Source organism: Moritella sp. Urea-trap-13, from assembly GCF_002836355.1.
Classification (GTDB): domain Bacteria; phylum Pseudomonadota; class Gammaproteobacteria; order Enterobacterales; family Moritellaceae; genus Moritella.
Genome location: NZ_PJCA01000032.1, coordinates 1 through 89,950, shown reverse-complemented (window position 1 = coordinate 89,950; position 89,950 = coordinate 1). Strand labels below are relative to the sequence as shown.

77 protein-coding genes and 7 tRNA genes are annotated in these 89,950 nt (G+C 41.1%); 50 read left to right on the top strand and 34 right to left on the bottom strand.

Annotated elements, in window-relative coordinates:
- Positions 1–765: 765 nt before the first annotated feature.
- From cadC to pdxY, 4 genes are all read left to right on the top strand, one after another.
- Positions 766–2,358, top strand: a complete 1,593-nt coding sequence (gene cadC / locus CXF93_RS15505; protein ID WP_101063451.1) for a lysine decarboxylation/transport transcriptional activator CadC — start codon at positions 766–768, stop codon at positions 2,356–2,358.
- A gap of 527 nt (positions 2,359–2,885) precedes the next feature.
- On the top strand, positions 2,886–4,211 hold the full coding sequence (cadB, locus tag CXF93_RS15500) for a cadaverine/lysine antiporter (protein ID WP_101063450.1): 1,326 nt from the start codon (positions 2,886–2,888) through the stop codon (positions 4,209–4,211).
- A 103-nt stretch (positions 4,212–4,314) separates the two neighbouring features.
- Positions 4,315–6,444, top strand: coding sequence for a lysine decarboxylase (cadA, locus tag CXF93_RS15495; protein ID WP_101063449.1), 2,130 nt, complete (start codon positions 4,315–4,317; stop codon positions 6,442–6,444).
- Positions 6,445–6,514: 70 nt separating this feature from the next.
- Positions 6,515–7,414 (top strand): pyridoxal kinase PdxY, encoded by a 900-nt coding sequence (pdxY, locus tag CXF93_RS15490; RefSeq protein WP_232784237.1) that lies wholly within the window; start codon positions 6,515–6,517, stop codon positions 7,412–7,414.
- A gap of 82 nt (positions 7,415–7,496) precedes the next feature.
- On the opposite strand, the gene lysS is transcribed toward pdxY, so the two are convergent.
- The 3 genes from lysS to CXF93_RS15475 form a co-directional block, all read right to left on the bottom strand.
- On the bottom strand, positions 7,497–9,005 hold the full coding sequence (gene lysS / locus CXF93_RS15485) for a lysine--tRNA ligase (protein ID WP_101063448.1): 1,509 nt from the start codon (positions 9,003–9,005) through the stop codon (positions 7,497–7,499).
- 62 nt (positions 9,006–9,067) lie between these two features.
- Positions 9,068–9,403 carry an SMR family transporter gene (locus tag CXF93_RS15480; RefSeq protein WP_232784236.1) on the bottom strand — a complete coding sequence of 112 codons (336 nt, stop codon included), beginning with the start codon at positions 9,401–9,403 and terminating at the stop codon, positions 9,068–9,070.
- A complete protein-coding gene (locus CXF93_RS15475; RefSeq protein WP_101063446.1) occupies positions 9,393–9,725 on the bottom strand; it encodes a multidrug efflux SMR transporter in 333 nt (110 codons plus the stop codon). Before CXF93_RS15475 ends, CXF93_RS15480 begins: the two co-directional genes overlap by 11 nt.
- Positions 9,726–9,855: 130 nt before the next feature.
- On the opposite strand from CXF93_RS15475, the gene CXF93_RS15470 reads away from it, so the two are divergent.
- From CXF93_RS15470 to CXF93_RS15440, 7 genes are all read left to right on the top strand, one after another.
- Positions 9,856–10,740 (top strand): LysR family transcriptional regulator, encoded by an 885-nt coding sequence (locus CXF93_RS15470; protein ID WP_101063445.1) that lies wholly within the window; start codon positions 9,856–9,858, stop codon positions 10,738–10,740.
- An 83-nt stretch (positions 10,741–10,823) separates the two neighbouring features.
- A complete protein-coding gene (locus CXF93_RS15465; RefSeq protein WP_101063444.1) occupies positions 10,824–11,423 on the top strand; it encodes a Yip1 family protein in 600 nt (199 codons plus the stop codon).
- A gap of 301 nt (positions 11,424–11,724) precedes the next feature.
- The gene (locus CXF93_RS15460; RefSeq protein WP_101063443.1) at positions 11,725–13,878 is read left to right on the top strand and encodes an FAD-dependent oxidoreductase; all 2,154 of its coding nucleotides are present in this window, start codon (positions 11,725–11,727) and stop codon (positions 13,876–13,878) included.
- A 169-nt stretch (positions 13,879–14,047) separates the two neighbouring features.
- Positions 14,048–15,463, top strand: coding sequence for a PLP-dependent aminotransferase family protein (locus CXF93_RS15455; protein WP_101063442.1), 1,416 nt, complete (start codon positions 14,048–14,050; stop codon positions 15,461–15,463).
- A 315-nt stretch (positions 15,464–15,778) separates the two neighbouring features.
- Positions 15,779–17,185: a cytochrome c oxidase accessory protein CcoG gene (gene ccoG / locus CXF93_RS15450; RefSeq protein WP_101063441.1), complete on the top strand. Its 1,407-nt coding sequence runs from the start codon at positions 15,779–15,781 to the stop codon at positions 17,183–17,185.
- A 173-nt stretch (positions 17,186–17,358) separates the two neighbouring features.
- Positions 17,359–18,351: a serine/threonine protein kinase gene (locus tag CXF93_RS15445; RefSeq protein ID WP_101063440.1), complete on the top strand. Its 993-nt coding sequence runs from the start codon at positions 17,359–17,361 to the stop codon at positions 18,349–18,351.
- A gap of 47 nt (positions 18,352–18,398) precedes the next feature.
- The gene (locus tag CXF93_RS15440; protein ID WP_101063439.1) at positions 18,399–19,025 is read left to right on the top strand and encodes a thiol:disulfide interchange protein DsbA/DsbL; all 627 of its coding nucleotides are present in this window, start codon (positions 18,399–18,401) and stop codon (positions 19,023–19,025) included.
- A 93-nt stretch (positions 19,026–19,118) separates the two neighbouring features.
- Here the strand turns inward: CXF93_RS15440 and CXF93_RS15435 are convergent, their stop codons facing one another.
- The 4 genes from CXF93_RS15435 to CXF93_RS15420 form a co-directional block, all read right to left on the bottom strand.
- Positions 19,119–20,780 (bottom strand): AMP-binding protein, encoded by a 1,662-nt coding sequence (locus CXF93_RS15435; RefSeq protein WP_101063438.1) that lies wholly within the window; start codon positions 20,778–20,780, stop codon positions 19,119–19,121.
- Positions 20,781–21,016: 236 nt separating this feature from the next.
- Positions 21,017–21,913, bottom strand: coding sequence for an acyltransferase (locus CXF93_RS15430; protein WP_101063437.1), 897 nt, complete (start codon positions 21,911–21,913; stop codon positions 21,017–21,019).
- Positions 21,906–22,808, bottom strand: a complete 903-nt coding sequence (locus CXF93_RS15425; protein ID WP_101063436.1) for an acyltransferase — start codon at positions 22,806–22,808, stop codon at positions 21,906–21,908. Before CXF93_RS15425 ends, CXF93_RS15430 begins: the two co-directional genes overlap by 8 nt.
- Positions 22,809–22,880: 72 nt before the next feature.
- The gene (locus tag CXF93_RS15420; protein WP_101063435.1) at positions 22,881–24,401 is read right to left on the bottom strand and encodes a YifB family Mg chelatase-like AAA ATPase; all 1,521 of its coding nucleotides are present in this window, start codon (positions 24,399–24,401) and stop codon (positions 22,881–22,883) included.
- Between the two features lie 499 nt (positions 24,402–24,900).
- On the opposite strand from CXF93_RS15420, the gene ilvG reads away from it, so the two are divergent.
- The 11 genes from ilvG to CXF93_RS15365 all read left to right on the top strand — a co-directional run bounded on the left by ilvG (position 24,901) and on the right by CXF93_RS15365 (position 38,983).
- Positions 24,901–26,559, top strand: a complete 1,659-nt coding sequence (ilvG, locus tag CXF93_RS15415; RefSeq protein WP_101063434.1) for an acetolactate synthase 2 catalytic subunit — start codon at positions 24,901–24,903, stop codon at positions 26,557–26,559.
- Positions 26,546–26,803 carry an acetolactate synthase 2 small subunit gene (gene ilvM, locus CXF93_RS15410; protein ID WP_304442121.1) on the top strand — a complete coding sequence of 86 codons (258 nt, stop codon included), beginning with the start codon at positions 26,546–26,548 and terminating at the stop codon, positions 26,801–26,803. Before ilvG ends, ilvM begins: the two co-directional genes overlap by 14 nt.
- Before the next feature lie 128 nt (positions 26,804–26,931).
- Positions 26,932–27,861: a branched-chain amino acid transaminase gene (locus tag CXF93_RS15405; RefSeq protein ID WP_101063432.1), complete on the top strand. Its 930-nt coding sequence runs from the start codon at positions 26,932–26,934 to the stop codon at positions 27,859–27,861.
- A gap of 100 nt (positions 27,862–27,961) precedes the next feature.
- Positions 27,962–29,809 (top strand): dihydroxy-acid dehydratase, encoded by a 1,848-nt coding sequence (gene ilvD / locus CXF93_RS15400; RefSeq protein WP_101063431.1) that lies wholly within the window; start codon positions 27,962–27,964, stop codon positions 29,807–29,809.
- Positions 29,810–30,101: 292 nt separating this feature from the next.
- Positions 30,102–31,217: an alanine dehydrogenase gene (gene ald, locus CXF93_RS15395; RefSeq protein ID WP_017223323.1), complete on the top strand. Its 1,116-nt coding sequence runs from the start codon at positions 30,102–30,104 to the stop codon at positions 31,215–31,217.
- A 61-nt stretch (positions 31,218–31,278) separates the two neighbouring features.
- On the top strand, positions 31,279–32,364 hold the full coding sequence (locus tag CXF93_RS15390) for a glucosaminidase domain-containing protein (protein WP_101063430.1): 1,086 nt from the start codon (positions 31,279–31,281) through the stop codon (positions 32,362–32,364).
- Between the two features lie 496 nt (positions 32,365–32,860).
- A complete protein-coding gene (locus CXF93_RS15385; RefSeq protein ID WP_101063429.1) occupies positions 32,861–34,138 on the top strand; it encodes a dicarboxylate/amino acid:cation symporter in 1,278 nt (425 codons plus the stop codon).
- A 163-nt stretch (positions 34,139–34,301) separates the two neighbouring features.
- Positions 34,302–35,867, top strand: a complete 1,566-nt coding sequence (gene ilvA, locus CXF93_RS15380) for a threonine ammonia-lyase, biosynthetic (RefSeq protein WP_101063428.1) — start codon at positions 34,302–34,304, stop codon at positions 35,865–35,867.
- Between the two features lie 219 nt (positions 35,868–36,086).
- Positions 36,087–36,929, top strand: a complete 843-nt coding sequence (locus CXF93_RS15375) for a 23S rRNA (adenine(2030)-N(6))-methyltransferase RlmJ (protein WP_101063427.1) — start codon at positions 36,087–36,089, stop codon at positions 36,927–36,929.
- 104 nt (positions 36,930–37,033) lie between these two features.
- A complete protein-coding gene (locus tag CXF93_RS15370) occupies positions 37,034–37,900 on the top strand; it encodes an alpha/beta fold hydrolase (RefSeq protein ID WP_101063426.1) in 867 nt (288 codons plus the stop codon).
- Positions 37,901–37,906: 6 nt separating this feature from the next.
- Positions 37,907–38,983: a potassium channel family protein gene (locus CXF93_RS15365; RefSeq protein ID WP_101063425.1), complete on the top strand. Its 1,077-nt coding sequence runs from the start codon at positions 37,907–37,909 to the stop codon at positions 38,981–38,983.
- Positions 38,984–39,050: 67 nt separating this feature from the next.
- Here the strand turns inward: CXF93_RS15365 and CXF93_RS15360 are convergent, their stop codons facing one another.
- The 3 genes from CXF93_RS15360 to ilvY all read right to left on the bottom strand — a co-directional run bounded on the left by CXF93_RS15360 (position 39,051) and on the right by ilvY (position 40,996).
- Positions 39,051–39,287 carry an accessory factor UbiK family protein gene (locus CXF93_RS15360; protein WP_101063424.1) on the bottom strand — a complete coding sequence of 79 codons (237 nt, stop codon included), beginning with the start codon at positions 39,285–39,287 and terminating at the stop codon, positions 39,051–39,053.
- Between the two features lie 94 nt (positions 39,288–39,381).
- Positions 39,382–39,993 carry an LA_2272 family surface repeat-containing protein gene (locus CXF93_RS15355; protein WP_101063423.1) on the bottom strand — a complete coding sequence of 204 codons (612 nt, stop codon included), beginning with the start codon at positions 39,991–39,993 and terminating at the stop codon, positions 39,382–39,384.
- A gap of 124 nt (positions 39,994–40,117) precedes the next feature.
- Complete coding sequence (gene ilvY / locus CXF93_RS15350) at positions 40,118–40,996, bottom strand: HTH-type transcriptional activator IlvY (RefSeq protein ID WP_101063422.1); 879 nt, start codon at positions 40,994–40,996, stop codon at positions 40,118–40,120.
- A 343-nt stretch (positions 40,997–41,339) separates the two neighbouring features.
- Here ilvY and ilvC point away from each other — a divergent pair, with 343 nt between their 5' ends.
- Entirely contained in the window at positions 41,340–42,815 is a 1,476-nt protein-coding gene (ilvC, locus tag CXF93_RS15345) for a ketol-acid reductoisomerase (protein ID WP_101063421.1), read from the top strand.
- A 201-nt stretch (positions 42,816–43,016) separates the two neighbouring features.
- Here ilvC and CXF93_RS15340 read toward each other — a convergent pair whose 3' ends face one another.
- The 10 genes from CXF93_RS15340 to CXF93_RS15295 all read right to left on the bottom strand — a co-directional run bounded on the left by CXF93_RS15340 (position 43,017) and on the right by CXF93_RS15295 (position 54,505).
- Entirely contained in the window at positions 43,017–43,205 is a 189-nt protein-coding gene (locus tag CXF93_RS15340; RefSeq protein ID WP_101063420.1) for a hypothetical protein, read from the bottom strand.
- A 778-nt stretch (positions 43,206–43,983) separates the two neighbouring features.
- Positions 43,984–45,222, bottom strand: coding sequence for a RidA family protein (locus CXF93_RS15335; RefSeq protein WP_101063419.1), 1,239 nt, complete (start codon positions 45,220–45,222; stop codon positions 43,984–43,986).
- A 555-nt stretch (positions 45,223–45,777) separates the two neighbouring features.
- Positions 45,778–46,527, bottom strand: a complete 750-nt coding sequence (locus CXF93_RS15330; RefSeq protein ID WP_101063418.1) for a glutathione S-transferase N-terminal domain-containing protein — start codon at positions 46,525–46,527, stop codon at positions 45,778–45,780.
- A 99-nt stretch (positions 46,528–46,626) separates the two neighbouring features.
- Entirely contained in the window at positions 46,627–47,121 is a 495-nt protein-coding gene (locus tag CXF93_RS15325; RefSeq protein WP_101063417.1) for an arginine repressor, read from the bottom strand.
- Between the two features lie 172 nt (positions 47,122–47,293).
- On the bottom strand, positions 47,294–47,758 hold the full coding sequence (gene pyrI, locus CXF93_RS15320; protein WP_101063416.1) for an aspartate carbamoyltransferase regulatory subunit: 465 nt from the start codon (positions 47,756–47,758) through the stop codon (positions 47,294–47,296).
- Between the two features lie 15 nt (positions 47,759–47,773).
- Positions 47,774–48,703, bottom strand: coding sequence for an aspartate carbamoyltransferase (gene pyrB / locus CXF93_RS15315; protein WP_101063415.1), 930 nt, complete (start codon positions 48,701–48,703; stop codon positions 47,774–47,776).
- A 310-nt stretch (positions 48,704–49,013) separates the two neighbouring features.
- Positions 49,014–50,024, bottom strand: coding sequence for an ornithine carbamoyltransferase (argF, locus tag CXF93_RS15310; protein WP_101063414.1), 1,011 nt, complete (start codon positions 50,022–50,024; stop codon positions 49,014–49,016).
- Between the two features lie 81 nt (positions 50,025–50,105).
- Positions 50,106–51,017 (bottom strand): carbamate kinase, encoded by a 912-nt coding sequence (gene arcC / locus CXF93_RS15305; protein WP_101063413.1) that lies wholly within the window; start codon positions 51,015–51,017, stop codon positions 50,106–50,108.
- Positions 51,018–51,050: 33 nt separating this feature from the next.
- The gene (gene arcA / locus CXF93_RS15300) at positions 51,051–52,271 is read right to left on the bottom strand and encodes an arginine deiminase (RefSeq protein ID WP_101063412.1); all 1,221 of its coding nucleotides are present in this window, start codon (positions 52,269–52,271) and stop codon (positions 51,051–51,053) included.
- Positions 52,272–53,059: 788 nt separating this feature from the next.
- Entirely contained in the window at positions 53,060–54,505 is a 1,446-nt protein-coding gene (locus tag CXF93_RS15295; protein ID WP_101063411.1) for a YfcC family protein, read from the bottom strand.
- A 628-nt stretch (positions 54,506–55,133) separates the two neighbouring features.
- Here CXF93_RS15295 and tcdA point away from each other — a divergent pair.
- Positions 55,134–55,934 (top strand): tRNA cyclic N6-threonylcarbamoyladenosine(37) synthase TcdA, encoded by an 801-nt coding sequence (tcdA, locus tag CXF93_RS15290; protein WP_101063410.1) that lies wholly within the window; start codon positions 55,134–55,136, stop codon positions 55,932–55,934.
- Between the two features lie 280 nt (positions 55,935–56,214).
- Positions 56,215–57,426, top strand: a complete 1,212-nt coding sequence (locus CXF93_RS15285; RefSeq protein WP_101063409.1) for an acetyl-CoA C-acetyltransferase — start codon at positions 56,215–56,217, stop codon at positions 57,424–57,426.
- Between the two features lie 156 nt (positions 57,427–57,582).
- Here the strand turns inward: CXF93_RS15285 and csdE are convergent, their stop codons facing one another.
- Positions 57,583–58,008: a cysteine desulfurase sulfur acceptor subunit CsdE gene (gene csdE / locus CXF93_RS15280; RefSeq protein ID WP_101063408.1), complete on the bottom strand. Its 426-nt coding sequence runs from the start codon at positions 58,006–58,008 to the stop codon at positions 57,583–57,585.
- A gap of 45 nt (positions 58,009–58,053) precedes the next feature.
- Complete coding sequence (locus tag CXF93_RS15275; protein WP_101063407.1) at positions 58,054–58,308, bottom strand: PepSY domain-containing protein; 255 nt, start codon at positions 58,306–58,308, stop codon at positions 58,054–58,056.
- A 52-nt stretch (positions 58,309–58,360) separates the two neighbouring features.
- Here CXF93_RS15275 and CXF93_RS15270 point away from each other — a divergent pair, with 52 nt between their 5' ends.
- Genes CXF93_RS15270 through CXF93_RS15260 form a run of 3 tightly spaced genes read left to right on the top strand, consistent with a single transcriptional unit; the run spans position 58,361 to position 60,746 of the window.
- Complete coding sequence (locus CXF93_RS15270; RefSeq protein WP_101063406.1) at positions 58,361–58,717, top strand: PepSY domain-containing protein; 357 nt, start codon at positions 58,361–58,363, stop codon at positions 58,715–58,717.
- Between the two features lie 2 nt (positions 58,718–58,719).
- Positions 58,720–59,379 (top strand): response regulator transcription factor, encoded by a 660-nt coding sequence (locus tag CXF93_RS15265; protein ID WP_101063405.1) that lies wholly within the window; start codon positions 58,720–58,722, stop codon positions 59,377–59,379.
- Entirely contained in the window at positions 59,376–60,746 is a 1,371-nt protein-coding gene (locus CXF93_RS15260) for an ATP-binding protein (RefSeq protein ID WP_101063404.1), read from the top strand. Before CXF93_RS15265 ends, CXF93_RS15260 begins: the two co-directional genes overlap by 4 nt.
- Here the strand turns inward: CXF93_RS15260 and CXF93_RS15255 are convergent.
- Complete coding sequence (locus CXF93_RS15255) at positions 60,741–61,127, bottom strand: YgiW/YdeI family stress tolerance OB fold protein (RefSeq protein ID WP_101063403.1); 387 nt, start codon at positions 61,125–61,127, stop codon at positions 60,741–60,743. The genes CXF93_RS15260 and CXF93_RS15255 overlap by 6 nt on opposite strands.
- Positions 61,128–61,325: 198 nt before the next feature.
- Positions 61,326–62,546, bottom strand: a complete 1,221-nt coding sequence (locus CXF93_RS15250) for a cysteine desulfurase (protein WP_101063402.1) — start codon at positions 62,544–62,546, stop codon at positions 61,326–61,328.
- A 347-nt stretch (positions 62,547–62,893) separates the two neighbouring features.
- On the opposite strand from CXF93_RS15250, the gene rpmB reads away from it, so the two are divergent.
- The 3 genes from rpmB to rep all read left to right on the top strand — a co-directional run bounded on the left by rpmB (position 62,894) and on the right by rep (position 65,437).
- Complete coding sequence (rpmB, locus tag CXF93_RS15245) at positions 62,894–63,130, top strand: 50S ribosomal protein L28 (protein ID WP_019442412.1); 237 nt, start codon at positions 62,894–62,896, stop codon at positions 63,128–63,130.
- 11 nt (positions 63,131–63,141) lie between these two features.
- The gene (gene rpmG / locus CXF93_RS15240; RefSeq protein ID WP_017222427.1) at positions 63,142–63,297 is read left to right on the top strand and encodes a 50S ribosomal protein L33; all 156 of its coding nucleotides are present in this window, start codon (positions 63,142–63,144) and stop codon (positions 63,295–63,297) included.
- Positions 63,298–63,421: 124 nt separating this feature from the next.
- Entirely contained in the window at positions 63,422–65,437 is a 2,016-nt protein-coding gene (gene rep, locus CXF93_RS15235; protein ID WP_101063401.1) for a DNA helicase Rep, read from the top strand.
- A 50-nt stretch (positions 65,438–65,487) separates the two neighbouring features.
- Here rep and CXF93_RS15230 read toward each other — a convergent pair whose 3' ends face one another.
- Together CXF93_RS15230 and CXF93_RS15225 are read right to left on the bottom strand one after the other, a co-directional pair.
- Positions 65,488–66,834 carry a bifunctional diguanylate cyclase/phosphodiesterase gene (locus CXF93_RS15230; protein WP_101063400.1) on the bottom strand — a complete coding sequence of 449 codons (1,347 nt, stop codon included), beginning with the start codon at positions 66,832–66,834 and terminating at the stop codon, positions 65,488–65,490.
- A 172-nt stretch (positions 66,835–67,006) separates the two neighbouring features.
- Positions 67,007–67,426 carry a cytochrome c5 family protein gene (locus CXF93_RS15225; RefSeq protein ID WP_101063399.1) on the bottom strand — a complete coding sequence of 140 codons (420 nt, stop codon included), beginning with the start codon at positions 67,424–67,426 and terminating at the stop codon, positions 67,007–67,009.
- A 241-nt stretch (positions 67,427–67,667) separates the two neighbouring features.
- On the opposite strand from CXF93_RS15225, the gene CXF93_RS15220 reads away from it, so the two are divergent.
- From CXF93_RS15220 to CXF93_RS15175, 10 genes are all read left to right on the top strand, one after another.
- Positions 67,668–67,744 (top strand) — tRNA-Arg (locus CXF93_RS15220).
- Positions 67,745–67,783: 39 nt separating this feature from the next.
- Positions 67,784–67,859 (top strand) — tRNA-His (locus CXF93_RS15215).
- Between the two features lie 27 nt (positions 67,860–67,886).
- Positions 67,887–67,963 (top strand) — tRNA-Pro (locus CXF93_RS15210).
- Positions 67,964–68,334: 371 nt separating this feature from the next.
- Positions 68,335–72,492, top strand: a complete 4,158-nt coding sequence (locus CXF93_RS15205; RefSeq protein ID WP_101063398.1) for a LamG domain-containing protein — start codon at positions 68,335–68,337, stop codon at positions 72,490–72,492.
- A 281-nt stretch (positions 72,493–72,773) separates the two neighbouring features.
- Positions 72,774–72,850, top strand: a tRNA-Pro gene (locus CXF93_RS15200).
- 5 nt (positions 72,851–72,855) lie between these two features.
- Positions 72,856–72,931: transfer RNA gene (locus CXF93_RS15195), tRNA-His, on the top strand.
- Positions 72,932–73,010: 79 nt separating this feature from the next.
- Positions 73,011–73,095, top strand: a tRNA-Leu gene (locus CXF93_RS15190).
- A 4-nt stretch (positions 73,096–73,099) separates the two neighbouring features.
- Positions 73,100–73,176: transfer RNA gene (locus CXF93_RS15185), tRNA-Pro, on the top strand.
- Between the two features lie 314 nt (positions 73,177–73,490).
- Positions 73,491–73,724, top strand: coding sequence for a hypothetical protein (locus CXF93_RS15180; RefSeq protein ID WP_101063397.1), 234 nt, complete (start codon positions 73,491–73,493; stop codon positions 73,722–73,724).
- Positions 73,725–73,897: 173 nt separating this feature from the next.
- Entirely contained in the window at positions 73,898–74,617 is a 720-nt protein-coding gene (locus tag CXF93_RS15175) for a hypothetical protein (RefSeq protein WP_101063396.1), read from the top strand.
- Positions 74,618–74,701: 84 nt separating this feature from the next.
- Here the strand turns inward: CXF93_RS15175 and CXF93_RS15170 are convergent, their stop codons facing one another.
- The gene (locus CXF93_RS15170) at positions 74,702–75,205 is read right to left on the bottom strand and encodes a CreA family protein (protein ID WP_101063395.1); all 504 of its coding nucleotides are present in this window, start codon (positions 75,203–75,205) and stop codon (positions 74,702–74,704) included.
- A gap of 152 nt (positions 75,206–75,357) precedes the next feature.
- Positions 75,358–75,738, bottom strand: coding sequence for a TraR/DksA C4-type zinc finger protein (locus CXF93_RS15165; RefSeq protein WP_101063394.1), 381 nt, complete (start codon positions 75,736–75,738; stop codon positions 75,358–75,360).
- 315 nt (positions 75,739–76,053) lie between these two features.
- Between CXF93_RS15165 and CXF93_RS15160 the strand changes: the two genes are divergently transcribed.
- The gene (locus CXF93_RS15160) at positions 76,054–76,290 is read left to right on the top strand and encodes a hypothetical protein (RefSeq protein WP_101063393.1); all 237 of its coding nucleotides are present in this window, start codon (positions 76,054–76,056) and stop codon (positions 76,288–76,290) included.
- A gap of 8 nt (positions 76,291–76,298) precedes the next feature.
- On the top strand, positions 76,299–77,657 hold the full coding sequence (rmuC, locus tag CXF93_RS15155; RefSeq protein WP_101063392.1) for a DNA recombination protein RmuC: 1,359 nt from the start codon (positions 76,299–76,301) through the stop codon (positions 77,655–77,657).
- 34 nt (positions 77,658–77,691) lie between these two features.
- On the opposite strand, the gene CXF93_RS15150 is transcribed toward rmuC, so the two are convergent.
- From CXF93_RS15150 to def, 5 genes are all read right to left on the bottom strand, one after another.
- On the bottom strand, positions 77,692–79,137 hold the full coding sequence (locus tag CXF93_RS15150) for a TrkH family potassium uptake protein (RefSeq protein WP_101063391.1): 1,446 nt from the start codon (positions 79,135–79,137) through the stop codon (positions 77,692–77,694).
- 21 nt (positions 79,138–79,158) lie between these two features.
- Positions 79,159–80,535, bottom strand: a complete 1,377-nt coding sequence (gene trkA, locus CXF93_RS15145; protein ID WP_101063390.1) for a Trk system potassium transporter TrkA — start codon at positions 80,533–80,535, stop codon at positions 79,159–79,161.
- A gap of 138 nt (positions 80,536–80,673) precedes the next feature.
- Positions 80,674–81,969 carry a 16S rRNA (cytosine(967)-C(5))-methyltransferase RsmB gene (gene rsmB / locus CXF93_RS15140; protein ID WP_101063389.1) on the bottom strand — a complete coding sequence of 432 codons (1,296 nt, stop codon included), beginning with the start codon at positions 81,967–81,969 and terminating at the stop codon, positions 80,674–80,676.
- Between the two features lie 50 nt (positions 81,970–82,019).
- Entirely contained in the window at positions 82,020–82,973 is a 954-nt protein-coding gene (gene fmt / locus CXF93_RS15135; protein WP_101063388.1) for a methionyl-tRNA formyltransferase, read from the bottom strand.
- Positions 82,974–82,995: 22 nt separating this feature from the next.
- Positions 82,996–83,499: a peptide deformylase gene (gene def, locus CXF93_RS15130; protein WP_101063387.1), complete on the bottom strand. Its 504-nt coding sequence runs from the start codon at positions 83,497–83,499 to the stop codon at positions 82,996–82,998.
- A gap of 105 nt (positions 83,500–83,604) precedes the next feature.
- Between def and CXF93_RS15125 the strand changes: the two genes are divergently transcribed.
- From CXF93_RS15125 to aroE, 7 genes are all read left to right on the top strand, one after another.
- Positions 83,605–84,696 (top strand): LysM peptidoglycan-binding domain-containing protein, encoded by a 1,092-nt coding sequence (locus CXF93_RS15125; protein WP_101063386.1) that lies wholly within the window; start codon positions 83,605–83,607, stop codon positions 84,694–84,696.
- A 20-nt stretch (positions 84,697–84,716) separates the two neighbouring features.
- Positions 84,717–85,826 carry a DNA-processing protein DprA gene (gene dprA / locus CXF93_RS15120; RefSeq protein ID WP_232784235.1) on the top strand — a complete coding sequence of 370 codons (1,110 nt, stop codon included), beginning with the start codon at positions 84,717–84,719 and terminating at the stop codon, positions 85,824–85,826.
- On the top strand, positions 85,826–86,302 hold the full coding sequence (locus CXF93_RS15115; RefSeq protein WP_101063385.1) for a DUF494 family protein: 477 nt from the start codon (positions 85,826–85,828) through the stop codon (positions 86,300–86,302). Before dprA ends, CXF93_RS15115 begins: the two co-directional genes overlap by 1 nt.
- 107 nt (positions 86,303–86,409) lie before the next feature.
- Positions 86,410–86,979, top strand: coding sequence for a type I DNA topoisomerase (locus CXF93_RS15110; RefSeq protein ID WP_101063384.1), 570 nt, complete (start codon positions 86,410–86,412; stop codon positions 86,977–86,979).
- A 61-nt stretch (positions 86,980–87,040) separates the two neighbouring features.
- Complete coding sequence (gene purE, locus CXF93_RS15105) at positions 87,041–87,550, top strand: 5-(carboxyamino)imidazole ribonucleotide mutase (protein WP_101063383.1); 510 nt, start codon at positions 87,041–87,043, stop codon at positions 87,548–87,550.
- A 71-nt stretch (positions 87,551–87,621) separates the two neighbouring features.
- The gene (locus CXF93_RS15100; protein WP_101063382.1) at positions 87,622–88,209 is read left to right on the top strand and encodes an L-threonylcarbamoyladenylate synthase; all 588 of its coding nucleotides are present in this window, start codon (positions 87,622–87,624) and stop codon (positions 88,207–88,209) included.
- Positions 88,210–88,244: 35 nt separating this feature from the next.
- Positions 88,245–89,057, top strand: a complete 813-nt coding sequence (gene aroE / locus CXF93_RS15095; RefSeq protein ID WP_101063381.1) for a shikimate dehydrogenase — start codon at positions 88,245–88,247, stop codon at positions 89,055–89,057.
- A gap of 73 nt (positions 89,058–89,130) precedes the next feature.
- On the opposite strand, the gene CXF93_RS15090 is transcribed toward aroE, so the two are convergent.
- A complete protein-coding gene (locus tag CXF93_RS15090) occupies positions 89,131–89,673 on the bottom strand; it encodes a gamma carbonic anhydrase family protein (protein WP_101063380.1) in 543 nt (180 codons plus the stop codon).
- Between the last annotated feature and the right edge of the window lie 277 nt (positions 89,674–89,950).

Below are 89,950 nucleotides of genomic sequence, written 5' to 3'. Positions count from 1 at the left end.
CTGAATCGAAAGATTAAGGCTTTTTTTGTACCTGAAATTCAGGGGTATAAACAAAAAAGATTGTGCAGAGTGGTCGTTCAGTTGGCCAGACTCTCTATAAAAAGACAAGCGGCCAGTCACGCCGGGGGACGCGAGTTGCAGTTGTAAGAAGTCGTCCACTTTCCCTTTGCCAACTAATAAAGAAACCTGAATCAATGATTCAGGTTTTTTTATGCCTGAAATTCAGGCATTCAGAAACACTGATTGTGTGAGAGTTGGCTTTTATGAATAGTATACAGTTGTAGGTTATTCATCAAAAACGTTACGTCACACTGGTGAAGGCGGCACAGGTTCAAATCCCATCTATACACCAAGAATAAAAAAGCCTGAATCTTACGATTCAGGCTTTTTTTATATCTGAAATTCAAAGGTTAAAAAGACTGTCACAATTAAGAGAGGAGCTTTAGAGGTTATAAACCTCTATTTTTTGGTTACTATTTTAATATTATTATTGATCTAAGTTCTAAAAATGGTGATTAATCAGAATATGTAACATTAGATATAATGCCCTAATATAGGCTTTTTAGCGATCTATGTCACACTATTCGACAATGCGTTAAGCTGATGAAAAAGGAGTGTTAGTCGCCGTTTTACTGCTGGTATTATGAGGATAAATCATGCTTTAAACGTTGTAGTTATCGATTGTTAGTACTCACTTTTACGATGTTGGTTGAAAAATAGAATTGTGATACCTTGCGTTAATAATATTAAATGTTGGAATATTTTATGAATGGTTTATGTTTTCAAATCAGTAATTGGATATTGATTGTTGAAGAAAATAAACTGTACCGACAAGGAAGAGAAGTAACAGTTGAACCCCGTCTGGTTAATTTATTGTCCTTTATAGCCCAGTCGCCAAATGAAGTTTTTGGGCGTGAAGAGCTGATTGAGCATATTTGGGATGGTGCTATTGTTAGTGACCAAGTGGTCACACAGTCTATTTTTGAGCTGCGAAAAATATTAAAAGATGGTCGTGTTGATTGCGAACGATTTATCGCTACGGTTCCTAAACGCGGTTATAGGTTAGTCGCAGATACTATCGAATTAACTTGTGATGATGCACGTATATTGATCATAGAATCTAAAAATGTGGATGCTATTGATGATAAGAAAAGTATAGGTATAGATATAGAGTTGGATTGTGAACAAGCTATCACTGTATTTCCCGCTGGACCGTTAACGCGTGCCGTTACCCATATTTCTAAGCATGCTGCAGCCGAAGAAGCTAAATCGAATACTAAACTTACTTTCTTACAGCGTTATAAATTACAACTATTTGATGGTTTCTTATTGTCAGTATTAATCTGTATTATTACTCTTTGTACCTATGTGCAAACTAAGCCCGAGATAACGAGATCGCTAGATACGCAAGTTATTGAATTTAAATATTTCGCTAGTCAGAATTCAGATGTTACCAGTGAGTATCTTGCTGATGGTATTAGCCAAAAATTAATGAATGATGTGTTAACTCTCAGTGATTATCGTGTGCAGTTAAAGAAAACAGATTTTACCACGGGCATATTACCGGGGAAATTAGTCAGTGTCAGAATTGATAAGCAACAAGGGCAGTCATATTTAGACATTAATTATCGTAACAACGCATCGAATCGCGTTATATTCAGTAAGCAATATTTAATATCTGGAGATGAGATGTATGAAAGTTTGCATAAAGCATCATCAGAACTCATGGCTGCATTAAGAATTAACCCGACGCCAAAACAACTTGATTATGTCATGCAGGATTTACCTAAAGATCAGGATTTGTTAACCAAATTAATTATTGCTAATCATTATACTAACCAAGTTGACCCTAAATCATTTAAGCAGGGAATTGACTTGTTTGAAGATATTCTAGCTGTGAACCCAAATAATGGATTAGTACTTGCGGAACGTTATATTGCTTATAATGTTTTGTCATCATTACTGTTATCTGATGAATTTGTAAATGAAATTAAACGTTCGAGTGCAGATCTATTAGAAAACGATGCGTACATCGGTAATAAGACATTAGCTGCAAGAGAATATGAAGCATTGGCATTGCAGGCTTTATTGCAAGGGGATGAGCTAAAAGCAAATAACTTGATTACATTGGCGGGAGAAAATCGCCGCTCATCGATATATTATATTATCGTTGGCAAGTTAGCTGAATTAAGTGGCAATCTTGATAGTGCTGGTGATGCTTATACTCAAGCTTTTTATATTGATACTTCTATTGAGACTTACCAGTTAAGTTCTAATCTTGCGTTCCATAGTAATCTTGAGACAATTGCTATATGTATGTATAGAGCAATGAACCCTAGTTCTATCAAACTAATATAAGTTAATTTTTTAGCCTCTGCTTGTCAGGGGCTTTTTTGTATCTACGATATAGCGATTGGCATGCAGCTATTCACTATTATTCGTTACCGTTATTTATATCTCACAATCCTCACTGCCAATGTTACCTTTCTGTTGCTGTAACTCTGTATATAAACACTGCGAACCTACAGATTTTGCTACTCGCCATGTACCGATAAGTAGGCGTTTGGTTAATAAGCGTCGTATTTAATCTTTATAAATATACTTTTTTCAAAAATATAAACCGACTTTATTTAAAATTTTATAAGGCTCTGTTTTTAAATGTTTAATTTTAATTTAATTATAACGAATATATAAACCTCGTGTAATTTTCTAATGATTTTATTGTTCATTTTACCTTTATTTTTTCCTCTCTCATTCGGCGTAACCTGCCCTTATAAATTCAGGTGGCCTGCTGAGACTCATTTTTTATCTCGGCAATATCACCACTTAATCACTGATTTGCTTACTGAGCATATTGCTCTACTTGATAAAATTTGGGAAATGAGATGTCATCTAATACAAAAAAAATTGGCTTAATTGCCTGTACTGGTGTTGTTGCCGGCAACATGATGGGCAGTGGTATCGCATTGTTACCGTCCTCTTTGGCGGCTGTCGGTTCGGTATCTATATTTAGCTGGATAATCTGTTTGGTTGGTGCGCTGAGTTTAGCCTTTGTATTTGCGCGTTTATCGACGAAAGACCCACAAGAGGGCGGACCTATTGGTTATGCTGGTGATGTTGCACCAGTACTTGGTTTTCAAACGGGTGTGTTGTATTACCATGCCAACTGGATTGGTAACTTAGCTATTGCTATTACAGGTGTTTCTTATCTTTCCGTATTCTTCCCTGTTTTAGCAAGTCCTATTCCAGCTGCTATCGCAACTATTGCGTCGGTATGGATATTCACTTTCATCAACTTGCTCGGTGGTACTTGGGTTAGCCGTCTATGTACATTAGGTCTTGTCCTTATTCTTATTCCTGTTATCGGTACTGCTACAGTCGGCTGGGCACATTTTGATACCACGGTTTACAGTCAAAACTGGAATGTTTCATCAGGTAGTGATTCAAGTGCAATTATTAGCGCGGTGCTTATTTGTTTATGGTCATTCGTTGGTGTTGAATCTGCAGCTGTGTCTTCGGGTATGGTTAAAAACCCTAAACGTACAGTACCGTTAGCAACAATGCTCGGCACCACATTAGCTGGTGTTATCTATATCTTATCTACACAAGTTATCGCTGGTATGTTCCCTGCTGCTGAAGTAGCTGCTTCTGGAGCACCTTTTGCCCTTGCAACTACGTCTATTTTTGGTAGTTGGTCAGCACCATTTGTTGCCGCATTTACTGCTCTAGCTTGTTTCACATCGTTAGGTTCATGGATGATGCTGGTTGGTGAAGCCGGTAAACGTGCTGCTGCCGATGGTAACTTCCCCGCTGTTTATGGTGAAACTGACAAATCAGGTGTTGCTAAGAAAGGTTTGGTTCTGGCGTCAATCAAGATGACGTTCTTGATGGCCTTCATCACTATGTTCAGTGGTTCATCAAATACCGGCGACTTATTTAATCAGCTAACCACAATTGCAGTACTGCTTACTATGCTGCCTTACTTCTATTCAAGCGTTAACTTAATCCGTTTAGAAAGCATGACTACACGTAATATATTCGTGATGTTCTTCTCGGGTATTGCTTGTGTATTTTGTCTTATCGCCCTAGCGGGTGCAGAAAGCTCTGCATTAACCGGTACTTTCCTGGTCTCGCTTATCATTCTTGTTTTCTACGGCAAGAAGAAAGGTCTTTCTCAAACTCAACCTGCTGCGGTAGCCGCAACTGCTTAATCTGAATAATCAATTTTAGTAATCCCTTTTTAATTAATTTCAGGCGCTCGCTAATCTCTATCAAATGATAGCGAGCGCCCTTATTCGTCTTGGAGATCTTGAAATGAACATTATTGCTATCTTAAACCACATGGGCGTGTTCTTTAAAGAAGAACCGATTCGTCAATTACACGCTTCTTTAGAAAAAGCTGGTTATCAGGTCGTTTATCCTGTTGATGACAAAGACCTGATTAAAATGATCGAAATGAACCCACGTATCTGTGGCGCTATCTTTGATTGGGACAAATACCCATTGACCCTTTGTGAACAAATTAATGCGTTAAATGAAAAATTACCGGTATTTACTTTTGCTAATGAGCAATCAGCGCTCGATGTATCATTAACAGAACTGCGTCTAAACGTATCTTTCTTCGAATATGCACTAGGCATGGGCGATGATATCGCGTTGAAAATTAACCAAGCGATTGAAAAATATAAAGATGAATTAATGCCTCCTTTTACGAAAGCATTATTTAACTATGTTGAAGAAGGTAAATATACTTTCTGTACTCCTGGTCATATGGGCGGTACGGCATTCCAACGTAGTCCAGCAGGTAGTATCTTCTATGATTTCTATGGTCCAAATGCATTTAAAGCTGACGTATCAGTATCGATGCCGGAGCTTGGCTCATTACTTGATCATTCTGGTCCACACCAAGAAGCAGAAGAGTACATTGCGAAAACATTCAACGCTGATCACTCTTACATCGTGACTAACGGAACATCTACTGCGAATAAGATTGTAGGTATGTTCTCTGCGCCATCTGGTAGCACGGTACTTATCGACCGTAACTGTCATAAATCGCTGACTCACTTATTAATGATGAGTGACATCACGCCGATCTATTTCCGTCCTACTCGTAACGCGTATGGTATTTTAGGTGGTATTCCACAAAGTGAATTCAGTCGTGAAGTGATCGAAGCTAAAGTAGCTGCAACGCCAAATGCTGTTATGCCAAACTATGCGGTAGTGACTAACTCTACTTATGATGGCCTGCTATATAACACTCAATATATTAAAGAAACATTGGATACTAAATTCATCCACTTCGATAGTGCTTGGGTACCTTACACTAACTTCAACAACATCTATGAAGGTAAGTGCGGAATGAGTGGTGAGGCTATGCCGGGTAAAGTGTTCTATGAAACACAATCTACCCATAAACTATTAGCGGCATTCTCACAATCATCTATGATCCATATTAAAGGCGAGATTGATAAAGAAACATTCAATGAAGCTTATATGATGCATACATCAACGTCGCCACAGTATTCTATTGTCGCATCAACAGAAACAGCAGCGGCGATGATGCGTGGTAATACTGGTAAGAAACTAATGCAAGATTCTATCGATCGTGCGATTCGTTTCCGTAAAGAAGTTAAGCGTCTAGATAAAGAAACTGAAGGCTGGTTCTTTGATGTATGGCAACCAGAAGATATTGAAACAACGGAATGTTGGAATCTAGATCCAAAAGACACTTGGCATGGTTTTAAAGACATCGATACTGACCACATGTACTTAGATCCAATTAAAGTTACGTTGTTAACGCCTGGAATGGCAGGTGACAACTTAGCCGACAGCGGTATTCCGGCGTCATTGGTTGCTAAGTTCCTTGACGAACGTGGTGTCGTTGTAGAGAAAACTGGTCCATATAACTTATTGTTCCTATTTTCAATTGGTATCGATAAAGCTAAGTCATTGGCACTATTACGCGCATTAACTGAGTTCAAGCGTGGTTTTGATCTAAACTTAACAGTGAAAAACTTCATCCCTACACTATATGCTGAAGATCCAAAATTCTATGAAGGTATGCCTATCCAAGACCTAGCTCAAGGTATTCATGACATGATGAAGAAATTCAAATTGCCTGAGCTAATGTTTAAAGCGTTTGATGTATTACCTGAATTGAAAATAACGCCGAATGCGGCTTGGCAACAAGAGCTACGTGGTCACACTGAAGAGGTGAAGCTAAACGAGATGGTCAATCGTGTTAATGCTAACATGATCCTACCTTATCCTCCTGGTGTGCCACTTGTATTACCAGGTGAAATGATCACTGAAACATCACGACCAGTATTAGATTTCTTGGAAATGCTATGTGAAATCGGTTCTGAGTTCCCAGGTTTTGAAACTGATATTCACGGTTTATATCCTCAAGAAGATGGTAGTTATACGGTTAAAGTTTTAAAATAAGATTAGGTTGCATTTAGCTATTTAATCTATAAATTAATCTTATTTATGATTCAACCAAAGAGGGGGCTTAATGCCCTCTTTTTTATTTCTTGTTGGGGTATTATTTATGAAGTCTATCTTGTCTATTCAATCTCATGTTGTATTTGGCTGCGCTGGTAATAGCGCGGTGGTTTTTCCTATGCGTAGAATGGGGATTGAAGTGTGGCCGATTAACACGGTGCAGTTTTCTAACCACACCCAATATCAGCAAGGTTGGCAAGGGATGGTGATGCCTGTTGATCAGATTAAGAATTTAGTTGATGGTTTAGTAAATATTGACAGTTTATCAAGCTGTGATGCTGTTTTAAGTGGCTACCTAGGTTCTGCCACACAAGGCAAGGAAGTGCTTTATGCAGTAGAACAAGTGAAGCAGCATAACGCTGATGCCTTATATTTTTGTGATCCGGTAATGGGACATCCTGAAAAGGGCTGCATTGTGGTACCTGAAGTGATGGATTTTTTTAAATATCATGCATTGCCAAAAGCAGATGTCATTGCACCTAATCTACTTGAGTTAGAAACACTAGCTGATATGAAAATCGATAATATAGAGCAGGTTAAACAAGCCTGTTCTATGTTGTTAGGGCAAGGCGTAAAGCTTGTACTAGTTAAGCATTTGAGTAAAGCGGGTATAACAGCAAGTAAGTTTGAAATGTTGTTGGCAACGGCGGATGGTTACTTCCACATTACTCGTCCTTTGTATGATTTTATCCGTCAACCAGTCGGTGTAGGTGATTTAATTAGTGGCGTGATGTTAGCAAATTTGTTGGCGGGTCATAGCCCTGTCCATGCTTTTGAGTTAACTAATGCAGCCGTTGATGCCGTACTCAAACAGACTTTCGAACAAGGTTGTTATGAGCTGCAGTTAATTTCAGCGCAACAACAAATTGCAGAGCCGCAAGTGGAGCTGTACGCTAAACTGTTAAAGTGACATTATTCAAAAATAAGTTAAATAAAAGGGTAACCATATAATGGTTACCCTTTTTTATTGACGATTACTTAAGCTAATAAGATTAGTTTTGCGGGCGTAATGTTGGGAACAGGATCACGTCACGAATAGTATGGCTATTAGTGAATAGCATGACCAAACGATCGATACCGATACCTTGACCTGCTGTTGGTGGTAAGCCGTGTTCCAACGCTGTGATAAAGTCAGCATCGTGGAACATTGCTTCATCATCTCCGGCATCCATTGCGGTAACTTGGTCGCGGAAACGTTGATCTTGGTCTGCAGAGTCATTTAACTCTGAGTAACCATTTGCAATTTCACGGCCACCGATAAAGAATTCAAAACGGTCAGTAATGAAGTTGTCGTTATCATTACTGCGTGCTAACGGTGAAACTTCCGCTGGATATTCAGTAATGAAGGTTGGCTGGATCAATTTTTCTTCTACAGTTTCTTCGAATATTTCAGTGATCACACGACCACGACCCCAATTAGCCTGTAGTTTTATGCCCAGCCCTTGTGCTACCGCTGTTGCACCTTCCATGGTTGCTAATTGCTCAGCGCTAATACTCGGGTTGTATTTCAAGACTGAGTCGATCATTGAAATTTTATCGAACTCTTTACCGAAATCGTAAACATCATCACCGTAAGGTACTAGTGTTGAACCTAAGATATCGAGTGATAAGGTTCGTAGCATGCCTTCTGTTAGCGCCATTTGATCTTTGTAGTCAGCATAGGCCATATAGAACTCAAGCATCGTAAATTCAGGATTGTGACGTGTTGAAATACCTTCGTTACGGAAGTTTCGGTTAATTTCGAACACGCGCTCAAAGCCACCTACAACTAAGCGTTTCAGGTACAACTCTGGCGATACACGTAGATACATATCCATATCTAATGCATTATGCTTAGTGATGAATGGACGCGCAGAAGCCCCCCCTGGTATAACCTGCATCATAGGTGTTTCTACTTCCATGAAGCCATCTTTAAGCAAGTAGTTTCGAATACCGGCAATGACTTGCGAGCGGATCATAAATGTTTTACGCGCGTCGTCGTTGGCGATCAGATCTAGATAGCGTTGACGGTAACGAGTTTCTTGCTCCGCTAGACCGTGAAATTTATTCGGTAGCGGACGTAATGCTTTGGTTAATAACTCGAGGTTGTTTATTTTTAAGCTAAGTTCGCCAGTCTGAGTCTTAAATAAGTAACCTTCAGCACCAACAATATCGCCAATGTCCCATTTTTTAAATTGTTCATTGTAGAAGTTTTCTGGCAAGTTATCGCGGCTTACATATAGTTGGATTTTACCACCCATATCCTGGAGTGTCACAAAGCTCGCTTTACCCATAATACGACGAGTCATGATACGGCCAGCAACTTTAACGGTTACCTTTAGCGCAGCTAATTCATCAGTCGATTTGTCACCATAAGTGCTCAATAAGTCGTTAGAAATTGAATCTCGACGGAATGTGTTTGGGAAGGCGTTACCTTGCTTTTGTAGCTCGGCTAACTTGTGGTGACGTTGTTCAACTTCACTTTGAAAATCGATTTCTGGATTTTGGATTGTTTCCGACATATATAGCCTCTTATCTTTAATATATTAATTCATATGATTTGTTGTTGAGTAAATGATTACGTTTAGTGTGAAAATTGCAGGACCACAATGCCTGAAATTAACAGTGGTACACCTATTTGACTGCGACGTCCTATCGTTGCGCCAAACATATACTTATCGACCAACAGGGTGCCAATAATACCGCCAGCGCCCCAAGTCGCATAGGCAATCGATAATTGGATTGACTGTACTGCTTGGCCTAGACTGATGAATGCCGCGGCAACCAGCAAGATTGCTAATACGCCTGGTAATTTATTTTTAAAACCATCCGATAGTTTTAAAAAATAATTCGCAGTGATATCCAACAATATGGAAAAACACAAAAATAGGATGTGTATGAGTTCTGCATTATTCATCATCGTGTCCTTCATCTGTGTTAATAAAGATAAGTCCAGCGACGATCAAACCAACACCGAAAATTTTAGCTGGGGTGATCATTTCATCAAAAAGATAATTACTTATTATTGTGATGAGTAAGATCCCAACCCCTTCCCAAATTGCGTAAGCCACTCCTAATGGAATTTTTTGTATGGCCTTAGATAATAAAAAGTAGGATATCCCTATTAATATGATCATCGCTACCGTGCCCGTCACGGGGTTGTTTTCAGCTGAATATCGCATTGAAATAGTGCCCGCTACTTCGGCAATAATGGCAAAAAACAGCATCATGCTGTGATACATATAAAATCCCTATTTGTATTAATAATACTGTAATTAATGTGTTATTTAATTACTATGGGGTTCAGTGTATCGCCAGTTATTAAAAAGGTGTAATCGCTCAGCGTCGTTTATTTCATCACTAAGGGTTGTTATGAGATTAATACAAATTGAGATGTTTCTATTAGCGGTTAAAACTGGATCTATTTCTGAAGCGGCAATACAACTTGGTAAAAGCCGTTCTACAGTCAGCGCAGCACTGCTTGCGCTTGAAGATGAGTTAGGCGTGAACTTGTTATTACGCAGCGGTAATAAAATTGAGTTAAGCCACATCGGTGAAAATATCGTTGCTGATTGCCAGCGTATATTCCATCTTTCTCAGGGGGTACATGCTAAATGTGCACATCATTTAGCTGGGGCTGAGTTGGCATTACGTATTGCCCGAGATGATGCCTTACCGGAGAAATTCTGGAATCAACTTATTAGTCAAATAGAGAAGAAATTTCCACAAACATCGTTATCCATGTATGCAGCTCCGACGCCAGAATTAATCGCTTATGTGGAGAATAACAAAGTTGATATTGCTTACGGCATGATCACGGATACTCATGATTATCAACGGCATGTACGCAGTGAATTGGGTCAGCTTAGGATGATGGCCGTCGCCGCTGCGGATCATCCATTACATACTATTGGCAACCGTTTAACCAGTAATGATTTAGCGTTATATACTGAAGTTGTCTTGGCTTATATGGATGGCTTATTGACTGTTGAAGCCTCAATCAGTCATCGTTATATCGGCTTAACATTTTATGAATATTTACGTGACGCGGTATGTAATGGCGTTGGTTGGGCCAAAGTGCCTGCACCTCTGATCACTGAACAACTTAGAAATGAAACACTTAAAGTACTTCGTTATAAAAAGTCGATGAGCTGGGAAATCTATGGCGAAATTACCGGAGTAGACTTTTGTCGTGGCGCAGTGACAGATTGGATTGCAGAGCAAATTGAACACTACTTGATTACTGAGTCACACTAATTACTAATTGTTAGCAGCGTCACTGGCAATCTCAATATATTCGATAATACTTAAGTCATCATCTTACATTAAGGGATCGACTTATGTTAGTAAAACACTTATGGGGTTTATACGTACAGCCCAAGGACGAATGGATTGATATTGATACCCACCATGAGTCTTTATTATCCGTGGTTGTGAGTCTGCTGTTCTTTGCTTTAATACCGGCTGCATCAGCCTGGTATACCGCAACAGTAACAGGTTGGAAGCTTGGTGTTGGAGAAACAACTTATTTATCTTCTTCAAGCGCGACGATCATGGCTGTTGCTATGGTCATAGTGAGTATTATGCTGGTGACGACATTTGCAATTTTTGTACAATGGATGGCGGGTAATTTTGGTTCATCGTCTAGTTTTACCCAAGCGTTAGAGTTAACCACATATACTGCTGCACCTATCTTTATTACTGGTATTGCCGCTCTCATTCCTGTGGCTTGGGTGATAATGCTGGCACTATTAGTTGGCGTCGCATTTTCGGTGCGCGCGCTTTACACTGGGGTGCCAGTGATTATGCATATTACTGAAGAACGGGGATTCATTTATGCCTCGTCATTATTGACTGTTGGGCTGGTATTATTTGTCGCATCAATGGGCTTTACTGTGGTGATGTGGAGCTTTGGATTAGGTCCACAGTTTGTAATTTAATCCGACTAACAATATTAAGTATTTTTCAGCAGCGATATAGGCTAATCCTATATCGCTGTTTTTTATTTAACATCATTACGTTCAACTCCCGAAAACTCCCAAATTTAATATTTACCAAGTACTTGCCCGCAAAATGCACCCTTCCAAGTAGCTTAACGCTCGAAGATCAATTAGTGTGATTTAACTGTGTGAAACTTAACATGAAGATAGAAATAATAGATTGTCGTGAGACTTTCGTGATGATTCAAGGTTAGGCTTACAGTTAGATCGCGTTATTGATGAGTGCAAGGATAGGTGCCAGATGGCTATTAATGATAAAGAACAAAAATCGCATAGTAAGAAAATTATTATCGCAGTAATAATTACCGTATTTACGTTGTGGTACGGGTTTGATTTAAACCAGTACGCTTCGTTAGAGCAAATTAAAACATTACAACAAACGTCTGGTGACTATATTGCTGAGCACCGCTCTTTGGCGATGCTGATCTTTTTTGTTAGTTATGTCGTGATCACCGGCTTCTCATTACCAGGAGCGGTATTGCTGACGCTATTAGGCGGCGGCTTGTTTGGTTTTGGTTATGGCTTGCTGCTGATTTCTTTCGCTAGCTCTATTGGTGCTACGCTGGCCTTTCTGGTGAGCCGTTATCTATTAAGAGATTATGTGCAAAAGAAATTTGGGGCCAGACTTGATGCGATTAACAAAGGTGTGGAAAAGGAAGGTGACTTTTATTTATTTTCGTTACGTTTAATCCCGGTTTTCCCGTTCTTTTTAATTAATATTTTGATGGGGTTGACCAAGATTAGCACCCGTAGTTTTTATCTCGTGAGCCAAGTCGGTATGTTAGCTGGCACCGCTGTCTATGTTTGGGCTGGGACTAAATTAAGTGAAATTAATAGCTTATCTGGTATTGCATCACCATCATTACTCAGTGCATTAGCGCTATTGGGTATTTTCCCTTGGGTCGCTAAACGAGGGTTAGCACTATTTAGTCAGCGTAAACGCTATTCGCGTTGGACTAAACCAAAATCATTTGATCGTAACATGATAGTCATTGGTGCCGGCGCTGGCGGCTTAGTCAGTGCCTATATCGCTGCCGCAGTGAAATCAAAAGTAACCTTAGTTGAAAAACACCGTATGGGTGGAGATTGTTTAAATACCGGCTGCGTGCCTTCTAAAGCATTGATCCGTAGCGCCCATGCGGTTGCAGAAATTGGCCGTTCCAATGAATTTGGGGTTGATGCCGAGATTAAAACCATCAATTTTGAAAAGGTGATGGGACGTATTCAGCAGGTTATTAAGACGATAGAGCCGCATGACTCGATTGCGCGTTATTCGGCGATGGGTGTTGAGTGCTTAACTGCAGAAGCTAAAATTATCGATCCTTGGCGCGTGCAGATTGACGAACAGGTATTAACGACTAAAAATATTGTCGTGGCTACGGGAGCGCGTCCTATTGTACCGCCTATTCCCGGATTAACTGATGTGCCTTATTTAACGTCGGATACTTTGTGGCAGTTAACTGAGCAACCGGCGCGGTTATTAGTATTAGGCGGTGGGCCTATTGGTTGTGAAATAGCCCAAAGCTTTGCCCGCTTAGGTTCGACAGTGACGCAAGTTGAAATGGCTAGCCAATTATTGGGACGCGAAGATGCAGACGCCGTTGCGGTAGTGCAAGCCGAATTGTTGGCAGATGGTGTTAACATTTTACTCGGTAATAAAGTAGCAAGTTTTGTCAGCGAAGATGGCCAATACAGTGCGGTACTAGCGAATGGTGATTCAGTTGTATTTGACCAAGTATTCTTAGCCTTGGGGCGTCAGGCTAATATTCGTGGTTTTGGTTTGGAAGCACTTGATGTCGCTATCACTGAGCGCGGTCTTATTGAGATAAATGACTACCAACAAACCTCAATCCCTAATATCTATGCTGTTGGTGATGTTTCTGGGCCTTATCAACTTACCCATGTCGCAGCACACCAAGCTTGGTTCGCGGCGGTAAATGCCTTATTTGGCTCGGTGAAAAAATTTGCCACCGATTATCGTGTGATCCCCGCGGTGACTTATACTTATCCTGAACTCGCACGAGTTGGTATTAGTGAAAATGAAGCGCAACAGGCACAGCTAGATTATCAGGTGACTAAATATGACATAGATGATTTAGATAGGGCGATCACAGATAGTGAGACCAAAGGTTTTGTTAAAGTGATCACCGCTGGTAATAGCGATAAGATCTTAGGTGTGACGATTGTCGCCAGTCATGCCGGTGAGTTATTGGCAGAATACACCTTAGCAATGAAATACAAACTAGGCTTAAATAAAGTGCTAGGGACTATTCATCCGTATCCAACCATGAGTGAAGCCAATAAGTATGTGGCGGGTAATTGGAAACGCAATAACAGCCCTGAGAAGTTATTAGCCTGGGTAGCGAAGTTCCATCGTTATATGCGTAAAGCTTAATAGGGTAATTTTTTAGCTATGTCAGGATATCTGTCACTATGGTGAGAAAATAGAATAGTCCTGAAAATATCGTATATAATCGTTCGCAGTTAATTTTTATTGTGGGCTCTCTTGTTCGCTTTATTTTCATTTCGGTACTTCTTATTCCGATAAGCCTAGGTAGATATTGATGCTGTTACAAAAAAGTCGCTACCATGGCGTAGCGGCTGAAATTCAATTACAGATCGAACAGCGAATATGGCTACCTGGCGAGCGTATTCCTTCTATTCGTAAAATGAGTAAAATACAACACATCAGCCCGATGACGGTATTAAAAGCCTATGAGTTGTTAGAGGCTGAAGGCTGGGTTTATGCGAAACCACGCTCTGGCTATTTTGTTGTCGCCCATCTCAATCGTCTTGCTATCCCTCAACAAACCATTCCGCAACTCACTAATCGCGCGATTAAGATCAATGAGCATGTTTTTGAAGTGCTGAAAGCCTGTAAACGCGTAGATATTGTGCCGCTGGGTTCTGCTTTTCCCGATCCTGAACTATTTCCGTTAAAACAATTAGGCCAAGCGTTAGCTAAAACCATCAAAACCATGCCTGCTCTCAGTGCTGTCACAGAGTTACCACCGGGCAGTGTCGCGTTAAGGCGTGCGATAGCTCAACGCTATATTCGTGACGGTATCGATGTGTCTATTGATGATATCGTCATCACTTCTGGTGCGATGGAGTCATTAGGCTTGAGTCTGATGGCTGTGACAAAACCAGGTGATACAGTGGCGATTGAATCACCGGCTTTTTATGGGGTGTTGCAAACGGTTGAACGCTTGCAGCTTAAAGCTATTGAAATTACCACAGATCCACAATTTGGTATGTCGGTTGATGCGTTGCAACATGCGGTGCAGCATCATGATATTAAAGCCTGTTGGTTAATGAGTAAATACCAAAACCCGCTGGGCTCATCTATGCCGGAAGAAAATAAGCTAGCCCTTCTTGAAGTGCTAGCTAAAGCACAAATCCCGTTACTTGAGGATGATGTTTACAGTGAACTGTATTTCTCAGAACAAAAACCGCAACCGATCAAAGCGTATGATGAACAAGGTTTGGTACTCCATTGTTCCTCCTTTTCAAAATGCTTAGCACCTGGTTTTAGAGTGGGCTGGGTAGTGGCAGGGCGTTATGCCAAACAAATCGAACAATTGCAATTGATGACCACGCTTTCTGCGGCGGTACCTAACCAACTCGCGATTGCTGAATTTGTATTACATGGTCGCTATGATATTCACTTACGCCAATTAAGACGACAGTTAAAATCACGCCAGCAACAGATGCAACATGCCATTGAACAATACTTCCCAGCCGAAACCAAGATCACCAGACCGAGTGGCGGTTACTTCTTATGGTTAGTGCTACCAGAACATATAAACACCGGTGAATTGCTGCATACTTTATTAGATCAGCACAATATCAGTATCGCCCCTGGTACCTTGTTTGCCAGTGATAATAAGTATAAAAACTGTATGCGAATCAATTGTTCCTATTTACTCACGGATAAAATACGCCAAGCGCTGATTACGTTAGCAGAATGTGTCGGATAATCAGTAATGCAGTTAAACTGTTCTAGTTTCTGTTATAACTAAAGCATCTGTTATAGGGTAGTTTAGTACTGATCTGTACTATGCTAATACGCCTGATTTATGTTTCAATAGCCCCGCTAATGCATTAAATAATTATATCCATTAAGAGATGATTGGATTAGCGCTATGTCAACTTGCTGGTAACTCTGTCTGCAAGTTTTGCGATTGTGATAAGTGTTTGATTAAATTAATAAGCATTAGATAAGTCAGATGATAATAAAGACTTATCTAATGCTTCTTTGATATAATTGAAGATATAAAAATAAGGAGCATATAATGTCTGAAGAACGCATAAATATAAAAGATGTAACCCCTAAAGTTAAACCTAAATATACCAATGTCGGCGCCGATAATCATATCTATGTCCGCAATATGACAGGTGTATTTCAGCGATTGAGAAAGTACATGGGTTGGTTTTTTATGGTGCTGTTTTTAGCATTACCTTTGTTCCAGTGGGATGGCCATCAGGCGATCTTATTAAATATCGCTGAACAGCGTATCCATATCTTTGCTTTAACTATTTTCCCTCAAGACCTGATGCTATTAGCCTTATTGCTGATCGTCGGTGCCTTCGCGTTATTTTTCATCACTGCTTATTTAGGCCGAGTTTGGTGTGGCTTTATGTGCCCACAAACTATCTGGACCTTTATCTTTATTTGGTTTGAAGAGAAAATTGAAGGTTCAGCCAATAAACGTTTGAAGTTAAACCAAGGTCCTATAACTGCTGATAAAGTAAAAAAGAAAGCACTTAAACATAGCGCATGGTTAAGCTTTTCGGTATTTACCGGTCTGGCATTCATGGCTTATTTCGTGCCTATCTTTGAGCTGTACAGCGATTTCTTTACTCTGCAAGCCAGTAGCCTAGTGTATTTCTGGGTACTGTTTTTTGCATTTTGTACTTACGGTAATGCAGGTTGGATGCGTAGCATCATGTGTACCCACATGTGCCCGTATGCTCGTTTCCAATCGGCAATGTTTGATACTGATACTTTAATTGTTGGTTATGATTTTAATCGTGGCGAGTCACGTGGTCCACGTTCACGTAAAACCGATCATAAAGCCAAAGGCTTAGGTGATTGTATCGACTGTAATTTATGTGTTCAGGTATGTCCAGCCGGTATTGATATTCGTGATGGCCTGCAATATGAGTGCATTAACTGTGGCGCTTGTATTGATGCGTGCGATCAAACAATGGAACGCATGAACTATCCAAAAGGCTTGATCCGTTATACTTCTGAAAATGAATTAAACAATAAACCGCATGAAAAAAGCCGTTTTAAGTTAATAGCTTATGGCGTGATAATGACGTTGATGACGGTGATGTTTGCCGTTAGTGTGGTGAGTATTTCACCGGTGCAAATGGATATCATCCGCGATCGAAACGCACTCTATCGTGAAAATTCTGACGGTAATATTGAAAATACTTATACATTGAAAATTATAAACAAAACATCATTTACCCAGAAGTACAACTTGTCGGTTACCGATGTACCTGATCATGAATGGTTTGGTCCACGTGAAATTGAAGTGTTGCCGGGTGAGTTGTTAGTACAGCCAGTGAGTTTAGCTATCGACCCGTATGACCTGAAACAACCAGTGCTAAAAATCAACTTTGTCATCACTGAACAAGGTAATGAACATTATGTCTTTACTCAACAAAGTCGTTTTATCAGCCAGTTATAGTGTCAGTCAGTAACTATAAATAGCTTTATAATCAATGTAAGTTAAAGTAAATAGCAAGCTCAGTATCACTGGGCTTGCTATTATTGTATCCAATCTAAGATCTGTTATTGGTTTATAACGGTGATTTGGATATAGAGATTAATAGATAGAGAGTAGTTTTTTAGGAAATAACAATGACAGACCTGCCTACTGATTACAGTTTGCTTTCCCCTGATTTCATGTTGGATGCGATAGAGTCTATCGGTATCCGTGTTGATTCAGGATTGTTGGAATTAAACAGCTATGAAAATCGGGTGTTTCAATTTCTAGATGAAGATCGTCAACGCTTTGTGGTTAAGTTCTATCGCCCTGCACGTTGGAGTGATGAACAGATCCAAGAAGAGCATGATTTTTCTCTACAGTTAAAGTTAGCTGAAATTGATGTAGTTGCGCCGTTACAATTTGATGGTCGTAGTTTATTCATTTATCAAGGTTACCGCTTAGCTATTTTCCCGAGTGTCGGTGGTCGTCCTATTGAAGTGGATAACCTCGATGCTTTGGAGTCTGTCGGGCGTAACTTAGGTCGCGTTCATCAGTTAGCCAGCCAGCAATCATTTGTGCATCGACCAACATTATCGATTGCAGAATTTGTACAAGCACCGAAGTTGATATTACAACAACATAACTTTGTACCTGCACATTTAGAAACGTCTTTTTTTAATGTTTATGATGCCCTCGCCAAAGAAATTTCGTTGCAATATAAGCCGGATGATAAGCAGTTAATTCGCTTACATGGCGATTTGCATGCTGGTAATATTTTGTGGCGTGATAATAAGGTGACACTATTGGACTTTGATGATTGCCGTCAAGGACCTGCAGTACAAGACTTATGGATGATGCTACATGGCGAACGTCATGAACAATTATTACAATTGGAAGTGATGCTTGAAGGTTATGAGGAATTTTGTTCCTTTGACGCTAAGCAGCTAAGGTTAATTGAGCCATTACGCGGTATGCGCATGATGAATTATATGGGTTGGATCGCTAAACGTTGGCATGATCCTGCTTTTAATCGTCACTTCTCGTGGTTTACTGACGAGCAATTTTGGCAACAACAGGTCGGTTTTTTACAAGAACAGATTGATAATATGCAAAAACCGCCGTTATCTCTCATTCCTAATTACTAATTTTTTGTACAGTTAATTATGTTTAATTTAAATTTTCAGGAAGGAAAATGATGAAGAAATTATTTATATTGATCACCGCAATGCTATTTTTACCGTTTGCCAATGCAGCACAGTTTAAAGAAGGCGTGCATTATGATGTTATCTCTGAGCAGGCAACATCAAAACCACAAGTTGCTGAGTACTTTTCGTATTTTTGCCCACACTGTAATAAATTCGAACCGATTATGACTGACGTGACTAAACGTCTTGAAGGTAGTGATATTAAAGTAGAAAAAAATCACGTTGCTTTTATTGGTCGTGAAATGGGTATCGAAATGCAAAAAGCATTTGCGACTGCAGAGCTATTAAATGTTGAGCATGAAATGTCATCGGCAATTTTCTCAGCGATCCATGATCAAAAACGTCGATTCACTGGTCGTGATGATATCCGCACTGTATTTACAGATGCTGGTATCGACGGTAAGAAATTTGATGCCGCAGTAAATAGTTTTGCTGTTAACGGTAAAGTAGCGCGTATGGATAAAAATACTGCTTCAAATAATATCCGTGGTGTACCCGCGCTGATCGTTAACGACAAATACCAAATTAACATGGGTAGCATTAAGGCGCGTGGTGAAGAATTTAACGTTAAACTAGCCGCTCTGATTAAATATCTAGCAGCTAAAACGAATTAATTTTCTTAGACTTACCTTGTTCATTTAGGTAATCATAGCTATTAAAAAAGGACGCAATTGCGTCCTTTTGTTTATCTAAATAATACTGTTAGGTTACTGTTCCCAAACAATCTTATCTTTATGATCTTCTTCGTAGAAAGGTTTAAAGCGACTTTCTAATTCATGGCGCTTAAATTTCAACGTCGGTGTTAATAAACCATTATCCACTGTCCACTCATCTTTTAATACAATGATATGACCAATGCGTGCGTGTGATTCTAACGACTTATTAATGTGCTGACGTGTTTCTTCAAGGTTGCTTGTCATCACTTCTTTACCTTGTTCACGCGCTTCTGGTGATAGCACCACTAATGCAACTGGCTGTGTTAAGGCTGTGCCGGTAATACAGATTTGCTCAATATTAGGGTTTTCACCAAATTTACATTCAATAGGCACTGGTGTGACGTACTTACCTTTTGACGTTTTGAAGATATCTTTTACTCGGCCAGTAATTTTCACATAACCGTTAGCGTCGATCTCGCCTTTATCACCCGTTTTGAAATAACCTTCTTCATCGAATGATTCTTTGGTTTGTGCTTCATCTTTGTAATAACCCGTCATCAGGCCATCACCTTTTACTAAGATTTCACCGATCTCTGAAATTTTAAGGTCAACACCTTTACCAGGCTTACCAATCGTGCCGATTTTTTGTGGATTAAACGGGTGGTTTAACGTGCCGTAAGCCAGGTTTTCTGTCATGCCCCATGCTTCGGTAATATTTAAACCAAGACGCTCATACCATTTTAATAATGCCGGTGATACAGCTGCTGAACCACAACCAAGCATACGCGCATGGTGTAAACCTAGGCCACGTTTAATCTTCGCTCTCACTAAACCATTAACGAATGGGATCTTTAGTAGGAAGTTAAGTTTGTGTGCCGGCATTTTTTGTAAAACACCCATTTGGAAGCGAGTCCATAGACGTGGCACAGAAATAAACAATGTCGGTTCTACAGATTGGATATTGCTTACAAAGGTATCAAGTGATTCAACAAAAGACACCACACCTTCACCAGCATAAATACTGCTACCTTCAATATAAACACGTTCAGTAATGTGTGCCAGTGGTAAATAAGACAGTAGTCTGTCGCCCGCAACAAAGCCTAAGCTAGTGATAATGTTTTGTGATGCAGATTTGAATGCCGCAAACGTGATCATTACGCCTTTTGGATTACCGGTACTACCCGATGTGTAAATAATGGACATCAAGTCGTCTAAATTGATATGTGCAGGTGTTGCTAATGGCTGATGCTGTTCCAGCAAGTCATTCCATTTGTATTGGCAAGTCAGAGTCTCATATGGGTAGCTGATAGTAATTACGTCAGCAGGCAGCTTGCCTTCTAAACTTTGATAATTATCCAACTTACCAACAAACAATACTTTCGCTTCACTGTGTTCGAGTACATAGTTAATGGTTTTAGCGTTTGCTGTTGAATAAATTGGCACGCTGATATAACCCGCGTACATGATTGCTAAATCGTTAATAAACCATTCGGCGCTATTTTTTGCTAGGATCGCTATTTTATCACCCGGAGCTAATCCCAGTGATTGTAGTGCTTGAGCAATACGCTTGGTTTGGTCTGCCACTTGCGACCAAGTGAACTCGTGAAATGTCCCATTAATAGGCTGGCGTAAATATACCTCATTGGCACGATGCTTTTCCCAGTGTAATAAGGCATCGAGAGGTGTGTTTAAATTTGGTGCTAATGTGCTCATGTGTGGTCCCGAAAAAAGAGTAATGCAACAATGCATTAACAGTTATAGCATGTTACACCTTGTTTCGTTTAAGATTAAAGTAAAAGTGAGATGTTAATGTCGTTTTAGAATGATGACTCTATTTATGCCAGTGTTTCTCTCTTTTTATACCCCTAAAGCGTTATTTTATGGGGTGTTTTAAAAAATAAAATGAACTGGCGCACAAATTTAAAATCTTAATCTTGTCGGTGTTATTGCTATTTTTGTTGGTAATAGGTTGCTATTAGTTGTTCTTTTCGTTGCCAAAGAATTGTCACCCATTGTTGGAAATTGTGTTTAAACGTCGCATCATTCTCATAGTCACCTTGCAAGTCTGGGGTGATGGTTATTGTTTCAACGCGAATGACAATTCGCTTTAATTTACCTTGGAGTAAATCTTTGAACGGGGAATTGAGATTATCGGGGTAGATAATGGTGACATTTAATATCTGCTCAAAGGTGTTGCCCATGGATGCGAGTGCTAGCGCAATGCCACCTGATTTTGGCGGTAGTAAATAACGGTAAGGCGAATTTGTCTGTTGTTGCTTGTCTGGCGTAAAACGCGTGCCTTCGGCAAAGTTAACTATGGTTGTCGGTGATAGTTTAGCTTTGGCACACGCTTGACGGGCACTCTGTAAATCTTTACCTTTTAAGTGCGGCTTTTTGGCCAGCGTTTGTTTGCTGTAACGTTTCATGAATGGCATATCTAATGCCCAGCAAGCACTACCCACAAACGGCACGAATAAGATCGCTTGTTTGACGAAAAATTTTGGTAGTGAGATTTTGTTGGCAAACACGGTAAAGAGAATGACAATATCAGCCCAGCTGTGATGATTGGCAATCAACAAATACCAATTGTCTTTGCTTAATTCGCCCTGTATTTCAACATCCCATTCGACTTTATTAATCAGTTTGATCATCCAAGAATTTATGTCTGCCCACATATGTAGAAGCATATCAGCGCTCTTACGTGTGGCTTGCTGTACCGGCGTAAAAGGTAGTACTAATTTAATCAAACCAGTCAGGGTGATTAACGTTAATGAGCAAATAATATTAATAACCACTAATGTAGTACTGATAAGCATTAATACGAACGAAGGTAGAAAATTAATCATTTAATGATGCCTGCTTCAGTTGCGCTAATGCTTGGTCTTTATTTACCCATAATGCATTTATCCATTGCTGGAACTCAGCTTGAAAGGCTTTATCATTGAGATAATCACCGATGTAATCGCTGCTAATGTCGTGGGTAGTCACTTGCACTTGGATCTGCTGTACTTGGCCGCTAATAAACTGCCAAAAAGTGGGGATACCTTGCGGATAGTAAATCGTGACATTAACTAAGGTGTCGAGTTGGCCATTCATCGCATCGAGGGCAAAGGCGATACCACCTGCTTTAGGTTTTAATAAATGGTTAAAAGTCGATGCTTGTTGAGTATGTTTATGTTGAGTAAAACGAGTGCCTTCAACAAAATTCATCACACTAACAGGCTTATGCTTAAATTTAGCACAGGCTTTTTTTGTTGTTTCAATGTCTTTACCACGCATGTGTGGGTTCTTCGCTAAAAATTGTTTGCTGTAACGTTTCATGAAAGGAAAGTCGAGCGCCCACCAGGCCAAACCTAAAAATGGCACAAAGATCAGTTCTTTTTTTAAGAAGAATTTTAGAAATGGGATCTTGCCATTTAACACCCGTTGTAAGACTAAGATATCGACCCAAGTTTGGTGATTTGAAATAACCATGTACCATTTATTCAGCGATAACTCTTCTATACCATTAACTTGAATATCAGGATTGCCAATTAATTTTTGGGTTAGGCCATTGACCAAAATCCAATTAGACGCACAACCATCGAGTAACTGGCTTAATGCTTTTTGGGTGGCGCTAAAAGGTAGCAGCGTTTTCAAAAAAGACAGTATCAGAATTGGTATTAACCAAAAGATAGTATTGAAAAGATAACAGAGGAATGCAATGGCGCCAGCAACCTTTTGCGTGAATATCGAGAGCATAATATGGCCTTGGTGTGATGAAAATCTGAAATGATAAAACTATCATCACGTTATGCCAAACAAAAAATGCCCTTATCCCACATTTATTTGTTGTAACAAACGGTCCATGGCGCGATAAGAAAGTGCTTCCAGTAAATGGGATTTATTGATATCTATACAATTGTTTAAATCTGCGATGGTGCGTGCGATCTTAATTATTTTATGGAATGCGCGTGTTGATAAGCCCATTTTATCTATCGCCAGCTCTAAAAAAACTGCATCTTGATGTTGTAATGGGCAATGTAATTCTATTTCTTTACTACTGAGTGCGTCATTTAATTTATTACCCCGTTGGCGTTGGATAGTTTGTGCTGCACTGACTCTTTGTTTAATGGTATCGCTGCTTTCACCACGTTGGCCTTGTTCAGTTAAGCTACCTTTCGGTAATGCCGGGACTTCAATAGTGAGGTCGAAACGGTCTAAAAATGGTCCGGATAATTTACTTAAGTATTTGGCCACTTGGCTACTATTACCACCGAATTTATTATTGTCGTAATAACCTGAAGGCGAGGGGTTGAGGGCACCAATCAACTGAAATCGAGCCGGGAAGTCGACTTGCTGATTGGCTCTGGAAATACTGATCTGTCCTGCTTCTAACGGTTCGCGTAATGAGTCGAGCGCCTTGCGTTGATATTCGGGGAGTTCATCCAAAAACAGTACGCCGTTATGCGCGAGGGTTATTTCGCCTGGGCGCGGGTTACGACCGCCACCGACCAAGGCAACTGCCGAGCAGGTGTGGTGGGGGGTACGAAAAGGCCGGCGGCACCAGTCTTGGGCGACAAACTCATTGCCACTGATGGACTTAATCGCCGCGCATTCTAACGCTTCTTGCTCGGTCATATCAGGTTGAATGCTGATTAAGCGACTCGCCAGCATAGTTTTACCTGTGCCCGGTGGACCAAACAACAACAGATTGTGACTGCCGGCTGCGCAGATCTCCAGCGCCCGTTTAGCACTTTGCTGGCCGATGATATCTTGCATGTCCTGTTGTATTTCTGTGGGGGTCGCCAGTGATAACACCCGTTTAGCTATGGGCAGTGTCTGCTCTGCATTTATGTGCTGACATACTTGCTGTAAATCTGCTGCAGTAAAACAATTGGCGTTGTCGATAAGTGCCGCTTCATGACCATTTTCGGTGGGAATAATACTGCTGCGACCGGCCTTTTTACCGGCAATTATACTGGGAATGGTACCGCGACAGGCCCGCAGTTGGCCGGATAAGGATAATTCACCAATAAATTCTAATTGTGGATGTCGACTGGTATTGATCTGTTGTGAGGCGATTAAAATAGCGATGGCAATGGGTAAGTCATAACGGCTGCCTTCTTTGGGTAAATCGGCGGGGCCCAAGTTGACGGTAATGCGTTTTGCTGGCATCACAAAATTAGAATTCATTAAGGCGCTGCGTACCCGATCTTTGGCTTCTTTGACCGATGTTTCGGGCAGACCCACAATAGTAAAACCGGGCAAACCTTCACTAATGTGTACCTCTATGGTGATTAAGGGGGCGTTAATACCTAAAATGGCACGGCTGTAAATCACGGCTAAATTCATTGGTTATCCTGGCTAAGTTCATGCTGGTGTTTGAACCCTAGTGTAATTAATACCAAGCACGACTAAATTAGGTGGATTATTTTAAAACCTTAAGCAAGGCCGATTTGCCACAGTCTATTTTGTGATGTCTGTCATGTGTGAAGTTTTAAACTGGATATGGTTAATTATTCAATACCTTGTATTATCACTCGGGGTTTATTTGGTTGTTTGAGTTATTTTATACCCCGTTAAAGGCTTGCTTAAATAAATTCACCATGCTAATAATGAATTATCAAAATTATTTAGAGTTGTTGGATTAGTTATATGTTTGGGTTTACTTCGCGTCTAATTATAGTAGTCAGCATTCTGGTGGTAATTATCAAATTACCTCACCGGGGACTTACTGCTAAGCGAAACTAAGCTTAATCCAGCAATAAGAAAACCTCGGTAAATAACCGGGGTTTTTTTTTGTCTGACGTTTAATTATTTACAAGAATGATGTTTAAAGGGATGTAGATTAATGAAAGCAACTGAGTTTATTGTAAATGCTTTGCGTAAACAGGGGGTAACCCAAGTATTTGGTTATCCTGGCGGCGCGATCATGCCATTGTACGATGCGTTATATGATGGTGGTGTGGCGCATTTATTAGCGCGACATGAGCAAGGCGCGATCATGGCTGCGCTGGGTTATGCACGTGCAGGCGCTAGAGTAGGTGTATGTATCGCGACTTCGGGTCCAGGTGCAACCAACTTAGTCACAGGTTTAGCGGAAGCAATGGCGGATTCGATTCCTGTTGTTGCCTTCACTGGCCAAGTGCCTAGTGCGTTAATCGGTGTCGATACGTTCCAAGAAGTGGATATTCTTGGCATGACGTTATCGTGTACTAAGCACAGTTTTTTGGTTGAAGATCAAAATGACTTAGACCGCATTATTGCTGAAGCATTTACCATTGCCACGAGTGGCCGTCCTGGCCCCGTATTAATCGATATCCCTAAAGATATTCAACTGGCTGTAATGGCGAGTGAAACGGTATCAGAATTAGCTGAACTACCGCCACTCGATGGCTTGGTTGATGAGCAGGTTGCTGCAGCACGGGCGTTATTACACGCGGCGAAAAAACCAGTATTGTATATTGGCGGCGGTGTCGGCATGGCCAATGCAGTACCTGAACTACGTGAATTAGCAGCCGCATTAGATATCCCTATGGTCAGTACCTTAAAAGGTATTGGTAGTGCCGATCCTGAACACCCTTATTATTTGGGCATGTTGGGAATGCATGGCCTAAAAGCGGCTAACTTAGCAGTGCAAGAAAGTGATTTATTGATTGCCGTCGGCGCGCGTTTTGATGACCGCGTCACCGGTAAACTTGATGAGTTTGCCCCACATGCCAAAGTCATCCATCTCGATATTGATGCTTGTGAACACAATAAATTACGTGTGGCTAACGTCGCCATCACCACAGATCTAAAACTCATTCTACCGGCGTTAAAAATGACCTTGGATATTGCTCCTTGGCGTTTACATACCTTAGAAATGAAAGTTGAAACAGCTTTCCGTTATGACCATCCGGGCATTGCTATTTATGCACCGTTATTACTCAAGCAATTATCGGCGAGTTTACCGGAAGATCACCTGGTTGCTTGTGATGTTGGTCAACACCAAATGTGGACCGCACAGCACATGACCTTTAGCCAACCTGAAAACTTATTATCCAGTGCCGGTTTTGGCACTATGGGCTTTGGCTTACCGGCGGCGGTTGGTGCTGCATTAGCACGCCCCGATGCCATGCCTGTTGTGGTGACGGGTGACGGTTCGATCATGATGAACATTCAAGAGTTAGCGACGATTAATCGCGCTAAATTACCGGTGAAGATTGTCCTCATCGATAATCAACGTCTCGGTATGGTACGCCAATGGCAAACGCTGTTTTTTGATGGCCGTTTATCGCAGACTATTCTCGACGATAACCCGGACTTTGTGGCGTTAGCGGCGGCATGTGGTATTCCCGGCGAAACGGTGGTTGTTAAAGAGCAAGTGCAACCAGCGATGGACCGTATGCTGGCTAGCAAGGGTGCGTACTTCTTGCATGTACAAATTTCAGAGCAAGAAAATGTCTGGCCATTAGTGCCACCTGGGGTTAATAACGGTGAGATGTTGGAGCAATATGATGAGTGTTAAACAAGTACATGAAGTGGTGATTGAAGCCACCAACACACTGGAAATTTTAGAGCGGGTATTACGCGTTATCCGTCATCGCGGCTTTCGTATTAGTAGCATGAATTCGGTACAAATGAATGATTGCAATAGCATAAAGATTACGGTTACAGTATCTGGTGAGCGCGGTATTGATCTACTCTATAAACAGTTAGATAAATTGTTTGATGTGAGTAAGTTAAGCGTGCTGTACATTACGACAATATAGAAAGGTTACAATAAAACGACTGCAATATCACACTTAATTGACAGCGCTGGGGTGCATTAGATTGCAGGATGCAAGTACTGGCGTTATTTAAAATAATACAAAATTATAGCATAAGGGAAGAAGCGATTATGGCGAATACTGAACAGCAAGTTTGGTTTAATGGAAAGATGGTTCCTGAGTCTCAGGCTAAAGTGAGTGTCTTTACTCATGCTCTGCACTACGGTTCATCGGTATTTGAAGGTATTCGTGCATATGATACGCCTAAGGGCCCGGCTATTTTCCGCTTAAAAGAACACATCCAACGGTTATTTGATTCCGCTAAAATCTATGGCTGGACTATCCCTTATTCAAAGCAAGAAATAGAACAAGCCTGTAAAGATGCAGTATTAGCCAATGGCCTGACCAATGCTTATTTACGTCCTCTGGCTTTTATTGGTAATGTTGGTCTAGGTCTAACACCAAAATCTACCGTATGCGAGGCACTTGTTGCCGCTATGAACTGGGGTGCTTATCTTGGCGATGAAAGCTTGGAAGAGGGCGTTGATGTTTGTGTTACTTCTTGGAACCGTCTTGCGCCCAATACTATTCCTACTGGCGCCAAAGCCGGTGGTAATTATTTATCATCACAACTGATTTCGTCAGAAGCGAAACGTCATGGTTATGCCGAAGGTATTGCCCTGGATGTGAACGGCACTATTTCTGAAGGCGCAGGCGAGAACTTATTCTTCGTTAAAAATGGCGTTATTCATACCCCACCAACCACAGCGTGTATCTTACCGGGTTTAACCCGTAATACCTTAATGGTGCTAGCGCGTGATTTTGGTTATGAAGTACGTGAAGAACCGATTGCCCGCGAAGCGATGTACCTTGCCGACGAAATGTTCATGTGCGGTACCGCTGCTGAAGTGGTGCCGGTACGTTCTGTTGATCGTATCGACATTGGCGACGGTAAACGCGGCCCAATTACTGAAAGATTACAAACAGCTTACTTTGCGTTGATTAAAGGTCAGAGTGAAGACAAATGGGGCTGGTTAGATTACGTCGCTGACCCAAGCTAACGACAACTGTCGACTAGATTATTGCTTATATTTGATTATTAAAGTGAGGCTCAGATAGGCCTCGTTGTTACCATTTTATTTTTGTTTCATGGAGAGAACAATGCCTAAATTACGTTCTGCAACATCTACCCAAGGCCGTAACATGGCTGGTGCTCGCGCTTTGTGGCGTGCAACTGGTACCCGCGAAGAAGATTTCGGTAAGCCAATTATTGCCATTGCTAATTCATTTACCCAATTTGTACCGGGTCACGTTCATCTAAAAGACATGGGCCAATTAGTTGCCGATGAAATTTTGAAAGCGGGCGGTATCGCCAAAGAATTTAATACCATTGCCATTGATGACGGTATCGCCATGGGTCACGACGGCATGTTATACAGCTTACCGTCACGTGATCTAATTGCTGATTCGGTTGAATACATGGTGAATGCGCATTGCGCGGATGCATTAGTATGTATTTCTAACTGTGACAAGATCACTCCTGGTATGTTGATGGCGGCACTTCGTCTTAATATTCCGGTTATCTTTATTTCCGGTGGTCCAATGGAAGCGGGTAAAACCAAACTTTCAGACCAACTGATTAAACTTGATCTGGTTGATGCCATGGTGATGGGCGCAGATAAAAATGTGTCTGATGAAGATCTTGATAAAGTAGAGCGCAGTGCGTGTCCTACTTGTGGTTCATGTTCAGGCATGTTCACTGCAAACTCAATGAACTGTTTAACTGAAGCATTGGGTTTATCACAGCCGGGTAATGGTTCATTAGTAGCAACACATGCTGACCGTGAAGAATTATTCTTAAACGCGGGTCGTCGTATTGTTGATCTGTGTAAGCGTTATTATCAAGACGATGATGAATCAGTATTACCGCGTAACATTGCTAATCGTGAAGCCTTTGAAAATGCGATGACGCTTGATATTGCGATGGGTGGTTCAACCAATACAGTATTACACTTAATCGCAGCAGCTATTGAAGGCGAAGTTGATTACAGCTTAGCGGATATGGATGCGTTATCACGTAAAGTACCGCAGTTATGTAAAGTGGCACCGTCAACGCCACTCTATCATATGGAAGATGTGCATCGCGCCGGTGGTGTGATGGGTATTTTGGGCGAACTGAATCGTGCTGGTTTATTGCATACAGACAACATGACTGTAATGGGCATGACCATGGCTGAGCAATTAGCTAAGTTTGATATTGTCACTACTGAATCTGAAGCTGTGAAGAAAATGTACTCAGCAGGCCCTGCTGGTATTCGTACTACTAAAGCATTCAGTCAAGATTGTCGTTGGGATTCACTTGATGATGATCGCGAGAACGGTTGTATTCGTTCAATCGAAAATGCGTACAGCCAAGAAGGTGGTCTTGCCGTATTAACAGGTAACATTGCTGTTGATGGCGCGGTTGTTAAAACAGCCGGTGTTGCTGATGACAATCTATTGTTCCGTGGTACTGCACGTGTATTTGAAAGCCAAGATTCAGCGGTAAGCGCAATTTTAGCCAGCGAAATTAAAGCCGGTGATGTGGTTGTGATCCGTTATGAAGGCCCTAAAGGTGGTCCGGGTATGCAAGAAATGTTGTACCCAACCAGTTATCTAAAATCAATGGGGCTTGGTAAAGAGTGCGCATTGATCACTGATGGTCGTTTCTCGGGTGGTACTTCTGGTTTGTCTATTGGTCATGCTTCACCAGAAGCGGCAAGCGGTGGCTTGATCGGTTTGGTTGAAGATGGCGATATCATTGATATTAACATTCCAGAACGTTCGATGAATCTTATTGTTGCTGATGACGTATTGGCTGCGCGTCGTGTTGAGATGGAAAGTCGCGGTGAATTAGCCTGGAAACCGGTTGAGAAACGCGAACGTAAAGTCACTCAAGCATTACGTATTTATGGTTACTTTGCGACGAGTGCTGATAAAGGCGCGGTACGCGATAGAAATCTGATCTAAGCCTTATATAAAATACCTCGTTAGTATTATCTAACAATTAGCAATGATCTATATCAAGGGCTCTGCAGTAATCTACTATGATTACAGCAGAGCCCTTTTTTTGGGCGAGATCTTGCTCACAGAAAAAATTATCTTCTGTTCAACATCGATTTAACAAATCTTATATAAACTTTTCTTAAAATTAGAATGATCTTTAGTGATTAATTCTGCAGTTCTACGTCTATACTGCACCTATATATCGAGAAGCTTTTCTAAGCCAGTTAAATAAACCAAATATCGGAGTAAACAGCATATGATTATCGGCGTACCTAAAGAAATTAAAAACCATGAATATCGCGTAGGTATGACTCCTGCAAGTGCAAGAGAACTTATTGCACATGGCCATACGGTTAATGTTGAAACATTTGCTGGTGCTGGTATTGGTTTTAGCGACAGTGATTATGAAGTTGTTGGTGCAAAAATCTTAGCAACTGCTGCAGACGTTTTCGCAACTGCAGACATGATTGTAAAAGTAAAAGAGCCACAAGCTGTTGAGCGTGCAATGCTACGTGATGGCCAAGTGCTATTCACTTACTTACACCTTGCACCTGATTTAGCGCAAACAGAAGACCTAATCAAGAGTAATGCAGTATGTATCGCTTACGAAACTGTAACTGATGCAAACGGTGGTTTACCACTACTTGCTCCTATGTCTGCTGTTGCTGGTCGTATGTCAATTCAAGCTGGCGCACAAGCATTAGAAAAATCACAAGGTGGTTGTGGTCTTCTTATGGGCGGCGTACCGGGTGTTGCTCCTGCAAACGTTGTTGTTATTGGCGGCGGTGTTGTTGGTATGAATGCAGCTAAAATGGCTGTTGGTATGGGCGCTAGCGTAACTATGTTAGACCGTAACCTGACTGTACTAGCTAACCTAGACAACCAGTTCGATGGTCGTTTGAAAGTAGTTTATTCTACACATGATGCAATTGAAAAATATGTATTAGAAGCTGACCTAGTAATTGGTGCAGTATTAGTTCCTGGCGCAGCTGCGCCGAAACTAGTAACTAAAGACCTAATTTCACGCATGAAGCCTGGTGCTGCTGTTGTTGACGTTGCAATCGACCAAGGTGGTTGTTTCGAAACTTCACACGCTACTACACACCAAGACCCAACTTACATCATCGATGACGTTGTTCACTACTGTGTTGCTAATATGCCTGGTGCTGTTGCGAAAACATCTACATTCGCATTAAACAATGCAACACTACCGTACATCATCAAACTTGCTAACCTAGGTTGGAAAGAAGCGTTAACACAAGATGCACACCTACTTAACGGTCTAAACGTTATTGCTGGCCACGTTACTGTTCAAGACGTTGCTGAAGCGCATAACTTACCGTTCGTTGCACCAAAGAGCATGATTTTATAATCTAGCTTATTGCAATAACGTGTTAAATTAGCGCCATTATTTATTAATGGTGCTTTTTTATATGCAAAAGAAAATAACTGCGTTAATCCTTATTATTGGGCTGGGTCTATTTGGCCTTTATACCTTCCTGCAATCTGATGATATTGTTGAAGTGAAAAAATCAGATGTACCTGACTTTGCTGCTATCAGCGATGTTAATGCCAAAAAAACCGCCTTCTTTAATTATTTACAACCTGCGTTTGATGTCGTTACTGCCGAAGTATTGGCTGAACGTGCATTACTCAGCACTTGGCAAGCTAAAGCGGCGTTAACCACAGACGAGCAAACCCAACTGCAAGCCATAGCCGATATGTATAAAGTCAAAGCTACGACTGACCAACAAGTGATTGCAGCGTTATTAATTCAAGTCGATGTCATTCCTGAAGAGTTAGTGTTTAGTCAATCAGCCAATGAAACGGGCTGGGGTACATCGCGTTTTGCTAAACAAGGTCACAATTTCTTTGGTCAATGGTGCTTTAGTAAAGGTTGCGGCATAGTGCCAAACCAACGCGATCAAGGTGCTGACCATGAAGTGGCGAGTTTTGATTCGATAGAAGCCTCTGTGCGTTCGTATTTCCGCAATATTAACCGTAACCAAAGTTACTTACCGCTACGTGACATTCGTAGTGAGCTGCGTATCAATGATGAGAGTATTAATGCCTGTGCACTTGCGGCAGGATTAATTAACTATTCAGAAAGAAAAGCAGCTTATATTGATGAGATCCGCGCGATGATCCGTCATAACCGTAAATTTTGGCGCAACAATACCAGCACTGATTATGCGCTGTGTGCGGCGCCTGAACCTGTGGTAACTGAAATTGTCGAAGAAGACGCGATTGAATTACCTAAGGTCATTACCTTGACTGACGATGCTGCTATTGTTGAAATGAAAAATATTGATACAACTATTGTTGAGCCAGGTAACATCGCTGAGAATGCTGAAGATGCAATTGAATTACCTGAGGTCATTAGCTTGACGGTTGACTCAACTTTTGTTGAAGCGAAAAAAAATGATTCAAAAATTGTTGAGTCGAACAAGACTGCTGATAATGTGAAAAATGACACTGTAACGGCAGAAGAACCAATAAAATCCGTTGTAGCAGAATAATTACCTAGTTTACTTTTTCGGTGCTCAGAGCCTTTCTGAGTGCCTTTTTTAATTCCCACTCTCGTTAATACCCTGCTATTTTTAACACTATTAGTCCGTAAGGGTAACTTAGGTTAAATTTACGCTATAAATCACTATGTTTGTTAAAAGCGGCCTGTTTTTTGAAATTACCTAATTATTGATACACTGCCTACTTTTGAGTATATGAGGGTTTTTGGCGGTTTTAAGCCTGTAAAATTGCCGTTTCTTAATTTTAAGGGGGTTTTATTGATGATTATATAGATGTTACGTAGTCGTAAAAGTGTAAAAAATGCTTGGATATGTGACCGACCTCAATTTTCCAGTCACTAGATGATTGAACTGCTTCCCATAGCTAATGTAGTTGTAATACTCTCCACCCATCAAATCTTGCAGTGCAAAGAATTGTAAAAATATAATAATAATATATAAGCAAATAAACACACACTACTATGATAATTGAAAGGCTGAGTTTGTTATGGATAAATCACTAAGTTCGAAAATATTTATATCCCTGTTTGTGGGCTTGCTACTGGGTACAATCGTTCAGTATGGCTTTGGCGCAGGATCGTTCCTTGACACATACTTTGTCGGCGCAGCTACTGCAGTCGGTACTATGTTTGTATCACTAATTAAATTGATGGTTGTACCATTAGTTTTCATCTCTATTGTATGTGGTGTATGTGAACTGAAAGACATCAAAAGTTTTGGTCGCTTAGGTGGCAAAACGTTCTTCCTTTACCTAGCTAATACAGCTATCGCAATCACAGTCGCTCTTATTGTGGCAATGATTGTACAACCAGGTGTTGGTGCGAACCTTGCTGAATTAGGTGGTACTGCGGTACATCTAACAACAACTGAAACGCCTGATATCGGTCAATTAATTATTAACATCGTACCAAGCAACCCTGTTCAAGCATTTGCTTCTGGAGACATGTTACAAATCATCTTCATGGCAATCATCACTGGTCTAGCGATTCAAGCACTAGACAAGAAAGGTGGTCCAGCGATCAATGCATTCCAAATCGCTAATGACATCATGATGAAACTAGTTAGCTTAATCATGAGCTTTGCTCCGATTGGTGTATTTGCCCTGATGATCCAATTAGGTGCGACATTAGATGGCGCTACACTGACTTCAGTAGCAGGTTATGTGGCTCTTGTTGTAGCGTTACTTCTTGTTTGGATTTTAGTTGTATACCCACTAGCAGTATGGGTAACTACCGGTATCCGTCCAGCAACGTTCCGTCGTCAGATCCGTGAGCAGTTCCTATTCTCACTATCTACAGCGAGTTCAAACGCGACTATCCCTGTAACTATGCGTACCCTGACTGAAAAAATTGGTGTATCGAAAACAGTTGCTGGTTTTGGTGTGCCACTAGGCGCAACAATGAACATGTCAGGTGTATCTATCTACATCTCGATTGCAACAGTATTCGCTGCAAACGCATACGGCACGCCAATCCAAGTAGGTGACTTGTTCACTATGGGCCTAACGATTCTACTATTATCAGTAGGCGCAGGTGGTGTACCTGGTGGCGGTATCGTGATGATCGGTGTGTTACTAACACAACTAGGTCTACCGGTTGAAGCACTAGCAATCATTGCAGCAGTTGACCGTATCAACGATATGTTCTGTACTTCTGCTAACGTTATCGGTGATACCGCGGTGAACACTATCGTGGCTAAATCTGAAGGCGAGCTAAACATTGTAGTTGCTAATGCAGAACCTCAAGGTGAAGCTAAAACAGCTTAATTACTAAAAAGTAATACCAGAAAGGGAGCTTAATGCTCCCTTTTTTATTTCCTGCTAAAAGTTATCCTGTGTTAATTCTTTTTATCTGTTTCGATTGTTGCTATAACTAGGTAATAGCGTTAACGATGGCATGCCAAAGCGTTAACTTGTCAGTTATAATTCAATGGATGATCGAGTGACAGATAACGAAACCCACACCCCCCAACCGCTACTTACAGCAAGTGAATACTTATGTAAGATCTTATTATCACCAGTTTATGAAGCTGCCGTGGTTACCCCGTTACAACCATTAACTAAGCTCTCGCAACGCTTCGCCAATAATATTCTGCTCAAGCGTGAAGATCGCCAACCTGTGCATTCATTTAAACTGCGTGGTGCTTTTAATAAATTAGTGCAGTTGTCTGAAGCACAGAAGTTACGTGGTGTCGTAGCCGCCTCTGCGGGTAACCATGCCCAAGGTGTGGCGATGTCAGCGAAAAAACTCGGTATCAAAGCCATTATTGTGATGCCAGTTATCACCCCCGAGATTAAAGTCAGCGCTGTGCGTGGCTTTGGCGCAGAGGTGTGTTTACACGGTGATAGTTTTGATGAAGCCTCTAACCATGCAAAAAAATTGTCTGCAGAACAAGGTTATACCCTGATCCCACCATTTGATGATCCGGATGTGATCGCGGGACAAGGGACTATCGCTCGTGAATTACTTGAGCAAAATGCCCATTTAGATTATATCTTTGTGCCTGTTGGCGGCGGCGGCCTAGCTGCTGGCATTGCGGTTTATATCAAACAGTTAAAACCTTCAATTAAAGTCATCGGGGTTGAGCCGCGAGATTCAGCCTGTTTACGTGCCGCACTCGATGCTGGCGAACCTGTTACCCTAGATCGTGTCGGTATTTTTGCCGATGGTGTAGCAGTAAAACGCATTGGTACTGAAACTTTCCGTTTGTGTAACGAGTTTATTGATGACGTGATCACGGTGAGCAGTGATGAAATTTGTGCTGCGTTAAAAGATATCTTTGAAGACACCCGTGCCATTGCTGAACCGTCGGGTGCATTAGCGTTAGCGGGATTAAAAAAATATACTGAATTAAACGGCCTGCGTGACCAGAACATGACGGCGATCTTAAGTGGTGCCAATGTCAATTTCCATTCATTGCGTTATGTATCAGAGCGCAGTGAATACGGTGAGAAGAAAGAAGCGGTACTTGCGGTAACTATTCCTGAACGACCAGGCGCTTTCTTAACGTTCTGCGAGTTAATTGGCAACCGGGCCGTGACCGAGTTTAACTATCGTTATTCTAATCGCGCAGCGGCAAATATCTTTGTTGGTTTACGTACCCCACAAGGCACGCCTGAGCTAAACACTGTGATCAAACTGCTTGAAGACGCGGAATATCCAGTGGTTGATTTGTCTGAAGATGAAATGGCCAAACAGCACGTGCGTTATATGGTCGGTGGTCGTCCAGCGGAAGCCTTGCAAGAGCGCTTGTTTAGCTTTGAATTTCCTGAGCATCCTGGGGCATTACAGAAATTTTTATTAACCCTAGGGATGAACTGGAATATTACCTTATTCCATTACCGTAATCATGGCGCTGCGTACGGCCGAGTATTAACCGGATTTGAATTACCGGACGGTGAGATGAAAGCCTTTTCAGCTTATTTAGTTAAATTAGGTTATCAGTATAAAGAAGAAACTAATAACCCAGCGTATAAATTCTTTCTAGCGCACTAGTTTGCATGACTAACTAACACTGGTTATATCAGCCACTGAGAATGGAGCAATTCTCAGTGGCTTTTTATTATGTCAGGGTTATAGCTGTGCATTTTTATCTTCTCCAGTTTTATTCATGCCCTTACCCTTAGGCCATTGTCCGCGAATTAATAGCCTAGTTTAACTAAACAATGATACCCTTAGCGCATTAATCCCATTCTTTTTATATTGGAAAATATTATGCTGAGCTACCGCCACAGTTTTCATGCTGGCAACTTTGCAGACGTACTTAAACACGCTGTTGAAGTACTGATCTTAGAAGCGTTAAAACAAAAGGATACGCCTTTTGTTTATCACGATACCCATTCTGCAGCAGGTCGTTATAGCTTATCGAGTGCCAACGCTGAAAAAACCGCGGAATACGTAGATGGTATCGCTCGTATTTGGCAGCAAGGTGAAGTACCTGCGCCATTAATTCCTTATTTAAATGTGATTAAGCAGCTAAATAAAACGTCGAAATTAAAGCATTATCCTGGTTCACCGTTAGTGGCACGATTATTACTACGTGAACAAGATCGTATGCAAATGACAGAGTTACACCCTGCTGACGTGAAATTATTAGAGCAAGAATTTGCCGGTGATCGCCAAGCACGTGTTTACAAACAAGATGCCTACGACGGCCTGAAAGCCTTGTTACCTGGCCGTGCTAAACGTGGTTTAGTATTGCTTGATCCGTCTTATGAAATCAAAAGCGAATACCGTCAAGTCGTGCAAGAAATCGCACAAACTTACCGTCGTTTTGCCACTGGTACGTACGCACTTTGGTATCCGATTATCGAACGTCGCACCATTGACCGTCTTAAGCGTGATTTTGTTGGCACCGGTATTAAGAAGATCTTAGTTATCGAACTTTGTGTAAAAAGTGATACTGAAGAACGCGGTATGACAGGTACTGGTATGGTAGTGATTAATCCACCGTGGAAATTGTACTCGCAAATGGAAGAGTTATTACCTTGGTTAACGGAAGAATTGGGTCAAGATAAAAACGCCCACTTCCGTCTGGAATGGTTAGTACCAGAATAGACTAAGTAAATATCGAGTTATAGTATCAAGTAATAATATCGCTTTGATCGTGTAACTCGCGCTGGCCTAGGTATTTATACCTAGGCGCATCAAATAGGTAAATTATGAAGCAATGGATCGCAGAACAATTATCAGCACAGGGCGCTGTCGCTGCAGGATTACCCGCTAAACATATTGGTGGCGATGGCGAACATCTGGTATTTTTTCATGCCAATGGTTTTCCGCCAGCTATGTACCAACAAATGCTCCAACCCCTTACTGACTCGTACAAAGTCAGCGCTGTCTATCAGCGTCCACTCTGGCCATTACCGGTTCCTGAAGATTTTGATAATTGGCGACTGATGATCGACGATGCGTGCCGCTTTATTGCCGCGCAACCAGAACCCATTACCTTAGTTGGTCATTCGATGGGTGGCTTAATTAGTATTATTTGTGCGGTACGTGCACCAGAAAAAGTGAAACAACTTATTCTACTCGACCCGGTTATACTCGCCCCGCATTTGATTTGGGTGATGCGTAACTTACCTGATTTTCTCCGTAAAAAATTGCCGCTAGTGGAAAAAACATTAAGACGTCCCGATACCTTTGCCAGTATTCAACAAGGTTTCGACTTTCATCGTAAAGTACGCGGCTTTAAAGGTATTTCCGACAGTGTGTTAGCGGATTACATGGCTGAAGGTTTGCATCAAACCGACAACGGTTTCAAACTTAGCTATAGTCGTGAGTGGGAAGCCAGCATTTATCAAACCGTACCTTGGGCTTGGTCGAGTATTAAAAAATTGACCACAGATACTGTGGTGATCAGAGGGCGTGACTCCGATACTTTATCTGCGGAAGCGATGGCGCGATTATTACGTAAACAACCACACATCAAATTGATTGAAGTGGCAGGTGGACATTTGTTCCCATTAGAACAACCCTTGCAAACCGCTGAGGTTATTCGTCAGCAGTTAGTTGCACATAAAAATTAGGTCAATATGTATATATCAAAACTGATTAGTTTAGCCTTGCGTAAGCTCACTGCCGAGTTACGCTGGGCTAATTTATTTTTGATTTTTTGTAGTTATTTAGCGGTGGTCTGGGGATTATTGTGGTTAAGTAATGAAACTACATTAACCGATCCGCTGACCTTCTTTTATTATACCGTGGTGGTGATCTCTACGGTTGGTTTTGGTGACCTCTCGCCAAGTACGGCAAGTGGGCAATTGGTTGTTGCGCTCATTCAGATCCCATTTGGGTTATTAATCTTTGGTGCTGCGATTGGTAAAACCACGCAAGCCATTGTCGCTATTGCAAGGAAAGGTATGAACGGGAAAAAAGATTTTAGTACGTATAGCGATCATATTTTAATTTTAGGTTGGCGTGCACATCGCACCAAACGCATTTTAGAATTGATCCTGGCAGATAAAAAACGCCATAAACGCAAAATAATTTTGTGTGTTGAGCGTGATATGAGCCATCCGTTCCCACAAATGCTGGATGTGGAATTTGCTAAATTGGAATCGTTTACCCATCAAGATGAGTTAACACGTATTGCCATGGCGCAGGCGAGTTCGATTATTGTTGATGGTGAGAATGATGAAATGACGCTATCAATGGCATTAAGTGCCTCATCTCACGCCTCGAAACAGGTGCATATTAGTGCCTATTTTCATGAAGAAAGTAAAGCCGAATTATTGCGTGCTCATTGCCCGAATGTAGAATGTGCAAGTTCACGTCATGCCGAAATCTTAGTACGTACCATGCAATCACCCGGTGCCAGTATTCTGCATGAACAGCTGTTTTCAACCTTGGATGAAGCGACGTTATATTGCTTAACATTAGAGGATGTACCGGAAATGACCGTCGGTGATGTATTTCAGCCGCTGCGGGAAAAATACAGTATGACCTTGATGGCAGTTGCTGATGATGAAAAAGGTGCGGGTTTTAAATTAAATCCCAGCATGGATACGCCACTTCACGCAGGGCAAGTGTTACATTATATCGCCAATGAACGAGTCCGTAAGCACGAGATTAATTGGGTCGATGTGTTACTGCTGAAGATAGAGGAGTAGGCAGGGGGAAATACCTGATACTGTTGTTAGCAAGGGTTTGCGTTGTTCACAGTATCAGGTTAGTGAACTATTTTTCCAGTTCTGTTAAACGTGCTTCTAATGCCGCTAATTTTTCACGGGTGCGTAATAGCACTTTAGTTTGCACTTCAAATTCTTCACGGTTAACCAGATCAAGTTTGTTCAATTGTGATTGCAATACTTGATGGATCTTCTTTTCTACTTCAGACCCTAACGACTTAACGCTGCTTGGTAATGATTCATGTATTTGCTTCGCGATTTCTTCTAATTTTTGTGGCTTGATCATACGGCACCTAATTGCGAGTGAGTTTAACTTGTCTATAACGAGTCGTTAATGTTGCTTGTTGTTAGTCTAGCACTTTAATTATCGATTAATCGACCTAAAATGACTGCTGAAAATTGATCAGCGGTAATATTTTTACGACACCGTTTTCTGCATAATTTAATAAACCAATCTGCAAACCTTGTAAGTTTTCAGTCATATTAAAAATACCAATTTGAAATTTTGCGGTTTTGGCATAATTCATCACACCAAAATCCACTAATGATAACCTTTCACTGTAGTTTATCAGGCCTATATTGGCGCCTGCTACTGTTTTTGATAAGTTCACCATGGCGAAATTGACGCCTTTTACATGGGTAGTATTGTTCACTAGTGCCATGTTGAAACCAGTATCCTGGCCTAAATGCCAATTGAATAAGCTGAATGAAGCACCAGAGAATTGTTTATTTACTTTACTCGCGCCGAGCAATAAATTGAAACTGACACCTTCGAGTTTATCGACTTCAGATAAACCCAATACCGACATATCAAAACCCTGCACGGTTTCTGTTTGACCATGAAAGAGCGCAAGGCGGAAACCATCAACGTCTTGGCCTGCTGGGGCATTAAGGCCGATAGTCGAGAATTGCGCCGGTATTTCACTGGCGATGGCGACTTGGCTTAAACTTAACGTGGCAAGTATTACCAAGCATATTTTTTTGAATCCCATGAAAACTCCATACTAACAATGATAAGGGAAATAACCTGTGCTCGATTATAGCGGAATTAACTCGCTACTCTTAATCATATTTAACTTAGATTTAATCAGCTTTAACTGAGAATAAAATAATCAATCAGGGTTTTATTATGCTAAAAAAGGCGGCAATAGCGGGCTCGTCAAAGCGTTTACGCTGACAGCATAAACCCAGGTCAAAGGGCTCAATTTTATTGCTGTTCTCAAAGGTTAATACCCGATCGCGAACCGGACTGTTATCAACCACCACGGCAGGGGCAATACCCACGCCTAATCCTAATGCCACCATACTGACAATGGCTTCGTGTCCAGCCACCGTGGCATAAATACTCGGTTTAATTTTCATCTGCTTAAACCATTTATCAATACGTTTACGAGCGGGACCGTGTTCTGGCAAGATAAATGGCACGGCATTCCAGTCTATATTATTCTGCGTAATTTGTTGTTGTACTTGGCAGGAAATAACTGGGGTAATGATAGACAGTGGCACTTTGGCTATCTCGACAAACTTTAATCTATTCGATATTTGGTCGGGATGGGCGGCAATGGCAATATCAATTTTTTCTTCATCAACCAATTGCATGCCCATGGCTGCATCACCCGTGATCAGTTTGAGTTCGACGTTGGGATGCAGTAAGCGGAATTTATCGAGTATGGGCGGTAAGTGACTGTAGGCGGCGGTTACTGAACAAAAAATAGTAAGCTCACCATCGAGTTCGCCACTGTGACAACTCAGGTCGGCTTTCAGCTGGGTCCAATTTTCGAGGGTTTGTTGGGCAAAGCTGCGTAAGCGTTTACCGCTTTCAGTGAGTGCAACGGATCTATTATCACGGGTGAATATTTGGCTGCCTACGGCCTCTTCTAACCGTTGCATAGTACGCGTCAGGGTTGATGTGCTGACGTGCATAGCCTCTGCTGTTTTACCAAAGTGTAATGTCGTGGCTAAATGTAAAAAAAGTTGTAGTGAACGAATATCCATATTGCCTTTTTCCTGAGCGTATAATGTTTATCTGTTGTTATTGCTAGCTTTATTACTGCGCTGGTTATTTTTTATAAAAAAACCAAGTTGCTCTAATTTAGGGTAATAAACTGTTTTTAATATTATTTTACGAATATTTGAGTGTTAGGCGTCTGTTTCGCTATTTTAAAATCTAATATTAACCTAATTGTCACTGGATAAATGTTTACGTTGCAGATTATGCAACACTGTATTGTAAATATATCATTTCCAGCAATGAGTAACTTAGCATATAGTGAATACATAGCGCATCACTGGAGTAGTGATGGCACATTTAAATTACTAAATTCTCATGGAGAGCAACATGGCTAACTATTTTAACACTTTAAACTTACGCCAGCAGTTAGAGCAACTTGGCAAATGTCGTTTTATGGATCGCAGTGAATTTACTGACGGTTGTAACTTCATTAAAGATTGGAACATAGTAGTTGTCGGTTGTGGCGCGCAAGGTCTTAACCAAGGTCTAAACATGCGTGACTCAGGTCTTAATATTTCTTATGCATTACGTGGCGCTGCAATTACTGAAAAACGTCAATCTTTCCTAAATGCATCTGAAAATGGTTTCGTTGTAGATACTTACGAAAACCTTATCCCACAAGCGGATCTAGTATTAAACCTTACTCCTGATAAACAGCATTCAAATGTTGTTGAAACTATCATGCCGTTGATGAAACAAGATTCAACGCTAGCTTACTCGCACGGTTTCAATATCGTAGAAGAAGGCATGCAAGTACGTAAAGACATTACAGTAGTAATGGTTGCACCTAAGTGTCCTGGTTCTGAAGTACGTGAAGAATATAAACGTGGTTTCGGTGTTCCAACACTGATCGCTGTTCACCCAGAAAATGATCCGAAAGGTGACGGTCTTGCGATTGCTAAAGCATACGCATCGGCTACAGGTGGCGATCGCGCTGGTGTACTTGAGTCTTCGTTTGTTGCTGAAGTTAAGTCTGACCTTATGGGTGAGCAAACTATCCTTTGCGGTATGTTACAAACAGGCGCAATTCTAGCATTTGATAAAATGGTTGCTGACGGTAAGTCACCAGCATACGCAGGTAAATTGATTCAGTTCGGTTGGGAAACAATCACTGAAGCACTTAAGTATGGCGGCATCACTAACATGATGGATCGTCTATCTAACCCTGCTAAAATTAAAGCCTTCGAAATGGCTGAAGAAATGAAAACAACACTTCGCCCATTATTCGAAAAGCACATGGACGACATCATCACTGGTCACTTCTCATCAACTATGATGGCTGACTGGTCAAACGATGACGTTAACCTGCTTAAATGGCGTAAAGAGACTGGCGAAACTGCATTCGAGAACTACCCAGAATCAGACATCGTTATTGACGAGCAAGAATTCTTCGACAACGGTACGTTATTCGTCGCTATGATTAAAACGGGTGTTGAACTCGCATTCGAAAGCATGGTTGCTTCTGGTATCGTTGATGAGTCTGCATACTACGAATCACTACATGAAACGCCGTTAATCGCGAACACGATTGCACGTAAGCGTTTATATGAAATGAACGTTGTTATCTCTGATACAGCTGAATACGGTTGTTACTTATTTGCTCATGAAGCGGGTCCACAACTACGTGACTACGTAAATGCGCTACCAACTGAATTGATGGGTTCTGCATTCGCTGCTGAATCAAACAGTGTTGATAACGCTCGTTTAATTGATGTGAACGAAGAAATCCGTAATCACCCTGTAGAAGTTATCGGTAAGAAACTTCGTGGTTACATGTCAGACATGAAAAAAATCGTTGGCTAATACCTGATGTAAGCATCAAGGTTTAGTTGATATAGCCCGGTAAGCATGACGATGTTTACTGGGCTTTTTTGTGTCTGCTGATTACTTAAGAAGGACTAGTTTACATAACATGCATTATGCGCAGTGATTTTTAGCCTTTTAGTTTGTGGCTAAATCCAATCAACTACTACAAGTATGCAACCGACATTAAGAAAAGTAATTTCAATCGTTATTTGTAATCTTTAGTGTACTTATAAGGTGGGCGACTCGATATTTATCTACGTCATTTAATAATGAATATTGTGTCTTAATATCGAACTCGGTTATTTCCAATTTATCAGCATGATCATCGACAGCATTAAATATTTCATTTAATGCAATCATCTCTTCATCATTAATTACTTCTATCATGATGTTGTCTCATTGGTTGATAACCTGAGTTAATAATACATGTTTTTTTTAGTTTTTTTATTCTACATTTAATTTATAAGTCGTTAATAATATTATCTTTTACTAAGTTAGATAAAAATAAATCGATTTAAGTGAAGCGTGCCACAGGTCAAAACAAGTACAATAAGTATTACCAGGTAATACTTATTCCGTTGTGATTACGGAATATCTCATTAGGATGTTTGATGGCCGTTAGCTATGTGCCTAGAATAACTCTTAGTGGGAGTTAGCTCGCTAGATTTTACGTAGCGAATCAGTTGAATCGAGAGATTCATTCAGAATTCCCATGCGAGTCCTGATCTTTATAAAATAATGCCTGTTATTTTTTAAAAAATCCCCAACTTGGGTTACTAGTAGGAGTGAGGCGTTAGTTTTTGCGACTAATAAATTATTTTCTATCTGAGGTTTGGATATCCCCCCTTAAATGGAAACTTAATTTAGCACAATTTCGCTTGAGGTCAGATCAAGTTAAAAGAAGGGGTTTATCGATATTTGAACCTTTTAAGAAGGGAACTTTAAATACTCAGATTTGAAAAGGCTGTCTAGTCTGGCACTGGATAATGCGCGTCTGATTGAGGTAAACGAAGATACTTGATGGCAGTCGTGGTCCTGCGATAGAAGGTGAATCTAGAATCCTTTCCAGACTCTCACCTCAAGCCAATAATAAAAACTGACTATCTTGGTAAGCTGAGTTCAATTTATCGACATTGAAGAATTACTCAGCGGCAATTAATGCTAGTTATGCTTGTGGTGGTGTACTTTCAGCGTTAGAAACAACGGCATCGATTTGTACCAAAGCATCCATTGGGATAGCTGTAACGCCAATGATTGTTGCTGCTGGAAGATCGCTGTTAAAGAATGTGGTGTAAATTGCATTTACAGCATCAATATCAGCGATATTTTTCAGTTGGATATTAACTTTAACAACATCATCCATAACGTGGTCAACACTTGCTAGAATTGCTTTAATGTTGTTTAAGCATTGCGTAGCCTGTGCTTTCACATCTCCGGTTACCATTGCATTGGTTTTTGGATCTAAAGGTAATTGACCTGCGACATGATTGTAATGAGAAAACGCAACTGTGTGTGAGCAAGGCATTGTTGGTGCATTCTCAGTGTTGCTTGCTTTTATAACGAGAAGACGTGTGTCTTCAGGAAGTTGTGGCGGAGTACCATCGCCGTGTGATACAGAAGTATCAATTTGTATTAGAGCGTCCATAGGTAAAGCGGCAGCATTAACGACTGAGCGTGCTGGAACATAGCTTGGGAAAAACGTCGCACAAACTGCGTTTACCGCTTCAACATCGGTGATGTTTTTAAGGAATATTGTGGTCTTAACGATATCGTTCATATCATGATTGATACTTTCTAAAATGGCTTTGATGTTATTTAAACACTGCGTTGCCTGCTCTGTTATACCACCTGCTACTAATTCACCAGTTTTTGCATCGATAGGTAATTGCGATGAAATATTGTTGTAATGCGAGAAAGCGACTGTTTGTGTCGAAGTCGCACTTATTGGTGCATTTTCAGTATTTCTTGCCAGTTTAATAAGCGCGCAAGGAGCTTGTGGCGCAGTACCTTCACCGTTGGAAATCAGCGCTTCAATTTGTACTAAAGCATCATTCATCGGTAAAGCTGCAACTGCTACAGTCGTCCGTGTAGGAAGGTAGCTTTGGAAGAATGTTGCATAAACTTCGTCTACAGCGTCCATATCTGAGATGTTTTTCAGGAATACAGTGAGCTTAATTACATCATCCATCACATGGTCAGTACTTTCTATAATAGCTTTAATATTCGTTAAGCACTGCTTTACCTGATCTTTTATATTGCCCACTACAATTTCACCGGTTTTAGGATCTAGCGGTAATTGAGCGGAAATATTATTGTAATGAGAAAAAGCGACTGTTTGTGTGGATACTGCATTTTGGGGTGCATTTTCAGTATTTCTTGACGCTTTTATGATGACGTTATTCATATGATATTTACCCTATTTGATATGATTATAGTTCGATGTTGTTGAGTCGAGTATACGTAATAGGGATGAACAATCTTTGAACTCAATCACAAAGTGAATTATTTGGCTATCTCTATATGGTTGATTTTGAAGTGTTTTATTATGCGTGTTAATGTTTTCGTTATGGGTTTTTAACTGTGGGAATACGGTATTATTTTTTAAATTATTGATTCTATTAAATTTGATTTTGTACAATTTTGTTGTAATTAGGTTAATAACTTAAATTGCTAAATATTATGCAGGTTAACTGCGTATGTATACATAAAGTAGTAGCTTTTTGTTTTTAATAATTTGCTAACTGGATCATATTTTTACGCGAGATATTATTTGGCTGGGGTAGGGATAGATCTTGCACCTAACTTGCAGATGTGGTTAAAAACGGCATTTAATATTGATAATGGCGTGTGTAATGTTGGGTTTAAAGCGGGGCATTGTCTATATTTGAGCTGTTGTTAGTATGAGTTGTTAGCATGTATATCAATTGCTATACATGCTAACACTTGGGACTAGATCAACCTAAATTGCGTAAGTCGCGATGAGATATTTCACTATCGCTTTTGACTCAAACATATCCACGTCGGTATTAGGATCTTTTAAGAAAGGGACTTGCACTGTGCCGTGTTCAGCAAAAAATGCACTGCGTTTAGTTTCTGGTAACGGCGTGTATTCACCTGGGCTTAAGCGTCTTGTTGCAGGACCTAGTTCACCAAATCGTTGCTTACCTAAATTAACTAATAAATACGGCAGTTCTAATTCACACAAGGTTTCACGCACTGGACGTGAATAAGGGCTACTTTCAAAACTGTATAATACCAGTGGGTCGGTTGGTTCGATTGCTGGGGTTTTAGTTTTACCTGCATTCCAACGAATTAACGATGCAGTTGTTGAACTGGCATAGTTAAATAGATTGGCACGTAACCGGATCGGTGCGCTGCTATTGGCGTAATGCTGGTATAAATAGGTGATGATCTCAGACGCAGAGTTGAGGATGGTCTGGGTATTTTTATCGATCAAGAATGGAATTTTATCTGTGCTATACATTTCTTGCAGTTGTTGCTTGTGGCGCTCGCCGCCTTTGGGACAAGGAATAATAAGCACATCAAGGTTCAATTCTGAGATTGCTTCACGTACTAAGCGGCACAGTGGGTCGGCTTCGTTGTCATACATGATTAACGGATCTTGCTCATTAATCGTGGTTTTGGCTGCTTTGGTGCCAGCCCATAAGCGCGTTTGTGAAGCCAGTGCAGAAGTCAGTAGATTAAACATAGCGTAAATCCGTTCAGCTAAATGATTAGTCTAAATACTATTTTTAGAAAGATCTATTAGATTAATCTGGTGATTGAATAATCTAATAAATAAAGATAATTAGTTTATTAATTCAGTATTTGGCTGGCCGAGGAGTGATCTAACAACGTTCTCACAGTCTTCGATTCGATTGATACTTTTAGGTGCAACCATCACCATATCGTTACCTGCTACTGCACCTAATATTTCGGGATGTGGATTCAGATCAAGTAACCGAGCAATGAGTTGCGCGCAACCGGGGGGCGTTTTTATGACGACGACGAACTGGTTGTGCGTGATAAATTCAATCTTGGTGGATACTGATACATCTGTATGTCGCGATTTACCTTCAGTGGGTAATTGATATATTTTTTTACCATAAGCATCTGTTACTTTGATGACATTTAAGCGGGACAACATTCTCGATACGGTCGATTGATTAATATGATGATAGCCAAGCTTAATTAACCGTTGACGAATATCATCTTGGGTATGAAGACGCTCTATTTTTAGAAGATTTTTACAGGCATCGGTTATGTTGTCATTATAGGCGGTAGATTGTTCTATATTATTCATGCATACCTCGATGGACTCGTTTCTATATGTGGCTGGCTATCTTGATACCTATAATTAGATAGTGTTTTTTAGGTTAAGTCTATTAAATTCTTAGTGTTATGTGGCGTGGATGTTTTTTTTCGAGTTGATAACCCCATAAAAATTGTTTTTACAGGATTATCATCGACATGTTCTAGTTACATTCAGTCATAATTTTACGTGAGAATGATTTCTCACAATATTTACATTTTAGCTGTACGCTCTCATTACGTGCTACCACAGCAAAGCTACTATCCACAGGTTCATTATGGGTAATACAATTGCTGTTTGGACAAGCAAAAACTGCGGTAACTTTCTGCGGTAAAGCTAGCTTCAATTTTTTTGAAACTTCATAATTTTCTATTTGATTTACTGTCGCATGGGGGGCATATAATGCTAACTGGTTGGCCTGATCTTCATTAAGAAATACGTTTTCTATTTTAATTAAATCTTTATGACCAAGTTCTGATGATGGCAAGTTTAGACCAACTGTAACCCTTTGATTTGAATCTTCTAGGTTAAATAACTTTAATATCTTTATACCTAAATTGGCAGGGATATGGTCAATGACAGAGCCATTTTTAATCGCTTCAACTTGTAACTTGTGTTCTTTAATCATCTGGTTATCTCCCTATTAAAACTGTTCATTAAGGACAAGAGCAAGTAGTGCTTCACGTGCATAAACACCATTTTCAGCTTGCTGAAAGTAGTAAGCATGTTTGGTTTTGTCTACGTCGACAGTGATCTCGTCAATACGCGGTAAAGGATGCAGTACTTTCAGGTTATCGCGGGCATTCTTTAACATATCGGCAGTAAGGATGAAGGCTGCTTTCATGTGCGCATATTCTGATTCGTCAAAGCGTTCTTTTTGCACTCGGGTCATATACAGCACATCAAGATCATCAACCACATCTTCAATGTCGTTATGCAAACTGTATTCGATACCAGCATCGCGCAATTCTTGTAACATATAATCAGGCATGGCTAAAATATCGGGTGAGATAAAGAACAGTTTGGTGTTATTAAATTTCGCCAGTGCTTGAGTGAGTGAATGTACGGTTCTGCCGTATTTCAGGTCACCAACAAAGGCTATATTTAAGTTATCGAGAGTGCCTTGAGTTTCATAAATACTGAATAAGTCGAGTAAGGTTTGGGTTGGATGCTGATTAGAGCCGTCACCACCATTAATCACCGGCGCGTTATTAGAAAACTCAGATGCTAAGCGCGCAGCCCCTTCTTGTGGATGACGCATGATAAAGGCATCCACATAGGATGCGATAACCTGTACTGAGTCAGCCAATGTTTCGCCTTTCTTGGCTAATGAGGTATTGCCGGCATTGTCAAAACCAACGACAGTACCCCCTAACCGTTGTACGGCAGTTTCAAATGATAAACGCGTTCGTGTTGACGGTTCAAAAAAGCAACTCGCGATAACTTTATTTTTCAGTAATGTTGGGTTGGGCTCTGCTTTTAATTTCCCTGCGGTATCCACAATGAGTTCTAGGTCATTTCGACTTAGCTCTGGAATGGAAATTATGTGCTTTCTAAACAAAGTATTATTCATGCTATCTCCAGCCTTATTTCGATACAGTTATAAACATAATTACCTATTTTTGTTAAATCAGATAAAAACAGGCAAAAAAAAGCCCTCTTTAAAAAGAAGACTTTTTTTAACAATTGAAGAATGAACCCAATCGTGATTGATGTTTATAGATAGATAAATTTAGCCTAAATGATAACTTCATTGTATGCCCCCTAAAAAGATTAAACGCATCATACGCCCATTGATTTTAAAAACAAGTGTAGTCATCAAGAATATAAACATGCATAACGTCGTATGCATGTTTATGCTTTTAAAGGTAAATAACGTGATTTTATTGACCTAAAGTTGCAACCATAATTGCTTTGATAGTATGCATACGGTTTTCAGCTTCATCGAATACGATAGAGTGCTTAGACTCAACCACTTCATCAGTCACTTCAACACCGTCTTTTAGCATTGGGTACTCTTGTGCAAGTTCTTTACCAACAACAGTATCTTCACCGTGGAATGCTGGTAGGCAATGCATGAATTTCACATGTGGATTACCAGTTGCTGTCAGCATTGCCATGTTTACTTGGTAAGGCATCATTAAGTTGATACGCTCAGCCCATGCTTCTTTCGCTTCGCCCATTGATACCCAAACATCAGTATATAGGAAGTCACAACCTTTAACGCCTTCTTTAATGTCGTCAGTTATTGTGATTTTAGCGCCAGTTTCTTCAGCGATATCAAGACATTTAGCTACTAAGTCTTCATCAGGCCAGAATGCTTTAGGAGCAACAAGACGGATGTCCATACCCATTTTCGCAGCACCAACCATGAGTGAGTTACCCATGTTGTTACGAGCATCACCTAGGTATGCAAAAGTAACTTCGCTTAGTTGTTTACCACGAGCATGCTCTTGCATAGTTAGGAAATCAGCAAGAATTTGAGTTGGGTGGAATTCGTCAGTTAGACCATTCCATACTGGAACACCAGCGTTAGCGCCTAGTATTTCAACGATTTCTTGACCGTAACCACGGTATTCAATGCCATCGTACATACGGCCAAGAACACGTGCAGTATCTTTCATTGATTCTTTGTAACCGATTTGAGAACCTGCAGGGCCTAAATAAGTTACGTTAGCGCCTTGGTCGTAGGCAGCTACTTCAAATGCACAACGTGTACGAGTTGATGCTTTTTCAAAGATCAACGCAATGTTTTTGCCTTTTAGCGTAGGTTGTTCAGAACCGTTGTACTTCGCTTTTTTAAGGTCTGCAGCAAGTTCAAGCATGTGTTGAATTTCACGTGGAGTGAAATCTAGAAGTTTTAGGAAATTACGGTTACGTAGATTAAAAGCCATGATTTGTTCCTTAATAATTTTTTATGGGCCAATAGTATTTGGATACTATTGGCTAGTTGTTATATGGAGGTTGTTAGAGATCTAATCCGCAATAATGTTAGTGCCAGCTTGGCCTTTCAAGATGCGTAAACCTGCATCTAGAGCGCCAATACCAACTAACTTACCACCTCTTTTAATGAACTCACAAGATGCTTCAACTTTAGGCCCCATCGAGCCTGCGTCAAAAGTATATTGTGCTAATTGGTTCGGTGTTGTGGTTGATAGTGCCGTTTGCTCTGGCGTTCCCCAGTTTACAAAAACAGCATCTGCATCAGTTAAAATAAGTAATGCATCGGCATTAAGTTGTTTTGCTAGGTAAGCTGCTGACATATCTTTATCAATAACAGCTTCAACACCAACTAATTTATTATCAACTAACTTAACAGGGATACCGCCGCCGCCAGTACAAATCACGAGATGTTGTTGTTGGATCAAGGCTGTGATTGCATCACTTTCAATAATCCCTGTTGGTTGTGGGCTAGGTACAACGCGACGGAAATATTCACCATCTGGTTTGATAGTCCACTGATATTTCTCAGCTAATTCACGAGCTTCAGCTTCATTGTAAACCGGTCCAATTGGCTTGGTAGGGTCTAAGAATGCTGGATCATTTGGATCAACGCTCATTTGAGTAAGTAAGCAAGATACGTCTTGTTTAGGTAATAAATTTTTCAATTCTTGCATCAAGATATAACCGATCATACCTTGAGTTTCAGAACCTAATACGTCTAATGGATAAGGGCTTACAGCTTTATATTCTAAACCTTGTAGTGCTAATAGTCCGACTTGTGGGCCGTTACCATGTACTAGTACAACGTTGTATTCTGTTGCTATTTCAGCAATAGCTTTGGCTGCAACTGCGATATTTCTACGTTGAATATCTGCTTCAAGTGGTTCGCCTCGACGTAATAGTGCATTACCACCGAGTGCCACAACAACTGTTTGTTTTGTCATAATTAAAAATCTCTTTTAAAATAATCTCGACGACTAGATTCCGTCACGTTCAATTGGGCAACTCATGCAGCGAGCGCCACCGCGACCACGGCCGAGTTCATCACCTGGAATTGGTAGAACTGTAATACCCGCTTTGTCGTATTTTTCGTTAGTGTGAGAGTTACCTTCGTAACCAATGACAACACCTGGTTTTACCGTTAATACGTTGTTCGCATCGTTCCATTGCTCACGTTCTGCTGTGAAACTGTCACCACCAGTGGTGATTAGGTTTAGCTGGCTTACGCCGAGTGCTTTTTCGATAGCAGTAACGAAGTAACCTTCTTCTTTGACGTTTACGGCACCAGACTCATCACCAGTTAGGTTCCAGCACTGTACGTCTTTACTTATAACTTCAGGGTAAACAGAGAATGTATCTTCATTCAAGTGTGTCATTACTGTATCTAAGTGCATGCAAGAGCGGTGTTTAGGAAGTTGCATTGCAATAATTTGTTTTGCTTGACCGCTTTTGAATAAGCCTGATGCTAGTTGTTCAACACCTTGTGGAGTTGTACGCTCAGACATACCAATAAGTACAGAGCCTTTACCAATAACTAGAACGTCGCCGCCTTCGATTGTAGAGTTGTCATACATTTTTTCTTCATGACCGTAGTACTTCACGAAGTCAGCACCAGCGAAGATTGGGTGCCAGTGGTAGATTGCACGAACGTGGTTAGTTTCACGTTGACGAGCCGCTTTAGCCATTGGGTTGATAGAAACGCCACCATATACCCAGCAAGATGTATCTCGAGTAAATAAGTGATTCGGTAGTGGTTCGATGATGAAGTCTGTTGGAGCGTGCATACCTTGCATCATAGAAGATGATTTCATTGACATTTCAGCGTAAGACAAACCACCAGTTAAGATTTTAGCAAGGTCGATGTTTGGTAAATCACCTAGGTAGCAGCGTACGTCATTAGCAAAGGTCGCGCCTAAGCGGTAATCAGATATTTGACTCGTTAACAACCATTCTTTCGCTTCTGGAATTGCTAATGTATCCGCAAGAAGGTCAGTGAGAAGTAACACTTCTACGCCTTGGTCACGCAATGTTTTGGTAAACACATCATGCTCTTTACCCGCACGTTCTACTGCTAGCACGTCATCAAATAATAAGTCGTGGCAGTTAGATGGTGTTAAATGGCTTAGTGAGCGTCTTGGACGGTGAACTAGAACACGACGTAATTGACCGACTTCAGAACCTACATATAATTTACTCATAATCTTATCCTTCGCTAAATCGTTTATGAAATACTATTAATTATGTGAAAGCTTAAATTTTTATTGCTGCTACTTAGTGCTTTAAGTTGATGTGTGCAGTATACGATATAGGTTCTGCCAATCTTCGATCTCTGTCACGTTTTTACATTGTTAATGGTATGTAACTGATTGATTTGAAAGTGTTTTATTATGCCTGAGGGAACCCGGTATTATTATGCGAAAGCCGTTTTCTCGTCGGTTTTTTTTATTAAGCTTTTGATTTTAAAGTATTTGCTTATTGTCTTTTTTGATTGGTTTTAAAACACTATTTGAATCGTTAAAATTTATGCAGATGAAGTGCGTATATATCTAAATGGGTAGGCGTTTTTTCGTTGTTAATTTGCTAGTCCGATCATGTTTTTATTTGGGGTTATTATTGCTTTAGATCTTGCAGTTTTCATTGCTTTTATAATCAGGCTATATTCTCTGCCCGCTTGGCGATATTAAGGTCGATAATCACCTCTGATTTGCAGTATAAAATGACTATTATTTGCTATTTTATGCCGGAATTTTTGTGTACTTGCTTCAGCTTAATGTCGCCAAGGTTGGTTCTCAAATCGATAGTGGGTTTTGTAAACATAAAATACTGGATATAAGGCTATTAACCAAGAGAACAAGTACATGTCATGGCTGACTGGCAAAGTATTAAGGAGGGCTACAGAACGCGGAGTTATAGGCAAAAAAATACCCTTCCTGGAAATAGGAGGGGTATTTTAACAATCAATTATGCTAATTAGCTTATATTGACATTATGATAGGATGACGCCAAGACTGAGCATCGCCATCACTAAAATAGTTAATATAGCGATGAGTGGCGCGACCCATTTTAACCAACGTACATAAGGTACTTTGGCAATCGCAAGACCACCCATAACCACTGCTGACGTTGGAGTAATTAAGTTCACAATACCTGAAGCTGATTGGAACGCTGTGACCACTAAATCTCGACTAACAGAAGCAAAATCAGCCAATGGAGACATAATAGGCATAGTTAAAACAGCTAATCCAGATGTTGATGGCACTAAGAATGACAGTAATACTTCAATCCAATACATGACATTGATAAAGACAATACCAGATAAGCCTGAGATCGCCATTTCAGCTGAGTTGAGAATAGTATCAGTGATCATTCCTCGGTCCATGATCACTACGATCCCACGCGCTATACCCACAATGAGTGCCACACCAAGTAGGTCGCGAGCACCATCAATGAAACTCGATGTTAACTCTTCTTCACTCATTCTAGCGACGAGACCGGTGATGATGGCAGCTACTAAGAATAGACCTGAAATTTCAGCCATCCACCAACCTGCTACTGCAACACCATAAATCATGATTGCAAAAGAAGCGACGAAGATAGTTAGAATGAGTTTACGAGTTGTTGTAAATTCTAATTTCTCATCTGATTTATTTCCTAAGAAATGCGCCATATGCTCTTCATGTTTATCAAACATAATCGATTTTGATGGGTCTGCTTTGATCTTCTTAGCATAACGCATGACGTAGATTACGCAGATTAACCAACCGATAGCTAGGGTAGCGATACGTAAAAACATGCCATCAGTAAACGGGATACCGGCAGTATTAGATGCTATCACGGTTGCAAATGGGTTAATGGTCGACCCTATTACACCAATACCAGCGCCTAATAGTACGGTTGCTGCGCCTACCACCGAATCAAAGCGAGCTGCAAGCATGACGGGGACGATCAGTGAGTAAAATGGTAATGACTCTTCGGCCATACCGTAAATAGTACCGCCAGCAGCAAACAGTGCCATTAGGATCGGGATCATCAATTCTTCCCGACCATTTAGGCGTGTGGTCACTCGCTCAATACCAGCATCAATTGCGCCTGTTTTTGTTACTAGGCCAAGAAAACCACCAATAATAAGAATGAAAAGAGAGACATCAATTGCCGCTGCTGCATAGGTATTGTGATCGTAAAAACCATCTATAGGTGCAAGCACTACATCCACAAATCCTTGCGGATTATTCTCAACAGCATGGTATGTGCCTGTGATTGGCACTTCTTTGCCAATCTCTTCATTCATGACTCGCTCGTACTGACCGGCTGGAATAATCCAAGTCATTAGAGCGACAATTGCAATAAGTGCAAATAAGATTGTATAAGCAGATGGAAATTTTAAGTTAGCAAAAAAGCCTTTTTTTTCTGTATCTAAAGTTGATGTAGTCATCTTTTATCCTCGCTATTTGTTATACCGATATCGGGCATAGCATTAAATTTTTAGCAATTAGAATTGGAACTTTTATATAATAAAAATGCGGAAAAAGCTGTGGGTGATAGACGGTGTTTATAAATAAAACATAATATTTTCATTATCATTTATCCAAATTAAAGGCCGGAGATTTAGCCGAAATAATAATGTAGTTTGGCTTTGTATAATTACTAATTGATCACATTTTAAAGGATGAAATCATCTCTTAAGTAGTAGTTTTTTTTGGATTGGTTTGCATGTGGATATTTTCATTGAATAGTTGCAAGATTATGCAACTGGTAAAAAATGCGCCAATGCCGAATTGAATTATATTTTTATAATTAGCGGGGCTTTTAACTAAAAGGCTTGGGGGATGTGCAGTTATTTTTTTCTTGTTTTAATATGCTTTTATTTTGGTTAAGCATGCATTTATAAGGCTGTAGGTGGTGCGTTTTTTATTGTTTTATGCAATTCAGTATGCATCTTGCAATAATTAACTATCACAGTTTAATTTGATTTCAATCAAATTAAACTAAACGCTCTATCCTTTTTGTAGTTAGCTGGTGTTATCGGTATAATGCGCCTTTGCTATTATTTGAGGTAGGGTATGTCAGCCGAATATGACAATCGTTTTAGTGGTATTGCGCGTTTATATGGCGTTAAAGCACTGCAATTTTTTAGTCAAGCGCATGTATGTGTGATTGGTATTGGTGGTGTAGGGTCTTGGGCAGCTGAAACTTTAGCACGTTCAGGTATCGGCAAGATCACCCTAATCGACATGGATGATATTTGTGTGACTAATACCAACCGTCAAATTCATGCCTTAAAAGACACTATTGGTAAGCAGAAAATTGATGTGATGGCTGAGCGTATTCGAGCCATTAATCCTGAATGTATAGTGACCCCAATCGATGACTTCATCACGGTTGATGATGTTGGCATGCACATCAGTAAAGAGTTTGATTATGTGATTGATGCGATTGATAGTGTACGTTCAAAAACAGCATTGTTAGCGCACTGTAATCGCCAAAAAATCAAATGCATTACTATTGGCGCTGCCGGTGGTCAAATCGATCCAACTCAAATTCAAGTACTGGATTTATCCAGAACAAATCAAGATCCATTAGCGGCTAAAGTGCGCTCTGATCTGCGCCGTTTACATAACTTCAGTAAAAACCCAACCAGCCGCTTTGGCATTGAATGTGTATTTTCAACCGAGCAATTAATTTACCCTGGTACAGATGGCGAAGTATGTGCGACCAAGAACTTTCTTGATGGCGCAACAGGCATGGACTGTTCAAGTGGCTTCGGTTCTTCAACCGCAGTGACGGCTAGCTTTGGCTTAATCGCCGCGTCGCGGGTATTGAAAAAATTAGCCGAACGAGAAGCGCGTTATCGTCCCGAATAAGGTTTGAATAAGATTTTTAATAAATGATGGAAACCAGCTGATACCCTATGTATTCGCTGGTTTTTTTGTATCTAGCACCTGCCGTTATTTTCCTTCTGACTCAAATATGCCTGCGATACTGAGGCGCTATTTATGTGTTACCTATGTGCTATTTATGTGATTACACCGCGAATAGGACTCTGGGTTATCGCCTTTAATTCGGTTATGTTAACAACTTGTGATACTGTTCAAACATATGTTTGAAAAACGTAACTGATCACCTCAAGTAAGGAAACAAGGTATGAGTAAAGTATTTATTGTGGCTGCAAAGCGTACGGCCCTTGGTAGTTTTGGTGGTAGCTTAGCCGGTGTTGATGCCGCTACGTTAGGTGCAACGGCAATCAAAGGCGCATTAGCCGCTGCCAAGGTTAATCCTGAGCACGTTGATGAAGTGATTGTTGGTAATGTGATTAGTGCGGGTCAAGGCATGGGACCGGGTCGTCAAGCGGCAATGCAAGCGGGTATTCCTGCTAGTGTCCCTGCTTATACGCTAAATATGATCTGTGGTAGCGGCATGAAAACGATCATGGACGGTGCTGCGCATATTAAAGCGGGTGATGCCGATATCGTCGTTGCAGCAGGCATGGAAAGTATGTCTAATATTCCTTATTTGATGCCAGCGAAAACTCGTTTTGGTTCTAAAATGGGTAACATGACCATGGTTGATGCCATGATCAACGATGGGCTGACAGACGTATTTAATAATTACCACATGGGCATGACAGCGGAAAATATCGTTGATCAGTTTGCTTTAACCCGTGAACAACAAGATACCTTTGCAGTTGCTAGTCAGCACAAAGCGGTAGCTGCAATTGCAGCAGAACGTTTCGTTGATGAGATTGTACCTGTCGACATTAAAGTTCGTCGTCAAACACAAAGCTTTGCGACTGATGAATATCCAAAAGATAATACCAGTGTTGAAGGTTTAGCTAAACTACGCCCAGCATTTAAATCTGATGGTTCAGTGACTGCGGCAAACGCATCAGGTATTAACGATGGCGCAGCGGCGATCATCTTAGCCTCTGCTGCGGCAGTTGAAAAATACGGTTTAGAGCCAATGGCTGAGCTGATTGCTTATGGCCAAGGTGGTGTTGAACCGCAAGTTATGGGTTTAGGTCCAGTACCTGCGATTGAGCAAGCACTTAAGCGCGCTAATATGTCATTGGAACAAATGGAGTTATTAGAGCTTAATGAAGCCTTTGCTGCACAAGCGTTAGGGGTAATGACTAACCTGACTCAAGAGCACAATGTGGATATGGATTGGTTTGCCGATAAGACCAATGTTAACGGTGGCGCTATCGCACTAGGTCATCCGTTGGGTGCATCTGGCGGCCGTATTACCGTGACGTTATTACACGAAATGCAAAAGCGTGGCGTGGACTACGGTTTAGCATCATTGTGTATTGGTGGTGGTATGGGCACGGCGTTGATTGTTAAAAACTTGCAGAAATAAGCACGGAAAGTTGATTAGCTAAATGATATTGGTGGCGCAAACATACAAGGGCATGGATGCCCTTGTTTAAGCGCCTTTATTTCAGACAACGCGGAGGTCTTGAGCGGTTTTCAGAATCAATTCATTTAGCGGTATGTTAGATTCGTCACGTTAACTTTAAGCCGCTTTAATCGCTGCAATAACGGCCTTTAAACCATTGCCACGCGAGGGACTAAGTTGTTGCATAAAACCCAGTTGGGCAAAGTAATCATCGACATCAAATGCGGCAATCTCGGCACGGGTCTTACCGTTTACCGCAGCAAGTAACGCTGCCATCAAGCCTTTAACAATACGGGCATCCGAATCTAAGCCGAACCATAATCGCCCGTCATTATCACAATGCAATGCTAACCAAGCTTGGCTTTCACAGCCTTTAATTTGATTTTCTGCTATTTTATAATCATCACTTAATGCTGGGATCTTATTACCGAGTTGGATTAATTGGCGGTATTTATTTTGCCAGCCAGCTTGCGCGGTTAATAACGTTAGTACATCGGTACTGGTAATGGTATTGCCAAATGGACTTGACGAGAAATCGGTCATGAATGTTCCTGTATTACCTATCAGAGCTGGTCTGGCAGGATAAAATTAATCTTCTTCGACTGAGATGAATTGACCTGTGGTAGTCAGCTCTATTTCAACTTTTTCGTTGTTGGCGTTACGTGCTTTAATTTCATAGCGATTATCGTCATGATCAAATTTGACTTTAGAAATATCATGAAAACCTTGCGCAACAAGCAGTTCAATGACTTGCGCTATGGATTTTTCTGGCTGATCATGAGCTGCATTAGCGAGTGGGACTGGGCTTAGCAAAATCAGTATTAAGTAATAATATTTTAGCAAAATTAGACCCTGTTAATGTTCTATTCATTTAAACAACGGTACTCTAGAATCTATGAAAACACGAATCTTATTAACTGTCATGTTAATCTTTATGTCATGGCAAAGTGTGGCAATGCCGCATATCGAATATGAAGAAGATCTCGACGAAGTCACTGCAGCGGTGGAGGCCAAAGAGATCAGTCCGTTTATTGATTTATTAGCCATTATTGAGCACGATTTTAACGGTCGGGTGATTAAAGTTGAACTCGAAAAAGACGATGATTATAGCGAGGATGATATGTGGATATACGAAATCAAAATTCTCGATGCCGATCGTAATGTGGTCAAAGCAGCATTTGACGCTAAAACATTCCGTTTGTTAGCGATTAAAGGCCATAAACTTGAACGTTTTTTTAATCAGAATAGGTAAGTATGAAAGTATTAATCGTTGAAGATGAACCGCAATTAGCCCAGCAAATGCAGCAACAATTAACCGCGCAGGGCTTTATTGTCGATTGTGCTTATGATGGCGAAGAAGCGCATTTTATGGGCTCGACCGAAACTTATGATGCAGTGGTATTAGATCTGGGTTTGCCTAAAGTTGACGGTTTAACTGTATTGAAAAAATGGCGTGCTGAAAACCTGACGATGCCGGTTATTATCCTTACTGCCCGGTCGCTATTACATGAAAAAATTGAAGGTTTGAATGCCGGCGCTGATGATTACTTGGCAAAACCTTTCCAAATGGGTGAGTTAGTTGCGCGCCTGCAGGCTTTAGTGCGCCGTGCAGCGGGTAAGGCTTCATCAATTGTGACGGTCGGTGATATCCGTTTAGATATCTCGGCATCAACGGTAACTAGAGCTGGTCTGAGCATCACGCTGACAGCACATGAATTTAAAGTGTTGAGTTATTTAATGCTCCACCTTGGTCAAGTGGTGTCACGTGCTACTTTAATTGAGCATATTTACGCTCAGGACTTTGATCGTGACTCCAATACTATCGAAGTATTTATTGGCCGATTACGCAAAAAACTCGGTAGTCAGATGATCGAAACGGTACGTGGCTTAGGTTATAGGATCGCGCAGGATTGAAACATCATTCATTAAAAAGCCGCCTACTGTTTGCTGCGGGTGGTTGTTGCGTGGTGCTGATCCTTATCACTGGATTTACCGTCCAGCGTTACATGCAAGATTATTTACGTAGTGAGTTGGTGACTAAATTAACCTTATCGTTAGATGAGTTATTAAGTCGCCTCGAGGTGCAACAGCCCACGTTGGATCCTACAAACACCAATAGCCCATTCGATGTTATGCCGATTAACGCCTTGTCCGAACCGCGATTTAGCCAGCCTTATTCGGGATTCTATTGGCAAATTCAAACCGCTACTGCAGTGTTGAAACGCTCGCGTTCACTGTGGGAGACTGAACTCACTTTTAGCCATTTAAATAATGAGTTTGGTCTTGATTATTTTGTTACTGACGGTCCGACTGGCCAAGCGTTAATGGTAGTGCAGCAAAAGGTTAAACTACCGGATAGTGAAACTTTTTTTTGGGTGGCAGTGGCACAAGAAAGTAGTAGCTTAGCGCTCGCGTTACAGGGGGTTAATCGCAGTTTGTTAATTGGTCTGGGTTTATTAGCGCTGGCGGTGATGTTATTAATTTTACTGCAATTAACCTGGGGACTGAGACCTCTGACCACATTGCGCAAAGAATTAGCTGAAATTGAAAACGGCGATAAAGCCCATTTTCAACATCACTATCCGCAAGAAATTGATCCCTTGGTGAAAGATATTAACCGCTTGTTGGTGCATCATCAGCAGCTGTTAGAAAAAGCCCGTACCAACGCCGGTAATATGGCGCACGCACTGAAAACGCCACTGAGTATTATGCAAAATGAATTGGCGCTACCTCAGCCGGCGCAAAAAGCCTTATTGCAGCAACAATTACAACAAATGCGTCAACACATTGAATATCATTTATCTGCTTCACAAATCGCGGCGAAACAATTATTAGGCACTAAATGCAGTCCTTACCAGCAATGCAGTAATGCGGTGTCGGCGTTTTCACGTTTGTATGCTAGCCGTAATATTGTCGTTGAGCTTAGCTTTGACGAGGCGTTAACAGTTGCTGTTGATGGCCGTGACTTTGATGAAATGGCCGGTAATTTAATCGAAAACGCGTATAAATGGGCGACATCACGTATTGTTATCTCTGCAGTTGTGGTTGCTGACCAGCTGCAAATGACGATTGCGGATGATGGACCCGGTATGAGTGAGGCTGATTGCCAGTTAGTATTGGATCGCGGTCAACGCTTAGATGAACAAACCCCAGGTCATGGCCTAGGGCTTAATATCGCGGCGGAAATGGCGCGAATGTATCAAGGCAAGCTAACATTACAGCGCGCCTCGCTCGGTGGCTTAGCGGCACAATTAGCCTTACCGTTACGCAATCGTTTATAGCAGTTTGATTTGTTTTACTTCAACTTCTGGCGTCGATCCGCCTTCGAACTCACCAAAGATACGTAATTTGGTGTTGTTATCAATCGCGACGGGCAACTTGATGTGATCGTCAAGCTCGACAATTACTTGGCCGGTGTCATCAGCAAACATGAATTTATCGCCACTGATTTGGTGGATTAATTTACCTTCTAATACCACGTTTTCTTCGCTGAAACGGCCAATGTTTTCCAGATTTTCCGCTACCGTAGTGACGTTGATTGCTGGACCGGTGTAATTGATCGATTGCTTGTTATTATGGTCATTGCCATGATCTTTTGCCATCGCCAGTGTTGGTAGCATAATGATGGCAGCAGTAAGGCCTATGATTGTTTTCTTTAGCATCTTTAATCTCCTGGAAACCCATGGGCTTCGTTTGTTGTGGTTGCTGCGATTGTTGTTAGCAGCGTTCTAATCAATGTTGATGATGCTATTAAACAACATTGATACTGAATACAATCTGAGTGCGTCGTTCATATTCAGTACATGTGCGGAGATGGCTTTGTTTGTCACGTTTTATAGCGAATGTCTTATAACGCGTGCTTAGAGTAAATCTAGCAGTTCATTCAAGGCTTTAATGAAGAAGTCTATTTCTGCTTTGGTATTGTAAATGGCTAACGACACACGAATGGTGCCGGAGAGTTTCAGGCTATGCATCAAGGGTTGAGCGCAGTGATGTCCAGTGCGCACGGCGATACCTTGTAAATCGAGTAGCATGCCGACATCGCCATTATGGGCGTCACCGATAATAAAACTGATGCCGCCTGCACGGTGCTGCGGTGAGCCAATGATTTTAATACGTGGCATTTTTGCCAGTTCTGCAGTGGTGTAAGCCAATAACGCGGCTTCGTGGCTAGCCAATGCTTGACGGTCGTAGCTATTTAAAAATGTCATGGCGCGCGCTAGGCTGATCGCTCCGGCAATATTTGGGGTGCCAGCTTCAAATTTAAACGGTAAGTCGTTATACGTAGTATGTTCAAAACTCACGGTTTTAATCATCTCGCCACCACCTTGCCACGGCGGTAATTGGTTAAGTTCTTGTTCTTTACCCCAAAGAACACCTATGCCTGTCGGGCCATACATTTTATGCCCAGAGAAAACATAAAAATCACACCCCAGCGCTTGGACGTCAACATCCCAATGGGAAATAGCTTGGGCGCCGTCGATTAATACCTTGGCATCGACTTGTTTGGCTAAGGCGATGATCTCCTCAATCGGGTTCACCGTGCCGATGGCATTGGAGACATGGCTGACTGCCACTAACTTGGTTTTAGCGCTCAGGAGTTGTTTATAGGCCTGCATATCGAGGTCTGTAGACGGTAATAGCGGGATAACTTTGATAATAGCGCCTGTGCGTTGTGCTAGCATTTGCCAAGGCACAATATTGGCGTGGTGCTCTAAGGTAGAAATGATTATCTCATCGCCAGCTTGGATACTGGTAGTTAAGCAGTTCGCGACTAAATTAATGGCTTCGGTGGTACCGCGGGTCCAAATGATTTCTTTACTGCTATTGGCATTGATAAACTGCGCACAGATATCGCGGGCATTTTCATAAGCACAGGTGGCTTGGGCACTTAATGCATGCGATGCGCGGTGGACATTGGCGTTGATATCACGATAATAGGTATTAATCGCTTCAAGCACAGATAATGGCTTTTGACTGGTGGCGGCATTATCCAAATAAATTAACGGATGATCGTTTACTTGTTGAGATAATACCGGGAACTGTTGTCTGAGATTAATTAATTCTATATCGCTAAGCATGCTGTAAACTCACTATCAAGGAGAGGGGATTATAACCCGAAAAAACGGCTTGCGCATTTGTACATTTAGGCGAATTGAAATAGTTTTTGTAATTATTCTGATTTAATTTTTATTGCTTGTTTTTGGCCTTTTTTTTGCGTATTAAACTGTTTTTTTGCATTTGTGTTCACAAAGTCACCGTCGCAGCCTGTTTTTAGCGCTATTTATGTGTGATTAAAGATGGTGATATTTTGCACTATTATTGATTTGTGTCTGGGTTTACTGTATAAACCGAGCTTTAAAAGTATACCTAGTAGCTTCAAATGCGACTATGTAGACACTTATATTTGAAGTTATTGGAGCACACTATGTCAAAAGTATGCCAAGTCACTGGTAAAAAACCAGCTGTTGGTAACAACGTTTCTCACGCAAAAAACCGCACACGTCGCCGTTTCTTGCCAAACCTACATTCACACCGTTTTTGGGTTGAGAGCGAAAACCGCTTTGTTAAATTACGTCTTACTGCTAAAGGTATGCGTATTATCGATAAGAAAGGTATTGATTCAGTTTTAACTGAAATGCGTGCCCGTGGTGTTAAGGTTTAAGGAACTAGATTATGCGCGATAAAATTCGTTTGAATTCATCTGCTGGTACAGGTCACTTCTATACTACAGACAAGAACAAAAAAAACATGCCTGAAAAAATGGAAATCAAAAAGTTTGATCCAGTTGTTCGTAAGCACGTTATCTACAAAGAAGGCAAAATCAAGTAATACTTGATTGCGTTTTTGATGTATAAAAAATGCCAGTTATTTATAACTGGCATTTTTGTATGCAAATTTTGCTACAATCTAATCTCTACCTCTTTCCCTCATGTTTTAGTCTGGTGTTATCGCTATGAAAATGAATCCCCGTCAGGATGAAGCTGTTAAGTATATTTCTGGACCGTGTTTGGTACTTGCTGGTGCCGGCAGTGGTAAAACCCGTGTTATTACTACTAAAATTGCCCATCTAGTACAGAACTGTAGTTATGATGCCAAGAATATTGCTGCGGTAACCTTTACCAATAAAGCGGCGCGAGAGATGAAAGAGCGTATTGCTCAGACATTAGGTAAAAAAGAAGCAAAAGGCTTGATGGTTTCAACATTCCATACCTTAGGGTTAAATATTATTCGTAAAGAATATAAAACCTTAGGCATCAAACAGGCATTTACCTTGTTTGACGATCAAGACCAATTGGCATTATTAAAAGAGCTGACGCAAGATACGTTAGAAGAAGATAAAGAGCTGATCGACCAATTGCGCAGTGCTATCTCTAATTGGAAGAGTGAGTTGGTATTACCGCCACAAGCGCTTGCCCGTGCGCAAATGCCACAAGACAAATTATTTGCCCAGTGTTACGACGATTACCTCCGCCATATGAAAGCTTATAACGCCTTGGACTTTGATGATTTGATCATGATGCCCACTTTGTTATTACGTTTGAATGAAGAGGTGCGCGAACGCTGGCAAAACAAGATCCGCTATTTATTAGTGGATGAGTATCAAGATACCAATACTAGCCAATATGAATTGGTGAAACTGATTGTAGGCCACCGCGCTAAATTTACCGTGGTAGGGGATGATGACCAGTCGATTTATTCATGGCGTGGTGCCAGGCCTGAAAACCTGACGTTATTGCAAAGCGACTTTCCTGGTTTGAAAGTGGTGAAGCTAGAACAAAACTACCGTTCGACGCAGCGTATTTTAAAAGCGGCTAATATCTTAATTGATAACAACCCCCATGAATTTAATAAACGATTATTCAGCGAGCTTAGTTATGGTGAACCGATTAAGGTGTTCACTACTAAAAATGAAGAGCATGAAGCTGAAAAAGTAGTATCAGAATTACTTGCGCATAAGTTCATGGCGCGCAGCGAATATAAAGACTACGCCATTTTATATCGGGGTAACCATCAGTCGCGATTATTTGAAAAAGCGTTAATGACCAACCGTATTCCCTATAAGATCAGTGGTGGTACGTCGTTCTTCTCGCGTGCCGAGATCAAAGACATGATGGCGTACCTGCGTTTGTTAGTGAATCCGGATGATGATAATGCCTTTTTACGGGTGGTGAATGTACCACGTCGTGAGATTGGCCCAACAACATTAGAAAAGCTCGGTAATTACGCCAACATACGTAACATCAGTTTGTTTGCCGCCAGTTTTGAAATGGGACTCGAGCAGACCCTCACTGGTCGTGGTTTAATCGCGGTACGCGGCTTTACGCGTTGGTTAGTGGAATTAGCAGACCAAGAGCAGCGTAGCGATAGTATCGACGCTGTGCGTGATATGGTGCGCGATATTCATTATGAAGATTGGTTATACGAAACCAGTACCAGTGCTAAAGCGGCTGAAATGCGCATGAAGAATGTCTCTGAGTTATATCGCTGGGTAACAGAAATGCTCAAAGGTGATGATCTTGATGAAGAGATGACGCTGGCACAGGTGGTCACTCGGTTAACGTTGCGCGATATGCTAGAGCGCAATGAAGACGAAGACGACTCTGATCAAGTACAGTTAATGACGTATCATGCCTCTAAAGGTCTGGAATATCCGTACGTGTTCATGGTGGGCATGGAAGAGGGGATCTTGCCACATCAAAGTTCGATTGATGATGACCCGAATGTCGAAGAAGAACGTCGTTTAGCGTATGTGGGTATTACCCGTGCGCAAAAAGTACTGTTCATGATGTTATGTAAAGAGCGCCGTCAATTTGGTGAAGTAGTGAAACCAGAACCCAGCCGTTTCTTGTTAGAGTTACCGCAAGATGATCTGGAATGGGACTTACGTAAAAAACCAGATTCGCCAGTAGAAAAACAAGCGAAAGGTAAACGTGGCGTCGCCAATCTTAGAGCATTGTTTAATAAGTAAGGTTAATAAATAATCGACTCGCGTACTGCCGTTAGATTTAAAATCGCTTATTAGAGCTCTAATAAGCGATTCACTTGCCTATAATCCATCGGCTGAGCGATATAATTACCTTGGCCAAATTCACAGCCTAACTCGATTAACTTGGCATGCTGCTGTTGATTATTAATACCTTCTACGATCACTTTAAAGCCCATATCATGGCTTATATCCCTAATAACTCGAATTAACGACAAGTCTTTTTTTGACATCAGCATGCGGTTGGTAAAATTGCTGTCTATTTTGACAAAATCAATGGGGTACTGAAAGAACGCGTTGAGTGAGCTAAAACCATTACCAAAATCATCTAACCCCACTTGTACCCCTATGTGCCGCAGTTTTTCCAGTGCACGGATAGCAAATTTATTGTGCGCCATGCATTCGTGCTCTCTAAACTCAAGTACTAAGCAATTCGGTGGTATTTGTTGCTGCTGAATAATGAAAATTAAATGCTCAACGGCACCATCCAGAATCAGGTGTTTGGCGGATAAGTTCATGGTTAGCATGATTTGTTGATTATCGGAGTGCGAGTCATGCCATTTTTTTAGCTGCAAGCAGGCTTGATAAATAATATGCAGATCAAGGGCGATGATAATATCGGTGTTCTCTGCTAATGAAATAAAATTGCTATGGTTATCCCCACCACACAACTCCTCTTCATGCCAATGAGCAATCACTTCAAAACCAATCAGTTGATTGCTGTTTAATTGAATGATGGGTTGGTAGTAAGGCAATATATCGTTGTTAATAATCGCACTAGTGAGCTTGTCTTGTTGCAGTATGGCTTGGGTATTTTGAGTCGGAGCTGGTAATGCGGTGGACAGGTGATACTGACCTAAACCTTGTTGTTGCGCAGTCTTTAGGGCGATATCGGCGTCTTTTAATACTTGGCTTACGGAGTGTGGCGCTTGTTGTAAGCTAATGCCGATACTACTGCTGCAGAGAATTTTATAATTGTTAACCTGAAAACTAAAACGAAACTGTGATTGGATCTCTTTAGCCAGATCTAAGGCGCTATCAGCATCGCTGATATCTGTTTTTAGTAAGGCGAATTCATCACCTTGTAAGTTGACTAAGCAATCATTACTCGAGGTTAATGACTGTAAATGCTCGCGAATGGTGGTAATTAATTTATTACTGAGGTCGCTGCCAAAATTGCGCTCAACTTCAGCGATGTTATCGACTTTTATCAGTAAGAGTACAAAGCGTTGTTGGGTATGTTGCAGTAGCTGTAAAGCGGATTTTAGTTGGGTTAGAAATAAAGCCCGCTGGGTGCGCAATGAATGAGACAAAGCTAAACCAATTAGCTTGGTATTATGTGGTTGTTGTATTGAAAGACGGTCCTTGTTCACAATTGGCATCCTAATGGTCTTTAATCACTAAAAAAACGAAGTCTTATAGTGATAAAGTCTAGCAGTGGATAACTGTGGGTCAAAAAAAGCCACTAAATAAATTAGTGGCTCTATCGAAAGTCTGTGTCTTATAACGGCTTAGCGTCATAATTTTTTGTCATAACGTTACTTTGCAGTGCTGTTATAGACCTTGGATCATGTAATCAACCGCGGCGTGTAACTCATCATCAGAACACGTAGCACAGGTACCACGTGCAGGCATAATACCGTTGAAGCCTTCGATGGCATGGCGATACAAGGTGTCTTTACCTTTGGCAATACGTGGTGCCCACTGATCTGCATTACCTTTAATTGGCGCGCCTGCAAGGCCACTGCCGTGACACATGTTACAAGTCGCGGTATAAACTTGCTCACCAGAACGCGGTTCTGCTGGCGCGGTGCTTTTTGCAACAACGGGAGCAAGTTCACCTGGTAAGTATACTTGGCCAACAGGAGCAATACGTTCTGCAACTGATTCAGCAGAATTGTGGCCTGCGTTCACTGTGAATGCAAATAGCAATGATGCTGATAAAGTGATTAGAATATTTCGTAATTTATGCATGCTCTTTTTAGCTCCCTAATTAATGGTGTTGTTAGTCAGTGGGTGACTTTTGTTATAATTAATCCCTAGTACTGTTAGCCATTATATCCTTACCTAGCCTTAGGTTAAATAGTTGTAACAGTGTTTGTTGCATTTTACTTGGTTATAAAAGATACAAGGGCTGTCGTGATCCAACATTTTCAGTACAAATTAACCAATTTGCCTAGACGAGATTTGCAGTTGGACGTAAGATATTGTTTATGCGTCCGTAGCTCAGTTGGATAGAGCGCGCCCCTCCGGAGGGTGAGGTCGGAGGTTCGACTCCTCTCGGACGCACCATTATAGTTATTATAGTGGTTGTGTAATGAATGATAAATGGCGGTTGTAGCTCAGTTGGTAGAGCCCCGGATTGTGATTCCGGTTGTCGAGGGTTCAATCCCCTTCAGTCGCCCCATCGTTTCTCGATGTAAAACAAGACTCTCGGTGATTAGCGCAGCTTGGTAGCGCACCTGGTTTGGGACCAGGGGGTCAGAGGTTCGAATCCTCTATCACCGACCAGATTAGAAAAGCCCGTAATGCTTCAATGTGTTACGGGCTTTTTGCTTTTAAATATTCTACAATCAGCAAATTACTGTCGAAATACTTTGGATCATCATGATACCGTAATCAAATTCTGGTATGTATTTCACTTATAATCCCGATGATTTAAGAGCGATTCTAACATTAAAATTATTATACTTATCTTGGCTACCATGTGTTTATTGCTTAATGTAAAAGCTCTGTTTTTAGGCCAACATAAATGGACTTGGAGCATATTACTATTTCCTTTAACCGTTATAGGCATGCTCAAACCACACTACCAGTTTGATGAAATCGAATATAATGATGTTACCTCGTGTTCCATCGAAACTGAAGCTAGGAGCTTATAGATGCCTTTTAAAATCATTGTCTTTGCCTTTTCGGTCATATTGTTCTCATCTTCTATACATGCCGCCAAAACGTATGATTTTGCTACCCAGAACACCATAACAGGGCCTTTTGCTTATGAAGGTGTTAGTCCAAGCGGCTTACCGTCAAGTGATACTAAATTTAATGAGATTCCGAACCCTGAATATGTAAATATTTCAAAAAATGATGGTCTGGAGTATAGCTTTGACCCGCTTCAAAAGAATACATATCCCATGCTTAGATATGTTTTTGAGCTCGATGAAGCTGAAGCTGATATAAATCAGTTAAGCTTTTCTTGGAATGGCAAGGGTATTAACTCCAAGTCGAATAAACAAGATGGTGTTGTTTTATATCTTTGGAATTATAACTACGTTCGTTATGAGCAAATTGCTATTTCGCGAAACTCAAACGTTAACTTAACGTATACCATTACCACAAGCATTACTGATTACATTGATGGAAATAATAAGAACGCATTAACTCTATTGGTGGTTTCAAATGATAAAATTTTTAATAAAGAAAGTTATAGTATAAGCACTGATTACTTGAGTGTAGAGGTTGAAGCAGATGCTGTTGTCCATGAGCCAATCTTAGAATATCGTTTTGATGAATCGAGTTGGAACGGCACTCAAGGCGAAGTTCTTGACAATTTGAGTCGGCTTAATGGTCGTGCAGTTGGAGCCGTAGCAACTCCGGTCGGGAAGGTATGCGGTGCGGGTTCGTTTGACAGCGACGGCGATTACATCGATGTTAGTAATATTAGTTCATACCTTAAATCCTCTGCGAGCCTCTCCTTCTGGATTAAGAGCAAGCAAAGAGGGAATAATACCGCTTGGTTAGCTCCAGGAATAATCGGGGTGGAACAACGTGGTGGTGTTGACGATATTTTTTGGGGCTATTTAGATGCCTCAGGACGTATTCGAATCCAGAAAGGTGATGGCAGCGCTGCTCGTTCAAATACTGCAATTAACAATGACAACTGGCACCATGTGATATTGACTCGAAATAGTTTAACTGGCGTTGTGCAAGTATTCATTGATGGCCAATTTGAAAATAGCGTCACCTCGGATAAGGGAGACGTTGGTAGCTCTTTTTCTAGTATTGGACGGATTGATAAAAGCGATAGTAACAAGAATTTTGATGGGCAACTCGATGAGTTACTAGTTTTCGATTCGGTGATATCAGCAAGCGAAGTCAGGTCTATTTATGACAATCAGCAGAATGGCAGAAACTATGATGGTAGCGAACGAGTCTGTCCAGCACCCGCAAAACTTCTATTAGAGTACCGCTTCGAAGAAGCTAACTGGGATGGTAGCTTAGGTGAGGTTTTAGATAGTTCTGGTAATGGTCATCATGCTCAGGTTAACAATAATTCTACACCTAAAACCGCCTCTCCAGCCTTATCCGGTGACTTTGGTACCTGTGGTTATGCGAGTCAAACTGATGGTTCTATTCAGGTGACTGGATTGCCATTAGATACGTCGACATATGGAGTGAAAACCACGGTTACATTTTGGATGAACTGGGACGGTACTAATAATGTAATGCCTATGGGCTGGAATTATCACGACATTTGGATCGTTGGCGGTAGCATGGGGTTTAATACCTGGAGTGGTGATATCTATGGTATTTCCAGCGCTGGTCTAGCTAATGGTTGGCATCACGTTGCAGTCGAGTTTACCAATGGTAGTGTTACCAGTAATCGAATGTATATCGATGGGGATGAGAAAGTATTAACAAGACGAAGGGGTGGAACACCAAACAATAACCGCGCTTTTGTTAATTCACAAATGAGAGTCGGTGGTGTTTCTAATGACAATCGTTACGACTTTCATGGTTCACTCGATGAGTTTAGGGTTTATGAGGGCGTTTTGAGTACTGCTGAAGTTGTCGCGATTATGAATGAAAAGCACAGCTGTAGTAGTACCCCCGTAATCAATCATTATGAAATTAGTTACAGCGGACAAGGTTTAACTTGTGAGCCTAAAAAGGTTACCGTTAAGGCCTGTACTAATAGCGATTATAGCTTTTGCACAGTGAGTGATAGCCCATTAGCAGCTTTAAACGTAAAAGTTAAGGGCGCTTATAGACCTGTCCCTGTTACCTCAATAAACCCTTTCAAAGGTACTGGCGAAGCTTATATATCATATACAACTGAAGGCGATGCTTCCTTATCGCTATTAGGCACTAGATTACCGACGGTATGTGGTAATGATAATAGCGCTGGTCCTTGTGTATTGACGTTTGCAGATACAGGCTTTCAGTTTTCAAGTATTCCGACCCAGCTATCAGGGAAAAAATCGAATATCGGCTATAACTCCTCGACTTTATCTTTAAAGGCCATAAAAAAGAACACTACGACAGGCGTTTGTGAAGCAGCCTTAATTGATGAAAAGTCTATTGGGTTAGTCGCAAAATGTATTAACCCTACCATTTGTGAAAACACTCAAAATATTTTTATTAATGGTAAAGCTATAAATACGCTAAACGCTGCAACCACTAACTCTTATACCTCTGTTGACTTAAATTTTGGTAACTCAAAAACTAACGCTGCAAGTTTTGATTTAACTTATCCTGATGCGGGTAAACTGCAGCTACACGCTCGATATAATATTCCAGTCGACGGATCTGCGTCTGGGAATTATATGGAAGGTAGCAGTGATGAGTTTGTGGTAAGACCTTTCGGCTTTTATATTGATGCGGATGGTAATCCTAAGGCAGAGTCTGCCGCCGATGCAAAATATAAAAAAGCAGGTGAGGAGTTTACTACTCGTGTAACCGCGGTGCAGTGGCAGATAAATCAAGATAATAATCCAAAAGATGGAGTACCTGACAGTGGTATTAATTTAAGAGAAAATAAAGTCACGTTAAATTTCGGCAACGAAATCAAACCTGAAACTGTCGTTTTAACCCATGGATTGGTCGCTCCTTCTGATGGCTCGCTTGGTAGTTTATCTGGTGGTGATATTACGAGTTTTGATGGTGGAATAGGTGAAACTAAGTTGTCTTGGTCTGAAGTTGGTATTATTAATCTAACGGCAAATTTAAGTTCATCATCTTATCTCGGTTCCGATCTAATTACTGGTACAATTCCTTACGTTGGTCGGTTTATTCCGGACCATTTTAAACAAACAATTAAATCCACTTCAGGAAGCATATTGGGTGACGAAGGTAGTTTAACTGCCAATCATCATGATTCGATTGAATGCCGAAAGGTTGATTGGGCGTATTCAGGCCAACTTACCGATAGTACTGCACAAGGTAGTATTCGTTATTCGACGCCTCCTAAATTAACGATAACGGCATATAATAGTAATAGTAATAGTAATAGTAATAGTAATAGTAATAGTAATAGTAATAGTAAAGTCACTGAAAATTATACTGGTGACTTTGCTAAGTTGATGTCTTTGGGAACCGGTGGGAATGAAATTAGCTTTAATCCACCCGAAGCAACGCACACCGATAATAACCTGACTTTAACGGGGGTGTACCCTACGTTAGGTGATATCGTTGATTCAGGTGATGGGGTCTTAACATACACATTATCTCAAAACGATAACTTTGTTTATACCCGTAATGCAGATAGTGAAATAGCGCCTTTTTATGCTGCGTTTGAGCTACCATTCAAGGAATTCAAAGACTCTGATAACGTCACATACCAAGACCCATCCGGTATTGAGACGCCAAAATTTAATAAGGTTACCGATAACACTGTAGAAATTATATTTGGCCGTTTAGTATTGAAAAACAGCTTTGGGCCGGAAACTTCTGATTTAGTACAGCCAATGCAAATTGAATATTTTGATGGCAATAATTTTATTGTCAGCGCTGATGATAACTGCAGCAGTTATGATAAAAGTAAAGTAGCGCTTACCAATATCAGTCTAGACCCTAAATTTACCGAGGCACTTGGAGGTACAGGGAGTTTCTTTGCTGGTAAAACGCGGGAGATTAAACTAAAAGCTCCAGGCGTAGGAAATAAAGGCGACATCAGAGTTGAATATGAAACTTATGACTGGTTGAAATATGATTGGGCTAATGATAAAGATGGCTTGTATGATGAAAATCCTTCAGCCGTCGCTACGTTTGGTCTCTTTGGTGGTAATGACCGAGTCATCTATAAGCGTAGACTTAACTAATCGCTGAATTAAAACTGCCGCTGACTCGTTACGGCAGTCTTACTGAATTAAATCCAGCTAGTCGTTAGATTACTATCTGAATTAACACTAATAGGTGGATACAGTTTAGACCGCCGACCTTCGGTTCTTGATTGTTTTTTGCACTGGCGCTGGTTGTTTTTATTCCGATTCAATTGAAAACGATAAAATAACCATTTTTTAGTTAAAAAGACTTGCAGACTTACACACAATATCTATAATGCGCACACTTGTTAAGAATGATGCATTCTAACTTGTATGTTCGGTGATTAGCGCAGCTTGGTAGCGCACCTGGTTTGGGACCAGGGGGTCAGAGGTTCGAATCCTCTATCACCGACCACTATGGCGGTTGTAGCTCAGTTGGTAGAGCCCCGGATTGTGATTCCGGTTGTCGAGGGTTCAATCCCCTTCAGTCGCCCCATATTCGATAACGTAGATATTCTTTTAGAATTGAGTTATCACCCTTGCTAGAATTACCTGCTAGTAAGTTGAAAAATTGTGCGGAAGTGGCGGAATTGGTAGACGCGCTAGATTTAGGTTCTAGTATTGCAAAGTGTGAGAGTTCAAGTCTCTCCTTCCGCACCATGTTCGGTGATTAGCGCAGCTTGGTAGCGCACCTGGTTTGGGACCAGGGGGTCAGAGGTTCGAATCCTCTATCACCGACCACTTATTCTTCCAAGAAATTGGAATTCGAGAAAGCCTGCTCATTGAGCAGGCTTTTTTCGTTTCTGACGTATCACTTTAAGCGCTTTGATTTATCCATTGATGCTTCTTTAGCTAACGATTTAATTAATATCATTTATTTGTACTCACTTCACAGTTATTATCAAGCTTGATATGACACTTGGTCATTTATCCGTTTTACCTCTCAAACTATCTATTTGGCTATTTCCCTGCGTAAGTGAATGTGGTTTTATAACCATTCACTATATTTATAAGGGCTAGGAATCAAGGGTAACTTGGGGCTATGAGGGGGAGTTATGGATGGGAAACTCGATAGAGAACAAAGAGAATCAGGGGCGAATACAGTAATATCATCACTGCTAAAAACCGCAGGTGGCATGACAGGGATTTCGGCAGTATTACACCAGAGTAAATTTGAATCATTATTACTTAGCGTACAATTAGCTGATGATGATCTTAACGAGGTGGACTTACTCTCTCGTCTATTAGGTATTGAACCATTAATTTCAGAGCAAGAATATGGTAATTAAGTTTAAAGTAAGTAGGTAAAGCCCATTTTTCGGTAATGGGCTTTTTTTTGCCTGTATTTCTATGCTCTTGGTTACTTTCAATCTCAATATCAATTTTAAGTAATTATTGATTATCACCTTACCGCGACACTGATATAATCCCGCACTTCATTAATTCACTAACGGGTTGTCGCGTGACTGAAATCAGTTTTTATCAACAAATTTATCCTATCATTGTCATGATGCCGATTGCGGCTGCTTGTTTTTTAGCGCTGGTATTATCCAAAGGCGAAGTATGTCCAGGTCAGCGTAAACGTATTACCGAAAATATGATCTCGGTTTGGGCGGTGTTGGCATTAGGTCTGATGATTGGCATTGAAGTTTATGCCACGACGTTAACCTTGGTTATCGGTGGTGTCGCGGTAGTTATTGGCATAATGCAAAACTTAATTCAATCTCGCTTAGAAGGTAAACGGGCGATACCGAGTACTTGGTTGCGCTTGCCTATCGCACTTGCCGTTATTACCGGGTTATTAGTATTGTGGCAACAGCAGCAGCCATTATTACTATTAGAAGCGGTATTGTTGGGAGCGGTATTCGCGCATGTTATCTTATTGCGCGCAAAACATCGCTTACAGGCATTTAATGTTATTTTACCTATCGTGGGTATAGCTAGCAGTGTATTGCTGATGTTGGGCTTGCTGGTTGTTGCTAGCATGCATACCGGGTCAAGTAATATGATGGTGATCCAAGAGTTTGTGATTTATCGCGCGGTTATTTTATTGCTGGCATTAGCTGTGTGGACTATCCCACTTTATACCAAGCAAGAATACTCACCCAATTTGGTGTCACTGACAACGGTATTATTATTGTTTTCTGAAGTCATTGGCATGGGCGTTATCGCGGCATTTTAAGCTAACACGAAAGATAATTGAACATAACAATAAAGCTACTGACGACAGTGGCTTTATTGTTTTAATGTTACTGTGCGATAGGTTTTATTGGGCTACAGCTGTTACTGGAGCCTGCCAAGCTTTTGTTGCCCATAATGGTACTGTTGACAATGAGTGTTTATAGCTACCATTAATCTCTTTTGTCGAGTACGAGACATACAATAAACTTTGGCTATTGGCATCATAAATACGACGGATTTTCAGCGATTTAAATAAGATACTTTTCGATTGCTTGAAGATCACTTCACCGCCTTTTGAAGTATCAATTGTCGCTAACATCGCAGCGGTGATCTCACCCGTTTGACGACAGGCTATGCCCATATCTGACGGATCAGAAAAATCTAAATCTGCTTCAATATGACTGACGTGACAAGTAACGCCTGATATAGCAGGATCAATGAAACTATTGATCTTAATATCTTTCGTGGTAAATAAACCGAGGCTAATTTTACCTGATTCATCATCACTACAACCGCTTAAGGCCACACTGCTGACAAGTAATGTAAATAAACTGAGTTTCTTAAAATTGACTGACAATGGCTTTAACATCGATGCATTCCTATTGCGGTTTATGTGGGGGAGATGACAGATTAATACGGTTCGGCAAATGAGGAAAGCAATAACATCGGTTTGTTATTACCTTCCATCTTTTATCGTTTTATGGATAACAACCAGAGCTGGTTATTCGATTGTGCTTAGGATTAGCGGCGGTATAAGCTGTGATCAGTGAACTCTTTAGTTGACTGACATTCTAAGCATAAACGCGACTCAGGACGTGCTTGTAAGCGTTTAATTGATATTTCATCACCACAGCTATCACAATAACCGTAATCACCGCTGTCGATACGACGTAGCGCCTTGACGATTTTTTTGATGTGTATTTTATCGTGTTCGATTCGGTTTAACTCAAGGCGATGTGCTTCTTCCATTGCTGCACGGTCAATTTCATCGGCCATTTCATTGCTATCTGAGATAACGACGTTGATTGACTGATTTTCGACACGCGTTATGATTTCTTGCTGTTCTGTTTCTAGTTTTTCTTTGAAATAGGCAACTTGGCCTTCATTCATAAAATCGCTCATATATATTACCTATTTCGTATTCGGATTATAATTAATTAGCATAATAGACATTTGAATAGTCCATAACATAGGGTGATTTTCCCTATTTTGGTAAAAAATAACTGAAGATTACAAATTGGGGTATTTTGTCTCGTTTCAAGGGGAATGGCTAATTAATCCGTATTATTTTCTCTGAAATGTGCTCTGATTACGATAATCCTTAGTGGATTAGTTTTAATCTTGAGCAGGTTAGGCTAACATCGCTATCTATTTTCAGCAACGTTAACGCTGACATTTACGCACCCTTGTAAAGCTCTATGGTTAAGGATCATGTTGATGAAAGCGATAACCGTACACCGCCCTACTTTAAAAATCATCTGGAAACTACTTGTTTTCTTGTTTTTTCCGTTAATTATCTGGTTATACAGTGTGATTGGTGATGTGCCATTTTCGAGCATTGATAGTGGTGCTAATTATCATAAATGGATCATTTTTTTCCTTTATCTAGGTTGCTTGGCGGTGTGGTTATATCTCGATCGCAGTTTGTCACACAGCACCTTTTTTCGTAGTTAACTTATTTTATGAGTATTGATACCTTGCTTCCTGTATTGCCCTATATTATCGCAACGTGTATTGCGATTGTCTGCGCGTTGATTGCTATTCGTAAAAGCCAACAAGCGCTATTATCAATGCAAACCTTAAGTCATGAAGTTGAGTTATTAGAGCAACAATTAGATAACGTCAACTACAGTCATAACCAATTGCAACAAGAGCATGATGGTAATAAATTAAAATTAGAATCACAAAATAATCAGCTGATTAAAGTCATGTCGCGCTTACGTGAAAGTGATATTCGCCTGCAGACAGAGCGTCAAGCCAGTGCAGATAAATTGGCATTGCAAGCGCAATCAGAACAACGCTTACAGCAGCAGTTCGAAAACTTGGCGAATAAGATTTTTGATAGTAAAACTGACAATTTCCAACAACTGAATAAGTCTAGTGTGGAATTACTGTTGTCGCCATTAAAAACTCAACTCGAGGGTTTTAAGCAGCAAGTGCAAGATGTTTACTCTAACGAAGCCAAAGAGCGTCACAGTTTGCAATCTGAAGTTGCCCGGTTACAGCAAGTCTATCAATTGATGTCGAGTGAAACGGCTAACCTGACCAAAGCACTGAAAGGTGATAACAAGCAGCAAGGCAATTGGGGCGAAGTTATTCTGGCTAGGATCTTGTCTGAGTCTGGATTGCGCGAAGGCCATGAGTACGATGTTCAGGTAAGTCTGAACAATGAACATGGCAAACGTTTCCAGCCTGATGTGATCGTGCATTTACCGCAAGATAAAGATGTGGTCGTGGATTCTAAGGTATCATTAACGGCCTATGAGCGCTTCTTCAATGCTGATGATGACATTACACGAAAACAAGCATTACAAGAGCATGTGAGCTCTGTGCGTAGCCATATTCGTGAGCTAGGGCGTAAGGATTATCATTTATTACAAGGTTTGAAAACATTAGACTATGTGTTGATGTTTGTGGCGGTTGAACCGGCATTTCTTGCTGCGTTAGAAGCCGATCCGAGTTTAATGAAATTTGCATTGGATAATAATATTATGTTGGTGAGTCCAACTAACTTATTAATAGCCTTACGCACCATTGATAATTTATGGCGTTATGAACGTCAGAATCAGAATGCCCAGCTAATCGCAGAACGTGCGGGCAAGATCTACGAGAAGTTACGTTTGTTTAGTCACGATATGCAAGATATGGGGGTGGCGTTAGACAAAGCCCAAGACAGTTATGATTCGGCCATGAAACGTCTCGCCACAGGTAAAGGCAATTTAATCAAACAAGCCCAACAGTTTGTTGAGCTGGGTGTTGAAGTTAAAAAACCATTACCTGCAGAGTTGGTCGAAAAAAGCAGTGTTAACTTACTGGAATAACGGTTAACTTATTGCAATATCCGTTAGCTTAGATTTAACCTTTCCAAAATGCTGGGGTGACAAGCACTAGCACTGTCATGATCTCTAATCGCCCCATCAACATGCCTAAACTTAGCGCCCACTTTGCGCTATCAGGTAAACTAGCGAAGTTACCTGATGGGCCGATGACCGGGCCTAATCCCGGACCAACATTGGCAACCGCCGTTATTGCGCCGGTAATACTGGTGATGGGATCCAATCCGATAACGCTCAATATCGCCGCCAGTATCGTGACTGTGGCAATAAAAGCACTACCAAAGGCAACCACCGAACGGACAATGACATCATTGACGTTACGACCGTTGTAATGCTGTCTAAACACCCCAGATGGATGAACTAGCTGTGACATTTGCTTGCGAAACAAGGTAAAGGCAATTTGAAAACGGAAAATTTTAATGCCGCCTGATGTCGAACCAGAACAGGCCCCGGTAAACATTAAACCAGCAAATAATACCGTAGTAAATTCCCCCCAAGTGCCGAAATCTGTTAAGCCGAAACCCGTTGTCGTGACCACTGATACGATATTAAACATACTAATACGTATAGCATCGGTGAGACTGAAAACATCTTTTTGCCAAAGGTATAGCGACATAATGAGTGTCATTATCAGTATCAGTTTGGCAAAGCCGATGATCTGGGCGTCCTTGATTAGCACTTTGATGTTGCGACGATGAATCGCAGTGATCAAGAGCAAGAAAGGCAAGCCACCCAAAAACATAAAGAAGGTACCATTCCATTGCGCTGCGTTGGAGAAATGCGCCATCGATTGATCTGAGGTCGAGTACCCCCCCGTCGATAAGGTCGTCATGGCATGATTCACGGCTTCGAAACTGGTCATTCCGGCACTCAGATAACCAAAATAACACAGCACGGTTAAGCTGACATAGACATACATGATGTAGGCGGCTGTGTGCTGGGTTTTCGCGGTGTTTTTATCAGACCAATCAGATGATTCCGTTTGGAATAAACGCATACCACCGACGTTGAGATAAGGTAATACTGCTACCCCCATGACCACAAAACCAACACCGCCTAACCACTGCAAAATAGAGCGCCATAACAATACGCTATGCGCGGTGCTATCTAAGTTCGATAATACCGTTGAACCTGTAGTGGTGATACCTGACATTGTTTCGAAATAAGCATCGGTATAACTAATGTGTTGGATCAGCATCAGTGGCAGTGCGGCAAAGGCGGACGCAATTATCCATACACAGGTGGTCAGCAAAAACATTTCGCGGATACCGAGTTTGAATTCTTTGGAGCGCCCTTTATGCCAGAATAAACCCGATGCAATAGTGGTGATAACAATGGATTTAAAGAATTCGGGCACGCCATGGCCATCAGTATATATCGCTAATACCAACGGCGCGATCATAAACACGGCAAGGGCGCGTAACACCACACTTGCCATGAACAATATAGGTTTTAAATTAACCATGAAACAAGCTTCTGTGGGTGTTTATAAGAAAAATGGACTAGGTTGAAAAAGTTTTTCAACATCAGGGATAAACTTTTTATCAACCAAGAACATCACTACGTGATCATCTTGTTCAATCACGGTTTTATCATGGGCGATTAACACCGCATCTTTACGTACAATCGCACCAATTGTTGTCCCTACAGGTAGTTTTAAGCTGCCGATAGCCCGGCCAACAACGCGTGAGGTTAATTTGTCACCATGGGCAATTGCTTCAATTGCTTCTGCTGCACCACGACGCAAGGAGTAAACATTGGCAATGTCTGCACGACGTACATGGGTTAATAGCGCTGAGATAGTCGCTTGTTGCGGTGAGATGGCAATATCAATGGTACCGCCTTGCACAAGGTCCACATAGGCTCCACGTTGAATCAGTACCATGGCTTTTTTTGCCCCCATGCGTTTGGCTAACATTGCTGACATGATGTTGGCTTCGTCATCATTGGTCACGGCAATAAATACATCGGTTTGATCAATATGTTCTTCATTAAGCAGTTCCTGATCGGATGCATCGCCACAAAACACGATGGTATTGTTAAGCATTTCGGATAACTGCTCTGCGCGAGTAATATTACGCTCGATGAGTTTAACCGAGTAGTCACGTTCTAAACGACTCGCGAGGGCGGCACCAATGTTACCACCGCCAGCAATAATGATACGACGATAAGGCTTTTCGAGTTTTTGTAACTCACTCATTACCGCGCGAATATTGTTACTTGCAGAGACAAAGAAAACTTCGTCATCGGCTTCAATAATGGTAGTGCCGAGTGGCCGGATTGGTTTACCTTGACGGAAAATAGCCGCCACGCGCGCTTCAACATTAGGCATGTGTTCACGTAATGCTGCCAGTGCATTACCCACCAACGGCCCTCCATAATAGGCTTTCAACGCCACTAGTCCGACTTTATTATTGGCAAAGTTGACCACTTGCAGTGCGCCAGGGTAGTCGATAAGACGTTTAATATAATCGGTAACGAGCTGTTCGGGGGCGATCAAATGATCAACCGCAATCGCGCCATTATGGAATAAGGTATCTTTGTGGTTTAAATAAGATTCGTTTCTAATCCGCGCTATTTTATTTGGGGTATTAAACAGGGTGTAAGCAATTTGACAGGCGATCATATTGGTTTCGTCATTGTTGGTTACCGCCACAAGCATATCGGCATCTTGTGCGCCCGCTTCGCGCAGTACGTCTGGGTTCGCCCCATGACCTTCAACAACCCGTAAATCAAATTTATCTTGTAAGTTTCTTAGGCTGTTACCATCGCGGTCGATAACGGTAATGTCATTATTCTCACCTACTAAGTTTTCAGCTAGTGTGCCGCCGACCTGGCCTGCACCGATAATGATAATTTTCATTTAACCTCGCACCAAATAAAATTGTCGTGATCTGTTTTGATTACGCTATTCTACGCCTATCTAAGCGAAAGTTGAATAACGGCAATAGTTTATAGCCAATTGATGCTGATTCAACAACTGGCTATAAAGACTATACGGTTATGCTTTTTTTTGTAACTTAGCGTAGAAGAACCCATCCATACCTTGGGTATTCGGTAGGATCTGCCAGCTAAATGCTTTGTCTTCACTGTTTGCATTGAGTGGTATTAGTACTGCATCAGTTGTACGCGCGACAAACTGACTAATTTGCTCACTGTTTTCAGCAGGTAGAATTGAACATGTTGCGTATAACAGGGTGCCACCTGGTTTTAGTTGTTGCCACATGGCATCTAAAATTTCAGCTTGCAGTTGTACTAATGGCGCGATATCAGAGTCGCGACGTAACCATTTGATATCAGGATGACGACGAATAACACCGGTTGCACTACAAGGTGCATCTAGCAGAATACGGTCAAATTTATCACCTTTCCACCAATCTTCAGGCTTGCTGGCATCACCGTGAATGAGCTCCGCTTCTAACTGCATGCGAGTTAGATTTTCTTGTACACGTGCTAGACGCGTTTCATCAAAATCTACTGCTACCAGATGTTTTAGTGCTGGTTGGCGTTCTAAAATGTGTGCTGTTTTACCACCTGGAGCAGCACAAGCATCGAGTACTAGCTCACCCGGCTGTGCATCTAAGAATTGTGCGGCAAATTGTGCAGCGCCATCTTGTACCGAGCTATGGCCTTCAGCAAAACCTGCAAGCTTGTAAACATCAGTTGGTTTTTCTAAGCGTAATGCTGAATCTGCGCTATCAACTATTTCAGCAGCAATATCGTCAGCTGCAAGCAGTGCTTGGTAGTCGCTGCGGTTATGGTGCTGTTGGTTAACACGGATCCACATAGGTGGACGTTCGTTGTTCGCCGTTAACACAGCTTGCCACTGCTTAGGGTAAGCGGCTTTAATGCGCTTGATTAACCAACCTGGATGGCCAAATTTACACGCGTCGTTACCGTCTGCTAGGGTTTCAAGGTCGTCTTGTTGACGTTGATAATTACGTAAAATAGCATTGACTAGGCCACTCAGTTTCGGTGATTTTAATACCTTAATGGCATTTACCGTTTCAGCTACTGCAGCATGTGCCGGGATACGCATATATTTTAATTGATATAAACCCACCAAGATTAAGAAATGCACGGGTCTTTGCTTACCAATTAAGGGTTTGCTCATTAGTTGACGGCTAATAAACTCAAGACGAGGTAACCAGCGCAATACGCCGTAACAGATCTCCTGTAGTAAAGCACGATCCTTGGCAGGTAATAATTGCTGTGCAATCGGTAAGGCTGTCGTCAATGACTGACCTCTATCAACAACTTGGTAAAGTACTTTTGCGGCGCTAGCTCTGGTTTTCATGTATATATATCCGAGGTAAATCGCCCAATATGTTTGAGCGGTTATAAGTATTAAATAGAATTTAGTAATTGACCAACAGTAAACCACTCTTTACGAGCGTTTAGAATGTCTTGAACTGGCATGGCCTTTTTGCCCGCAAGTTGCAGGTTTAATAACGTTAATACGCCATCACCGGTAGCAACTTGGATGCCCAGTTTGGTTGCTGCTATAACAGTACCAGGTTGTGCATCTGTGGTGTCTTCACTGACACTTGCTTGCCAAATCTTAACATTCTGTTCTGCAATTTGGGTGTAGCTTACAGGCCAAGGGTTAAAAGCACGAACTTGACGTTCGATAGCAACAGCCGACTGAGTCCAATCGATGTTGGCTTCTTCTTTACTTAGTTTTGATGCGTAGTTGGCTTGTGCGTCATCTTGCACTTGCGCAACGGCTGTATTGTTACTGATTTGGACTAATGTTTCTAGTAATCCTTGCGGTCCAAGCTCGGCAAGTCGGTCATATAAACTGGCACTGGTTTCATCAGCCGCAATCGGACAGGTCACTTTATGCAACATAGCACCCGTATCAAGGCCTAAGTCCATTTGCATAATCGTGACGCCTGTTTCTGCATCACCAGCCCAGATTGAACGTTGGATTGGTGCTGCACCACGCCATCTTGGTAATAATGAACCGTGTACGTTAATACAGCCTAAATGCGGTGTATCAAGTACGATCTGTGGCAGGATTAATCCGTAAGCAACCACCACCATTAGATCTGCGTTTAACGCCAATAATTGTTGTTGTGCTTCTTCGTTACGTAAACTAACTGGTTGGTATACCGGAATTTCATGGCTCACAGCAAGTTGCTTTACGTCACTTAGTTTTAGTTTTTTACCGCGACCTGCTGGACGATCGGGTTGGCTATATACCGCGATCACTTCATGCTCTGAATTTAGTAATGCAGAGAGGTGTTTGGCGGCAAAATCAGGGGTGCCGGCAAAAATAATGCGTAATGGTTTGGTCAAGGTTAATTCCTATTTTGTATTCTTATTTATTTTGACGTGCTAGTTTTTCTAGCTTTTTCCGAATTCTTTGCTGTTTCAGCACAGATAAATAGTCAATGAACAATTTACCATTCAGATGGTCCAATTCGTGCTGTAAACAAATGGCTAATAAATCATGGGCTTCTAGTGTAAGCTCATTACCTTCACGGTCTAATGCTGTCACGGTTACGCTTTCTGCGCGCGGCACAAAAGCCCGTGAATCTGGTACCGAAAGGCAGCCTTCTTCAATCCCTGTATCGCCGTATTTTTCGGTAATGACCGGGTTTATAAGGACTAGAGGTTCATTACGTGTTCCTGACACATCGATAACGACAATACGTTGTAAAATATTGACTTGTACAGCGGCTAACCCTATGCCTTCTTCGGCATACATGGTGTCGAGCATGTCATCGATGATCGTTTGTGTCGCCAGTGTGATTTCCTGCACAGGTTGAGCAATCTTTCTTAATCGATCATCAGGAAAATGTAAAACTTCTAATATAGCCATGGTACTTTCTTATTTTGAATGGATTCAAATAACGCTTAATTTTGACGTATAACGTTACAATAATCACTATAAATATAAGCGTTCAAACAACAATTAGGAAAGGATATGTCCATAAAACGTCGTTTGATCTTTGCTTTAGCCGCTATGTTACCCTTTTTAGCGCACGCTGATAGCTTAAACTTAAAAAATCAATACCCCACAGAGTACATCGTTAAAGAAGGTGATACGCTTTGGGATATATCGAATAAGTATTTACAAAGTCCGTGGTTATGGCCGCAGTTATGGGATGCCAACCCGGAACTTGATGATCCGCATCTTATCTACCCCGGTGATAAACTACAATTAATCTTTGTTGATGGGCAACCACGCTTAGTACGTAATCATGTACGTAAGCGGATAGTCAAAGTGTCCCCTAAAGCGCGACCTGAATTAAAAGGCAGTCAGGCTATTCCGACGATACCGTTAAAACTGATCAATTCTTTTTTAAGTCGAGACTATGTCGCTGGCGATGATAAATTAAAGCAGGCTCCTGTGATCTTAGGCAATAATGATGGCAATAGTACATTTATTGTTGGCCACAGTATCTTTGCCTCCAGTTCGTTAAAACCGGGGCAGTACGGTATTTATCGTCGCGGTCGTACTTATATAGACCCTGTTACGAATGAAAAGTTAGGTAATGAAGTGGAGTTTATTGCGATCGCGCGCGTGGTCAATACCGGGTCGGAAACGATCCCAGCCAAATTATTGATTTTGAAAAGTACTAAAGAAGCGCGTAAAGGTGATCGATTATTACCCATGCCTGAGCAAGAGCGTTTACCAGTTTATTTCCAACCGCGTAATTTCCAGTTGGCCAGTGATGGTTTAATTGTCGCTGCGGATGAACAATACAGTACGATTGGTAAAAATGATGTTGTGGTCATCAATCGTGGCTGGCGTGACAGCGTTGGTGCCGGAGATGTATTCGCGGTATTAAAACGCGGTAAAACAATTATTCGGCATGAGCAAGACCTGGATTTTGATTATAGTGAGCAAATTAACCAATACGATAAGCTATTTTCTGATAAAAATGAGTTACAGCTCCCAGATGAACGGGTCGGAGAAATGATGGTGTTCAAAGTTTACGACAAAGTAAGCCTTGCGCTTATTACACATAGCTCACAAGTGATTAAACTTAGCGATAAGGTAAGTAACTTATGATAACTAGGGTGTAAAGTGTAATGATGGTTAATGAGCAAGATAAATATTGGTTAGCATTATATGACGTTCCCAAAATAGGGGGCAGTAGGGCGCTAAAACTATTACAAAAAACCTCGTTAACTAAATTATTTACCAGTTCTGCGCAGTATCTACAATCGCTTGGTTTAGATTCCGCGCAGCAACAAGCCATCCTAAATCCCGATTGGCAGGCGATTGAAAACAGCCTCAATTGGCTTGCAGGACAAGATAATCGTTACCTAATCCCTATCACCAGCAGTCTCTACCCACTGGCATTAAAAAATATTCCCTCTCCACCTTTGCTTTTGTACGTCGAAGGTAATGTTGAATTAATATCGCAACCACAAATCGCCATGGTTGGTACACGTGCGCCAAGCTATTATGGCAAACGCCATGCACACAACTTTGCTGCAGAGCTAGTGCAATTGGGATTAGTCGTCACCAGTGGTCTTGCTATTGGCGTCGATAGTGAGTGTCACCGCAGTGTATTAGCAGCCAAAGGACATACTATTGCCGTGTTAGGGACCGGGTTAGCCAATATTTATCCTAAGCGTCACCAAAAATTAGCTCAGCAGATTCGAGAACAAGGCGCATTAGTCTCTGAATTTAGTCCTTTTACCCAAGCTCGACCTGAGCATTTTCCCCGTCGTAATCGCATTGTCAGTGGTTTATCACTGGGTGTTGTGGTGATAGAAGCCGCATTGAACAGTGGTTCATTAATTTCAGCGCGTTGTGCTCTTGAACAAGGCCGAGAGGTCTTTGCGTTGCCAGGAGCGATTGATAATCCGATGGCTGCTGGTTGTCATTATTTAATCCAGCAAGGGGCGAAGTTGATTACTCAAACTAGCGATATTACCGATGAACTCACATATATAAATGTACGTACGAATTTTGAGCAAACAGACCTGTTCAGCCCTGAACCCGAAACTGTTTCATTGCCAAATCAAATTATCTTAGATAGTGTCGGTTATGAAGTAACGACAGCAGATCTAATTGCTGAGCGCAGCCAACAACCCGTTAGCCAAGTATTAACGAGTTTAATTGAACTCGAACTTGATAATTGGATCAATGCTGTGCCCGGTGGTTATGTGAGATCGCAAAGGAGGGGCTAATGTTAGATGTACTTATTTATCTTTTCGAAAATTTTTATGAACAAAATGAATCTGAGTTTTTAGTTGATCGAGATAACTTGCTCGATGAGTTACTTGAGGCTGGTTTTGCTGAAGCTGAAATACTCAAAGCAATGACATGGATTGAACATTTAGTTGAGATGCGTGATGGTGGCGTGCAAACACATCTACAAGTATCCAGTGTTAGTTCGATGCGAATTTACACTGACGCTGAGCAATTCTATATCAATACTGAATGTCGTGGTTTTCTCCTCTTTTTAGAACATATTTCTGTACTTAATATTGAAACCAGAGAAATGGCAATTGCTCGATTAGTTGAATTGGAAAATACTAATTTAGATCTTGATGATATTAAGTGGGTCATTTTAATGGTGTTATTCAACGTGCCAGACGGTGAGGAAGCCTATTTGCAAATGGAAGAATTAGTACATGCTAAAGAGCACAACTACTTGCATTAAACTTTAATGATATAGTGATCGGGTGATTTTAATTACATTAAATACTGGCATAAAATGTCAACTTTGCTAATATTCGCCCATCAATTATTCACTTAAAAATTGTTCAAATGTCTAAAAATGACGACAAACTATTTACAGTTCATGAACATGCCTTGGAAAAAGAGTACGAGACGTGCCCGCAATGCGGCGCTGAGTTAAGTATTAAAAATGCCAAATCTGGGCCATTTTTAGGTTGTAATAATTATCCAAATTGTGATTATTCACGCCCTTTATCAAATCAATCTCATTTCGAAGATAACAAAACCCTTGTTGGCTCTGAATGTCCAGAGTGTCAGCATGAGCTCGCGTTGAAACGTGGTCGTTATGGCTTCTTTATCGGTTGTACCCAATTCCCCACTTGCAATTATATGTCGAAAACAGAAACCCCAGATGAGACCGGCATAACTTGTCCACAGTGTAAATCGGGTGATTTACTGCAGAAAAAATCACGTTTCGGCAAGACATTTTATTCTTGTAATAAATACCCTAAGTGTAAATACATTATTAATTTCAAACCTGTTTCAGAAGAATGTCCTGAGTGTCACTGGGGCATTTTAGTTGAAAAGAAAACCAGTAATGGAAAACAACTTATCTGTCCACAGAAAAGCTGTGGCTATAAGCGTGCTTTATTAGAATAGTGATTAACACTATCAATTAATTTAACCAATTAAAAATAACTCATACGGAAAGGGAATAATTATGTCTACACAATTTGTTGCAGTATTAATGGGCTCAGATTCAGATTTACCTGTCATGCAGGCGACACTGAACGTACTTAAATCATTTGAAATTAAGTATGAAGTGAAAGTAACTTCTGCTCACCGTACTCCAGCAGCGACACACCAGTATGTGACTGATGCTGAAAGTCGCGGTTGTGCTGTGTTTATCTGTGCCGCTGGTTTAGCTGCACATTTAGCTGGCGCGGTAGCAGGCATTACGACTCATCCTGTTATTGGCGTGCCAATTGACGCAGGCCCGTTACAAGGTATGGATGCTTTATTATCAACAGTGCAAATGCCTGGTGGTGTACCTGTTGCTTGTGTAGCAATTGGTAGTGCTGGTGCTAAAAATGCGGGTTACCTTGCTGCACAAATGCTAGCTATCGGTAATCCAGAAATGGCTGCTAAAGTAAAAGCCGAACGTCAAGCTAATGCAGAAAGCATCATTGCTAAAGACGCAGCACTACAAGCTAAGTTAAAAGCACTGTAATTGGTAATAACTAAGCTTATAACTGTCGTTATAGAGTAAGAAATGGTAGCGTAAGCTACCATTTTTAATTTATGACTATTAATAATAGATATATTACTGTGCATAATTCACCAGCTATTCTCAACGCGGTAACAGCGTTACAAAATCAAAAAGTTATTGCTTATCCAACGGAAGCTGTATTTGGCTTGGGTTGTGATCCGATGAATGAACAAGCGGTACAGCGATTACTCTCCATCAAACAACGGCCGATTGAAAAAGGACTTATCTTAATTGCCGCTAACTTAACGCAGCTAGATGCTTATGTTGATTTGAGCAAATTAACTGCCCAGCAAATTGACAACATTAATCAAACTTGGCCTGGCCCTGCAACTTGGGTTATGCCGGCTAAAGCGCAAGTGCCGAAATGGTTAACTGGCCAATTTGATAGCATTGCAGTTCGCGTATCCGCACATCCGACGGTACAAAAATTGTGTCTGGCTTTTGGTGGGCCGATTACTTCTACTAGTGCTAATTTAACTGGTTTAACACCATGTGTGACCACGGCTGAAGTCACTCAGCAACTTGCCCCATTACTTGGTGCTATTGTTGATGAAGCTGTAGGTGAACTTGCACAACCTACGACGATCACTGATGCTGTGACAGGCCGGATCTACCGTTAACTATTTTATCTATCTCATTACAGGAGTTGTGCAGTATGGATCGTTATGCCGTATTTGGTAATCCAATAAACCACAGTAAATCACCGATGATTCATACCTTATTTGCCCAGCAAACAGCACAGCAATTGAGTTATCAGGCCATCGAAGCACCTATTGATGGTTTTGCTGAAGCAATGACAAGCTTTTTTTCGCAAGGTGGTAAAGGTTGCAATATTACCGTGCCCTTTAAGGAAGAAGCATTTGTATTTGCACAGCAGCTAACATCTAGAGCAAAACTTGCTGGTGCCGTTAATACATTATTGCTATCTGACTCGGGTGATATTATTGGTGATAATACTGATGGCTTTGGTCTTGTGCATGATTTACAGCAATACATGGAGCTGGCGAATAAACGTATCTTGTTACTGGGTGCTGGCGGAGCTGCACGTGGTGTTATCGGGCCATTATTAGCTCAAGGTATTGAGGAATTGGTTATCGCTAATCGAACAGATGCAAAAGCTCAAACGTTAGCGACACTGTTTGCTGATAAAGGCAATATCAAGGCTTGTAGTTTTACCGCATTAGCGGGTGATTTTGACCTTGTTATTAATTCTACCTCGGCTAGCCTCTCTGGTTCGCTTCCTCCTATTGCATCGACTCTTATTAGCAAACATACTATTTGTTACGACATGATGTATAAAGCTGAAGCGACTGTTTTTAATTTATGGGCATTAGAGCAAGGTGCTGAATTAGCAATTGATGGCTTAGGTATGTTGGTTGGACAAGCGGCGGAAAGTTTTAAAGTGTGGCGCGGTATCACGCCTGCTATGCCACCTGTACTCGCGGCATTAAGAAAGACGATTAAATAGGCGTATGTAATATCCCTCTAGAGTGACTAGAGGGATATGATCGTATTTTGGTTTATCTGAGTAGTTTATTAAATTACTGACTATCTGCAATATATTCATTTTTGAGGATAACGTAATTATCGGCTGATAATTTTAAAAACGCGATTTCCTCATCCGTTAGTGCTCTTGCTTGCTTTGCTGGACTGCCAATGTACAGATAGCCACTTTTTAATGTTTTTCTTGGTGGCACCAAAGTACCTGCACCGATCATGACATCAGCTTCAATAATCGCCCCATCCAGCACAATTGCCCCCATACCTATTAATACCCGATCACCAATAGTACAGGCATGCAATAGTGCTTTATGGCCGACGGTAACATCTGCACCTATAAGTAGTGGGATACCATTTGGGTTTGCCGGGCTTTTTCTGGTGACATGTAATATGCAACCATCTTGTACATTCGTACGGGCACCAATAAAAATCTTATTTACATCACCACGTGCTGCGACAAGTGGCCATATACTCACATCCTCAGCTATTGTTATATCGCCGATTAAGACTGCTGACTTATCTATATAAGCAGAGTTAGCTATTTGCGGTGCTATTCCTTGATATTCTCGAAGTGAAGTGGCCATTATTATCCTTATATAGTCATGAATGTTAGTAAAATGCTCAAATAGCATGGTAAACAACCAAGCTTGATAGTGCTATATTATTTTCTTATAAATTACTTGCCTGTAAAAGTTAAATCCCTATAATGGCGCCTCACTGACACGGCAACAGCCGCTAAGTAAAGGTGTTTATCAGTATCGAAAGTTACTTTTTAAACTTCCTGAAATAAAGTGCAAATATGTGCTTGACTTCAAAATTGGTTGCCGTATTATACGCAGCCTGACTACGACGCAAGACGTC

What these genes read in the sequence shown, in the direction of transcription:
- CXF93_RS15440 (WP_101063439.1), top strand. Translation starts at nt 18,399, where the DNA reads ATGATGAAGAAATTATTTATATTGATCACCGCAATGCTATTTTTACCG.
- ilvY (WP_101063422.1), bottom strand. Translation starts at nt 40,996, where the DNA reads ATGGATATTCGTTCACTACAACTTTTTTTACATTTAGCCACGACATTA.
- aroE (WP_101063381.1), top strand. Translation starts at nt 88,245, where the DNA reads ATGGATCGTTATGCCGTATTTGGTAATCCAATAAACCACAGTAAATCA.
- CXF93_RS15460 (WP_101063443.1), top strand. Translation starts at nt 11,725, where the DNA reads ATGGCTATTAATGATAAAGAACAAAAATCGCATAGTAAGAAAATTATT.
- CXF93_RS15170 (WP_101063395.1), bottom strand. Translation starts at nt 75,205, where the DNA reads ATGTTAAAGCCATTGTCAGTCAATTTTAAGAAACTCAGTTTATTTACA.
- CXF93_RS15285 (WP_101063409.1), top strand. Translation starts at nt 56,215, where the DNA reads ATGAGTAAAGTATTTATTGTGGCTGCAAAGCGTACGGCCCTTGGTAGT.
- CXF93_RS15180 (WP_101063397.1), top strand. Translation starts at nt 73,491, where the DNA reads ATGGATGGGAAACTCGATAGAGAACAAAGAGAATCAGGGGCGAATACA.
- CXF93_RS15160 (WP_101063393.1), top strand. Translation starts at nt 76,054, where the DNA reads ATGAAAGCGATAACCGTACACCGCCCTACTTTAAAAATCATCTGGAAA.
- CXF93_RS15470 (WP_101063445.1), top strand. Translation starts at nt 9,856, where the DNA reads ATGAGATTAATACAAATTGAGATGTTTCTATTAGCGGTTAAAACTGGA.
- CXF93_RS15090 (WP_101063380.1), bottom strand. Translation starts at nt 89,673, where the DNA reads ATGGCCACTTCACTTCGAGAATATCAAGGAATAGCACCGCAAATAGCT.
- CXF93_RS15265 (WP_101063405.1), top strand. Translation starts at nt 58,720, where the DNA reads ATGAAAGTATTAATCGTTGAAGATGAACCGCAATTAGCCCAGCAAATG.
- argF (WP_101063414.1), bottom strand. Translation starts at nt 50,024, where the DNA reads ATGGCTTTTAATCTACGTAACCGTAATTTCCTAAAACTTCTAGATTTC.
- rep (WP_101063401.1), top strand. Translation starts at nt 63,422, where the DNA reads ATGAAAATGAATCCCCGTCAGGATGAAGCTGTTAAGTATATTTCTGGA.
- ccoG (WP_101063441.1), top strand. Translation starts at nt 15,779, where the DNA reads ATGTCTGAAGAACGCATAAATATAAAAGATGTAACCCCTAAAGTTAAA.
- ilvG (WP_101063434.1), top strand. Translation starts at nt 24,901, where the DNA reads ATGAAAGCAACTGAGTTTATTGTAAATGCTTTGCGTAAACAGGGGGTA.
- CXF93_RS15385 (WP_101063429.1), top strand. Translation starts at nt 32,861, where the DNA reads ATGGATAAATCACTAAGTTCGAAAATATTTATATCCCTGTTTGTGGGC.
- CXF93_RS15100 (WP_101063382.1), top strand. Translation starts at nt 87,622, where the DNA reads ATGACTATTAATAATAGATATATTACTGTGCATAATTCACCAGCTATT.
- CXF93_RS15390 (WP_101063430.1), top strand. Translation starts at nt 31,279, where the DNA reads ATGCAAAAGAAAATAACTGCGTTAATCCTTATTATTGGGCTGGGTCTA.
- CXF93_RS15430 (WP_101063437.1), bottom strand. Translation starts at nt 21,913, where the DNA reads ATGATTAATTTTCTACCTTCGTTCGTATTAATGCTTATCAGTACTACA.
- CXF93_RS15270 (WP_101063406.1), top strand. Translation starts at nt 58,361, where the DNA reads ATGAAAACACGAATCTTATTAACTGTCATGTTAATCTTTATGTCATGG.
- CXF93_RS15205 (WP_101063398.1), top strand. Translation starts at nt 68,335, where the DNA reads ATGCCTTTTAAAATCATTGTCTTTGCCTTTTCGGTCATATTGTTCTCA.
- CXF93_RS15480 (WP_232784236.1), bottom strand. Translation starts at nt 9,403, where the DNA reads ATGATGAATAATGCAGAACTCATACACATCCTATTTTTGTGTTTTTCC.
- rmuC (WP_101063392.1), top strand. Translation starts at nt 76,299, where the DNA reads ATGAGTATTGATACCTTGCTTCCTGTATTGCCCTATATTATCGCAACG.
- cadC (WP_101063451.1), top strand. Translation starts at nt 766, where the DNA reads ATGAATGGTTTATGTTTTCAAATCAGTAATTGGATATTGATTGTTGAA.
- CXF93_RS15465 (WP_101063444.1), top strand. Translation starts at nt 10,824, where the DNA reads ATGTTAGTAAAACACTTATGGGGTTTATACGTACAGCCCAAGGACGAA.
- pyrI (WP_101063416.1), bottom strand. Translation starts at nt 47,758, where the DNA reads ATGATTAAAGAACACAAGTTACAAGTTGAAGCGATTAAAAATGGCTCT.
- trkA (WP_101063390.1), bottom strand. Translation starts at nt 80,535, where the DNA reads ATGAAAATTATCATTATCGGTGCAGGCCAGGTCGGCGGCACACTAGCT.
- CXF93_RS15420 (WP_101063435.1), bottom strand. Translation starts at nt 24,401, where the DNA reads ATGAATTTAGCCGTGATTTACAGCCGTGCCATTTTAGGTATTAACGCC.
- ilvA (WP_101063428.1), top strand. Translation starts at nt 34,302, where the DNA reads ATGGATGATCGAGTGACAGATAACGAAACCCACACCCCCCAACCGCTA.
- CXF93_RS15325 (WP_101063417.1), bottom strand. Translation starts at nt 47,121, where the DNA reads ATGAATAATATAGAACAATCTACCGCCTATAATGACAACATAACCGAT.
- CXF93_RS15365 (WP_101063425.1), top strand. Translation starts at nt 37,907, where the DNA reads ATGTATATATCAAAACTGATTAGTTTAGCCTTGCGTAAGCTCACTGCC.
- def (WP_101063387.1), bottom strand. Translation starts at nt 83,499, where the DNA reads ATGGCTATATTAGAAGTTTTACATTTTCCTGATGATCGATTAAGAAAG.
- CXF93_RS15230 (WP_101063400.1), bottom strand. Translation starts at nt 66,834, where the DNA reads ATGCCAATTGTGAACAAGGACCGTCTTTCAATACAACAACCACATAAT.
- rpmB (WP_019442412.1), top strand. Translation starts at nt 62,894, where the DNA reads ATGTCAAAAGTATGCCAAGTCACTGGTAAAAAACCAGCTGTTGGTAAC.
- CXF93_RS15445 (WP_101063440.1), top strand. Translation starts at nt 17,359, where the DNA reads ATGACAGACCTGCCTACTGATTACAGTTTGCTTTCCCCTGATTTCATG.
- dprA (WP_232784235.1), top strand. Translation starts at nt 84,717, where the DNA reads ATGATGGTTAATGAGCAAGATAAATATTGGTTAGCATTATATGACGTT.
- CXF93_RS15150 (WP_101063391.1), bottom strand. Translation starts at nt 79,137, where the DNA reads ATGGTTAATTTAAAACCTATATTGTTCATGGCAAGTGTGGTGTTACGC.
- cadA (WP_101063449.1), top strand. Translation starts at nt 4,315, where the DNA reads ATGAACATTATTGCTATCTTAAACCACATGGGCGTGTTCTTTAAAGAA.
- ilvM (WP_304442121.1), top strand. Translation starts at nt 26,546, where the DNA reads ATGATGAGTGTTAAACAAGTACATGAAGTGGTGATTGAAGCCACCAAC.
- tcdA (WP_101063410.1), top strand. Translation starts at nt 55,134, where the DNA reads ATGTCAGCCGAATATGACAATCGTTTTAGTGGTATTGCGCGTTTATAT.
- CXF93_RS15165 (WP_101063394.1), bottom strand. Translation starts at nt 75,738, where the DNA reads ATGAGCGATTTTATGAATGAAGGCCAAGTTGCCTATTTCAAAGAAAAA.
- CXF93_RS15125 (WP_101063386.1), top strand. Translation starts at nt 83,605, where the DNA reads ATGTCCATAAAACGTCGTTTGATCTTTGCTTTAGCCGCTATGTTACCC.
- pdxY (WP_232784237.1), top strand. Translation starts at nt 6,515, where the DNA reads ATGCCCTCTTTTTTATTTCTTGTTGGGGTATTATTTATGAAGTCTATC.
- CXF93_RS15455 (WP_101063442.1), top strand. Translation starts at nt 14,048, where the DNA reads ATGCTGTTACAAAAAAGTCGCTACCATGGCGTAGCGGCTGAAATTCAA.
- arcA (WP_101063412.1), bottom strand. Translation starts at nt 52,271, where the DNA reads ATGAGTAAATTATATGTAGGTTCTGAAGTCGGTCAATTACGTCGTGTT.
- ald (WP_017223323.1), top strand. Translation starts at nt 30,102, where the DNA reads ATGATTATCGGCGTACCTAAAGAAATTAAAAACCATGAATATCGCGTA.
- CXF93_RS15475 (WP_101063446.1), bottom strand. Translation starts at nt 9,725, where the DNA reads ATGTATCACAGCATGATGCTGTTTTTTGCCATTATTGCCGAAGTAGCG.
- rpmG (WP_017222427.1), top strand. Translation starts at nt 63,142, where the DNA reads ATGCGCGATAAAATTCGTTTGAATTCATCTGCTGGTACAGGTCACTTC.
- CXF93_RS15110 (WP_101063384.1), top strand. Translation starts at nt 86,410, where the DNA reads ATGTCTAAAAATGACGACAAACTATTTACAGTTCATGAACATGCCTTG.
- CXF93_RS15335 (WP_101063419.1), bottom strand. Translation starts at nt 45,222, where the DNA reads ATGAATAACGTCATCATAAAAGCGTCAAGAAATACTGAAAATGCACCC.
- CXF93_RS15250 (WP_101063402.1), bottom strand. Translation starts at nt 62,546, where the DNA reads ATGCTTAGCGATATAGAATTAATTAATCTCAGACAACAGTTCCCGGTA.
- csdE (WP_101063408.1), bottom strand. Translation starts at nt 58,008, where the DNA reads ATGACCGATTTCTCGTCAAGTCCATTTGGCAATACCATTACCAGTACC.
- CXF93_RS15355 (WP_101063423.1), bottom strand. Translation starts at nt 39,993, where the DNA reads ATGGGATTCAAAAAAATATGCTTGGTAATACTTGCCACGTTAAGTTTA.
- CXF93_RS15115 (WP_101063385.1), top strand. Translation starts at nt 85,826, where the DNA reads ATGTTAGATGTACTTATTTATCTTTTCGAAAATTTTTATGAACAAAAT.
- purE (WP_101063383.1), top strand. Translation starts at nt 87,041, where the DNA reads ATGTCTACACAATTTGTTGCAGTATTAATGGGCTCAGATTCAGATTTA.
- CXF93_RS15255 (WP_101063403.1), bottom strand. Translation starts at nt 61,127, where the DNA reads ATGCTAAAGAAAACAATCATAGGCCTTACTGCTGCCATCATTATGCTA.
- CXF93_RS15330 (WP_101063418.1), bottom strand. Translation starts at nt 46,527, where the DNA reads ATGTTTAATCTACTGACTTCTGCACTGGCTTCACAAACGCGCTTATGG.
- CXF93_RS15360 (WP_101063424.1), bottom strand. Translation starts at nt 39,287, where the DNA reads ATGATCAAGCCACAAAAATTAGAAGAAATCGCGAAGCAAATACATGAA.
- CXF93_RS15225 (WP_101063399.1), bottom strand. Translation starts at nt 67,426, where the DNA reads ATGCATAAATTACGAAATATTCTAATCACTTTATCAGCATCATTGCTA.
- CXF93_RS15425 (WP_101063436.1), bottom strand. Translation starts at nt 22,808, where the DNA reads ATGCTCTCGATATTCACGCAAAAGGTTGCTGGCGCCATTGCATTCCTC.
- CXF93_RS15295 (WP_101063411.1), bottom strand. Translation starts at nt 54,505, where the DNA reads ATGACTACATCAACTTTAGATACAGAAAAAAAAGGCTTTTTTGCTAAC.
- ilvD (WP_101063431.1), top strand. Translation starts at nt 27,962, where the DNA reads ATGCCTAAATTACGTTCTGCAACATCTACCCAAGGCCGTAACATGGCT.
- pyrB (WP_101063415.1), bottom strand. Translation starts at nt 48,703, where the DNA reads ATGAATAATACTTTGTTTAGAAAGCACATAATTTCCATTCCAGAGCTA.
- CXF93_RS15370 (WP_101063426.1), top strand. Translation starts at nt 37,034, where the DNA reads ATGAAGCAATGGATCGCAGAACAATTATCAGCACAGGGCGCTGTCGCT.
- lysS (WP_101063448.1), bottom strand. Translation starts at nt 9,005, where the DNA reads ATGTCGGAAACAATCCAAAATCCAGAAATCGATTTTCAAAGTGAAGTT.
- ilvC (WP_101063421.1), top strand. Translation starts at nt 41,340, where the DNA reads ATGGCTAACTATTTTAACACTTTAAACTTACGCCAGCAGTTAGAGCAA.
- cadB (WP_101063450.1), top strand. Translation starts at nt 2,886, where the DNA reads ATGTCATCTAATACAAAAAAAATTGGCTTAATTGCCTGTACTGGTGTT.
- arcC (WP_101063413.1), bottom strand. Translation starts at nt 51,017, where the DNA reads ATGACAAAACAAACAGTTGTTGTGGCACTCGGTGGTAATGCACTATTA.
- rsmB (WP_101063389.1), bottom strand. Translation starts at nt 81,969, where the DNA reads ATGAAAACCAGAGCTAGCGCCGCAAAAGTACTTTACCAAGTTGTTGAT.
- CXF93_RS15375 (WP_101063427.1), top strand. Translation starts at nt 36,087, where the DNA reads ATGCTGAGCTACCGCCACAGTTTTCATGCTGGCAACTTTGCAGACGTA.
- CXF93_RS15340 (WP_101063420.1), bottom strand. Translation starts at nt 43,205, where the DNA reads ATGATAGAAGTAATTAATGATGAAGAGATGATTGCATTAAATGAAATA.
- CXF93_RS15435 (WP_101063438.1), bottom strand. Translation starts at nt 20,780, where the DNA reads ATGAGCACATTAGCACCAAATTTAAACACACCTCTCGATGCCTTATTA.
- CXF93_RS15405 (WP_101063432.1), top strand. Translation starts at nt 26,932, where the DNA reads ATGGCGAATACTGAACAGCAAGTTTGGTTTAATGGAAAGATGGTTCCT.